Genomic DNA, 108535 nt, shown 5'->3' with positions numbered 1-108535 from the left:
TACGACGCCTACGGCAACCTGATCCGCGAGCGTCGCGGCCGCGGGCACAGCCTCGTCACCGAATACCGCTACGACTGCCAGCACCGGCTGACCGGCGTCACCCTGCCGGACGGCAGCCAGGCGTCCTACGCCTACGACGCCTTTGGCCGACGCACCCGCAAGACCGTGGCCGACAGCACCACGGAATTTTTCTGGCAGGGTGAACAACTCGTCGCCGAACACAGCCGCGAGCACCACCGCAGTTACGTCTACGAACCCGGCAGCTTCCGCCCCCTGGCCCTGCTCGACGGCCACGGCCCGCAACAGGCCTGCCCGTTCTACTACCAACTCGACCACCTCGGCACGCCGCAGGAACTCACCGACTACAGCGGCGAAATCGTCTGGGCCGCGCAATACACCGCCCACGGCAAACTCACCCGCCTGACCCGCGACACCCACCAGATCCTCGATCAACCGCTGCGCTTCCAGGGCCAATACTTCGACGGCGAAACCGGCCTGCACTACAACCGCCACCGCTACTACAGCCCGGATCTGGGGCGCTACCTGACACCCGACCCGATCAAATTGGCGGGCGGGGTTAACGCGTATCGGTACGTGCCGAATCCGACGGGGTGGGTGGATCCGTTGGGGTTGAATACGTGTCCCGGTGGGCCGGGGTGTGAGCCTGCGGATGGGGTTGACGATCCAAGCACAAACACTGAAGTGGAAACCGCAGAGCCCGCCACCCCTGCACCAAGGCAGAAAAATACATATTTATATCGTGGTGATTCCCGCGAGCCATGGGAGATCTTTGACGCAGGCTTTGAACCACTAGGGGAAAGCACAGACTTGTATCTACACGCAAACGACAATCGCAGCCCGCCTAGCTATTTCGTCAGCAGCTCAACATCGTTTCATGAAGCAATAAAATTCGGCACTGGATTTGGACTTGAAGACGGATTTGTTTATGTATTAAAAAACATAGAAGGCATTGATGTAAATAAAGAGCTCGGATTGCTCTCACCCCATAGACGCGAGGTAGAAATTGCGTTCCCGGGTGGCATAAATGCAGAAGATATTGTGGGTGTGACGCCAGTGAGAGAAGACGGAACGCTTAAAGGGTACTCAATTCCCAATCCGAACAGGAAAAAACCATGAAACCGCTTGAAATATCTATCGTAATCAACGGGTTGATAGAGAAAGCCACTATCAGCATTAGTACGAAAGAAAATATAATGACATTCGAGATGGCAGATGGAACTAGGAAGTCTTATTTCACTGATGACTTTTTCCAAGGCCTCGGTGAATTGCGTGCTGACTTCCCGCATATTAAGTTTTTATGCAAAGGCTCAAAGTTAAATGTATATCCGTCCAGCATGGCTTCGCAGATGTCAAAAGGGTTGGTTGCATACGAAGTACAAATGGGCACTCCTGCAGATTCCGACAGGATCGTTCATACTTTCGATTATGAAGAAAAGGATATATGCGCGACCATTCAGGAACAAGGGGAATTCCGCAAACGGTGGATGGCATCATTAAATAAGTAAATAACTGACACCCCAGGCCACTGAACTTATCACTGGTGTTTCCGACAACCAAGCAGGAGGAGTTATTTGAAAATCCGCCGCATTTCGTCCCGCTGGAGATATAAACCGAACGTACCGATAGAACATTTTTTTGATGAATAACTTAAAATCATCAGCAGCTTACATTGTTGTTATAAACAATGGGATAGCGCAATTTCATATATCAAGAAATGCAGACGGGTTTTCGGATAAAATCAACGATAACTCGCGGATAAATGGTGGGGCATGCTAATGAACAGTCATGCAGCTATGGTTGTAGAAATCGACGATATTGTCGAGGAGGCAGTGATGCTCGAGGTCGGCAGCGCGCGATTTCAGGCATTCGCAAGTTATTGCCCATACGAGATTGAAATTGGAAAACTCTATTTGGTGGAATTTGACTTGGTATTGCCAGACTGCATTAATATTGAGCTCGCGGAAGATACGGAGGACAAAATAGAAATGATCGGATCGGGATTCAATTGTTTGATTATCGGCAAGCTACAAGGTTCAACTATAAAATCGATTGTTGATTTTCAAGATTTAGATGTTCATTATGAACGCCCCGACTTGAACGATAAACGTATAAAGCTTATAGCTGAAAGAGTAGACGTATCTTTTGGCGATAAATTGAGTTGACATTCGAAAAACCCAAAGAATTTCGAGATTTTTCGAAAGCACTTCACAGGACTGTCCCCTGCATTAGCGTCCCGATCGAGATACTATTAAAAATTTGGTCCGGCGGGATTTCTACCACTGGCAGCGAAGATGCAGAAGAAAGTGACAGTAATGAATGACGACTTATCCATTCTGATAAACGACTTTCTTAGTGAAGTGGAGCGAGCGGCTGAAGCACTTGAAAAAAAATTCGGCTCGCGCTGTGTATTGGGGCTCTGGAGGGGAAACCAAATAGAGCGTTGCGGGATACTTGATGACACCACCACATATGAATTGCATGGGGTTGGTTGCCTTGTCAGCTTCTCAAATATCAGCATCGATTTCGACTACGGACCGGGAGGAAGAACTGACTGTTTCGATATTTGGAGACTCTATAACTTTGCAATGGACCAACCGGAAAGGTATCGAAAGTATACTAACAAGCGAAATCTGGAGGCGGATTTTGTGCAATATATAAGTTTGAATATCATCCAGAAAGTATCTGCAGATGCAACCTTGTATAGTCTAAAAAATACGTAATACCTTTATACAAAGCCCGACGTAAAGCCGGGCTCGCATGTAACCCGTTTGTTTCTTCCTTGTAAAAGCCGACGGCACTTCGTCGGTTATTCACACCGGCCCCGACATCCCTCTAGGGATGTCGCCAATTACGCAACAAGGTACTTAACTAGAACAGGATATATCTACGCCTTAGAAGGATGCCTGATATGAATCTTGAGAGAGAGCTCGGGAAAATGTACAAACTTTAAGAAAGAACATGAGATAGTTTTTCGGAGTCAAATCGACAAATCTAAAATTCTTGGTGCTACCTTGGTAAGCCACGATGGTACAGAGTTTTGCTTCTACTTAACTAGCCAAATAGGGGCCCAAAACAATGTCAAAAGAGAGCTCTATAATTATCGTAATCAATGGATTAAGGCAAGAAGCGCAGCTCATATGTCAGCATCGCAGCATCACATTATCGTTACGAACCCAGGACGGTAAAATTAAAAGCTATGCCGGGGCTAACTTTTTCAAATGTTTTGGAAACATGAGAAAAGACAACCCAGACATAATATTCATGTGTAAAGGTGCCAAAAAAAATGTGCACCCATCGAGTATGTCAGCCCAAATGAGCCTCGGTCTTAAAGCATATGAACTTACACTTGGAAAAGAACCGTTGACCAGCGATGTAGTTCATATATTCGACTTTGAAGATCATGATTTGACCAACGACCCACAGGTACAAATAAATTTTTATCACAAGTGGATTGAATTCAATGGATAGATGAACCAAAGACGAAGATCGTCAATAATGAAAAGCCTTGTCAGACAAGGCTTTTCAGTCCACATCACTTAGTAGAATCCTCTTCCCACGAACTCCACGTTCCGCTCGAGCTATTTACCGAACTCGATCCGGCGGAACTGCCACCGCTGGTAGAGGAACTGCCAGTACTTGGGCTAATAGTGCCGCTTTTCGAAGGGTGTACCGCATTGCCCCTCGGAATTCTGCCCATCGGCAAGGCGTTACCGTTGGCGGAATCGGCGTTCGGTTATGTGGAAGGAGAAGACCGACACGCTATGAAACCTATAGAAATAGCGATAACAAGTAAAAGATGTAGTTGATTCCTCAACTCCCGCACTCTTAGTCACGCCAGAGCCAATTCACAAACTCGATGATTATGAAGATGAAATAGCCATTCCAGAACGGATTGATAAGGAACACATCATTGGGGTAACACCTGTAAAAGCCGATGGCACCTGCGTCGGTTAGTCAATACCGAACCCTAATAGGGGAAACAACCAATGTTCGTGACCACTGTTCACATAATGATCGACAACAAACTGGAAGAGGCGGAATTTTTGGTCGAGCGATACCCTTCAAAAATCCATATGACGTTGCCTGATGGATGGAAAAAATCTTTTGAAGGGGCTGATCTTTACGACTGCCTCGGGCAGATCCTTCTAGCAAGACCAAATATAAATTTTTTGTGTAAAGGCGCGAGAAGAGACGTACGACCGTCTAGTATGTCGTCCCAAATGTCCTCAGGATTAGTTGCGTACCAGCATCGTCTGGGGGTGCGAGCGTCACGGAATGACATCGTGAGGATTTTCGACTACGACGACACTGATATCGTGAATGCCCCTAAAGTACAGGAAGATTTTTTTATCGCTGGCTGTCGTCGCTGAAGAGTACTTAATGCTGAAAAAGCCCGGCGCTAGCCGGGCTAATAAAACGTTACTTAGTAGAATCCTCTTCCCCCGCACTCCCTGTCCCGCTCGAACTACTTCCCGAACTCGAACCGGCGGAGCTACTTCCACTGGTTGAGGAACTGCCAGTGCCCGGGCTGGTAGTACCGCTTTTGGAAGCATCCGCTGCGTTACCCTTCGGAATGCTCCCCGGCGGCAAGGCGTTGCCATTGGCGGAGTCGGCGTTCATTTCAGTGGAAGGTGGCACGCCGCCCTTGTTGACCGGGGCGCCTTCGGATTGTGCATAGGTGGGCAGACTACCGAATGACAAGAAGCCGGCCACCGTCAGTGCGGTAAAAATTGACCTGTTCATGGTGCATCTCCTGTTAAGGGTGCTTACCTGACGTCTGGCAATAATCGCGCTGGCCGGTGCCCACAAATCGACGAGCGGTGCCGGTCAGGTAGTCTCGCCGGTGACGGCTCCGCCGACCGGATTTGCATCGTCATGCACACCTTCCACATCACCGCGCTCCGTATTATCGGAAGGCAATTGCTCGACGCCGACGTCGTCATCGTCCGGGGGACGCCGGTCGCGGCTCAGTGAATCAGTGGGCGACGGCAGCGGGTATTCGGGAGTGTCATCGGCGTCGATGGAGCCAGGCTGAGTGTTCATAAACACCTCAAGACCATTTACTGGTCGTCTTCGTATTCATCTTCTTCGTCGAACTCAATCATCCCAACGTCGCCGGCATCGTCGGAGTCGTTGAGCGGGACTGTTGCGTCATCCATCACTGAGCCTGGGTCTTCGTTGCCTGGATCATTGATGAACGGCAAGCCGCTTGGGCCTTTCTCTTCCTTGCCTTCGGTTTCCGGAGTCATGGCGTGCCTCGCTTATTGGGAATGTATAAATTGGAGGCGAGGGAAAACCAAACGTTCATAAACAAAGAAGCCCGGCACAGGACCGGGCTTCTTCAGTTGCGGCTAGATCAGTGACGTTTGTGCTTGGACTTCGACAGATTGTTGCCGACCGCACCGCCTGCCGCACCACCGAGGCCGGCACCGATGGTGGAACCGGTTTTGCCACCCAGGCTGTTACCGATCACCGAACCGCCCGCCGCGCCGACGCCACCACCGATGGCCGCTTTGGTGCGGCTGCCTTTACCAGCGGCCAATGCACCACCCGCTGCGCCAGCCAGGCCTGCGCCCACTGCTGCGCCGGTGCTGCCGCCCATCTGCTGGCCGACCACATTGCCCAGCGCGCCGCCCAAACCGCCACCCAGCGCGGCGGTGCCATCACCAGCCGAAGCACCTTGAGCGACCAAAAGGCCCAGAACGAGAGCAGGCAGAGTTAAACGCATGACAAAAACCTCAATGAGTGGGTGCCGTAAACCGCGGATTAGATGCTGAGCACCAGGAAATGTCCAGCCAGCCATCGGCGCAACCTCGCTGATGGCGACGGTTGGACAGTATTTGTGCGAAGAGTTTTATCACAGGCAAAAAAAAGCCCGCTGGGGAAACGGGCAGGGTGTTGCTTTCTAACGGATGAGCTGAGACTACGGGCCGGGGTGTGAAAACTTTGTGAAGAAAACCCAAACGAATTGTGTAATGCAGAAGTGGACGTTAAAAACCGAGCATTCAAATCCCGCCCAGAAAAAGGCCCCGTGAATTACGGGGCCTGATTTTGTGGGTTCGTTATTTACGCGACGGTGCCGGCACCCTGGGCAGGAACTTCGCCCTCTCCCCTCTCACCACCGTAGCGGCTCGAACCTTGCGAGGCTGGTTGTCGGTCTCACCGAAACCAGCGACATACTCGGTCTGGCCGCATTGCACGCAATTGTTGATCGGAAATTCTGCGCCATCATCCTCAATGTATGGATTTGCCATGTACTAGCCCCCCTGAGTTCCGGTCGACATCGGCAAGCACGGGCTTGTCTTGAAATATCGACCTCAAGCTTTCTAGACTAGCCAGTCATGCCTGGACTGCGCATTCAGGCGATCTACTCCCGACGAACGGAAGCGGTACCAATCCCCTATCCGAGCTTGACCGCCGTCCCGGTGACGAATACCACCACCATCCCGCCCTTGCCAGCAGGCATGCTGATTTCGAAATCCAGCCCGACCACCGCGTCGGCCTGCAACGCCGCTGCTCTTTCCTTGATTTCATCCGTCGCCTGAATGCGCGCTTCCTTCAATGCCCGCTCCAGTGTTTGCGAGCGCCCGCCGAAAAAGTCCCGCATACCGGCGAACATGTCACGGATGACATTAATCCCTTGCACGGATTCAGCGCTGACGATGTCGAGGTAAGCGATAATCTGCCGACCTTCAATCGTGGGCGTCGTGGAAATGATCATGGCGGCGTCCTTGTTAAAGAAAAGAATCGAAGTCTACTGCACCGCTGACCTCAAGCGTGTGTCCGGCAATCGTGGGTTGGCTGACCGCTGGCCCGGCAAAAAATGGGCGACCTACAGGACGCCCTTCCGGAAACTAAATGGGCTGGTGATCGGGCATCTCCCTTCAGAACGCACCGAATAACCAGCCGACGACGCAATACCGGTCAAGGCAGAAGCAGCTTCATCAACACCGCCGTCACGGTGGAAACCGTGCCAATGAACCCCAGCGCGATGCCGACCGGATACCAGAACGTTTCACGCGTCATCTTCCCCGTCTCGGCGTTCAGCTTGCGCTGCTCGGCGATCAACTTAGCGATTTCCACGTGAACCTTTTCCAATTCGGACTGCTGCATGCTGTGCTCCTGCATAACGATTCCTTTCAATTGCGGGTCGCGTCCATGTTTGACCCAGTGCCGCCATTCTCACTGCGAAAACCGCGCTTGAACAGCTCACTGCGAAAGTCTCGACAAACCATCCGGCAAGCTGGAAGCCCCATAAAGCGGGGCTCTCCGCCCTTTCCGATAACTGCCGGTCACGCGTCCTACAACCCTTTCAGAAGCACCTGAGGCTGAAACCTTCCGCAGCCTACGAAACAACTTTGACGTGAAACAAACACTGACAATTAGCCAATGACCGCTCGTCCGCTGCCCAGCACCTTCGTCTGCACCACTCTTCAAATGCAGTACATCCACTCGCAAGGAAGACTCAAATGAAGCACAACAAAATTGCTGCGCTCACACTCGCCGGCGTGTTGTCGACCTGTTCGGTTCTGGCAGTGGCGGCGGAAAAAACCACGGAAGGCTCCGCCCTTCCACCGGGCACCGCTCAACCCCAAAGCAATGAAGGCAATGGTGTAGGGACGGGCACTGACGGCGGCACATCGACCAAAGGTATTGATGGCACGACGGGCTCCGCCTCGAATGGCGCCGACGCTGGCACCACCGACAATGGCCCTGCCCCGGCTGGCGGCTCGAAAGGTGGTGGCGAAGGCAAGGGTGGTACCGGATCGGGCAGTTGAACCGCGATGTGACCAGCCCGATGCTATCGCCGGGCTTTTCATTTGCAGTGACAGGCTGGAGTGTTCAACAAGGATTTCTGAACGCCAGAAACCACAAAACCCCTGACTTCTTTCGAAATCAGGGGTTTTGTTTATATCGAATTTGGCGGTGAAGGAGAGATTCGAACTCTCGATACAATTTCTTGTATACACACTTTCCAGGCGTGCTCCTTAAGCCACTCGGACACTTCACCGTATCTCGTCAAATATGTTCCGTCTGTCGAGGCGCGCTAATGTAGTCGAAACCTTTTCCGATGGCAAAGCTTTTTTTCAGAATATTCATGCGTTTAGGACGGTTGGCAGCGTGTTGCTGGATGGACCATGGCAAACCGGCCAATCTCCGGCTTCGGGCTGGCTTCTATAAAGGTGTCGCGGACGCGTTGGCTAAGCTTGCCGGGCGGCGTGCGGCTGACTGGTGAGTCAGTCACGACGCTTTACCTGGCCGTCAGCGGTGGGTAACGTCTGCCCCACTTTCATACAAGGAATAGCGTCATGAGTGAGTTGATTGCCTACCACCTCGAAGACGGTATCGCGACCCTGACCCTGAGCAACGGCAAGGTCAACGCCATCTCGCCGGACGTGATCACGGCGTTTAACGCGGCGCTTGACCAGGCGGCAGCCGACCGGGCGATTGTGATCATTACCGGCACTCCGGGCATGCTCTCTGGGGGTTACGATCTGAAGGTCATGACCGCCGGCCCTAAGGAAGCGGTGAGTCTGGTAACTGCGGGTTCGACCCTGGCCCGTCGCCTGCTGTCGCATCCATTCCCGGTGATTGTTGCGTGCCCTGGGCACGCGGTGGCCAAAGGCGCGTTTATCCTGTTGTCGGCGGATTACCGCATTGGTGTCGATGGGCCGTTCAGCATTGGCCTGAACGAAGTGCAGATCGGCATGACCATGCACCACGCGGGCATCGAACTGGCCCGGGATCGCCTGCGTCGCTCGGCCTTTCACCGCTCGGTAATCAACGGCGAAATGTTTAATCCACAGACCGCAGTGGACGCTGGTTTCCTCGACAAAGTGGTTGCCGCCGAGGAGCTGCAAGGCGCGGCACTGGAAGCGGCACGCCAGTTGAAGAAGATCAACATGACTGCGCACAAAAACACCAAGCTAAAGGTGCGCAAAGCGCTGCTCGACGCCTTGGATAACGCAATCATCCTGGATCAGGAATATAAGGGCTGAGTTTTCCTACAGCCTTTACTGAAGAGCCCGACCCCGAGTCGGGCTTTTTCATGGGCGAAAAGTTTACCTGCCTGCGACCGCTCTAGCTCGCATCTGACGGATAAGCCGGAAACATGCGCTTAAACATCGGCCATCTCCGGTCATGGGTCGGGCAATTGCTGAAAACAGTGCACATCCGTACACTGCGCCACCTTTTGTCCCAGTGGGGCCTGCCGATGCTGTATGTGCTGCGTATGTTATTGATGGGCCTGCATTTTATGGTCGCGGGCATACTGGGCGTGTTGCTCGGTCTGTGCCGGCCGTTCAATCCCGACAACAGTCGCTTGTGCGCGCGCCTGTATGCGCTGCCGGCGATGTGCATTCTGCGCTTGCGAGTCAAGACTGATGTCGGCCCGTTGATAAACAAGCCGGCCAGTTGCGTGATCGTCGCCAACCATCAATCCAACTATGACCTGTTCGTGTTCGGCAACGTGGTGCCCCACCGCACCGTGTGCATCGGCAAGAAAAGCCTGAAATGGGTGCCGCTGTTTGGCCAATTGTTCTGGCTGGCCGGCAATGTGTTGATCGATCGCGGCAATGCGCACAAGGCGCGGCAGTCGATGCTGACCACCACCCACACGCTACAGAACGAGGACACCTCGATCTGGGTGTTCCCTGAAGGCACGCGCAATCTGGGCGAGGATCTACTGCCGTTCAAGAAAGGCGCGTTCCAGATGGCGATTGCCGCGGGCGTGCCGATCGTGCCGGTGTGTGTCAGCAGTTACGTAAAAACCATGCGATTGAACCGCTGGCGGAGTGGGAAAATTCTGATCCGTTCGTTGCCGGCCATCCCGACGGCGGGCATGAGCCTGGAGGACATGCCGATGCTGATCGCCCAGTGCCGTGAGCAGATGCGCGAATGCATCGAGTCAATGGACCGACAACTGCAAACCGCGTAAGAAAAAACCCGCCCCGCGCGGGTTTCTTTTTGCCGGCGAACTCCTGAGATTTCACTGACTCTCAAGCATTGGGCGAGCTAAGCTGCACGCTGCCTGCCACTGCCATCTGCTGATAAGAAGTGAACCACCATCATGGGTAGAGTCGTTGCTGCTGCGGTTTACAGCGCCGGTAAGAAAATCACCAACATCACCCTCGACGAAGGCGCTGACTGGGCGGCCAAGCCCGGACATTTTGTCTGGATCGGCCTCGAAGAGCCGAACGCCCAGGAACTGGCCAACTTGCAACGCCAATTCAACCTGCATGAACTGGCTATCGAAGATGCCTTGGAAAAACACAGCCGCCCGAAGCTGGAAACCTTTGGCGACGCTTTGTTTATCGTCACCTATTCCCCGGTGCGCGAGAACGGCCAACTGGAGTTCATCGAAACCCACATCTTTGCCGGCAACGGCTACATCATTACCGCCCGCAATGGCCACTCGGCGTCCTACGCCCACGTTCGCCAACGCTGTGAGGCGCGTCCGCTATTGCTGGAGCATGGGGAAGATTTCGTCCTTTATGCGCTGCTGGATTTCGTTATTGAAAACTATCAACCAGTCGGCGAAGCCATTCACGCAGAGATCGATGAGCTGGAGCGCAATGTGTTGTGCAGCGAACTCAGCGAGCGCGACATTCAGCGGTTGCACGGCTTGCGGCGTGACGTGCTGCGCCTGCGGCGATACGCGGCGCCGATGGTGGAAATCAGTGAGGAGCTGCAGAAACTGAGCTTTCCGTTTATCGACAAGAACATGCGCCCGTACTTTCGCGACGTGCAGATTCACGTTACACGGCAGATGGAAGACCTGTCGACGCTGCGCGATATCGCCAGCCAGACGATTAAGATCGGCGTTCTGCTGGAAGCCGCGCGGCAGAGTGTGGTGCAGCGCAAGTTCGCGGCATGGGCGGCGATCCTGGCGTTCCCTACGGCGGTGGCGGGGATTTACGGGATGAATTTCCAGAACATGCCCGAATTGACCTGGCATTACGGCTATTTTGCGGTGCTGGCATTTATCGGCGTGGGGTGTACGGCGTTGTGGGTGAGTTTCAAGCGGTCGGGGTGGTTGTGAGCCTGGTGATAATTCCTTAAGACCGAGCCAACAGCATTCGCCAGCAGGCTCGCTCCCACAGGGAAAAGTTTTCGAATGTGGGAGCAAGCCTGCTCGCGAAGCCTTTAGACAGCGTTAGCCTCAGGCTTATGCGCCACGAAGCGCATCATCCATTCGGCGACGGTGGTGCCGTGGTGATCGTGCTCGAGGCTGGCCACGCCTTGCTGGTAAATCTGCTCGCCGAGGAATTCATGACGAATGTCGAGCAGCGCCCGGGAGTAGTCGTGGATAAATTCAGGATGGCCCTGGAAGCACAGCACTTGGTCATTGATGTGGTAAGCGGCGAACGGGCAGAAATCACTGGAAGCGATCACCGTGGCGTTTTCCGGTAACGCCGTGACCTGATCCTGGTGGCTGATCAACAAGGTCAGTTCTTCACGCACCGGGCTCATCCATGGCGCCTTCGCGGCCATTTTGTAATTATGGATGCCGACGCCCCAGCCCTGGGTCGCGCGCTCGCTCTTGCCGCCTAGCAGCAGCGCCAGCAATTGATGGCCGAAGCACACGCCCAACAATTTGTCGCCACGTTCGTAACGGGTCAGCAGGTAGGCCCGGAGTGTTTCGATCCACGGGTCGGTGCCGAAAGAGTCGGCTTTGCTGCCGGTGATCAGGTACGCATCAAAGGCCAGGTCATCACTGGGGTATTCCCCCTGCACCACGTTGTAAACGGTGAACTCGGCCGCGATGGGTTGCTGCGAGAACAGGCGCTGGAACATCTTCCCGTAGCCCTGGTATTGATCTACCAGTTCCGGCCGCAGGTTGTCGGTTTCCAGAATGCAGATGCGTAACGACATAAAAAATACCTGACACGATGATGGGAATATTGCACACCCCAGAGCCTGCCTCGAAACACGGTGGCAAGGCAAGCCCCGGAATGCGCCCAGCATCGTTTAGAAGCGTTCACCTCGCGCTGCTTTTTCCAACAGCAAGGCCGGCGGTGCAAAGCGTTCGCCATATTGTTGCGCCAGGTACTGCGCGCGGGCCACGAAATCCTGCACACCGTACTGGTTGATAAACTGCAGCGCGCCGCCGCTCCAGGCCGCGAAGCCGATGCCGAAGATCGAACCGACGTTGGCATCCGCCCTAGACGTCAGCACACCCTCCTCCACGCAGCGCACGGTTTCGATGGCTTGCACGAACAACAGTCGATCACGCACATCCTGGGCGGAAATCTGCCCGTCCGCTTTCTCGAAGCGGTTTTTCAGCTCCGGCCACAGATGTTTCTGCCCACCGGCCGGATACTCGTAGAAACCGCCCCCCGCCGCCTTGCCTGGCCGCTTGTATTCGTTGAGCAACAAGTCAATCACGCTGAAGGCCGGGTGCTCAATCAGAGGTTTCCCTTCTGCTTGCAAGTCTTTCGCCGTTTGCTGACGGATATGGCTCATCAGGCTGAGGGAAACTTCGTCAGAGATCGCCAGCGGCCCGACCGGCATCCCGGCCTTGCGCGCTTCGGTCTCGATCATCGGCGCGCTCACTCCTTCGCCGAGCATGGCAATGCCTTCGTTGGTGAAGGTGCCGAACACCCGCGAAGTGAAGAAACCGCGACTGTCGTTGACCACGATCGGAGTTTTCTTGATTTGCAGCACGAAATCGAACCCTCGGGCGAGTGATTCGTCGCTGGTCTGCGCACCCTTTATGATTTCCACCAAGGGCATTTTTTCCACAGGACTGAAGAAATGCAGGCCGATGAACTTGCTCTGGTCCGGCACAGCCGTGGCCAGCCCGCTGATGGGCAGGGTCGAGGTGTTGGAGGCAATCAGCGTATCGTTCCCGACCACCGCTTGCGCTGCCGCCGAGACTTTGGCCTTGAGTTCACGGTCTTCGAATACCGCTTCGATGATCAGGTCGCAACCGGCCAGGTCGCGGTCGGATTCAGTGGTGACGATGCGCGCCAGGGTCGCCTCGCGCTGTTCTTCGGTCATTTGCCCACGGCTGACTTTTTTGTCCAGCAGCGCCGCGGAGTGCGCCTTGCCTTTCTCCGCTGCGGCAAGGTTGACGTCCTTGAGCACCACGTCGATCCCGGCCGAGGCACTGACGAAGGCAATGCCCGCGCCCATCATGCCGGCACCGAGCACCCCGACTTTTTTCGTCACATAGGGTGCAAACCCCGCAGGTCGTGAGCCGCCGGCGTTGATCTCGTTGAGCTGGAACCAGAAGGTGCCGATCATGTTCTTGGCCACTTGGCCGGTGGTCAGTTCGGTGAAATAACGGGTTTCGATCAGGTGGGCGGTGTCGAAATCCACCTGCGCGCCCTCCACCGCTGCGCAAAGGATTTTCTCCGGTGCAGGGAAGCAACCCTGGGTTTTGCTGCGCAGGATCGACGGGGCAATGGCGAGCATCTGTGCAACTTTCGGATTCGACGGAAGGCCGCCGGGAATCTGGTAACCCTTGACGTCCCAGCGCTGCACCGGCGCCGGATTGGCCAGAATCCAGGCGCGCGCCTTGGCCAGCAAGTCGTCGCGATCGGTCGCCAGTTCGTCAATCAGCCCGGCCTGCAAGGCCTGTTGTGGACGGACTTTTTTGCCTTCGAGCAGATACGGCAAGGCTTTTTCCAGGCCGAGCATGCGCACGGTACGCACCACCCCGCCGCCGCCCGGCAACAGGCCGAGGGTGACTTCCGGCAAGCCGATCTGTACGGCCGGGCTGTCCAGCGCCACGCGATGATGGCAGGCCAGGCAAATTTCCCAACCACCACCCAGGGCCGCGCCATTGATGGCGGCGACGACCGGTTTGCCAAGGGTTTCCAGGGCGCGCAGTTGGCTCTTGAGACTCAGCACCATGTCGTAGAAGGCTTTGGCTTCAGGCTTGCCAACCTTGATCAGTTCATTGAGGTCGCCGCCGGCGAAGAAGGTTTTCTTGCCCGAGGTGATGATCACGCCGGCGATCTCGTCTTTCTCGGCCACCAGGCGTGCGACGCAACCAGCCATGGCCTCGCGGTACACAGCGTTCATGGTGTTTGCACTCTGGCCCGGCATATCGATGGTCAAGACCACGATCCGGTCCAGGCCTTTTTCGTAACGAATGGCTTCGCTCATATCGGTAATCCTTAAGAAGACGGGCTCAGAGACGTTCGATGATGGTGGCAATGCCCATGCCGCCGCCGACGCACAGCGTGGCGAGGCCGTAGCGCAGGTGCCGCGCTTCGAGTTCATCGAGCAAGGTGCCGAGGATCGCGCAACCGGTCGCGCCCAATGGGTGCCCGAGGGCGATGGAGCCGCCGTTGACGTTGACCTTGGCTGGGTCGACCGCCATGTCTTTGATGAATTTGAGCACCACGGAAGCAAAGGCTTCGTTGACTTCGAACAGATCGATGTCTTCGACCCGCAGGCCAGCCTTGGCCAAGGCCTTGCGGGTGGCCGGTGCCGGGCCGGTGAGCATGATGGTCGGGTCGGTGCTGGTCACGGCGGTGGCGACGATCCTCGCCCGTGGCTGTAAACCCAGGGCGCGGCCCTTGGCTTCGGAGCCGATCAGCATCAGCGCCGCGCCATCGACGATGCCAGAGCTGTTGCCCGGCGTGTGCACATGGTTGATGCGCTCGACGTGGCTGTAAACCCGCAGCGCGGTGGCGTCGAAACCCATTTGCCCCATCATTTCGAAACTCGGCTTGAGTTTGCCCAAGCCCTCCAGCGTGGAGTCGGCGCGGATGAATTCGTCGTGGTCCAGCAGCACGATGCCGTTCTGGTCCTGCACTGGCACCAGGGATTTAGTGAACGAACCGTCAGCCCGAGCGCGGGCGGCTTTGTGTTGCGAATGCAGGGCGTAGGCATCGACGTCTGCACGGCTGAAGCCTTCGAGGGTGGCGATCAGGTCGGCGCCGACACCTTGCGGAGTGAAGTGGCTGTGCAGGTTGGTTTGCGGGTCCAGCGCCCAGGCGCCACCGTCGCTGCCCATGGGCACGCGGGACATGGACTCGACACCACCGACCACCACCAGGTCTTCGAAGCCCGAGCGGACCTTCATCGCGCCGAGGTTGACCGCCTCCAGGCCCGACGCGCAAAACCGGTTGATCTGCACTCCGGCGACGCTGACGTCCCAATCAGCGACTTGCGCGGCGGTCTTGGCGATGTCCGAGCCTTGATCGCCGATGGGCGTCACGCAGCCCAGCACGACGTCGTCAACCTGGCTGGTATCGAGGTCGTTGCGTTGCTGCAGCGCCCGCAGCAGCCCCGCCGCCAGGTTCACCGGCTTGACGCTGTGCAAGGCGCCGTCGGCCTTGCCTTTGCCACGGGGGGTACGTATCGCATCGAATATCAAAGCTTGGGTCATGACGTCCTCGAACCGCTGGGCAGATGAATAATTGCAGCCCCCACCATCTCGCCGTCGAGCGAAGGTTTCAATGACCGCAGTGCTCATGCGCGTTGACGCTCGCGCTCAGACGAACGGTAGCCGGCTAATCGATTCATCTATTTCCACAACGGAACTGTCTAGCCAAAGGGCGGGCAAGAAGCTGGCGATAGGCCTCATGCGTTTTTAATCACTTCCATAAAGCTTTCCATATGAAATGGATCTAAGCCATAAGTGACGCGGGCCCTAAGGTGAACTTGTACGAGATCGTTGTCGGGTTTTGCCGAGACGCTCGTCAGACAGGATGTTCAGCGTCTGCCGCCAGGGAGTTCCACCAGGCAGGCAATCAGCAAATAACAAAAAAGGCGGTCAAGCCATGTTCAAACATTCGAAAGTTCGTCAAGCAGGACTGATTCTCTTCGCTACTACACTGTTGTTGATCTTGCCCAATCTCACCAAGGTCATAGGCTGACGCGTGTCTTGATGGTCCATCGACCCACTGAAATGTGAACGGCTCGCTATCCCCGTCGTGCGCGGGTGTGCCAACCTTTACGGCACACCCACGACATGACGGTCATTACGTGAAAGCGCTTACCTTGCTCGGGGCTTTGCTGTTGAGCACGCCCTTGTTTGCCGCCCAACTCACTCTCGAGTTGGGCGCACAGAGTCACACCTGGCAAACCGAGGCGCTGCTCAAGCACTCAGAAGTCAAAACAATTACTGTCAGCAACGACGTTTCCTACAAGCGCACGATGACTTACCGCGCCGTGCCGGTGGCTGCCTTGTTGACTGGGATTAAGTCAGACGACCATCTGCAAGCGGTGGCACTCGACGGTTTCGCTGCAGAAATGCCCGCTGCGCCATTGCTCAACACCGAAGGCGCGCAAGCCTGGCTAGCGATCGAAGACCCGGCCAAGCCGTGGCCAAGACTGTCAGCAGACAAACCCAGCGCCGGGCCTTTTTACCTGGTATGGACGCACCCCGAGGCCGCCAATATCAGCCCGGAGCAGTGGCCGTTCCAAGTCTCCAGTATCAAGCGCCTGGCACCAGTGGCGGAGCGCTTCCCTGCCCTGCTGCCCGATCCGGCGTTGAAAGCGGATGATCCGGTCAGTCAGGGCTTTGCGCTGTTCCAGAAAAATTGCCTGGCCTGTCACCGTTTAAATGGCGCAGGTGATGCGCAGTTTGGCCCGGATTTGAACATTCCATTCAGCCCCACCGAATACTTCGGCGCCGACTTCCTCAAGCGCTACATCCGCGACCCGCAGAGCTTGCGGCATTGGCCACAAGCGAAAATGCCCGGGTTTAGCGAAGCAGTATTACCGGCCGGGGACCTGGATAAGCTAGTGGAATATTTGACGCACATGGCCGGGCGGAAGGTGCAGCGTTGAGCTCCGAGCCATAAGCTTCAAGCATTGGGCTGCATGGACGATCGCTATCGCGAGCAGGCTCGCTCCCACAGGGGAAACGCGTACCGCCCGAGACCAGGTCGGCTTTAAGGCCGCCTCGGGCGCTGTGCTTTTGATCTGGCTTTTGATCTGCCCTGCCCCGTTAACCAGAGGCTGAACGCAGGTCTTGCGCAGTGGACAACCCGGCAGGACGCCGGGTTAGCCGCCCCCGGCCAGGGATGGCCGATGGCGGCGGGCCCACGGAGCAAGGCCGGAGTGAAGGCATGCCGAGCCTGGGCGAGGCACCGAATGGAGGGGATCAAGCGCTTGGTTACTTGGCGCTTTTCCAAGTAACCCGCTGTAAGAGCGGAACCCATAGAGGCCATTACCCAAGGAATGGATATGTACACCTGCGAAATCTCTAGTGCCTGGTAAAAAGCCATCGCTGGCAAGCCAAGCTCCCACAGGGATCTACGGTGTTTTCGAGAAATTCGCCAGCAGGCTCGGCGCCTTCGTCGGGACGCCTTCGCGAGCAGGCTCGCTCCCACAGGGGGATCGTGCTCAGCCTGCTCGCAAGGTGCTGCGATTACTGCTCCTGCACCGAGATCATCGGCAGCGGCGTTGGCGAGACGAAGACCTTGGCGTGCATCTGCTCGCAGCCACCGCCACGGCGCATGCCGCGCACCGGGCAGGCGTCGAGATAATCGAGACCTACGGCAAGTTTTAAATGGCGCTCCGGGCGCGCCAGTTCGTTGGTCACATCGAAGCTGTACCAGGCGTCATCCAGCCAGGCCTCTGCCCAGGCGTGGCTCGCCAAGTGTTCGCTGTTCTCGCTGTACAGATAACCCGACACGTAACGCGCAGGGATGCCCAGGCTTCGGGCGCAGGCGATAAACGCGTGGGTGTGGTCCTGACACACGCCCGCGCGCCCGGCGAAGGCCTGCGCCGCGCTGGTGTCGACTTCGGTGGAACCCGGCGTGTAGGTGATGTGTTGGTTCAAGCTGTGCATCAAATCGATCAGCGCGGTACGGTCGCGGCGCTTCTTGCATTGCTTGTCGGCAAATCCGCGCAAGGCTTCGTCCGCTTCGGTCAGCCGGGTAAAGCGCAGGAACGGCAGCGCCGATTGGCTCTCATGCTCGGCTTCGCGCAGTTCATCGATATCGACCTGGCCACGGGCGCCAATCACGATCGCTTCATGAGGCTCGTCCATGGTCAGCACGTGAAGGATGTTGCCGAACGGATCAAGCTGCGCGCGCACGGGGCGTGGCAGGTCGAGTTGCCAGCTCAGGACATGCTGGCGCTCGCTATCGTGAGGGGTCAACCGCAGGTACTGGATGCTCGCCCGCACCTGATCCTCGTAGTGATAGGTGGTCTCGTGGCTTATGGAAAGTCTCATGCAGCCTCCAGGTAGGAACTGTGTATGGCGTTACCCAACTGGCGCACCAGCGGGATGAACTCGGTCAGCCAGGCGTGCAGGCCTTCGTCGAGAATTTCGTTGATGCCGGTGTAGCGCAGGCGCGCGTCCATTTCGGCGGCCAGGCGCTGTGCCGGTCGACCGTTAGCACCCGGCAAACTGGCGAGGATCTGGTCGATCTCCTCGGTACAGGCACGCAGGGAACGCGGCACATCGGCACGCAGCAGCAAGAGCTCGGCGACATGCCGGGCACCCGGCGCATCGCGGTAGATTTCGGTGTAGGCCTCGAACGACGACAAGGCCCGCAGCAAGGCACTCCACTGGTAATACGCGTGGGCGGTGCTGTCACTGACCGCTTCGGCCTGGTCACCGGCCATTTCGTAGCGGGCATCGAGCAGGCGCAGGGTGTTGTCGGCGCGCTCGATAAAAGTCCCTAAACGAATGAAGCGAAACGCATCGTTACGCATGATGGTGCCGTAGGACGCGCCACGGAACAGGTGCGAACGTTCCTTGATCCACTCGCAGAAACGGCTCATGCCGTAGCGGCTCAAACCCTGCTCGGCGATGCCGCGAATTTCCAGCCAGGTGGAGTTGATGTTTTCCCACATGTCCGCGGTAATTCGCCCACGCACCGCATGGGCGCTGGCCCGAGCGGCGCCGAGGCAGCTGTAGATGCTGGCCGGGTTGGCGGCGTCAAGGGCGAAGAAGTGCAGCAAGCGTTCGGCGTGCAACGCACCGTGGCGTTCGAGGTAGTCCTCAAGGGTGCCGGTGATCAACAACGGCATGGCCAACTCGTGCAAACCGTCGCCGCGACCGTCCTGCGGCATCAGCGACAGCGAATAACTGACGTCGAGCATCCGGGCGAGGTTTTCCGCCCGCTCCAGGTAACGCGACATCCAATACAGATCCGAGGCAGTTCTACTTAACATTGGCAGGCATCCTTCAATCCTCAACCACCCAGGTGTCCTTGGTTCCGCCGCCCTGGGAGGAGTTCACCACCAGGGAGCCTTCACGCAGGGCCACTCGGGTCAGGCCACCGGGTACGACCCGGGTTTCACGGCCAGACAGCACAAACGGGCGCAAGTCGATGTGGCGCGGCGCAATGCCGTTTTCGACAAAGGTCGGGCACGTCGACAGGGATAACGTCGGTTGCGCGATGTACGCGTGGGGCTTGGCCTTGATGCGCTCGCGAAACAGTTCGATTTCCGCTGCGGTGGCCGCCGGCCCCACCAGCATTCCGTAACCGCCGGAGCCTTGGGTTTCCTTGACTACCAAGTCTGGAAGATTCGCCAACACGTGGGAAAGTTCAGAGGGATTGCGACATTGCCAAGTCGGCACGTTCTTCAGGATCGGCTCTTCGTCGAGGTAGAAACGGATCATGTCGGTCACGAACGGATATACCGATTTGTCGTCCGCCACCCCGGTGCCGATGGCATTGGCCAGCACTACGTTGCCCGAGCGATAGGACGACAGCAGGCCCGGCACGCCGAGCATCGAGTCCGGATTGAACGCCAGCGGATCGAGGAAGGCGTCGTCAAGGCGACGGTAGATCACGTCGACCGCTTTCGGGCCATCGGTGGTGCGCATGAAGACTTTGTCGTCACGCACGAACAAATCCGCGCCTTCCACCAGTTCCACGCCCATTTCCCGTGCGAGAAAAGCGTGTTCGAAGAACGCACTGTTGAAACGCCCAGGCGTCAGCACCACGACGCTGGGGTTATCGATCGGGCTGGAGCTTTTCAGCGTGTCGAGCAGCAGGTTCGGGTAGTGATCGATGGGCGCAATGCGCTGCGCCGAAAACAGCTCGGGGAACAGGCGCATCATCATCTTGCGGTCTTCGAGCATGTAGCTCACGCCGCTCGGCGTGCGCAGGTTGTCTTCAAGTACGTAATACGAGCCATCGCCATCACGCACCAAATCGACGCCAGAGATGTGCGAGTAGATGTCGCGGTGCAGGTCGAGCCCTTGCATCGCCAACTGGTATTGTTCGTTGGCCAGCACTTGCTCGGCCGGAATGATGCCGGCCTTGATGATGCGCTGCTCGTGGTAGAGGTCGGCGAGAAACATGTTCAACGCCTTGACCCGCTGGATGCAGCCGCGTTCGACGATCCGCCATTCGCTGGCAGGGATGCTGCGCGGAATGGTGTCGAAGGGAATCAGGCGCTCAGTGCCCTGCTCGTCCCCGTAGAGCGTGAAGGTAATCCCGGCGCGATGGAATAACAGATCGGCCTCGCGTCGCCGTTGGGCCAGCAGCTCATCCGGCGTTTCGGCCAGCCATCGGGCGAATTCCCGATAATGCGGACGGACCTGGCCGCCAGCATCGTACATCTCATCAAAATAGGTGCGGATCATGCCGTACTCCTTGTCACCCGGACATCTAGGCTTCGCAAGGCCCGTGCCATCGGCAGAAACGCTTTGATTTCAATCGGTTGGATAAACGCGCCACAGGTGCCGCACCATTCCTGTGCGACAAATGCCCCCACCCGATCGCCCCCGCTTCATTGCGAAGCAATGCAGTGCTCTATCAGGAGCATAGTCACAGTTGATTTCACTGCGCGGGGATCGCTCCCCATAATCCGCGCATCCGCTGAAAAATCCTCGCCAGGCCAAGCGCCGCGAAGTCCTCAGCCCACATTCTTGAATGGCGCTTGCGCCCCTTTGTATCAAGCCTGATCGGTTCCTGCTCCTTTCCGATCTTCCCTTTTGGCCACCCGTTTGGGTGGCCTTTTTTTGCCCGGAGTTTGTTGTTTCGAGGTTTTGCGATGACGTTCCGGGCCGCTTTCGAGGAGCGAAAAAGCAAAACGGCCGACCCGAAGGTCAGCCGAGGCTGAGTGAATGACGCTGTTCATAATGTCAGGCGAGTCGCCCACGGACCTCCTGCTTGACGCCCCACCCTTCGACGACGCCGCCCAGAGGTTCGACGGCCGCTTCGAAGTCCTGCTCGAAATCACCAATGCCGCCGTAAGTGGCGTACATCACCTTGCTCAATTCCAGATACCACGCGCCATCATCGCGCGCGCTGACCTGCGCATTGAGTGATTCACCTTGAAATTGACCTGCCGCCCTGCGCGCCCGCTCCTCGTCCGGGAAAATGGCGTAGAACTCGATGGGATGGAAACGGGAAAAATCGAAACCGCCTTCTTTCATGCGGCGCAGCACACTGGTACTGATGTCTTCTTGATAGGCTGTTGTGCTCATGAAACGTCCTCCTCAATCCGATGGATAGACTTTCCGTACTCCCAACGCCCGACACCAAGGGGTGAAGGCGACACGGCCAGCAAAGGACCGTCGGGAAACAAGCATGTAGCTGACAAGACCAGACCTTAGCGATCCGTTCGCTGATCTCACTTGCAGAGTAGCCCTAAGGGAGAGCCGCTGCCAAGGTCTGTTATGGAATCGTTCAGGAGAGGTTCAGACCGGCGTGATGCTGAGGATTTCAATGCTGTTCTGAGTCTTCAGGCTTTTGACCGTGGGATCATCGGTGCGACCTTCCAGGTCATTGAGGTCCAGAGCCGCCACGACAGGAAGACGACGAGCACGAATGAGTTTGGCGGCCTGTTCGTTACTTGGACGCTCTTCGCTCTCGAACACCTCTTCCATTTGTTCTTCGTGATCATCTACGAAAGTGACTTTCCACTTTTGCATCGGTGCCTCCTCGATAAAACCCGTTGGTGGGCTTCTTACCTGTATCTCGACCTTGCGCAACGGTGCATTGTTCAACCGGATCTACCCATCGGCGCTGCAAAAAAAACCGCCACGAGGGCGGTTTCTTCGCAAACGTCCAAGTTACTTCTCGGCACGTTCCTTCAAGGCTTTGAGCGTGTTGAACGGCGCATCGACCACAAACTTGTTGGCGACCATGGCCGGCACGCTACCGCCCGGTTCGGTGTGCACCTGGTAAGTCACTTCGATCTGATCAGCACCTTTGGGCACGAACTTCCAGAAGCCTTTGACCTCTTTCACCCGAACGAAGCCTTTTTCTTCCGGAATGTAGGTCGGCACGCCTTCGAGGTTGCGTGTCAGGCTGCCATCAGCGCCTTCGACGGTGGTGACGTGCAGCACCGAATCGCGCGGAGTTACGGGCCAAGGCGTGTTGAACTGGGTGTAGGTCCAGCTTTGGTCGCCTTCGTGCTTGAGCAGTTTCTGCGCCTTGCATTCGTGAATCCAGGCACAGGCCGCGGCGACGTCTTCCTGCAAGGCGCGCAGTTTGGCCATGGTGGTTTTCATCACGGTCACACCGCGATACGCCTTGTAATCGGAGCCCGGAACTTCGCTCAACGAGACTTTGATGCCGTCCTGATTCTTGGCTTCCTTCCACTCCTCGGCCTGGGCTGCCGTGGTGGCGAGCACAGCCGTGAGGCCGACGAGGACAGCGATACGATGCAGCGAACCCATGGTTGTATTCCTTATTGTTGAAGTTCCGTTGATTGACACATCTACGCGGCCGTCGCGGCTTCCCACCAACCGATCAACCGGATGGCCTCTTCGCTGCTGGTGCCGCACACCTCAGGATCAGCTTCGAATGCGGAGCACACCGCTGGGCGTTCCGGCCTACCGAAGATGCCGCACAGGTTTTCGACCGAGAGTTGGATGCAACGTTCTCCCGCCGGTTTGCCATCGGGCATGCCGGGAATCGGAGAACTGATGGAAGGGGCAATGCAACAGGCGCCACAGCCTTCACGGCATTTCATGACGACACGCTCCTGACGGTGATGTGAACATAACGGGGCACAGAGTAACCGCTAAAACAGTTGTTTCAAATTATGATGACGGGGTTTTTATGCTGAGCGGAGCGTGACTGGGCAGTCTCCGACCAAACGTCATGACGGGCGCGACAAATCGGCGGGACGCTACTGCTTGAACTCGAAATCCAGCGCCGCGCCTTCGACGTCGCGACGCTCCTCGTTGCGCAGCTGCAACTGCATTTCGTTGCTCAGCAACCGACCATTGAGCTGGAAAGGACTGCTGCCGGCCTTGTCGCCGAACATCTGCGGCAACACCGCATCGTGTCGAGGCAGCGGCACGGTGCCGACCGGCTTCATTTCCTCGACCAGGTCCTGGGGCAGGCTCAAATCCAGCTTGGCGGGCGGCAGCGGGGTCTTCGCCACTTCGCGGGCCGATTTTGACTTCGAGGCGATGGGTGGGCGCTTTTTGACCTTGGCGGCTTTCTTCTGCTGCGGGGTTTTCTGCGGCGCTTTTTTCGCGACTGGCTGGGCAGCCGGAGCAGCCTTCGGCACGGGTTTAGTCGGGCTGGCGGGTGGTTTTTCCTGGGCATTGGCGGCCGACACGCCAGGCGCGGCGAGCGCGGGCATCAGAACGCAGATCAATAGCCAGGCAGCAGGAACAATCGATTTCATAGTGACAGCGGCGCTAACGGCAGAGGGCCACATGCTCGCTTGTTGGGAAGGTTTAAACAAGCGCGGACCGCATAAGTCAGCCCGCACTGTCAAAAACCGCTGGCGGTTTCCTGGCACAGTTGCGTCGCCAGCAGGCCCAATGTCATCAACGCGCGCTCGGCCTCGCGGTTCCACGCGGTCCCGCAATTAAGACGAATGCAGTGATTGAATTGCTCGGTGTTGCTGAAGATCAGCCCCGGCGCGATGCTGATGCCCTGCTGCAAGGCGCGCACGTGCAATTCCTGGGTATTGACCCGCCCCGGCAGGCTGACCCACAGAATGAATCCGCCAGTGGGCCGAGTCATCTGCGTGCCTTCAGGGAAATATTGCTGCACCGCCAACTGGAAAGCGCTGAGATTCTTGCGGTACTCCTGGCGGATATAGCGCAAGTGGCGATCGTAACCGCCGTTTTCCAGGTACGCCGCGATGCCCATTTGCGTGACGCTGCAGGCCGAGTGCGTACTGAAGGTTTGCAGGCGCTGAATCTCCTGCTGGTATTTGCCGGCGATCATCCAGCCGATACGCACGCCCGGCGACAAGGTCTTGGAAAAACTCGAGCAATAGATCACGCGATCCAGACGATCGTAGGCCTTGAGCGATTTTGTCTTGCCCTGTTCGAACATCAACTCGCCGTAGATATCGTCCTCGACGATCTGAATGTCGAAGTCCGACGCCAGGCGCAGCAGTTGTTTCTGCCGTTCCTCGGGCATGGTGCCACCGAGAGGATTGCTCAGGCGCGTGGTCAGCACCAAGGCCTTGATCGACCACTGGTTGGCCGCCAGTTGCAAGGCTTCGAGGCTCATGCCGGTGGCCGGATCGCTGGGAATCTCAATGACTTTCAGGCCGAGCAAGTCAGCCAGTTGCAACAAACCGTAGTAAGTCGGTGACTCGGCGGCTATCAGGTCGCCGGGGCGGGTCAGCACGCGCAATGACATCTGCAGCGCGTCGACGCAACCGTGGGTGATCACCACTTCCGAAGGGTCGACCACCACGCCGGCATCGCGCATGCGAATCGCCACTTGGCGGCGCAGCGGCTCGAAACCGGGGCTGAACATGTAGCTGAACGCCCGCGGGCTGTGGAAACGCGTGACCTTGGCCAATTGCTGGTGCAGTGCCCGCACCGGCAAATAATCGACGCTGGGCACCGCCGCGCCCAAGGGGAACACCCCTTCGCGACGGGACTCAACCAAGACTTGCTGGATGATGCTACTGCGGGTCACCAGGCCAGGGCGTTCAACCCGGGCGATGTCTGGCGTCGGCGCAGTGAGTGCCGGCGTCTGGTGCACGTAGTAGCCCGATTGCGGTCGCGCGCGGATCAGCCCCTGATCCTCGAGATTGGCATAGGCCTGCAACACCGTGGCGTGGCTGACGTTGAGCTGCGAGCTCATCTTGCGCACCGAAGGCACGCGCTCCCCCGGCTGGTAAACACCACGACGGATGTCCTCGGCCAGTTGCTGAGCAATACGTTGGTAAAGCAAGAGATTGGTCATGACGCGGCACTCGATATCATGGGCATATTATTCTTTTGCGGAACAGTACCGGCACAGTTTAGAAGTGTACTGGGACAGTTGCCACAATAGTCCAGACCACTCCGGAGTGACAGGAAAAACTGTACTGTTTGCGAGCTCATTCGCAGGGCAAAAAAAACCCGGTACCGCCAGGGCACCGGGTTTTCCAGTGACGCCAACCTTAGCGGGCGGCGCCGAGCTGGCCTTTTTCGTCGGAGAACACAATTTCCACTCGACGGTTCTGCGCACGACCCCGCTCCGTCGCGTTGACGTCCACGGGGAACTCGTCGCCATAGCCTTCGACCTGGATACGTTTGTCGTCGACGCCGAGGTCGATCAACAGGTCCGCCACCGATTGCGCACGGTCGCGCGACAGTTTCAGGTTTTCTTGCTTGCCGCCCGTGCTGTCGGTGTACCCCTCGATCCGCACCACGCGCTTGGGATTGAGCTGGAGGAACTGGACGATTTTCAGCACCACACGATTGGCCGAGTTTTTCAGCTCCGCTTCACCGGTGTCGAACAACATGTCACCCAGGGTCATGACCAGGCCGCGGTCGGTCTGCGCGGTGGCCAGGGCGACGATCTGCTCTTCGAGCCACTTGCCCTGCTGCTGCACGCTCAGCAACTTGGATTCGCGCAATGCCAGTTGCAGGCGTTGGCGCTCCAGATCGAGCTTGGCGGCCTTTTCCTCGTTGAGTACTTGCTGCGTGTGTTCGCGGGCGATCTCGCTGTAGCGCTGGCTGAGGTAGGCGTAATGCACCACATCCGAGCCACTGCCCCAGTAACTGGAGAGGCGATCAGCACGGGCCAGGGACTCACCGGCGCGAATCACGTCCTTGGGCGCGATGCGCAGCACGTTGGAATCTTCCTTGACGGTCTGGAAGTCGGCGCTGGCTTGCTGCAGCGCGGCTTCGCTGTGCTGGCCGGCGCAACCGTACAGGCTCGCGCAACCGATCAACAGTACAGCGCCCAAAGCACGAGAGATCAGGTTCATTGGGCATCCCCCAACTGCTTGCGCAGACGAGCGATGCGGGTATTGAGCAGGTTCAGCTGCTCCTCACTCTTGAGGGTCAGGACCTTGGCTTCCGCCAGGCGCGCGTCCAGCTCGGCTTGTTCGGCGCGCATGCGGGCATTCTTGTACGACTCGTCGGCCATGTTGCCCTGGGCGCGGTGGAATTTGTCTTCCGCCAGTTTCATTTCCGGCACGTCGTCGGCGCTGGCGCCCACGGCTTTGGCTTGTTTGAGTGCCTGTTCGGTCAGACGTATCTGTTCATTCGGCGCTGGATCGGCTGCACACCCGGCCAGCGTCAAAACGGCCAGGGCCGCGAAAAGAGGTCGAATACTCACTAATGTTCCCTACTGTTTTGAGGCGCTGACGGCTGGCGGTTGCGGTTGTGAGAGTTGCGCTTGCCAGCGCTCGAGATTGCGCTGCAACGCGGCTTGCGTCAGGCCGGACGCGGGCAATTCTGTCATCTTTTTGGCCAGCTGTCCGCGCAACCATGGATCGTTGCAGGCCGAGTTATGGGAAACCGCCAGGTACACGCCAGGCTGATCGGCAGGTTGCGGGCGGGCCAGCAAATCTTTGCCCATGCCCAATGTTTGCACCATGGCCATGCCCGAATAGCGCCCGGCGAGGACAAATTCCACTTCGCCCAAGAGCAATTTCTGATACGCCTGGGTCAGGTTGGCTGTACGGGTCAGGGACAATTGCTGCTCGGCAAAAGAGCCGAATCCTTGGGTCATCCGCGCCTTTTCCGACACGGCACCGGGGTGTCCGTGAAGGTCAGCCGCCTGGTTATAGACCAGCGTCGAGTCCTGCCGCGTCCAGACCAGGTAATCATTGGTCAGCAGCGGTGGGTGGATGTAATCCAAGGTGTCCAGGCCAAGGCTGGTCAGCGATGCATCGGCCAGCATGTCCATGCGTCCGCTGCGCACTTCCTCCAGGGCCTGGGCGCGTTTGCCGGTGTAGAGTATTTCGACTTTGATGCCCAACTCCCCCGCCACTTGCTGCAAAAGGTCAGCACTGGCGCCAATCAGGTGCTTGGGGTTCTGTGGATCCTGCCACAGATACGGCGGCGCGTCGGGGCTGCCGGTCACCACCAGCCGCTCACACTTGCCGGCGGCCAACGCCAGGGGCGAGAGCATCAGCCCGGACAATAGCAGGCAGCGGTTCCAGTGGCGCAGTGGCATGGCGAAACTCCTCACACTCAAATCGCGGACAATAAAAAACCCGGCCAAAAGGCCGGGCTCTTTATAAGTGAAGCAGCTGGATTAGACCAGCTTCTCCAGCTCAGGGATGGCTTCGAACAAGTCCGCCACCAAGCCGTAATCGGCCACCTGGAAGATCGGCGCTTCTTCGTCCTTGTTGATCGCAACGATCACTTTGGAGTCTTTCATGCCGGCCAGGTGCTGGATCGCGCCGGAGATACCGACCGCGATGTACAGTTGCGGCGCAACGATTTTACCGGTCTGGCCAACCTGCATGTCGTTCGGTACGAAACCGGCGTCGACTGCGGCGCGGGAAGCACCGACGGCAGCGCCCAGCTTGTCGGCCAGGGCGTACAGGTGTTTGAAGTTGTCGCCGTTCTGCATGCCGCGACCGCCGGAAACGACGATCTTGGCGGCGGTCAGTTCCGGACGATCGGACTTGGCCAGCTCTTCGCCGACGAAGCTGGAGATCGCCTTGTCGTGAGCCGCAGCCACTGCTTCAACGGCAGCGGACCCACCTTCAGCGGCAACCGGGTCGAAACCGGTGGCGCGCACGGTTATCACTTTGACCGAGGCGTTCGATTGCACCGTGGCGATGGCGTTACCGGCGTAGATCGGGCGCTTGAAAGTGTCAGCGCTTTCGACCGAGATGATCTCGGAGATTTGGTCCACGTCCAGTTGCGCAGCGACACGCGGCAGGATGTTTTTGCCGTTGGAGGTCGCGGCCGCCAGGATGTGGCTGTAGCCAGCGCCCAGCTCTGCCACCAGCGGAGCGACGTTTTCCGGCAACTGGTGAGCGTAGGCAGCGTTGTCGGCCGACAGGACTTTGCTCACGCCAGCGATTTTTGCCGCGGCTTCCGCCACGGCGCCAGCGCCTTGACCGGCGACCAGAACGTGGATATCGCCGCCGATTTTGGCAGCAGCAGCCACGGTGTTCAGCGTGGCCGGGGCCAGCACTTTGTTGTCGTGTTCAGCGATTACCAAGATAGTCATGGTCAGATTACCTTCGCTTCGTTTTTCAGTTTCTCGACCAGTTCAGCCACCGACTTGACCTTGATACCCGCGCTGCGTGCCGCAGGCGCTTCGACTTTCACAAGCTTGTTGGTGGAGGCGGTGGAAACGCCCAAAGCGTCCGGAGTCAGCACTTCGAGCGGCTTCTTCTTGGCTTTCATGATGTTTGGCAGCGACGCGTAGCGCGGCTCGTTCAAACGCAGGTCGGTGGTGACGATGGCCGGCAGTTTCAGCGAAACGGTTTGCGCACCGCCGTCGATTTCGCGGGTCACGGCAACGCTGTCGCCCGAGACGTCGACTTTCGAGGCGAAGGTGCCCTGACCGTAGCCGCTCAGTGCGGCGAGCATCTGGCCGGTCTGGTTGTTGTCGCTGTCGATGGCTTGTTTGCCGAGGATCACCAGTTGCGGCTGTTCCTTGTCGACAACGGCCTTGAGCAGCTTGGCCACGGCCAGGGATGTCAGATCTTCAGCGGACTCGACGAGGATGGCGCGGTCGGCACCCAGAGCCAGCGCGGTGCGCAGTTGCTCTTGAGCGGTGGACGGGCCGATGGAGACGACGACGATTTCAGTCGCAACACCTTTCTCTTTCAGGCGTACGGCTTCTTCCACTGCGATTTCGCAGAACGGGTTCATCGACATCTTGACGTTGGCGAGGTCAACGCCGGAATTGTCCGCCTTGACGCGAACCTTGACGTTGTAGTCCACAACGCGTTTGACAGCTACAAGAACCTTCATGGATTCCTCGTTACTCTCCGGTGAAAAGAAAGTCGCCTAGGCGAACCTGGCGGTTGATGCTCATCGGGCCAAGGGCACCTCTGAAAACGCTGGCATTTAATCAACAGGTAACCGCTGCTCACGGGGGTAATGACCGTTCATCAGTGGTGACTGACGAGTCATTCATTATCGTGGCGTGTAAACTGCGCGCCATAACCGCGCGACGCATTACCTTGTATGGCCTTCGCCCTGTCTTTAGAGGTGCTCTTGAAACCTGCAGTCAGCCTACGGCGAGCGCAAAACCGACCGTATCTTGACCGGAACGCCTATTCCGGTCAATACGGCAAAATGGCCAGTCATAAGCCGCGTAACTTTGATTTGTCTGGCTTGGAGCCGATTCAAACAAACGTTTGTATTGGACGCTGACAGTGGTGTAGATATAATGCGCCACCTAGAGAGAAAGGTGGGTCATCCATTGTCTCCTTTGCGTGTTTTCGAAGGAAATAACGGATGCAACGCCAAACCTCCAATTAGAAAAGAACTGTTGAGCCCTGAGTAGGAGATAGCCTGTGGAACGCGAATACATGGAATTCGACGTGGTCATCGTCGGTGCCGGCCCCGCTGGCCTGTCCGCCGCCTGCCGTTTGAAGCAGAAGGCCGCCGAAGCCGGTAAGGAAATCAGCGTCTGCGTGGTCGAAAAAGGCTCCGAAGTCGGTGCTCACATTCTTTCCGGCGCAATCTTCGAACCCCGCGCCCTGAACGAATTGTTCCCGGACTGGAAAGAACTCGGCGCGCCGCTGAACACGCCAGTGACCCGCGACGACATCTTCGTCCTGAAGAATGCCGACAGTGCCCAGAAAATCCCTGACTTCTTTGTGCCCAAGACCATGCACAACGAAGGCAACTACATTATCTCCCTCGGCAACCTGTGCCGCTGGCTCGCACAGCAGGCGGAAAACCTCGGCGTCGAAATCTACCCGGGCTTCGCCGCCCAGGAAGCGCTGTTCGACGAGAATGGCGTGGTCCGCGGGATCATCACCGGCGACCTCGGTGTCGACCGCGAAGGCCAGCCGAAAGACGGCCTGTACACCCCAGGCATGGAACTGCGCGGCAAATACACGCTGTTCGCCGAAGGCTGCCGTGGCCACATCGGCAAACAGTTGATCAAGCGCTTCAACCTCGACAGCGAGGCCGACGCCCAGCACTACGGCATCGGCCTGAAAGAAATCTGGGAAGTCGATCCGGCCAAGCATCAGCCAGGTCTGGTGGTACACACTGCCGGTTGGCCGATGGACATCATGGGCACCGAGAACACCGGCGGCTCCTTCCTCTATCACCTGGAAAACAACCAGGTTGTGGTCGGTCTGATTGTCGATCTTTCCTACAGCAACACCTTCCTGTCGCCGTTCGATGAATTCCAACGCCTCAAGCATCACCCGGTGCTCAAGCAATACCTCGAGGGTGGCAAGCGCATCAGCTACGGCGCGCGCGCGATCTGCAAGGGTGGCCTGAACTCCCTGCCGAAGATGGTCTTCAAGGGCGGCGCGTTGATCGGTTGCGACCTCGGCACCCTGAACTTCGCCAAGATCAAAGGCAGCCACACCGCGATGAAGTCCGGCATGCTCGCCGCCGACGCGGTGGCCGATGCCCTGTTCGCGGACAAGGACGGCACCGAGGAACTGACGACATACGTCGACGCGTTCAAGAAGAGCTGGCTGCACGACGAATTGTTCGCCAGCCGCAACTTCGGCCCGGCGATCCACAAGTTCGGCGCCATTGTCGGCGGCGGTTTCAACTGGCTCGACCAGAACATCTTCGGCGGCAAACTGCCGTTTACCCTGCACGACAACAAGCCGGATTACGCCTGCCTGAAGCTCGCCGCCGACTGCAAGAAGATCGACTACCCGAAACCCGACGGCAAAATCAGCTTCGACAAACTCAGCTCGGTATTCATCTCCGGTACCAACCACGAGGAAGAACAACCGTGCCACTTGAAGCTGACCGACCCGAGCATTCCGATTGGCAAGAACCTGCCGTTGTACGATGAACCGGCCCAGCGCTACTGCCCGGCTGGCGTGTACGAGGTGGTGACCAAGGAAGACGGCGAGAAGCGCTTCCAGATCAACGCCCAGAACTGCGTGCACTGCAAGACCTGTGACATCAAGGACCCTTCGCAGAACATCACATGGGTCGCACCCGAAGGTGCCGGTGGGCCGACTTACCCGAACATGTAAGACGTTTCGCTGAATGAAAAAAGGCTCCCGGTTGGGAGCCTTTTTTATTGCGCAATGTTCAGACCTTTAATCCCAACTCCGCCGACAACCGCTCCGTCACGCCTTTAATCAGCGGAATCAGCTCGGCCATTTTTTCCAGCGGCATATAGGGCACGGTGCTGGCGATGCTGATGCCGGCAACGATGCGTTTGCTTGCATCGCGAATCGGCGCCGCCACGCAGCGGATCGACGGTTCGTTGTCCTCCAGGTCAAAGGCATAACCGCCAGCCACGTACTCGACCATGCGCTCGCGAAACTGCTCCCAGGATTGCTCCGGGTGCAGCGGCCAGAACTGATTTTTCCCACCGGCAGGCAGGCTGATTTCATACAGCCGCTGCCAATCCTGCTGACTGTCATCGAGCATCAACGCCTTGCCGATCCCGGTGCGCGCCAGCGGCATGCGATGGCCGACCCGCGAACGCATCTCCGGACCGTTGCGCCCGGGGTTCTTGTGCAGGTACAGCACTTCGTCGCCTTCGCGGATCGCCAGGTGGATGGTGTCGCCAGTCAGTGCCGACAACTCGTCCAGGTACGGTCCGGCCAGGGTCACCAGCGGCAACTCTTCGCGGGCCTGGAAACCCAGCTCGATCAGCTTCGGCCCCAGCAGGTAGCCGACTTGCGGCACCACCCGCAGATAGCGCTCGTCCACCAGGCAACTGGCGAGCCGGTGCGTGGTGCTGCGCGTGGTGCCGATCAGCCGGGCGATTTCCTTGAGGTCGCGGGCGCCACTGGCCACCGCTTGCACCACACCCAGGCCGCGTAACAGCGTCTGAGTGCCAGTGGGTGCGGCGTCCTTTGCGGTTTTTGGGGCGTCTTCCTGCATATCCAGCCTTTACCGTTGAGCGAGTGAACGGGCGGCATTATGGTCGCCCGACGGCAGCGACTACAACTCGATGCGTTCCACCTTGCCGACCAGCAAGATGTAGGACAGCGCCCCTAGCAACGCCAGAACCGAGATGTAGGTAATCGCCGGCGCAAACGACTCACCGGTGGCGAGGAAGCCGATGACAATCGGCGTGGCAATCGCCGACAGGTTGCCGATGAAGTTAAACACCCCGCCGGTCAGCCCAAGCAAACGCGCCGGGGCCAGGGTCGACACCAGCGACCAGGTGATCGACGCCAGGCCATTGCCGAAGAACGCCAGGGCCAGGAAGGCAATCACCAGCGGCGTCGATTCGACGAAGTTGGCGCCAATGATCGAGGTGGAAATCAACAACCCGCCAATGATCGGCAGCTTGCGGGCGAAGCCCACGCTGTAGCCGCGACGAATCAGGAAGTCGGAAAAGAACCCCGAGCACAGCACGCCGATAAACGCGGCGAGGAACGGCAGCGACGCCAGCAAGCCGGACTTGATGAAGTCCATGCCGCGGTATTTCACCAGGTAGGTCGGGAACCACGTCAGAAAAAACCACAGGGTCGAGTTGAGGCAGAACTGGCCGAGGTAGATGCCCCACAGTTTGCGTTTGCTCAGCACGATACCGAGGTCGATCCAGCTGAATTTGGCTTTGACCTTGGCCTGCTCGGCCTGGATATCCACCAGCCCGCCGCCGTCGCGGATCAGTTCGATTTCCGCGTCGTTGGCACCTTTGAAATCCCGCGGCTCGCGGTACACCGCGTACCAGATCACCGCCCAAAGGATGCCCACCGCACCGGTGCTGACAAACACCATGTGCCACCCATATTGATGCTGCAGCCAGGCCAGCACCGGCGTCAAAAACGCCAGCCCGACAAATTGCCCGGAGGTGTAGAAACCGATCGCCGTGGCACGTTCGCGCTCGGGAAACCAAGTGGTCACCACACGGCTGTTGATCGGATAGGCCGGCGCTTCCAGTGCACCCACTGCCATGCGCAGGACGAACAGCGCGATGAAGCTGCCCGCGAAACCGAGCATCACCGTGGCCAGCGACCACAGCAGCAGTGCGACGCTGTAGAGAATCCGTGGCGGTACCCGATCCACCAGCCAGCCGCCGGGGATCTGCATGGCCGCGTAGGTCCAGCCGAAGGCGGAGAAAATCAGCCCGACGTGGATCGGATCGATCCCCAATTCGCTGGTCAGCGCCGGCGCTGCAATCGACAGGTTGCTACGGTCCAGGTAGTTGATCACCACGGTGATAAACAACAACACCATGATGAAAAATCGCTTGCGGCTGGGCGTCACCAATGACGCCTGCCCAGTGAGGGTTTGCGGTTGCATGGGAGGTGCCTCTATTTATAGTTATTGAGGTTGGCCTGTGGCCTTGCACTGAACCCAGTGGGAGTTGGCTTGCTAGCTCCCACAGGGTTCATGGGTGAATCAAACAGCACTCACCACTCAGCAAAACTGCCATCGGCATGCCGCCAGATCGGGTTGCGCCAGCGGTGGCCGACGGCCGCGCGCTCGATCACGTATTCCTCGTTGATCTCGATGCCCAGGCCCGGGCCGTTGGGAATCTTCACGAAGCCTTTTTCGTAGTCGAATACCCGTGGATCTTTGACGTAGTCGAGCAGGTCGTTGCTCTCGTTGTAGTGAATGCCCAGGCTCTGTTCCTGGATAAACGCGTTGTAGCAAACCGCATCCAGTTGCAGGCAAGCCGCCAGGGCAATCGGCCCCAGCGGGCAATGCAGCGCCAGCGCCACGTCGTAGGCCTCGGCCATGTTGGCGATCTTGCGGGTTTCGGTGATGCCGCCGGCGTGGGACGCATCCGGCTGGATGATGTCGACGTAGCCTTCGCTCAACACGCGTTTGAAGTCCCAACGCGAGAACAGGCGCTCGCCGAGGGCAATCGGGGTGCTGGTCAGCGGTGCCAGTTCCTTCAGTGCTTCGTAGTTTTCACTGAGCACTGGTTCTTCGATAAACATCAGTTTGTACGGGTCGAGTTCCTTCATCAGTACCTTGGCCATGGGCTTGTGCACCCGGCCATGGAAGTCGACGCCGATGCCGACATTCGGGCCAACCGCATCACGCACGGCGGCGACGTTGGCCAGGGCCAGGTCGACTTTCTCGAAGGAGTCGAGGAACTGCAGTTCTTCGGTGCCGTTCATTTTCACGGCAGTAAAGCCCCGCTCCACCGCTTCTTTCGCGGCACGCGCAGTGTCGGCCGGGCGATCACCACCAATCCACGAATACACGCGAATCTTGTCCCGCACCTGGCCGCCGAGCAAATCGCTGACCGACACGCCCAGGGCTTTGCCCTTGATGTCCCACAAGGCCTGGTCGATACCGGCCAGCGCGCTCATGTGGATGGCGCCGCCACGGTAGAAGCCGCCGCGGTAGAGCACGGTCCAGATGTCTTCGATGTTGCGTGGGTCTTTGCCGATCAGGTAGTCGGACAATTCTTCAACCGCCGCAGCCACTGTGTGGGCACGGCCCTCGACCACGGGCTCGCCCCATCCGGTCACGCCTTCATCGGTCTCGACTTTGAGGAAGCACCAGCGTGGCGGCACGATGAAGGTGGTGAGTTTAGTGATTTTCATCTCGTACTCTCTTTTTGTAGATGCAGTCTTGTTAGAGGCAGCGCCCGTGGCGCCAGACATTCTTAATGCAGGGCCTTCCAGGCCGCGACATAAGCCTTGGCATTGGCCGCCACGTCGTCCACGCTCATGCCCGGTTTAAACAACCCGGAGCCGAGGCCGAAGCCTTTTACGCCGGCGTCGATAAACACCTGCATGTTGTCGGGAGTGATACCGCCCACCGGCGCCAGAATGGTCCCGGCCGGCAGCACCGCGAGCCAGGCCTTCACCACCGCCGGGCCCATCGACTCGGCGGGAAACATCTTCAGCACGTCGGCGCCTTCGGCCAGGGCGGCGAAGGCTTCGGTCGGCGTCGCCACACCCGGTGACAGGTAAAGCCCGGCAGCCTTGGCGGCGCGCAATACCTTGGCGTCGCTGTGCGGCATCACGATCACCTGTCCGCCCGCCGCTTTGACCTGCTCGACCTGTTCCGGCGTCAGCACCGTACCGGCACCGATCAGGCAATCGGCGGGCAAGGTACTGCGCAAGATGCGGATACTTTCGTACGGCTCGGGGGAATTGAGCGGCACTTCAATGACGCGAAATCCGGCCGAATACAGGACTTCTCCGATGGCCGCCGCTTCCTGCGGACGTAGTCCACGCAGGATCGCGATCAAACCGTTTTGTGCCAGTGCTTGCTTGAGCATGTCAGCCCTCCAGTGAGGTGGAACGGAATTGGGTGGTGTCGAGCAGCCCGGCGGCCACCGCGAGTTGCCACAAGCCACGTTCGGTGGCTTGTTCGGCGAGGCTGATGCGGGCAAAACCGCAGGCCTTCAGCGCCCGGCTGTAGCGGGCGCAGAGTTGTGAATTGCCGATCAGAATGATGGAGGGCAGCACCGCGCCCGGGCGGCGCTGGCGCTGCACACCGGCCAGGGCGGACAGTTCGTGGCCGATCAACAGGCCCGACAGATAGTCAGGTTGCGCACTGCCGCTGAGTTCGCTGGTCAGCCCCAAGCTGCGGGCGCTGAACAGGGTCGACAGCGGGCCGATCTCGCCGTCCGCCGACAGCGCGACCTGCACGCCACGGTCAAACGCCACTTCTTCAAACGAAGCACTGCGCTGCTGGGTGCGGCCAAGAATGCTGTGGTCGCTGAGCACGGCGAAGATTTCACCGGTCATGAAGGTGTCGAAACGCTGGATCCGGCCCTCGGCGACTTGCACCCATTTCGAGTGACTACCCGGCAGGCCGATCAACAGGTCAGCGCCCGCCTCCCCTGCCAGGCTCTGCAGCACGCCAAGCACTTGGGTCTCTTCGCCACGCATGACATTGGGCAAACGTGAACGCTGAATCACCCCCGGCACGATGTGCACATCCACACCGCGCAGGCTGCGCATTACTTGTAGGGAGTTTCCGAGATGGGCGACATCCGCCGGCGTGTCGACGTAGGCCGCTTCGCGCCAACCTTGCGCGCTGCCGACCATGCCACAGGCAATCACCGGCAAACCGGGTTGGGCGTCGAGCCAGTCGCCGCAGGCCTCATCGAAAGCCAGTTCAAATCCGTCAGCGCAGAGCTGACCGGCAATCATCCGCGGAGTCTTGGGCAACTGCATGATGCCGGACGACAGCGCACGCTGTTCCAGCACCTGTCCCGCATCGCCGAGTTTGTAAGCACGTAATGAGGTTGTCCCCCAATCGAGCGCGATCAATTGCGCCAGCATCGCTTCACCTGTTCTGTTTATTGGCAGTGAGTGCGCTGGACTATAAACCCGCGAACGGGAAAATCTCAATATATAAATATCACTCCCACATTGTGGGATTAAGGCGACTCACAGAACCGTCAACATCCCTCGGCGAAATCCCTCAATACGGCGCCATCCATGCGATAGCGCACCCACTCTTCCTGAGGCTGTGCGCCGAGGGATTTGTAGAATTCAATGGCCGGTGTGTTCCATTCCAGCACGCTCCATTCAAAGCGACCGCAGTCATTGGCACAGGCGATTTTGGCGAGATGGCGAAGCAGGGTTTTGCCCGCGCCGCCGCCGCGTTGCGACGGGGTGATGTAGAGGTCTTCGAGGTACAGGCAATTGCTGCCGAGCCACGTCGAATAGCTGAAGAAAAACACCGCAAAGCCAATGGGCAAACCATCGCGCAGGCAGATCAAACCGTGCGCCGTCGCCCCTTCGTTAAACAGGCTGCGCTCGATGTCGGCAACGCTGGCAATCACTTCATGGCGAGCCTTTTCGAAATCGGCCAGTTCGGTGACGAACGCGAGGATTTGCGGCGCGTCACTGGGCGTGGCCGGGCGGATTTCGATGGTCATGGACGAGCCTTGTCGACAGAGGAAAACGCCATACTAAGGCGCCAATGAGCGCTCGTCACATTTGTCTCTCGGCACGACGGCGACACAAACGCTTACAGCCGCCCCGCTACCGTTCGTCGTCAATCAGGCACCAATCCAAAATTCGCGCGGACCAACATCAGGTAAGGACTCAAATAATCGGAGACGACACCATGATCAAATCCACATTGACTGCCCTCGCTCTCGCCACACTGATTTCCCCGCTCGCATTCGCCGCCACGGCCACTGGCACCGGCCCGACCAACCCGGTCGATAGCCCAAAGACTCCCGCACTGCAAGGCACTCCCGGCACAGGTAACGGCGCCGACATGAATAATTCGTTGCCTGCCACCGGCACTGACCCACGCACCCAGGGCAACGACGCCGGCCGCCAGGGCGGCTTGAATACCCCAGACGCCACCGCGCCCGACAACGCGGGCACTGGCATCGGCTCTAAAACCACTACCGGTGGTTCCGGCTCCGAAGGTGGTGGCGCCAGTCAGTAAAGGTTTCACCCGCAGCACCTATCCACAGCCATGAAGAGGTAACCATGAACGTTGATAAAAACCTTGAGAAAGAAGTCCTGACCCGTCTGTTGCACGCCCATCCGAGCGGCCTGGGCAAGGAGGTTCTGGACAATTACCGGGGTGAAAAGGTCGTGGCCCACGCCCTTGCCGACTTGCAGGACCGCGGGCTGATCCAGCACGGGCATGTCACCTGCAACGAGGCCGGCGAGCACTCGCTGAACTTACCGATCAAACTCAGCGCCTCGGGCGTTGAAGCGGCACGCAAGTTGGATTCGTAAGCCAGTGATCCCGCAGCCCTGCGGGGCTGCGGACTTTTCAGATACAGGGCCGGGCAGATTGGCTTTAGCCTCCTGCTGAATTTGAAGGCTTTCGCAAACAGGCTGGCTCCCACGGTGGTTCTCTGTGACGTATCCATTGTGGGAGCCTGCTCGCGAAGGCGTCCGCTCAGACGCCCATTAACTCAATCAACGCATCCACCTCAGCCGTTCCCGGCGAAGTCGCCGGCCCCCAGCGCGTTACTGCCAGCGCCGCTGCGGCATTCGCCCGGCGTGCAGCTTGCAGCGCAGGCAACCCTTGCGCCAAACCCGCGACGAACACTCCGGCATGCGCATCGCCGGCACCGTTGCTGTCGACCGCACGCACGTTGAAACCCGCTACCTGCTGCGTCACCGTGCCTTCGCCAATCCAGCAACCATTCGGGCCGTCGCGCACGACCAACAACGCGTCCGGCGACAACATGTCCCGCAAGCGTTGCAGCGCGTCAGCAATATTAGAGGTCCCGGTGAAACGCAGAGCCTCGACACTGTTGCTGGTCCACACGTCAATCCGTGGCAGGAGCGCTTGCATCAGCGGCGCATCCGGTGAATCCACCAGTGGTCCCGGATCGAACACCACACTGACTCCACTCCCCAGCGCCAACGTCCAGTCCACCAACGCCTGGGCCTTGCCACCGTGCAACAAACTGTAACCGCTGACGTAGGCAAAATCGCCCGCTTGCGTAGGCACACTGCCCAGGTCCGACGCACTCAGTTCGCCTTCGGCACCGATGTAGGAAATGAAGGTGCGCTCCGCCGTCGCTTCGGTGAGCGCCACGCACAAACCGGTGTCGCGTTCGCTGCTGTCGCCCAGGCCTATCTGGATGCCCTCGGCGCGCATCGCTTCGCGGGCCAGATCGCCGAAGCGTCCGGTGCCGTGGCGACCGAGATAGACCACGGGCAAACCGTTGCGTGCGGCAGCCGCCATCACGTTGAATCCGCCACCCGCTTCAAAGCTCGCGGACTGCGCCAGCACGTCGCCGCCGGAACTCGGCAATTTATCCACAGCCATGACCAGATCGATCATCACTTGGCCGGTGTGCAGCAATCTAGCCATGAGCGTTCTCGAGTTTGGCGGCGCGGCGATCACGGGCGCCGCCCAGCACCGCATATAAACCACCGGCTACCAGAAAGGTGACGATCCAGCCAAGGCCGTTGTGGCCCAACCAGGAGTCGGACAGAAACCCTTGGAACCAGACGTTCTCGGCAGTGGTGCCAATGGTGGTGAAGCTGAAGCCCAGGACAATCGCCACCGCCCACGCGCCGAACGCGCGCCACTCGACGCCGCCGTTGTACCAATAGGCACTGCTCGGGCTGACGTCCAGCAAGTCGGCGGGGCTGTAGTAATGACGATGGATCAGGTCGACCACGAAGATCCCGACCCACGCGGTGATCGGCACCGCCAGCAGGGAAATGAACGTGATGAACGGCCCGTAGAAGCTGTCGGCGATCAGCATGAAGTAAATCGAACCGGCGAAAATCGCCACGATGTCGACGACCACCGCGTACACGCGCTTGACCTTCAAACCCAGGGTCAGCGTGGTCAGGCCGGCGGAGTACACCGACAGATTGTTCGACAGCAGCAAGCCACCGAACGCGGTGATCAGGTACGGCACCGCCATCCACGTTGGCAGCATGTCGCGGATGGCGATGATCGGGTCAGTGGCTTGCGCCAAGTCGTCGTTGCCCACCGACAGCAAGCCGCCGAGGGTGATCAGCAACACCAGCGGAATCCCCGCGCCGAAAGCGGCCGAGGCTACCAGGCGCACGGCTTTGACGCTGCGGTGCTGGTAGCGCGACATGTCGGCACCAGCATTGGCCCAGCCGATACCAGTGCCGGCAGCCATGGTGCCAACGCCGATGATCATCGCGCTCAGCGGCGCCGGCGTAGCGTTGAACACCGCGCTCCAGTCAATGGTGGCACAGAGAAAGCCGCCCACCAGAATGTTCAGCGCGCCGAACACGTAGGTCGCCCACTTCTGGATCACCAGCAACGTCGCGTGGCCGAGGCCGGACACCGCCAAGGTCAGCAGGACGAAGATCGCGATAAAGATCAGGGTCAGCAGCGGCGCGCTCTTGGCTTCCACCGGCGAGCCAAACAGGATCGAACACAGCGACAGCAGCACAAACGCCGCCGTGGTGGTGTTGACGGTTTCCCAGCCCAGGCGTGACATCAACGAGACCAGCGTCGGGCCGATATTGCCGCGCACGCCGAAGATCGCCCGGGACAGGGTCAGGCTCGGCGCGCGACCGCGACGGCCGGCAATCGAGATGATCCCGACCACCGCGAACGACCCGGCGGCGCCGAGAATGGCGACGATGACCGCCTGCCAGATGGCCAGGCCGCGGAAAGCCACCAGCGTGGCGCCCAGCGGCAGGCCGAGGATGGAAATGTTGGCCGCGAACCAGACCCAGAACAGTTGCAGCGGATGGCCATTGCACTCCGCTTCCGGCACCGGCTCGATGCCGCGGGTTTCCAGTTGCCCGGCGCTCTGCCCGGCGTTTGATGAACTCATGAAAATGCTCCTGTTGCCATTTTTGTGGTTGTGGGCAATGACGGAAAACGACTCTATAGCCCGACCGTCCTGGCCAGGTGTGTGCGTTCCATTGCGGGTGAAAAATTCAAACGTATCGATGATCAATTGTGGCGAGTGAACTGGCTGCCGCTGGGCTGCGAAGCGGGCCAAAACATCTCACGGCTCACGAATTTTCAGGAGTGTTTCGCCCTCCAGCGGGAGCAAGCTCCCTCGCCACAAGCCGCCCGCTCGCCACAACGGCTGAGACTCGCGCTGTACCTGTGGGAGCGAGCCTGCTCGCGAAGGCTTCAGTGGCTTTAGCGAAGTGCCAACAGCCCCTGCACCAACGGCTCAAGCTCCAGTTTATTAACGGCTTTAACCTGCTCGATCATCACTGCCGGCCAGCACTCCAGCCCCAGGCAGGCCCCGAGCATGGCGCCGAGGATCGCGGCGATGGTGTCGGTGTCGCCGCCGAGGCTGGCGGCCATGCACAGCGCTTCGAAGGCGTTCAGTTCACCGATCGCCACTTGCTGCGCCAGGGCGAACGAAACCACTACTGATTCCTGCGACGCCACCGAAGTGCCGATCACGTCGTAGAGCAAATCCGCGAGCATGGCTTTGTCACTGTCGACGCTGATGGTCCGCGCCCAACTGATGCGCGAAGCGATGCGGCCACCGGCGATCCAGTGGCCATGGCGTTCGGCGTGTTGCGCAAACTGTTGGCCGAGGTTCAGGGCCTCGCCGAGGTCCATGCCGTTGATCCCGGCCGAGACCACCGCCGCCACCGCCGCCGCACTGGAGATGCCCAGCGTGGTGTTGTGGGTGACTTGGCAGGCTTGCACTACGGCATTAATGAAGGTGTCCGCTTGCGCCACGTCGGCGGCGATGCCTACTGGCGTGATGCGCATGGCCGCGCCATTCGTCGTGCCGTAGCGCCCCGCTTCTTCCGGCGAATGGCCGGCGAGAATCATCTCGATTGCCCGTTTGGTCGACGGCCCGAGCAGATCCTGCGAGCCCTTGGCCTGCATCTCGGCTTCCCAGGCGATCAAGGCCTGGGCCAGTACCGAAGGTTCGATCCGGCCGTTACCGTCCACCAGCAACTGGCCGACCAGGATCGCCTGCTCGGTATCGTCGGTGATCGAGCCTTTGGGCATGTTGGCGGCGATTGGCTGATCGGGGCCGGCGTCTTCCAGCGCAGTGATTTCACCAAAGCGCGCCTTGATTTGCTCACGGCTCAGGGATTGCGTCGGCATGCCCAGCGCATCGCCCAAGGCCAAACCATAAAACGCGCCCAGGGCGCGGTCGAGGGCGGTCATTTCGAAGCTCCAAACTGCAGGTGCAGGCGAAAGTGCACGGGGTCGAGCAGGCTTTCGACCTGTTCCATGAATCGATCATTACGGTCGTATGTGGTGCGCAGCGCCTTGAGGAACACCGTGCCTTCCGGTCGCCCGAGCAACTCGGCATCGACGGCATTCAAGGGCTCGGCGCCGATCCACTGATCGCCGCGCTCGCCGACGTAGCCATAGGCCGCAAGGGTGATGGTCAGCGAGTTATCGATCAGCCCGACCCGCGGCAGGCTCTCGAGACCGCCGGTGGCGGGCATCAACGAACGTTCGAGGGACACCAGCGTGCCGTCATTGGCGCGACGGCGGCGGTCAAGAGTGATGAACTGGTCGGTGCCGAAACGGGCGATCAGGTCCGGTCGAGTCACCGCCTCTAGGCGCAGAACCTCGGTATTGACCAGTGCCCCGCTGTCGGCCAGGGCTTGCGCCCAACCGCTGCGCTGGTCGAGGACCATACCGTCGAACGTGACGATCGAACCGACCCCGCTTTGCGTGGCGATGTAATTGCGCCGCTTCAGCTCGGCCAGGGCTTCACGCAGCGTGCCGCGGCTGACCTTGAATTCCTGCGCCAACTGATGCTCGCCCGGCAGCAGAAAGCCGTCCTCCATGAGACCGCTTTCAATGCGTCGGATCAGTTCGTCGACCACCCGTTGTTTCTTGTCAAATCGTACCTGTCTAATCATGTACAAAGAGATAACCGAAACAAGGTCGAGTGGGCAAGGTATTTTTCAGGGAGATGACAGGAGGACAACGAACTGTGGCGAGGGAGCTTGCTCCCGCTCGAGTGCGCAGCACTCGCAAAATCCTTGATCAGAGCAAAGATTTCGGGACTGCTGCGCAGCCCAGCGGGAGCAAGCTCCCTCGCCACAAAAGCGGGTGTGTCAGCGCTGTTTCAGGCGGTCAATCACCACGGCCAGCAACAGGATCGAACCGCGAATGACATACTGATAAAAGGTGTCGATGTTTTTCAGGTTCATCGCGTTTTCGATGATCGCCAGAATCAGTACCCCGGCGATGACATGCCGAATCATGCCGATGCCGCCGCTCAGCGACACACCGCCCAGCACGCAAGCCGAAATTACCGTCAGCTCGAAACCCTGACCGATCATCGGTTGGCCCGAAGTCATGCGCGACGCGAGGATAACCCCGGCCAGTGCCCCCACCACACCGTGCACGGCGAAGATCATGATCTTGGTACGGTCGACATTGACCCCCGCCAGCAGCGCCGCTTCCTGGTTGCCGCCGATGGCCATGGTGTTGCGGCCGTAGGTGGTGTAGTTCAGCAGCCAGCCAAAGAACAGGAAGCACACGATGGTGATGAGGATCGGCACCGGCACACCAAACAGCTGGCCGTTGCCGAACACAAAGAACGACTCCTGGGACACGCCAACCGCTTTGCCGTTGGCGAAAATATAGGCCAGGCCACGGACGATCTGCATGGTCGCCAGCGTGGTAATCAACGCATTGACCCGCAGCTTGGCGATCACAATGCCATTGATCAGGCCAACGATCAGACCCATCGCCAGCGCCGCGCTGACGCCCAGAAACACACTGTTGGTGTCGCGCATCACCACCGCCGCTACCACGCCGGCGCAGGCGATGACCGAACCCACCGACAAGTCGAAGTGCCCGGACGCCAGGCAGTAAAGCATGGTGCAGGCGGCGATGCCGGTGGTGGAAATCGCCAGGCCCAGGCCGCGCATGTTCAGCGGCGAGAGGAAGTTGTCGATCATCAAGGTGCACAGCACGAAGATGCCGATGGCGGCCAGCAGCATGACCCAATCGTCGAGGAACCGGCGCAGGTCCAGCGGTTTGCGCGGGGTCGGCAGGGCATTGTTTTGCGTTGTCATAGTCACCTCTTCAGTTCGCCGCGCCAGCGGCGCGTTGGCGCGGCAAAGCCAGTTGCAGCAGGTTGGATTCGTTCGCCTGTTCGCGGCTCAGCTCGCCGCGCATCGCCCCTTCACACAGCACCAGGATGCGGTCGGAAATGCCCATCACTTCCATCAGGTCGCTGGACACCACGATCACCGCGATGCCGCTGGCGGCCAGGTTGTGGATGATCTGGTAGATCTCGGCCTTGGCACCGATATCGATGCCTCGGGTCGGTTCGTCGAGCAACAGGACCTTCATCGGCATCGACAGCCAGCGCCCGAGAATCGCCTTCTGCTGGTTGCCGCCGGACAGGTACATGATTTTCTGCGCGGCGCTGGGGGTCTTCACTTTCAGCGCACTGATCTGCTTGTCGGCGTTGTTCTTTTCCCACAGGCCACGCAGCAGGCAACCGAAGGTGGAATGCGCGGGGCGCGCACTGATGTTGATGTTCTCGGCGACGCTGGAGAGCGGCATGATGCCCTCCTTCTTGCGGTCCTCGGGACACAGCAGAATGCCGGCAGCGATGGCATCGCGGGGCGAGCGCAGCTTCAGCTCATGGCCGCGCAATTCAAGGCGTCCGGCGGTGTTGCGTTCGAGGCCGCTGAGCAAGCGGAACAACTCGGTGCGACCGGCGCCCACCAGGCCGAACAGCCCGAGGATTTCACCCTTGTGCACCTCGAAACTCACCGGCTCGCGCAGGCCAGGGCCGAGCAAGCCGTCGACTTTCAACGCCACCGCGCCACGCTGGCGGCTGCGGTAATCGTAGATGTCCTGGATGTCGCGGCCGACCATGCAGGTGACCAACTGGTCGTGGGTCAGCTCGCTCATGTCTTCGAACGTGCGCACGTAGCGACCGTCCTTGAACACGGTCACGGCGTTGCAGATGCGGAACACTTCTTCCATGCGGTGCGAGACATACAGCACCACTTTGCCTTCGTCGCGCAGGCGGCCGATGATCGCCATCAAGCGATCGATCTCCCGCGCCGAGAGGCTGCTGGTCGGTTCGTCGAAAGCGATCACATGCGCACCACGGGACAGCGCCTTGGCGATTTCCACCAATTGCCGCTGGCCGAGGGACAGCCGCCCGACTTTTTCCTGCGGATCGATTTCATCCGCCAAACCTTTGAGGCAGTCCAGCGCTTGCTGGCGCAAGGCGCCGCGCTTGACCAAGCCGAAGGTGGCGGGCAAGTGGCCGAGGAACAGGTTCTCGGCCACGGTCATTTCCGGCACCAGGTGCAATTCCTGGTGAATCACCGCCACGCCGCTGGCAATGCTGTCGGCGGTGGACCTGAACGCCACGACGCGGTCGCCAATCTGCAATTCGCCGCTGCTGGGAATGTAAGCGCCGCCGAGGATTTTCAGCAGCGTGGATTTGCCGGCGCCGTTCTCACCCATCAAGGCGTGGACCTGCCCCGGATGGGCGACGAAGCTGATGTTGTCCAGTGCCTTGACGCCGGGAAAGGTTTTGCCTATCCCGTTGAAGCGCAGGCTGGCGCCGCCGGTGTTTGCTTGTGTTGATACTTGCGCGTGCATAACCCACCTCATCACACAGATCGGGCGACCCCGTTGCCGGGGTCGCCGCTGAAATCAATCGGCTCTCAGTTCCACAGGCCGATCTTTTCCAGTTCCTGCTTGAAGTTGTCACGGGTGATCAGGGTCACGTCGTCCATGGCGGTGTACTTGGCTGGCTCCTTACCCGTGGTGATCCAGTCGTACATCATTTCCGCGGTTTTATAGCCTTCGATGTGCGGGCTAGGCAGCATCGAGCCGAAGAAGCCGCTGTTGGGCTTTTTCAGTTCGCCAATGGCATCGGTGCCGTTGATGCCGATACCGATCACGTTAGTCGCGGCAAACCCGGCTGCTTCAGTGGCGCGAACGCCGCCCAGCACGGTGTTGTCGTTCATGCCGCCGATGATCAGGTTTTTCGCCGCGCCCGGCAGTCTCACCAGGGCCGAGTTGGTCGAGTCCATGCTGCCCGGTACGTCCAGGGTTTTCAGCGCCGCTTTGAGAATGTGATCGTCCGGCAGGCCGGCTTTTTTCAAGGCGTCGATGGAACCGTCGGTGCGTTTTTTGCCGGTGTCCAGTTCTTCAAAGGTGTTGACTACCGCGTAGGTATCTTTCCAGTCCCAGTTGCGCTTCTTCGCTTCGGCGACCATGGCATTGCCTTGTTTCTGGCCGACTTCAAACGCCGCCATGCCCAGATACGGCACGTCTTCCATGAACTTGCCGCTGGCGTCGACGAACCGGTCGTCCACGGCGATGACTTTCAGGTCGTTGAGTTTGGCTTTGGCCATGATCGCCGGGCCGAGGGACACGTCCGGCGGGCAGATCACAAAGCCCTTGGCGCCGTTAGCCGCCAGGCTGTCGATCGCCGAGAGGGTTTTCTCGCCGTCAGGCACGGCAATCTTGATCAGTTCGAAGCCTTTGTCTTTGGCGGCTTTTTCGGCGAAGGCCCATTCGGTCTGGAACCACGGCTCTTCCGCCTGTTTGACCAAAAAGCCGATTTTTACTTTGTCGGCTGCCAGCAGCGAAGCGCTGAGGCTGACCGCGGTAACCGCCAAAGCGGCACAAGCCAGGGAACGGATCCCACGACGACGATTCATAGCTCACTCCTTGTTCTTATTGAGAGTTGTGAAAGCCTGGTACAGCTGGATCAAACGGTTGAAACGGCAACTGCAATCAAATAGTCATATCGTATGATGATTGGATTTCAGACGGAGTTCCGCGCCTGAAACCTTGTTAATTCAGTCGTGGTACATCACCGAGCGGCCGCCATCGATCATGATGCAGGACGCGTTGATAAAGGGCGCTTCGTCACTGGCGAGGAACACCGCGGTCATCGCCACTTCCATTGGCTGGCCGATGCGGCGCGGCGGGTGCAGATCCAGCGCGCGCTGCCGCTCGGCGTGCGGGTCGGCAAACCCGTTCCAGTAGTCGACGTTGAGTTGAGTCTCGATGTAACCCGGCGCAATGGCGTTGACCCGCACGCCCTTGGCGGCGTACTCAATGCCCAAGGCACGGGTCAGGCCCAGCAAACCGTGTTTGGCCACGGGATACGGAAAACAGCCGGGAATGATGTGTGACGAATGGGTCGAGGCGATGTTGATGATGCTGCCAACGCCTTGCTCGATCATCTGTGGCAACACCGCTTTGCAGCCGAACCAGGCGCCGTCGAGGTCGATGGCGAAGCAACGGCGCCAGTCTTCCTCAGTCATTTGCAACGGATCGCGGAACACATTGACCCCGGCGCAATTGACCAGCACATCGATCCGCCCATGCCGCTCAACCGCGCGTTTGGCCAGCGCGTTCAGGTCGGCCTGGCAGGACACGTCAACCGGCAACGCCTGGACGTCCGCACCCTGCTCTCGCCATTTGGCGGCTACGCGTTCGACTTTGTCAGCTTGAATATCGCTGATCAGCAGCTTGGCTTGCTGGCTGGCGAATGCGGCGACGATCGCCTCGCCGATGCCTTGAGCGGCGCCGGTCAGCAGCACCACTTTGTTCTTTAGTCGCTCGCCGCGAATCGGCTCAGGCACCGGCGGCAACGAAAGCGCTTCAGCCATGAATCAAGCCTCTGTCCGCAGGCACGACGAAAACCGGGCATTACGGGAATGGCCGGTCGACCTACTGAATACAGGGGCGGAACAGGACAGGCGCAGAGAACCCTGGGCGCAAAAGCGACCCGGAGTCTGGCTGGCACACGGCAGTGCACGGGAATAACGTTGCATCACTTCACCTGTTTGTTTTTTTTAGTGTGAGTGCGTGTAACTGATGGGACCGACTATAAACCCGGCGCCCGATAAATCTCAATATATAATTTTACATCCCATATTTTGGGATTTAACCGGCAAATCTCGTACAGGGCTTTCCGACAACGTCCAGTTCGATTGCCAACACTGCGCCATCCAGCAGGTGTTTCTTCGGGCTGGCCGCACTGGTGATGTACAAGGTCTTCAGGTCCGGCCCGCCGAATACGCAACTGGTGGGGCGGCTGACCGGTAACTCGATCACTCGATCGACCTTACCCTCCGGGCTCAGGCGCAACAGGCAACTGCCGTCCCAGCGCGCGTTCCAGATAAAGCCTTCGGCGTCCATGGCCGAGCCGTCCGGGCCACCGCGCTGATCCGGCCCATACCAGACATACGCGGTGTCGAGGCTGCCGTCGGTGTTGATGAAATGCTGGTACAGCGTGCCGTCCAGGCTGTCGCCGAAGAACACTCGCGTGCCGTCGTCGCTCCACAGTAAGGTGTTGGGAATGCCAAGGTTGCGCAGCAGCGGCGTGACGCGCTTATCGGGGTCGATGCGGAACAGGCCACCGCTACGCCGCTCCGCGGGCAAGTCCTCGCCCTGCTCGCCGATGTTGTTCTGCATGGTCCCAAGCCACAGTCGTCCCTGCGCGTCGCAGCGGGCTTCATTGGCGCGGTTGCCCGGGTTCGGATCAGCGACGCAGAACAGCGTCAGGCGCGGCTCCAGGCCGGGCGAATCCAGATCCAGCCGATACACGCCACTGCTCAGGGTCACCAGCGCATCGCCACTGTCACAGGGGATGAACGCCGAGACGTGCTCCGGCATCTGCCAGATCTGCACGTTGGCGCCCTGCAGCCGCAGCGCCTGCTGGCCAATGATATCGACCCAGAACAGCGCTTGCGTCGCTTGATCCCAGAACGGGCCTTCGCCCAGTCCGGCCCGGTGTTCAGTGACTGCGGTCCACGTCATGCAACCTCCTGCGTGTTCTTATTGTTGAGTATCAGCCGGCTTTCTTGCTGGCCATGACTTGCGGATAGAACCGCTTGATGGCCAGGTCGGCATTATCAATCAGGGTCATGCAGGCCCACACCCCGCGCGCGGCGTCGCGGGCAGCGATAGCGTCAGCCATGTCTTTATGAATGGGTAAGGTGCGGCGCAGTTCATCCGGATCGGCCGCCGAGACTTCGAACGACACCGCCAGCAAGGCGCCGAGGGCCGGGACCATTTGTTCGATGAATTGATTGTGGCTGGCGGCCAGGATGCACTCGTGAAACGCCTGGTCGGCGCGGTTGTAATCAGCATCGCTGTCGACCGCGCGCTCCAACGCGTTGTACGCACGCTGCACGGCTTGCACCTGCTCGACCGTCGCCCGCTCGCAAGCCCAGCGTACGGCCATGGGTTCGATGGTGCGGCGCAGATCGAGCAAGTCGTCGACGAAATTTTCCGGCAACCCGCTGCGCGACAGCCAGCCCACCACTTGCGGGTCGAACAGGTTCCAGCGGCGCACCGGCAATACCCGCGTACCGACTTTCGGCCCAACTTCGAGCAGGCCTTTGGCGACCAGGGTTTTAATGGCTTCGCGGATGACGGTGCGGCTGACACCCAGTTGCTCACCGAGGTCGGCCTCGACCTTGATGGTTTCCCCCGGCCGCACGTGGCCGGCGGCGATCCAGCAGCCGAGCCAATCGACGGTAGACGCATGGAAACTGCTGGACATGAGCACCTCAAGGCGCGCGACGGTGGCCCACGCTAATCATCATACGATTGGGTGTCAATTTGATTTTCAGGAGTTGCAAAAACAAATGTGGGTTTTGCGGACTAAGGCTCAAGACCGATGCGGAAAAACTCGCCACTACTCCACACCCCCAGCCAACGCTGCCCATCGATCTCATGGCTGACCGCCAGTTCGACCAGCTGATAGAACACGTTGCGATGAATCAGCGCTTCGAGGTTGGTCCGTACATGCACGTAAGGCGCGGGCTCCTGGGTGACCGGGTCGATCACCACGCGGATCGGGTGCTCGGCGCCGGCCTCGGCGGTTTCTTCGACGTTAGTTGTAAAGCGCAACAGTTGCGCCTCGCCCTCGCCTTCCACCTCAACCGTCACCGCAACGAAGGGCGCGTCGTCGACCTTGATGCCGACTTTCTCCACCGGGGTGATCAGGAAGTAATCATCGCCGTCGCGGCGGATGATGGTGGAGAACAACTTGACCATCGGCTTGCGCCCGATCGGCGTGCCCAGGTAATACCAGGTGCCGTCGCGGGCGATGCGCATGTCGATGTCGCCGCAGAAATCCGGGTTCCACAAGTGCACCGGCGGCAGGCCTTTGGTCTTGGGGATTTGCCCCAGCAGGTCATTGGCTTTGTGCGCATCACTCATGGCGGACTTCCTCGATTACTGGTCGCTGATGCCCAACAGCGTACGCGCATATTGCTCCAGCGGCGGGCCCAGCAGGTCTTCTGGCTTGTTGTCGTGGAACGTCAGTAAACCGCCACGACTCTTGATGCGCGCAGTATCAATCAAATACTGGGTGCTGGTCTCGATCAACATCAATTGAATCACACCACTGTCGATGCCGAGGCGGTCAACGTGTTCCTGATCGAGCCATTCATCCGAGTTGCCGATGCGGTCATCGGCTTTGGCGAAACGGGTGTACAGCAAGTAATGCGCGCCGACCGCACGGGCTTCGCCCATGGCCTGATCGAGGCCTTCGGGGCCACGGGCGCGGCGGACCATCGGGAAATATTCGATAAAACCGTTGAACGCCTCTTCGGCCACCACGTTCGGTCGCGGATAGGCACTGCCCGGCGGGGCAAAAGCGCCTTGGGCTATGTAGATAAACGAGTCTGGCTGAATGCGCAGGTTATTCACCCGACGGCTGTCACTATGATCCAGCAACCCCGCGTCGCTCATGTGGTAGCGAACGCCCTCTCCCATGTCGCTGACATTCATGCAGCCACCAAGCGCCATCACGGCCAGCAGCAAAACCAGGCTACGCATCCTACCCTCCAGAAGCCGGTGACGGAAAACCGGCGAATGGGCGTTGGATGCAGCTTCCGCGCCAGACCCGTGATTCAGTCCTCAACTGTAGCAAGGGAATGCATGGAGCTTTAGCCGCCGATGATCTTCATAACCGTCGCGCCCCCGGAGAACGCCACCTCCTGCTTGTCGCCCAAGGCTTTGACCAGCAGCCTTTGCAGCGCCGGTAGCGCCTGGTGACGCGGCTTGTCCAGCAGATCGCCGACATAGTGACGATTGCTCGACGACAGGCAACCATGCAGCCAACCGGTGGACGATAAACGCAACCGCGAGCACGTCCGGCAAAATGGCACGCTTTCGTTGGCGATTACCCCGAAGTGGCCGTGGCCGGGAATTTCGTAGCGGACCGCCGTGGCGTCAACCGGCGCGTTGGCTTGCAGGTATTCGTAGCGCTCGCCAATCAGGCTGAGCAATTGTTGAAGACTGACAAACTGCTGCAGGAAGGCATTCGAATCGCTGGCCAGATGGCCCATGCGCATCAGCTCGATGAAGCGCAACTCGTAGCCGCGTTCCAGGCAGTAGTCGAGCAGCGGCATCACCTGGTCGAGGTTCTGCCCGCGCAACGGGACCATGTTGACCTTGATCTTCAGGCCGGCCGCGTGGGCCTGGTCCATGCCGTCGAGCACTGTCGCCAGGTCGCCACCACGGGCAATGCTGCGAAAGGCGCCAGGCTCGAGGGTATCGAGGGAGACGTTGATGCGGCGGATGCCGGCGTCCACCAGCAGCGGGAGTTTTTTCGCCAGCAGTTGGCCGTTGGTGGTCAGGCTGATGTCCGCCAGCCCCATCTGCCCGACCGCGCCCATGAAGGCTTCAAGCTTGGGGCTGACCAGCGGCTCACCGCCGGTAATGCGCAAGCGCTCGATCCCGGCCGCCTCGATCAGGTAGGCCACGCCACGCGCCATGGCGTCGGCCGACAACTCGTCCTGCGCCGCCACCAACCGCTTGCCGTTGGGCACGCAGTAGGTACAGGCATAGTTGCAGGCGGAAGTCAGGCTAATGCGCAGATTACGAAAACGCCTGCCTTGACGGTCAACGATCATGGAATGCTCCGGCGGAAGAGGTTCGAACCCGCAAAACTTGACTGAGAAATCAAGTTTTAGCAAGTCCTAAGCCTGAGTATATTCCTGGGTCACTGCGCCATGTTGTGAATTCACGTGGTGAATCCACGGCGCAGTCGAACACGCATGACTCAGCTGGTGGGCGTGTCGGTGTCGCGCTTGCGCTTGTTGCCCATGCGCACGCCGATGTCCATCAGGAACTGGAAGAAGCCTTCCTGATCTTCCAGCACGTTGCTCCAGAATGGCGAGTGATACAGCGCCACCGCGCCGTGCACCAGCGCCCAGGACGCGCAGTAGTGAAAGTATGGCGGCACGTCTTCCAGCTTGCCTTCGCTGATGCGACCCTTGATCAGCAGGGTCAGCCGTTCGAAGTTAGAAGCACGGATCTTGTGCAACTCCTCGACCATTTCCGGCACCTGGTTGCCCTTGACTACCTTCTCTTCGAGGCGGTCGAACAAGCGGTAGCGCTGCGGGTCACGCATGCGGAACTCAAAGTAAGCGCGGGAAAGCGCCTCCTTGTCCTTGTCGACGTCCGCCGAATGCAGCAACTCGTTCAAATCACGCTCGTAATCGAGCATCAGGCGCAGATAGATTTCTGCCTTGGATTTGAAGTGCTTGTAGATCGTGCCTTTGCCGATACCCACGGCATCCGCAATCATCTCGACGGTGACACTGTCTTCACCCAGGTCGAGGAACAGCTTGAGCGCGGTGTCGAGAATTTCTTGCTCGCGGCGACGAAACTCACGGACCTTACGAGGTTCTTTGTGCATAAGAAAAGGTCTGTAGGGGTCAAAATTCGAAGCCGCGTATTATGCCTAACTTGCGGCAAAATGCACGGATCATCCGCGCATTCCTGTGTTTCTTCACTCATTCGCCCGTGAAGTGCCTGGGCTGGATTTGCTGTTCAAAGCACCGCGAGAGCGCTGCAGGCCCCGCACAGCGGCAATGAGAACTCAACCGAAGCGCGCGTATTCCAAAATTGTTTAAAAACCGACCCGGCTAAACTGGACTCATTCCGATCCTGATCAATACTTGAACTGTCGGTGTGACATCTCCCCCAAGTGTCTAGCCGATAAAGGTACCAACGGACCGCGTGCCTTTGTTTTACTCCTAATGGTCTTAACCCGGATTCACCCCCCAGAACCCGGGTTTTTTTTGCCTGCGATTCAGCCTTTTACATGGGCCAGCGGAAACAATCGACAAAAGTTTTCTGTGGTCTGCTCGGCAAAGCGCTCGTAGGGCTCACCGCGCAACATTGCCAGAAATTCCGCTACTTCGCGGACGTACTGCGGCAGGTTGGGTTTGCCGCGATACGGGATCGGCGCCAGGTACGGTGAGTCGGTTTCCACCAATAAACGGTCGGCCGGCACTTTGCTCGCCACATCACGCAGCGCATCGGCGTTGCGGAAGGTGACGATGCCCGACAGAGAAATGTAATAACCCATGTCCAAGGCAGCCTTGGCCATGTCCCAGTCTTCGGTGAAGCAGTGCAGTACGCCGGCCTGGGGCAACGCCGCTTCCCGCAGCAATTGCAAGGTATCGGCCCGTGCGCCGCGGGTATGGATGATCACCGGTTTACCGGTCTGCTGCGCCGCTTGCAGGTGCAGGCGGAACGATTGCTGCTGCAACTCGGCGGCTTCTGGCTCGTAGTGATAGTCGAGGCCGGTTTCACCGATCGCCACCACCCGTGGATGGTCGAGTTCGCGCAGCAGCCAGTCCAATGCAGGGGCTCCGCCGGGCTGGACGTCCAGCGGATGCACGCCGACAGAGCAGTCGACGTCGTCGTAGCGCTCGGCCAGCGCCTTCACATCCGCGGCGTTGTCGGCGCTGACGCCGATGCATAGAAAATGGCCGACGCCGCGCTCGCGGGCCGCCTGCAGCGCGGCGTCCAGGGAGCCGTCGTGGGCGGCGAGGTCGAGTCGATCAAGGTGGCAATGCGAATCTACAAGCATAAGGGGCAGCAACTACATCGTATGGGTAGGACGGTCGGACTTAAGCGCTCCGGCCAAGTGGGTTTCGATTCGGCTGCGTGCGGTGTTGTCGCCATCGTTGAACTGTACGCCGACGCCGGCGGCGCGGTTACCTTGCGCGCCTTTGGGGGTGATCCAGGCGACTTTGCCGGCGACCGGGACTTTCTCCGCGTCGTCCATCAGGTTCAGCAGCATGAACACCTCATCGCCCAATTTGTAGCTCTTGTTGGTCGGGATGAACAGGCCGCCGTTCTTGATGAAGGGCATGTAGGCCGCGTACAGCACCGACTTGTCCTTGATGGTCAGGGACAGGATGCCGTTGCGCGGCCCCGAGTTGAGGGGTTCATTCATGCTGACCTCCGCTGTAATACGCCAAGTCCAGACGCCGCCGATTATCGCTGGGCCGGCAAACCGGCCCACTGCACCAGCAGCGCTTCGAGCAACAGCACGCGATTGAGGTTGGCCTTGCTCAGCACCTTCTGGCGCTGGGCGAGAATCCAGTCCTGAATCTCCAACACTTTAGCCTGTGTGGTTTTCTGCGCCAGGTATTGCACCACCTTACGCATGTCCGTCAGGCCCAGGCCATTTTCGTCCTGGGTCAATTGATAGCGCAGGATCAGGCTCGACCAGTCGCAGAACCAGTCGAACAACAACAATAACGGGATCGCGTTCCAGCCTTCGGCCAATTGGGTCGGCGACATTTGTTGCTTGAGCAACTTTTTCACGCCTTCGACCACCAGCACGCGCTGCTCAGTGACCCCTTGCGTATGCAGTTTCAGCGCCGCCAGGGGCGAGCCGGCCGCCAAGGTCAGCAACTCGACGCGCTCGTCTTCGCTGCTGTCTGGCAATGCCGTGGCCAGCCATTGCAGGCTCATGGCTTCACTTGGCAGCGGACAGGCCTGCTGCACGCAACGGCTCTTGATGGTCGGCAGCAAGCGGCTGGTCTGGTGGCTGACCAGCAACAGCACGGTATCGCCAGACGGCTCTTCAAGGCTTTTGAGCAAGGCGTTGGCGGCATTGATGTTCATCGACTCGACCGGCTCGATCAGCACCACTTTGCGCCCACCCAACTGCGCGGTCTGCACCACGAAGCTGACCAGTTCGCGCACTTGGTCAACCTTGATCGCCTTGTCCGCTTCTTCCGGTTCGAGAATGTAGTTGTCCGGGTGGCTGCCGGCCTTGAGCAGATGACAGGATTTGCACTCGCCGCAGGCATCCAGGCCCACCGGACGCTGGCACAGCAGCCGCGCCATCAGCCGTTCGGCCAACGCACGCTTGCCGATGCCCATCGGCCCGTGGAGCAAATAGGCATGGGCATGCTGCGTGCGACCCGCGAGGGTCTGCCACAGGCTGTCTTGCCACGGATAGGCCTCAGCCACGGGCACGCTCCAACAGGCGCGGCAGCAAGGCGTCCAGCGCCTGTTGCACTTGCACCAACGGCTGGGCGGCATCCACCAGCAGGTAACGCTGCGGATCAGCAGCGGCGCGGGCGAGGAATGCCGCGCGCACCGCTTCGAAGAATGCCCGGCCTTCCAGTTCGAAGCGATCCAGCCGACCTCGCGCCGTGGCGCGGGCCAGGCCAACGTCCACCGGCAAATCGAAAATCAGCGTCAGGTCCGGGCGCAAGTCGCCCTGGACAAAGGTTTCCAGGGTCGCGATACGCTCCAGCGACAGGCCGCGGCCGCCGCCCTGGTAGGCGTAAGTGGAATCGGTGAAACGGTCACACAGCACCACCGCGCCCCGGGCCAGCGCCGGGCGGATCACCTCGGCCAGGTGTTGCGCGCGCGCGGCGAACACCAGCAGCAACTCGGCGTCGGGGTTCATGACTTCGTCCACCGGGGCCAGCAACACGTCGCGGATGCGCTCGGCCAGCGGTGTACCGCCCGGTTCGCGGGTCAGCAGCACCTCGATACCGGCGGCGCGCAGGCGCTCGGCCAGGTACTCGCGATTGGTGCTCTTGCCCGCGCCTTCCGGGCCTTCCAGGGTAATAAACAAGCCAGTCACAGGCAGTCCTTAGTCAGAAATCATTGCGGGCTTTGCGGAGCATCGGCCGGCGGCTCGGCATCCGGCGCTGCAGGTTCTGGGGCGGGCTCTTGCGGCGCCGGTTGCGGCAGCGCTTCTGGCGCTGGGTCGGGCGATGCCGCCGGAATCACTGCCGGCGCGACACTCGGTGCCGGGCTGGAGCGGTAATCGGCACGCCGCTTGAGCTGGTATTCGCGCACGGCCGCGTTATGCGCATCGAGATCGTCGGAGAACACATGACTGCCGTCGCCACGGGCCACGAAATACAGACTGTTGCCGGAAACCGGGTTAAGCGCCGCATGGATCGCTTCACGGCCGACCATTGCAATCGGTGTCGGTGGCAGGCCGGCGATCACGTAAGTGTTGTAAGGCGTCGGTTCCTTAAGGTGCGCGCGGGTCAGTTTGCCGCTGTAGCGGTCACCGAGGCCGTAGATCACCGTCGGGTCGGTTTGAAGCAGCATGCCCAGAGCCAGACGCCGCACGAACACCCCGGCTATCTCCCCACGTTCCTGCGGCACGCCGGTTTCTTTCTCGACCAGCGACGCCATGATCAAGGCCTGGTACGGATCGGTATAGGGCGCATCGGCGGCGCGTTTTTCCCATTCCTTGGCCAGCACGTCGTCGAGGCGATCGTAGGCTTTCTTCAGCAGTTCGACATCGGACATGCCGCGCACGAAGCGATAGGTGTCAGGGAAAAACCGCCCCTCCGGGAACACGCCGTCGTGTCCGAGCTTACTCATCACCTCGGCATCACTGGCGCCATTGAGGGTCTGTTCAAGCTTTTCGGCCTTGGCCAGCGCGGCGCGGACTTGATGGAAGTTCCAGCCTTCGACCAGGGTCACGCTGTATTGCACCACTTCGCCACGCTTCCACACATCGATCAAGCCGTCGACCGTCATGCCGGGCAGCAGGCGGTATTCACCACTGTGCAAGGGTTGGCCGGCAAGATTGAAGCGCCAGTAAACACGCAACCAGAAGGCGTCCTTGATCACACCTCTCGTCTGCATGCGGTTGAACGTCCCGGTCGGCGTCGAGCCTTCGGGCACATCGAGCAAGGCTTGCTCGGCGATGTTCAGCGGCTGATGCAGCGCCGAATCGATCTTCCAGGCGGAAAAGGCCCCCAGCAGCCCTGCCAGAACCAATCCGGTTTCCAGCAGCACCAACAATTTACGTCTCACGAATCAAACATCCAGTAGCGCGCGGGCAAGGGTTTGGAGTTTACGGGTGACTGGCCCAACCGGCCAGCCCAGCGCCGCGTAAGCACGCACCGGCCAGACGCCGTACACGCTGTTGCAGACAAAAACTTCATCGGCCCATTGCAGTTGCTCAAGGCTGATGTCGGTGATGTGGGGGTTGATTCCAAGCGCCGGAGCCTGGTCCAGCAGCTCGGCACGCATTACACCGGCGACGCCGCAACGCTTTAGATCGGCGGTGATCAGCACGCCATCGCGTACCAGGAACAGATTGCTGAACACGCCTTCAATGACACGTCCGGTCTGATCCAGCATCAAGCCTTCGGCGTGCTCACTGTCGCGCCACTCGGCACGGGCGAGCACTTGCTCAAGTCGGTTGAGGTGCTTGATGCCTGCCAGCAGCGGTTGTGTGGACAGGCGCGTGGTGCAGGGAAACAGGCGAACACCCTGCTCGGCATGCGCAACAGGATAAGCGGCGGGCGGATTGCCTTGCAGAATGCGACGAGGCGCCGCCGAGGGATCGCTGGCGTAACCGCGGAGGCTGTCGCCGCGCGTCAGGATCAGCTTGAGCACGCCGTCGCCCAGGGCATCGGCGTAGGCCAGCAATTCGGCACGGATCACCCCGTGATCGGCCGCAATCGCCAAGCGCCGACAGCCTTCGGCCAGACGCGATAAGTGGCGGTCCAGCAACAACGGCTGGCCGCCGCGCACGGCGATGGTCTCGAACAGACCATCGCCGTAAGCCAGGCCGCGGTCTTTCAGCGACAGAACGTCAGCCGGTTGACCGTCGACCCAGCTGTCCATCAACCGGCGAACCGACGGAAGACCAGCGAGCCGTTGGTCCCGCCGAACCCGAAGGAGTTCGACAGCACCACGTCGATGTCCATTTCCCGCGCGGTGTGCGGCACGAAGTCGAGATCGCAGCCTTCGTCCGGCTCGTCGAGGTTGATGGTCGGCGGAGCAACTTGGCTGTTGATTGCCAGCACGCTGAAGATCGCCTCGACCGCGCCCGCCGCACCCAACAGGTGGCCGGTCATGGATTTGGTCGAACTGACGGCAAGCTTGTAGGCTTGTTCGCCGAATACTGACTTGATGGCGCTGGCTTCGGCGAGATCACCCGCCGAAGTCGACGTACCGTGGGCATTGACGTATTGCACCTGGTCGACGTTGAGCTTGGCGTCACGCAGGGCATTGGTGATGCAGCGCGCCGCACCAGCGCCGTCGGCGGGTGGCGAGGTCATGTGGAACGCATCGCCACTGGTACCGAAGCCAATCAGTTCGGCGTAGATGGTCGCCCCGCGCGCCTTGGCGTGCTCCAGCTCTTCGAGTACCAGCGCACCGGCACCGTCGGACAGCACGAAGCCGTCACGGCCCTTGTCCCAAGGACGGCTGGCGCGGGTCGGTTCATCGTTGCGGGTGGACAGCGCGCGGGAGGCACCGAAGCCGCCCATGCCGAGGCCACAGGCGGCCATTTCTGCGCCGCCGGCAATCATCACGTCGGCTTCGTCGTACATGATGTTGCGCGCCGCCATGCCGATGCAGTGCGTACCGGTGGTGCAAGCGGTGGAGATGGCGTAGTTGGGGCCCTGCGCACCGAGGTGAATGGACAGGAAGCCGGAAATCATATTGATGATCGAGCCCGGCACGAAGAACGGAGAAATCCGTCGTGGGCCCGAGTCGTGCAACGTGCGGCTGGTTTCTTCGATGTTGGTCAGACCGCCAATCCCAGAACCCATGGCCACGCCGATGCGCTCTCGGTTGGCGTCGGTGACTTCCAGGCCGGCATTACGCACCGCCTGAAACCCGGCCGCCAGGCCGTATTGAATGAACAGGTCGAGCTTGCGCGCTTCCTTGACCGACAGGTATTCCTCGACATTGAAGCCCTTTACCGAGCCGCCAAAACGGGTGGAATAGGCAGAAAGGTCGGTGTGTTCGATCAGACCAATGCCACTGCGGCCAGCCAGAATGCCCTGCCAGCTGCTCGGCACATCCGTACCCAGTGGCGACAACATACCCATACCGGTGACTACGACGCGTCTACGCGACACAGCACTCTCCTTTTTTCAAATGACGACTTTGCATCAGGCCTAAAGAAAAAACCGCACGCCATGATGGCAGTGCGGTTTTTCCATGACAGCTAACAACGATTACAAACTATTACGCCTGGTGGGCAGTAACGTAATCGATAGCAGCTTGTACAGTAGTGATCTTCTCAGCTTCTTCGTCAGGGATTTCGGTCTCGAATTCCTCTTCCAGAGCCATCACCAGCTCAACGGTGTCAAGGGAGTCGGCACCCAGGTCTTCAACGAAGGAAGCGCTGTTGATCACTTCTTCTTCTTTAACGCCCAGTTGCTCGGCAACGATTTTCTTGACGCGCTCTTCGATGGTGCTCATACCTTGTTTTCACTCCTAATGGACAAATTCAGGCAGCTGGCCAGTGGGTAAGTGTATAGAAAGACTTTTCAGCTTTTCAACTGAAAGCTTCACTCCTCAGACCCTGCGACCCTCTGCCTACAAATAGATTGCAGCTTTATAACGGATTTTAGACAGCTCGTATGACATTTTTTTGAAGCAATCCGTCACATTGAATTACATGTACATCCCGCCGTTCACGGGGATTGTAGCCCCAGTCACGTAAGCCGCACCGTCCGATGCAAGAAAAGCGACCACTGAAGCGATCTCTTGCGCTTGTCCCAGACGACCCAGCGGAATTTGTGTCTGCATTGCTTGACGCTGTGCCTCGGGCAACTCGCGGGTCATGTCGGTATCGATGAACCCTGGGGTCACCGAGTTTACCGTAATCGACCGCGAGCCAACTTCACGCGCCAGTGCACGGCTGAAACCCTCCAGACCGGCCTTGGCGGCGGCGTAGTTTACTTGGCCTGCGTTGCCCATGGCACCCACTACGGAGCCAATACTGATAATTCGCCCCCAACGCGCCTTGGTCATGCCGCGCAGAACGCCCTTGGACAGGCGGAACAGACTGTTCAGGTTGGTATCAACGACATCATGCCATTCGTCATCTTTCATGCGCATCATCAGATTATCGCGAGTGATGCCGGCGTTATTCACCAGGATCGCCGGCGCACCGAACTGTTCCTGGATGCTCGCCAGTACCGCGGCAACCGATTCGTCGCTGGTGACGTTGAGCTCCAGGCCAGTGCCTTGAATGCCGTTTTCCTTCAGGGTCGCGGCAATCGCCTCAGCGCCCTTGGGGGAGGTGGCAGTACCCACGACGATCGCACCCTGACGACCCAGCTCCAGGGCGATGGCCTGGCCAATGCCGCGGCTCGCACCAGTGACCAGTGCAACTTTACCTTGCAGACTCATGCAAGCTTCTCCTGATTCAGGCCAGCGCCGCACGCGCAGCGGCGAAGGCGTCTGGGGTGTTGAGGTTGGAAGTCGACACGCCTTCGGCGCAGCGCTTGTTCAGACCGGCCAGGACTTTGCCTGGACCGCATTCGACCAACTGGGTCGCGCCTTGGGCGGCCAGGGTCTGCACCGATTCGACCCAGCGAACCGGCTTGTAGAGTTGTTCCAGCAAGTCACGCTTGAGGGTTTCCAGATCCGCCGGCACCGCAGCGCTGACGTTCTGCACCACTGGAATCTGCGGCGCCTGCCAGTTGATCGCGGCAATCGACTCGGCAAAGCGTTCGGCGGCCGGACGCATCAGTTCGCAGTGCGACGGCACCGACACCGGCAACGGCATCGCGCGCTTGGCGCCACGGGCCTTACAGCCTTCGATGGCGCGTTCCACGGCAGCCTTGGCTCCGGCAATCACTACTTGGCCAGGGGAATTGAAATTGACCGCACTGACCACTTCGCCCTGCGCGGCTTCGGCGCAGGCGGCGAGCACGTCGGCGTCTTCCAGACCAAGGATCGCGGCCATGCCGCCCTGCCCGGCCGGAACGGCTTCCTGCATCAACTGGCCACGACGCTCGACCAATTGCACCGCATCGCCCAGGCTCAGGCTGCCGGCGGCGACCAGCGCGCTGTACTCACCCAGGCTGTGTCCCGCAACGTAGGCCGGACGCGCACCGCCTTCAGCCAGCCACAAGCGCCACAGAGCGATGGAGGCGGTCAGAATGGCCGGTTGGGTTTTATCGGTTTGATTGAGTTGCTCTTCCGGCCCTTGCTGGGTCAGTGCCCACAGGTCGTAACCCAGTGCATCGGAAGCTTCTTTGAATGTTTCGAGGATCAACGGATGTTGCGCGCCCAACTCGGCCAGCATGCCGAGGGACTGCGAACCCTGTCCTGGAAAGACGAATGCGAGGGAAGCAGACATGTAACAAGCCCCTAATGATCTTGTCGTCGGAGAATTAACGTCCGGGGGGACGCAAGAAACTGACAGTTGGATGGCCAATTGAACTGAGCGGTCACATTTAAGCATTGTCCGACGAAAACGCCTAAAGCAACAATTCCTCCAGCCGACCGTGAAGCCGCTGCGGGAGGTTTTCCTGAATCTCGATCACCGCGCGCTGGATCGCACTCTGAAAGCCTTGAGCGCCCGCCGAACCGTGGCTCTTGATCACAATGCCCTGCAAGCCGAGGAAGCTGGCCCCGTTGTGTCGCGCCGGAGCGAGGTCGGCCTGCAAGCGCCGCATCAGGGGCAAGGCCAGGGCGCCGACCGCGCGCGAAGCGAAATTCCGCTTGAACAGCGCCTCGATCCGCGCTGCGATCATGGTCGCCAGGCCTTCGCTGGATTTCAGCAGGATATTGCCGACAAATCCGTCACACACCACCACATCCGCTTCGCCCCGGTAGAGCCCGTCTCCCTCGACAAAACCGATGTAGTTGATGCCGCGCGCGCTCTGCAACAAGGTCGCCGCCAACTTGACCTGCTGGTTGCCCTTGATGTCTTCGGTGCCGATGTTCAGCAGCGCCACCCGTGGGCGGGCGATGCCCAGCGTCTGCGCCGCCACCGAGCCCATGACCGCGAACTGCAACAAATGCTCAGCCGTGCAATCAACGTTGGCGCCGAGGTCGAGCAACTGGCAATAGCCCTTTTGCGTCGGGATGGCCGCGACCATCGCCGGCCGGTCGATGCCCGGCAGGGTCTTGAGCACGAAGCGTGACAGCGCCATCAACGCGCCGGTGTTGCCGGCACTGACGCAGGCCTGGACCTTGCCGTCGCGCAACAGCTCCAGCGCCACGCGCATCGACGAATCCGGCTTGCCACGCAACGCCTGGGACGGTTTTTCATCCATGGCGATGGCTTCAGTCGCCGGAGTAATCGTCAGGCGCGCGCGTTCGGCAGCCGATTGGCCGGAGAGCAATTCTTCCAGGAGGGAGGGTTGACCGACAAGGGTCAGGTGCAGCGAGGGCGTAGCAGACAGGCAAGCAAGGCTGGCCTGAACAATGCTGCGGGGACCGAAGTCCCCGCCCATTGCGTCAATCGCGATGACTTGAGCGGACAAGTGATTACTCGTCAGCGCCCTTGTCGATCACTTTACGGCCACGGTATACGCCTTCTGGCGATACGTGGTGACGCAGGTGAACTTCACCGGTGGTTTTTTCTACAGACAGGGTGCTTGCCTCGAGAGCATCGTGCGAACGACGCATGTCACGGGCGGAGCGGGATTTTTTGTTCTGCTGAACAGCCATAATTGATTAACTCCTAAACGTTTGGGTCACGCTTTAACTGCGCCAATACACTGAACGGGTTGGACCGCGTTACCTCGTCCTCGCTCGGTTCGGGCTCATCTGCTCCCGCCGGCTGCTGGCATTCTTCCGGATGATGAGCAGGCACAATGGGCAAGGCGAGCAGAAGCTCTTCCTCGATCAGTGACTGCAGATCCAATGGATCTTCGCCCAGTTCCAGCACGTCATAACCTTTCGGCAACGACTGGGTATTCGCACCCTCCTTCACCACAGCATAACTGCATTCGCTGTGGATCGGCAGGGTGACCAGCTCAAGACAACGCTGGCAAACCATTTTGACTTCGGTGTCGATAAAGCTGTGGATAACCACAGACTTACGTTCATCTCGTTCAAAAACGAATTTGGCCTGCACCGTACCGACATCGTCGGAAAGCGGGTCGCAGAGTCTCTTCAAATCGGCCAGCAGCAGTTCACCTTGAAGGGTGGTGCCACGGTCAGCCAATTTGCGCGGGTCAACGTGAGGTGGAATCGGGTCATTCAACATAGGCGCAGCATTATAGGGATGCACCCGCCCATGTCAAAGGAAATTCAGCCCTGTCCGTCACTTGCAAGGCTGGCTAGAATTCGCGCTTGTCTCCGGGAGAGCCCCATGCTGCCTTTATTACTCGCCTCAAGCTCTGTTTATCGCCGCGAATTACTGGCGCGCCTGCGATTGCCGTTCATCTGCGCCTCTCCGGATATCGACGAAAGCCACCACCAGGGCGAGTCCGCCGTCGAGCTGGTGAAACGCCTGGCCGAGCAGAAAGCCCGCGCCCTCGCCGAGCGCCATCCTGACCATCTGATCATCGGCTCCGACCAGGTCGCGGTGCTCGGCGAGCGCATCATTGGCAAACCGCACACCTTCGAGAAGGCCCGCGAGCAGCTGCTGGCCGCCAGCGGCGCCAGCGTGACCTTCCTCACCGGTCTGGCATTGCTCAACAGCCAGACGGACACCTGCCAGGTCGATTGTGTGCCGTTCACCGTACACATGCGACCGCTGGACGCTGCGACCATCGAACGCTACCTGCGCGCCGAACAGCCCTACGATTGCGCCGGCAGTTTCAAGGCCGAAGGCCTCGGTGTGACTCTGTTCCAGCGCACCGAAGGCCCGGACGCCACCAGCCTGGTCGGCCTGCCACTGATCCGCCTGGTCGACATGCTGCTGATCGAAGGCATCCAGGCACCCTGAATCGCAGTCGTTAAAAAGCCGGCCACTCGGGCCGGCTTGTGTCCAACCCTGGCACTTAACGCAGGGACGGCCCATGGAAGCCCATCCACATGGCCAATTGCTCGGCCACGCTGGCACCGAGCTTCTTCGAGAAACGATCAAAAGTGGATTCCTGCACGGTGAAGTCCACCAGCTCTTTCTCGCCAATCACGTTCCGCGCCACCGAACTGGCATTGCCCAAGCCATCGATCAAACCCAACGGCAACGCTTGCTCACCCGACCAGACGAGACCGGAGAACAGCTCCGGATGCTCCTTGTCCTTCAGGCGATCGCCACGACCGGTCTTCACGCTCTTGATGAATTGCTGGTGCGTGGTATCGAGCACGCCCTGCCAGAACTGGGTTTCGTCAGCCTTTTGCGGCTGGAACGGATCGAGGAAGGCCTTGTGCTCGCCGGAGGTGTAAGTCCGACGCTCAACGCCGAGCTTCTCCATGGTACCGACGAAGCCGTAACCCGCCGCTGTCACGCCGATGGAACCCACCAGGCTGGCCTTGTCGGCGTAGATCTGGTCCGCCGCACTGGCGATGTAATACGCACCCGAGGCGCCTAGATCGGAAATCACCGCGTACAGCTTAGTGTCCGGGTGCAGACCGCGCAGGCGGCGGATCTCGTCGTACACATAACCCGACTGCACCGGACTGCCGCCCGGACTGTTGATCCGCAGGATCACACCTTTGACCTTAGTGTCATCGAAGGCTGCGCGCAGGCTGCCGACAATGTTGTCAGCGCTGGCCGACTCCTTGTCAGCAATCACGCCGTTGACGTCGATCAGCGCCGTGTAGTTGCCGCTGCGGGTCGCGCTTTTCTCCATGTCCAACAACGGCGTGAACAGCAACAGCGCGCCGAACAAGTACACAAAGGTCAGCAACTTGAAGAAAATCCCCCAGCGCCGCGAACGACGCTGCTCTTGTACGCCGGCCAGCAGGGTTTTCTCCAGCAACTTCCAGCTTTTATCGTCGCCCGGCTCGGCATTGGCCTTGGCAGGCGCTTTCCATTCGTCGGTCATGCCATCCACCCCAGCAAAAATTGATCAGGCGCGCTGGACCAGCCAGTCGCGCAACTCGGAAAAACGATCGATGGCCAGCTTCGGCTCGTAGGCCTTGAGCGACTCGATGGACTGGGCGCCGTAGCTCACGGCGACTGAATCCATCCCGGCATTGCGGGCCATCAACAAATCGAACGACGAATCTCCCACCATCAACGCCTGCTGCGGCTTAACTCCGCAATGCGCGACGATCTGCTCCAGCATCAGAGGATGTGGTTTGCTGGCGGTTTCATCAGCCGCGCGGGTGATATCGAAATAATCATCCCAACCATGGGCCTTGAGCACTCGATCCAGCCCTCGGCGCGCTTTGCCGGTCGCCACGGCCAAGTGATAACCCTCGGCACGAAAGGCGTCCATCGATTCGATCACACCTTCGAACAACGGCGAAGGCACCGCTTCGGCGGCGATGTAGTGATCGGCGTAATGCTCGCGATAGGTGATCAACTCGTGATCGGCAATCTCGGGATACAACGTCCGGATCGCTTCCGGCAGCCCCAGACCAATAATGCCCTTGACCGCCAGATCGTCGCGCAACGGGAAACCCGAACGCGTCGACGCCGCGTGCATTGCCTCGACAATCCGGCTAACGGAATCCGCCAGAGTGCCGTCCCAATCGAAAATCAGCAGTTTGTAATCAGAGGGGTGCACTCAAGCGCTCCACGGTCTTGACCCACATTTCATCGACGGGCGCCTGCAACTTCAGCTCGCCGCCATCCGGCAGCGGCACGGTCAGCATGTAGGCGTGCAGAAACAGGCGCTTGCCGCCCAGATCGCGGATTTCCTTGCTGAAATCGTCGTCGCCGTACTTGCTATCCCCGGCGATACAATGTCCGGCATGCAGGGTGTGCACGCGAATCTGGTGAGTACGACCGGTGATCGGCTTGGCCTCGACCAGGGTGGCAAAGTCGCCGAAACGACGCAGCACCTTGAACACCGTGACCGATTCCTTGCCCTCTTCCTCGTCGACCTCGACCATGCGCTCGCCCGAGCGCAGATTGCTCTTGCCCAGGGACGCACGGACTTGCTTGATCGAAGCTGCCCAGTTGCCGCGCACCAGCGCCATGTAACGCTTGTCGACGCCATCGCCGCGCAACGCGGTGTGCAAGTGGCGCAACATGCTGCGCTTCTTGGCGATCATCAACAGGCCGGAGGTGTCACGGTCAAGGCGATGAACCAGTTCCAATTCCTTGCAGTCGGGGCGTAACTGACGAAAGGCTTCGATCACGCCATAGGTCAGGCCGCTCCCGCCGTGGACCGCAATGCCGCACGGCTTGTTGATCACAATCAGGGCTTTGTCTTCGTAGACAATCGAAGCTTCCAGGCGCTGCAACAAACCCTGAGCCAACGGCACAGGTTCGTCCCGCTCAGGCACGCGCACCGGCGGCACGCGTACGATATCGCCTGCCTGCAGCTTATATTCGGGCTTGATCCGGCCTTTGTTCACACGCACTTCGCCTTTACGCAAAATGCGGTAAATCAAGGTCTTGGGCACGCCTTTGAGCCGAGCGAGAAGAAAGTTATCAATACGTTGGCCGGCATATTCCGGCGAGACCTCAAGCAGTTGGACGCCTGGGGTCGAAGGGGCAGTAGTCGTCATGGCGCGGATGATAACAATTTTTTATGGAATTGAAGCACTTAATCATTGCTGCTATAGTCGCGAACGCCGCCAAAAGCGGCTGGACAGCGGACCAACGGTCAAAAACCGGCCCTGACCAACGCAATTCACGAGGACGTGAGGCCGTCCTACGGGGCTTTCGCTACGTAACGGTAGAGTTTTCGGTTGTAACGAGCGCAGGTGACATGAGGCCTGAAGCACGCCAGAAAGCAGAGTGTTCACTCGCTTTCTGCGCAAATATTCAAGGCCAGTTCACAAAGTGCAGTCAGCCGCAAATGAACCCGAGCGAAGGTTTCGGAAACATTGCCTAAATTAGCCATGATGCGTGACCTCCCCTTTCGGAGCTCACGGTAAATGCCAACCCGCTGCGGATTCTGCGCGCGGCAGCACCCGAATTATCAGGGATACGTGTAGGGTGGAGATGCACAACCGTCGGACTGTGTAGCACTAGGCTTATATTTAGACGCTTCATCTCGTCCACAGTCGCCGGTTGATTCCTCCTCCTGACTGAGTGCTTAAGTAGCCACAGCAAGCAGGACGCGTACGTCGCGACGCCGGCCCAATTGGCCGGACTCGCTGGACACTGGAACGGCCAACCGTTCCTGACGCACCTGACACCGACCGTGAGAAGTCGTGTGTGCCGAACGCCGTTTCCGGCAGCCCGGAAACCGACGGTACTACATGAAAAGAATGCTGATTAACGCAACTCAACCCGAAGAGTTGCGTGTTGCACTGGTAGATGGCCAGCGCCTCTACGACCTGGACATCGAATCTGGTGCACGCGAGCAGAAGAAGGCCAACATCTATAAAGGCCGGATTACTCGCATCGAACCAAGCCTTGAGGCTGCCTTTGTCGATTTCGGCTCCGAGCGCCACGGCTTCCTGCCCCTCAAGGAAATCTCCCGCGAGTACTTCAAGAAGTCGCCTGAAGGCCGCGTCAACATCAAGGACGTCCTGAGCGAAGGCCAGGAAGTCATCGTTCAGGTGGAGAAAGAAGAACGTGGCAACAAGGGTGCAGCCCTGACCACCTTCATCAGCCTGGCCGGTCGTTACCTGGTGCTGATGCCGAACAACCCGCGTGCCGGCGGCATTTCCCGTCGCATCGAAGGTGAAGAGCGCAACGAACTGCGTGAAGCCCTGAACGGCCTGGTTGCCCCGGCTGACATGGGCCTGATCGTGCGCACTGCCGGCCTGGGTCGCAGCAGCGAAGAAATGCAGTGGGACCTCGACTACCTGCTGCAACTCTGGACCGCCATCAAAGAAGCTTCGCTGGATCGCTCCGCGCCGTTCCTGATCTATCAGGAAAGCAACGTGATCATCCGCGCTATCCGTGATTACCTGCGCCAGGACATCGGCGAAGTGCTGATCGACAGCGTTGAAGCCCAGGACGAAGCCCTGACCTTCATCCGCCAGGTGATGCCGCAGTACGCCAGCAAGATCAAGTTGTACGAAGACAGCGTCCCGCTGTTCAACCGTTTCCAGATCGAAAGCCAGATCGAGACCGCTTTCCAGCGCGTCGTCGAACTGCCGTCCGGCGGCTCCATCGTCATCGATCCAACCGAAGCCCTGGTGTCCATCGACATCAACTCGGCGCGCGCCACCAAAGGCAGCGACATCGAAGAAACCGCCCTGCAGACCAACCTTGAAGCCGCCGAAGAAATCGCCCGTCAGTTGCGCTTGCGCGACATCGGCGGCCTGATCGTCATCGACTTCATTGACATGACCCCGGCCAAGAACCAGCGCGCCGTGGAAGAAAAAGTCCGCGAATGCCTCGAAGCCGACCGTGCCCGCGTACAAGTCGGTCGCATCTCGCGCTTCGGCCTGCTGGAAATGTCCCGTCAGCGCCTGCGTCCATCCCTGGGCGAAAGCAGCGGCATCGTCTGCCCGCGTTGCAACGGCACCGGCATTATCCGTGACGTTGAATCGCTGTCCCTGGCGATCCTGCGCCTGATCGAAGAAGAAGCCCTGAAGGACCGTACTGCCGAAGTCCGCGCCCAGGTGCCGATCCCGGTCGCCGCGTTCCTGCTCAACGAAAAACGCAACTCGATCACCAAGATCGAACTGCGCACCCGTGCACGCATCGTCATCCTGCCGAACGATCACCTCGAAACCCCGCATTTCGAAGTTCAGCGCCTGCGTGACGACAGCCCGGAAGCCCACATCAATCAGTCCAGCTACGAAATCGCTGCGGCCGCTGCCGAAGTGGAAGAAGTTCAGCCAGCCGCCGCGACCCGCACCCTGGTTCGTCAGGAAGCCGCGGTCAAGACTGCACCGGCCCGCGCCAACGCTCCCGTGCCGACCGAAGTGATTGCCGCACCGGTCGCCGCCCCGGCCGTCGCGCCAGAGCCGAGCCTGTTCAAGGGTCTGGTGAAATCCCTGGTCAGCTTGTTCGCTACCAAGGAAGAGCCCGTCGCGCCGGTCGTGGTGCAAAAACCAGCCGCCGAGCGCCCTGCACGCAACGAAGAGCGTCGCAACGGTCGCCAGCAGAGCCGCAACCGTAACGGTCGCCGTGATGAAGAGCGCAAGCCTCGCGAAGAACGTGCACCACGTGAAGAACGCGCACCACGTGAACCGCGTGAAGAGCGTCAACCTCGCGAAGCCCGTGAAGAAACGCCGACCGTAGCCCGCGAAGAACGCGCACCGCGCGCTCCGCGTGAAGAACGTGCACCGCGTGCCCCGCGTGAAGATCGCAAGCCTCGTGGCGACCGTGAAGAACGTCCGGTGCGTGAACTGCGTGAACCATTGGATGCCGCCCCGGCCGCTGCTGCTACCGCTGAAGAACGTCCGGCCCGCGCGCCACGTGAAGAGCGCGCACCGCGTGCCCCGCGTGAAGAGCGTCAACCGCGTGCCGAGCAAGCTCCAGCGCCGGCTGCTGAAGAAGAATTGCTGACCGGCGAAGAGCAACTGCAGGAAGAGGGTCAGGACAACGCCGAAGGCGATCGTCCACGCCGCCGCTCCCGTGGCCAGCGTCGCCGCAGCAACCGTCGTGAGCGTCAACGTGATGCCAACGGCAATGTGATCGAGGGTTCGGAAGAATCCGAGAACGCCGAAGGCAACGAAGGCGCTGAAGGTGTTGAACGCACTGAAGCACCAAGTGCCGCCGACCTGGCTGCAGGCCTCGCCGTCACCGCAGCTGTCGCCAGCAGCGTGATCAGCGCACCGGCTGAAGCCCAGGCGCACGAGCAGGCCGAACTGGCCACTGCTGCCGTCCAGGACACCACGTCTGTGGAAGCACCGGTCGTTGAAGCCACGACTCCGATTGAAGCGCCAGCCGCGCCGGCAGTGGAACTCGCGCCTGTGGTTGAAGCCCAGCCGGAACCGGAAGTGGTTGCGCAAGAGCCAGTGGTTGCCGAGCCAGCGTTCGAAACCGTGACTGAAACCGTGCGTGAAGTTCGTGAAGAACAGACCGCCTTCAACTGGGTTGCCGAGCCAGCAGCGGCCGAGCCTGTGGTCGAAGCGCCAGCACCGGTGTTTGAAGCCCCGGCGGTGGAAGCTCCGGTCGAACCGCCAGTGGTTGCCGCAGAGCCAGCAGCAGCCCCAGTGGTTGAAGCGCCAGTCGTTGAAGCCCCAGTGGTTGCCGAAGTGGCAGCGCCGGAGCCGATCGTTGCAGCGCCAGCCCCCGTGGTTGAAGCCGCACCGGTCAGCGCCCTGACTGAAAACGGCCGCGCGCCGAACGACCCGCGTGAAGTGCGTCGCCGCAAGCGTGAAGCCGAGCGCCTGCAGAAGGAAGCCGAACTGGCCGCCGCTGCCGCGCCCGCGCCTGCAGTCGAAGAAGTGGTCGCGGCAGCCCCTGCCCCGGTCGCTGATGTCGTTGCCGAATCGGTCGACTCAGTGATCGAAGAAGCGCCACGCTCGGTTCAGGACGCGGTCCAGCAACACGAGCAAGCCGAGGAAAAAGAACACGAGACTAAACCTCTCGCCTGATTCCAACGCCCATTGAAAAGCCCCGCTTGGTGAAAACCAGGCGGGGCTTTTTAATGCCTTGGATTTGGTATCAAACCGATGTGCTGTTCGCAAACCCTCCGGTCGATATGAAACCTGTGAGCGTGGCTTGCCCGCGATGACGGACGATCAGGCGAAGACCAGCCGCTCAGGCGTATCCACATCCCACAACACCCCCGGATCATCCACCGCCACCTCAACCACAGTGCCCGTGGCAAACAGGCCCTTGGCCCCGCGATCACCGGACAAGGCCATCAACGCCGGTCCAAACGCACGACCGAAGCCGACGGGGTGCCCATATTCGCCACCCTGTACCGGCACACTGATCACTTCATCAGCCATGCCGGTCACCACCTGCTCGATGGTCGACGGCAAGATAAACGGCATGTCGCCCAAGACTATCAACCAGCCACTGAGCTGTGCACCGGCTGCCACCCCGGCGGCGATGCTGTCACCCATGCCGGTGGACTCAATCAACACAATGTCGCAGCCATAGGCCTGGGCCATACGCGCCACTTGCGGGCGATCGTCGGTAGTCACCAGCACCCGACTCGACAGCGACGCCGGCAGATTCACCAGCACCTGCTCGATCACCGAATGCACCGCGCCGTCACGCCCAGTGCAGTCCGCCAGCAACTTGTCCTTGTCGACACCGGCAACCTGACGGTAACGACTGCCCTGCCCCGCCGCCAGCACGATCACGCCAATGGCCTCGCTCATACGCCCTCCAGCACCGGTTTCTTCTGCTTCAGTTCGACGCCGTTCTTGATCGCGACGATCTCCGCCATCAACGACAAGGCGATTTCCGCCGGGGTGTGGCTGCCGATATGCAGGCCGATCGGGCCGTGCAAACGCTCGATGGCTTCGGCGGACAAGCCCAGCTCAGCGAGGTTTTCCCGGCGTTTCTGGCTGTTGACCCGAGAACCCAGCGCGCCGACGTAGAACGCCTTGGAATCCAGCGCTGTGAGCAATGCCATGTCGTCCAGGCGCGGATCGTGAGTCAGGGCAACGATGGCGGTGCGCTCGTCAGTCTGGATAGCCAGCACCGCATCGTCCGGCATACCGGAGACAAACCGCCCGTGCTGTTCTTCCCAACCGTAGACGAACTCGCTGCGCGGATCGCAAATCAGCACTTCGAAATCCAGCAGCCGCGCCATCTCCGCGACATACCGCGACAACTGCCCGGCACCGATCAGCAATAATCGCCAGCGCGGACCATAGATCGCCCGCAGGGTCTGGCCAGCGAAACTAAGCGCATCGGTTTTGTTCGCCGGTTCCAGGGCCACGGCGCCGGTCGCGATGTCCAGGGTGCGAGCGACGATTTCATGGGCTTCGCAACGGTCGAGCAATTGCGCGACCCAGGTCGGGTCGCCGATCCGTTCTTCAGTCAGGCGCAAGGTGCCGCCGCAAGGCAGGCCGAAGCGCGCCGCCTCTTCGCGGGTTACGCCGTAGGTGATCAGCTGCACCGGCGGGCCGTCCGGTGGAATCCGCCCGTCGTGCAGACGGGCGATCAGGTCGTCCTCGACGCAACCGCCCGACACCGAGCCGATCACCACGCCATCATCGCGCAAGGCCAGCATCGCGCCAGGCGCCCGGGGCGCGGTGCCCCAGGTCTGGACCACGCTGAACAACACCACACTGCGTCCGGCGCGGCGCCACTCCAGCACGCTGCGTAAGACGTTCAGGTCGACGCTATCCATCAGGCTTGCGCCTTTTGCCAGCCTTGCAGCTGGAACCGCACCGGCAGACTGCGGATGCGTTGCCCTGTAGCGGCGAAAATTGCATTGCACAGCGCCGGCGCAATCGGCGGCACGCCCGGTTCACCAACGCCACCCAGTGGCACTTCACCCGGTGGCGTCACCAGGTGCACCGATACTTCCTTCGGCGCCAACGACATGCGCGCCACTTCGTACATGTGGAAGTTGTCCTGCTGGACCTTGCCGTCCTTGAAGCTGATTTCACCCAGCACGGCGTTGCCCAGACCCATCACGCAAGCGCCTTCGAATTGCGAGCGAATACGCTCCGGGTTGATTTGCGGGCCACAGTCCACGGCGATGTCAGCCTTGTGCACGATCAGCGTGCCGTCGTCCTTGACCTCGACTTCGATCACCGCCGCCACATAGGTCACGAAGCTGTAATGCACCGCCAGCCCCAGACCCCGCCCTTTCGGCAGCTTGCGGCCCCAGCCGGCCGCCTTGGCCGCGGTTTCCAGCACGGTGCGCATGCGCCCGGTATCGATCGGGTAACGCTCAGGGGATTCGCCGTAGTTCCACTCTTCACTCAGGGTCCGCGGATCGATCTTACGGTCGGGCCCAAGCAATTTGATCTGGTACTGCAGGGGATCCTGCTTGGCCTTGTAGGCCAATTCGTCAACAAAGGTCTGAATCGCGAAGCCGTGGGGAATGTTCGACACCGAGCGATACCAACCGACCCGGGTGTGCACCGTAGCTTCCGGGTTTTCCAGGCGGACGTTGGGGATCGCGTAGGCCATGTTAGTGAAGCCCATGCCCAGTTCGAACGCGGCTTCGTGGTTCATGCCCGGCGCGAACAACGCGGTGATGCTCGGCGCCACCGTGCGGTGCAGCCACGCGGATGGCAAGCCATCCTTATTCAGGCTGGCCTTGAGGTATTCGGCCGACACCGTGTGGAAGTACGAACAATGGATATCGTCTTCGCGGGTCCACTGCACGCGCACGGCTTTGCCAGGGAATTCCTTGGCAAGAATGGCAGCTTCGATGACGAAGTCCGGCTTGGACTTTCGGCCGAAACCACCGCCGAGCAGGGTTACGTTGAAGGTCACGTTGTCGAACGGCACCCCCAGGCGCTCACCGATACGGGTGCGGGTGACTTGCGGTGCCTGGCTCGGCGCCCAGGCTTCGCATCGGCCGTTCTCGAAACGCGCCACGGCGACCATCGGTTCCATCGGCGACTGCGACAGGTGAGGCAGGTAATACGAGCCTTCCACGATGTTGTCCGCGCCGCTCATGGCTTTGTCGACATCACCGGTGTTGCGCACCACTTTGCCTGGCTTCAGCGATGCGGCTTCCAGCTCCTTGCGGTAGGCGATCGAATCGTAACTGGCGTTCGGGCCGTCATCCCATTCGATTTTCAGCGCCTCGCGGCCCTTGATCGCCGCCCAGGTGTTGCTGGCCACCACCGCCACGCCCCCCAATGGCTGGAACTCGGACGGCAACGCATGGCCTTCGATTTCGAGGACTTTGATCACGCCCGGGACTTTCAGCGCAGCGCTGGAATCCACCGACTTGACCTTGCCGCCATACACCGCCGGCCTGGCAATGGTGGCGTACAGCATGCCGTCGAAATGCACATCGGCGCCGTAGATCGCCCGGCCATTGACGATATCGGCACCGTCAATGGCCTTGGTGCCTTCCTTGCCGATGTAGCGCCACTCCGACGGCTGCTTGAGCTTGACGCTGTCCCGCGCCGGCACGGCCAGAGCGCTGGCCGCGGTGGCCAGGGCGCCGTAGCCCAGTTCACGGCCGGACGGTGTGTGGATGACTTTGTGCAGCTTGGCCTGACATTCAGCCAGCGGCACTTTCCACTGATCAGCAGCGGCTTGTTCGAGCATGGTCCGCGCGGCCGCGCCACAGCGACGCATTGGCTCGAACCAGTGACGCATACTGCGCGAACCGTCGGTGTCCTGGTTGCCGAAACGCACTTCGTCGCCCGGCGCCTGCTGCACTTTGACCTGCGCCCAATCGGCGTCCAGCTCATCGGCCACCACCATGGTCAGGCTGGTGCGCACGCCTTGGCCCATTTCCGAGCGGTTGCAGATCACAGTCACCGTGCCATCGGCGGCGATGCTGACATAGACCTTCGGATCGTCGATCCAGCCATGGGGCATGCCATCGGCGCCGAACTTCTTGGCGTCCTCCGCGAACGCATCCTGCCAACCCCACGTAGCCGCCAGCACCAGCGCACTGGTGGCGCCGACGCCCTTGAGAAAACCGCGGCGGCTGAGACGGCTCAGGTTGCTCAGGGCAAAATCATTCGGTAACTGGCTCATGCCTTGGCCTCCTTCAAATGCGTGGACGCCTGGCGGATCGCGGTCTTGATGCGGTTGTAGGTGCCGCATCGGCAAATGTTGCCGACCATTGCCTCTTCGATCTGTTCGTCGCTGGGGTTGGGGTTGGCCTTGAGCAAAGCCGTGGCAGACATGATTTGCCCGCCCTGGCAGTAACCGCACTGGGCGACGGCGATGTCGAGCCAGGCTTTCTGCACCACTTCGCCCACCGGGTCGGCGTGCAGGTTATCGATGGTGGTGACGTCCTGGCCGACCACGGAGCCGATCGGGGTGATGCAACTGCGCGCCGGAGCGCCTGCGATGTGGATCGTGCACGCGCCGCACAGGCCCATGCCGCAACCGAATTTGGTGCCGTTGTAACCGGCGACGTCGCGAATAGCCCAGAGCAGCGGCATATCCTCAGGCACGTCGAGCTGATGGTCTTGGCCATTGAGTTTCAGGGTAATCATGGGCACGCCCGCATAGTTATTGGTGTATGGGGTCGAGCAATCTGCCGCAGGGACAGCGGTTGGGACACGCAGATCGACTCAGGCTAATAGGCTCTCTTATACCGACGCAGGCGTCTGTATCGGGCCTTTGGTGGAGCAAAACGTTTGCATCGTTAGGTGGCTAAGTTAACCCAGCATTAACAAAAAAGCCCTGAACAATTGACGCTGTTCAGGGCTTTGCAGACTAAGTGAAAGTCTAGCCTCAATATCGGTTGGGCTCCATTTCCAACTCGACATGAAAGCGTTCAGCGATGTCTCTCTGAATCCGTTGCGCCAGATCCAGCAATTCGCCGCCAGTCGCCCCGCCATAGTTGACCAGGACCAATGCCTGGAGCTTGTGCACTCCAGCGTCGCCCTCGCGGAAGCCTTTCCAGCCCGCCCGCTCGATCAACCAGCCGGCGGCCAGTTTCATCTGCCCGTCGGCCTGTGGATAAGCCACCACGTCCGGGTATTGCCGCTTGAGTTGCGCCACCTGCGCGGCGGGCACCAGCGGGTTCTTGAAGAAACTGCCGGCATTGCCGAGCACCGCCGGATCGGGGAGCTTTTCGCTGCGGATGCTGCAGATCGCCTGGCTGACATCGCTTGCGGTCGGTTGCTCGATGCCTTGCTCGCTCAGGCGCTGGCGCACCGGGCCGTATTCCAGGTGCAATCGCTCGACACGGCTCAGGGCAAACCGCACCCGCAGGATCAGCCAACGCCCCGGCTGTTGCTTGAACAGGCTGTCGCGGTAACCAAAGCTGCACTCGGCGAGGTTGAAATCGCGCAGCTCGCCGCTGTGGCGATCGAGCGCGGTCAGGCCGGCAAACACATCCTTGATCTCGACCCCGTAGGCGCCAATATTTTGCATCGGCGCGGCACCGACGGTGCCGGGGATCAGACTGAGGTTTTCCAGGCCAGACAGGCCCTGAGCCAAGGTTTGCAGCACGAACGGATGCCAAGGCTCCCCGGCTTGCGCCTCGATCACCACCCGCTCGCCGTCATCGGTCACGATCTGGATACCGCGAGTGGCCATGCGCAATACCAGCGCATCGATGTCGGCGGTCAGCAGCAGGTTACTGCCGCCACCGATCACCAGCAGTGGCAGCGCATGACTGCCGGCATAGGCCAGGGCCTCGCGCACATCCTGATCGCTATGGGCCTCGGCGAACAGGCGCGCCTTGACGTCCACGCCAAAGCTGTTGAACGGCTTGAGCGACACCAGGGGTTGGAACTGCAAGCTCATAGCCGTCCTTTCAATTCAATCACTAGCAAATCACTGGCGCGCTCGATCAGGTCCAGCACGTGCTCGAAGCCATGCTCACCGTCGTAGTACGGGTCCGGCACTTCATCGACTTCACCGGCGTAGCGGCGCAGGAACAGATCCAGCTCGGCCTTGCCCGTGGCCGGTTGCAAGGCCTTGAGATTGCGCAGGTTGCTGTTGTCCATCGCGAGGATCAGGTCATAAGCGGCGAAATCCGCTCGGCTGACTTGTTGCGCCCGTTGCGCCGACAGGTCATAGCCACGCCGTTTAGCGGCAGACTGGCTGCGCTTGTCCGGCGGATTGCCGACGTGCCAGTCACCGGTGCCCGCTGACGCGACTTCAACCTGCTCGCTCAACCCGGCTTCGCGTAATTTGTGCCGCAGCACACCTTCGGCCGTGGGCGACCGGCAGATGTTGCCCAGGCAGACAAACAAAACCCGCATCAGGCCTCCAGCAGGCGACGAACGCGCTCAAGGTCTTCAACGGTGTCGACGCCGGTCGGCGGGGCGATCAGCGCGTCGGCCACGTGAATCCGCACGCCGTGCCACAGCGCCCGCAGTTGTTCGAGAGATTCGGTGTTCTCCAGCCAGCACGGGCCCCAATTGACGAAATCCTGAAGGAACCCGGCACGGTAGGCATAGATGCCGATGTGGCGGCGATACGGCACGCCATCGGGCAATTGCGTCTGGCTCTTGGCGAAGGCATCGCGCGCCCAGGGCAGCGTCGCGCGGCTGAAGGTCAGCGCCAGGCCATTCATGTCGCTGACCACCTTGACCACGTTCGGATTGAACAGGGTGGCCGTGTCCTCGATCGGCTCGGCCAGGGTGGCCATGCCGGCTTCGGTGTGCTTGGCCAGGTTGGCAGCCACCTGATCGATCACGCTTGGCGGGATCAACGGCTCGTCGCCCTGCACGTTGACCACGATGGCGTCCGGCGCCAGGCCCAGTTTCATGGCCACTTCGGCCAGGCGATCGGTGCCGGAGTTGTGGTCTTCGCGGGTCAACACCACCTCGGCGCCAAAGCCCTTGCAGGCCTCGACGATGCGCGGATCGTCAGTCGCCACCACCACCCGTTCGGCGCTGCTTTTGCGCGCCTGTTCCCACACGTGCTGGATCATTGGCTTGCCAGCAATCAACAACAACGGTTTGCCGGGCAAACGGGTGGAAGCGAAACGTGACGGGATGACGACGGTAAAGGCTGTGGTCATTTATCCAGACGCTCATCAGTGGTCAGGGTGCGGGCTTCGCTTTCGAGCATCACCGGAATGCCATCGCGGATCGGATACGCCAGGCCGGCGCCTTTGCTGATCAGCTCGGTCTTGTCGGCACTGAGCTTGAGCGGCCCTTTGCAGATCGGGCAAGCGAGGATATCGAGCAGTTTGGTGTCCATGAGCATTCCCTGAAAAAACGGATTAAGGCAAAAGCCGAGCGGGCAACAGGCGCATCAGCTGTGTGTCGAACCAGGCGACGAAGGCCGCCGACGGCACGGCGTCGACCGCCAGGTACCACCAGTCGTCGGCGGCGAAGGCGCGGCACTTCACCGCGTCCTTTTCAGTCATCACCACCGGCAATGACGGGCTGAAACTCAACGCCTCGAGGCTGTACTCGGCATGGTCCGCAAAGGCATGCGGGACCGGCCGCCAGTGTAGCGTCTCGAGGGTAGTGAAGAAACGTTGCGGATTGCCGATCCCGGCCACCGCGTGCAGCGCCTGCCCCGGCGGAAAATGATCGACCGGCCGCCGTTCGCCGCTGCACAGGTTGACCAGTTCGAGCGGTTGCAACTGAAAGGCGAAGCCGTCTTCGCGATCCGCCGTGGCGCCGTTGTACAGCAGCGCATCGACGCTTTGCAGGCGCTCGACCGGTTCGCGCAAGGGCCCGGCGGGCAGGCAGCGTTTATTGCCCAGACCGCGCGCAGCGTCGATCAAGACCAGCTCCAGGTCGCGAGCCATACGGTAATGCTGCAGGCCGTCATCGGAGAGAATCAGGTCCAGCGGTTCGGCGGCGAGCAAGGCTTTAATCGCACGACTGCGGTCGGGATCGATCATCAGCGGCACGCCCGTGCGCTGGACGATCAGCAACGGCTCGTCACCGGCGACGTCCGCGCTGTGCTCGGCCTCTACTTGCCAGGGCAACTGCGGCGGCTTGGCACCGTAACCACGGCTGACCACGCCGACCCGCAGGCCGCAACGCTGACAATGCTGGATCATCCACAGGATCAGCGGGGTCTTGCCGGTGCCCCCGACCGTAATGTTGCCAACCACGATCAACGGCACCGGCGGCTGGAAGATCTCGCCCTCACCCGCCAGAAAGCGCTGGCGTTTGCCGGTCACTACCCGTCGATACAGCCATTCCAGCGGCTGCAACAGCTTCAGCGCCGGATGACCGGCGTACCACGCGGCGAGCAAACGATCGGACATGGCCATCAGGAGGCTGGCGCCGCCTCGACGGTGGTCATGCGCAAGTGGCTGAAACCGAGTTTGCCGGCCGCATCCATCGCGGTGATCACCGATTGATGCTGGGTCTTGCCATCGGCACTGATGGACAGCGGCAGACTGGTGTCACCGTTGGACTCTTTGCGCAGGGCTTCCATCAGGGTGGCGAGGTCGTTCTTCGGCAGCAATTGGTTATTCACCGAGAACACGCCGTCGGCGCTAATGGTGATGTCCAATTGCTTGGCCTGCTGGTCATCGGCCGAAGCGCCGGTGACCGATTGCGGCAGGTCGACGCGTAACTGGGTTTCACGGGTGAAGGTCGTGGTCACGACAAAAAACAGCAGCAGGATAAACACCACGTCGATCAGCGACGCGAGGTTGATGTCCACATTCTCCCGTTGCTTGCGGCGGAATTTCACGCTTTGCCCTCGGCCAGGTCCACATCGCGGTCGCCCTGCACCACCTCGACCAGTTTGATTGCCTCCTGCTCCATGCCAACCACCAGTTCATCAACGCGCCGTTGCAGGAAGCGGTGGAAGAACACCGACGGAATCCCGACCATCAGGCCCGCGGCCGTGGTGATCAGGGCCTTGGAGATACCACCCGCCAGCACCGCGGCGTTGGTGGTCATGCCTGACCCCATGAAGGAGCTGAAAATATCAATCATCCCCAACACCGTACCGAGCAAACCGAGCAGCGGCGCCATGGCAGCGATGGTGCCCAAGGCATTGATGTAGCGCTCGAGTTCATGAATCACCCGCGCGGCGGCCTCTTCGATGCACTCCTTCATGATCTCGCGACCGTGCTTGGAGTTGGCCAGGCCGGCGGCGAGGATCTCACCCAGAGGCGAATCGGCGCGCAGTTCCTTGAGCTTTTCTTTATTAAGCTGTTTGTCCTTGATCCACACCCAGACCTGCCCGAGCAAATGCTCCGGGGTCACTCGGCTGGCCCGAAGGGTCCAGAGGCGTTCGGCAACGATACCCAGTGCCGCGATGGAACTCAGAATGATCGGCAACATCATCCAGCCGCCGGATTTGACCAATTCCCACACAGTGACAGCCCCCTCGAAAAAGTGCGCCACTTTAACATAGAGACTCCGCGCAGGGTCCCGGCTTGGCCGACCCGGTGTTGCCACATGTCGCGTGTATGCGCACCGTCACGTTATTCGCCGACCGACGGCGGGTCGCGCCAGAAACGCCGGACCTGAGACTCGCTGTGCGACGCCCGATAAGCGCCTAATTGCAAACGAATCGCGCCGCGTTCGGCACTGTCGAGCACCTTCAGGCCCAAACGTCGGTAGCGGGCCAGCACCCGTGGATGCGGATGACCGAAGGAATTACCGCGGCCGCGGGAAATCAGCACCGAATGCGGCGCGAGCGCTGTCAACAGCGCCATCGAAGACGACGTGCGGCTGCCATGGTGCGGTGATTGCAGCCATTGGGTCGGCACCGCGAGAGGGCCGGCAAGCAAGGCGCGCTCGGCCGCAACATCAATGTCGCCAGTCAGCAGTATGCGCTCGCCATTGGCCTCGATCTGCAGCACGCAGGACTTTTGATTGCTGTCGACCGCGGACGTCCATTGCCACACTTCAAAGCGCACGCCGTCCCAAGTCCATTGCCGGCCGCTTTCGCAGGGTTCGGCGTGCAATTCGGCGGGCAAGGCCTCGGCATCGCCGCTCAGCACCTGCCCGACTGCCACGCCCGCAGCCACAGCCCGAGCGCCACCGGCATGGTCGGCGTCGGCGTGGCTGAGCAGCATCAAGTCCAGCGAGTCCACGCCCAGTTTGCGCAATACCGGCAACACCACCCTTTCCCCCAGGTCGAGGTCGCCGAAGCGTGGCCCGGCGTCATACAACAAGCGGTGATGACGGGTGCGTACCAGAATCGCCAGGCCCTGGCCGACGTCCAACTGCAGCACCTCGGCCTCGCCCTCGGGGATACCTGCCTGTGGCGGCAACACCAGCAAACCGAGCATCGGCCAACCCAGCAACCGCAACGGCACACCTTTGGGCATCAGCAGCAATAACGCCCCGATCGCACTGATCGCCCAGGCCCACCATGGAACCGCCGGCGCCACCCAGGCCGGCAGGTGACCGGCCGCCAATGCCAAGCCCTCGAACAACAGCGCCATCCACCCGCCCGCCCACCACAGCAGTCCTTCGCCAACATAGGGAACCGGCAATAGCAGCGTGCCGAGCAGGGCCGGCGACAACACCAGCAGACTGACCCACGGCACCGCGAGCAGATTGACCAGCGGCCCGCTCAGGCTGACTGGCAAACCCAGCGCCAGCAACAGTGGGCACAGACCCACGGCGATCAGCCATTGTGCGCGGGTCCAGGTCTGCCACCAGCGCCACGGCCCAAGGCGCCCGCCGAAGGTAAAAATCAGCACTGCCACCGCGGCGAACGACAGCCATAACCCCGGTTTGAGACTGGCCAGCGGTTCGGCCATCAGCACCAGATTGAGCGCCGCCAGCCACGGCCACCAGGCGCCGAGATGACGGAAACGCAGGCGCCACAGCAACACCAGGCCAATCATCACGCAGGCGCGCCGCACCGGCACGTCGAATCCGGCCATCAAGCCGTAACCCAGGGCCGCCGCAAAACCCAGACCACAGGCCCAGGGCAACCATGGCCAGCGTGGCGGCCAAACGCCAAAACGCGCAAGCCCGGCCACCAGGCCATAAACCAGCGCCGCCAGCAGACCGATGTGCTGGCCGGAAATCACCAGCAAATGCACGGTGCCGGTGTCTTGCAGCACTTGCCAATCGTCACGGCTCAAGCCGGCGCCGTCCCCCAGCACCAACGCCACCAAGGCACCAGCGCGTCCGTTGGCGTCCACCGCGAGCAAACGCTGGCGCACGCCTTCACGCCAGGCACCGCTGGCGGCACTGAGACGTTCGCCGTCCTTGACTGTGCCGGTGGCGCCGATGTGCTGCGCCAGCAGCCAGGCGTCATAGTCGAAGACATGCGGGTTGAGCAGGCCAACCGGACGTTTCAACTTGATCGCCAGTCGCCAGCGTTCACCACTCTGCACGGGCGGCCCGTGGTACCAGGCCACGCGGATCAGCTTCGGCATCCGTGTCCGCCGCGCCTGGGCATCGGCCAGTTCGAACCGCACCACGTCCCCGGCGTTTTGTGGCAGCCCCACCACCCGGCCTTCGACCCATCGGGTTTCGCCGTCCAGCACCGGCGGCAGCCGGTCATCCAGCGCCCACTGACCGTTCAGGCACGCCCAACTCAGCCCGAGCAGGAACAATCCCAGCGGGTAGCTGCGAAACGGCAACATCATCAACGCCACAATTGGCATCACCAGCAACAACCAGACCGGCGGTAGTGCCGGTAAAAAACGCAGGGCCAAGAGCCCTAGCGCCAGCGCCATCATCCCTGTGCGCATACGCCCTTCCTTGAGAGTCCCTCCTTAGGCATAGACGGTCAGACGCACGACGCTGGTTATCAATTGTCACAAAGTCTGAATAGGCGGTTCATGGAATCCAGACATACTTGCCGCCTTAATCGACCGAGAAGCCCTATGCCCCGGCGCTTATTCAAACGTTACATGCCAGACCCGACCAGCATCAGGGAACATAAATCCTTACGCTTTCTCGGTACCCTGCTGCATGACCCGAACCTCTGGCACCTCAACCGGCATTCCGTAGCGCGGGCGATGGCGGTGGGCCTGTTTGCGGCGTTCTTGCCGATTCCGCTGCAAATGCTAGTCGCAGCGGTGCTAGCGATCATGGTGCGCGGCAATATGCCGATTGCGGTCAGCCTGGTCTGGTTGACCAACCCAATTACCATGCCAGCGGTGTTCTTCTGCACTTACCAGACCGGTGCATGGCTGATGGACGTCCCGCCACGCCACCTGCCGGACGACTTGACCTGGCAGTGGATCAGCGGCGAACTTTCGACCATGTGGCAACCCTTCCTGTTGGGTTCGGTGGTCGTCGGGCTGGTACTCGGCGCCCTCGCTTATTGCGTGGTAATGATGTATTGGCGCTGGTGGGTGGCGCGGCAATGGGCACGGCGCAGGCAGCGTCGGTCGCAGAAATGAAAACGGCCTCCATATGGGAGGCCGTTTTTTTGCATCGTTTTTTGTATCGGTGCGGTTAGATCAGGTACGCATGCCCCGCCCACTCACCAGCAATCGCGCGCAACCGAGGTACAACACCACGGTGGCCACCAGCATGAAAGTAATCGCGATACTGATCCTGATGTCCGAGACGCCAAGGATGCCGTAGCGGAAGGCGTTGACCATGTGCAGCACAGGGTTGGCCAGCGACACCGTCTGCCAGAACGGCGGCAGCAAGTTGATCGAGTAGAACACCCCGCCGAGGTAGGTCAATGGCGTCAGCACAAAGGTCGGGATAATCGAAATATCGTCGAAGTTGCGCGCAAACACCGCGTTGATGAAGCCCAGGAGCGAGAAGATCGTCGCTGTCAATACCACCACCAGGATGGTCACCCCAAGGTGATGCACCTGCAGGTGCGTAAAGAACAGCGAGAGCAAGGTCACAATCACGCCAACCATCAAGCCGCGTAGCACGCCGCCCAAGGTGTAGCCGATCAGAATGGTGTGCGGCGACACTGGCGACACCATCAGTTCTTCGATCGAGCGCTGGAACTTGCTGCCGAAGAAGCTCGAGACCACGTTGCCGTAGGAGTTGGTGATCACCGACATCATGATCAGCCCCGGCACGATGTACTCCATGTAGGTGAAGCCACCCATGTCGCCAATCTGCCGGCCGATCAGGTTACCGAAGATCACGAAGTACAGGACCATGGTGATCGCCGGCGGCAGCAGGGTCTGGGGCCAGATGCGGGTGAACCGTTTGACCTCGCGGTAAACGATGGTGTTGAGGGCGACCAGGTTGGGTTGCAGTTCGGAACTCATAACGCCACCTTCGCCAGGTTTTTCTCCACCAGGGACACGAACAGCTCCTCAAGGCGATTGGTTTTGTTGCGCAGGCTCAGCACGTCGATGTTCTGCAGCGCCAACTGGCTGAACAGCGCGGTCATGCCGGCGGACTTGTCGACCTGCACTTCCAGCGTGCGGCTGTCCAGCAAACGGTTGGGATAGCCGAGCAATTGCGGCGCGACACTCATGTCGTTCTTCAGGTCCAGCAGGAACGTCTCGACGTGCAACTGGCCGAGCAATTGTTTCATGCTGGTGTTCTCGACAATCACACCGTGGTCGATGATCCCGATGTTGCGGCACAGCTGCTCAGCCTCCTCCAGGTAATGAGTGGTGAGGATGATGGTGATGCCTTTCTGGTTCAGCTCGGTAAGGAAGCTCCACATCGAGCGCCGCAGTTCGATATCGACCCCGGCGGTCGGTTCGTCGAGGATTAGCAGGCGCGGTTCGTGAACCAGCGCACGGGCGATCATCAGTCGCCGTTTCATGCCGCCAGACAACGAGCGGGACGGCACATCGCGCTTGTCCCACAGGCCCAGTTGGGTCAGGTACTGCTCGGCGCGTTCCTTGGCGACTTTCGCCGGAATGCCGTAGTAACCGGCCTGGGTCACGACAATGTCGAAGGTTTTTTCGAACTGGTTGAAATTGAATTCCTGGGGTACCACACCGATGCTGCGCTTGAGTTGCGCCGGGTTGCGGTCCAGGTCATGGCCAAAGATATTCACCGTGCCGCTGGATTTGTTCACCAGGGTCGAGAGAATGCCAATGGTCGTGGATTTGCCGGCGCCGTTAGGGCCGAGCAAGGCAAAAAAGTCACCTTCGGCGACATCCAGATCGATACCACTCAGGGCCTGGAAACCGTTGCCGTAGGTTTTGGTTAGCTGCCGGATGGACAGAGCGGAACTCATATCGGATTTACACACCAAGACGGGGGAATAGAAGAGTTGGGGGCGGGCGGCGAGCAATGCAACCGCGGCGCATGGGCGCAATGGTGCTTGTCACCGCCACACATGTACAGTCAAGTGTGTTGATAGTCGCTATTAAGTTAAAGCAGTCATAACGGCTTTTTGATAGGCCGGACGCTGCCGTAAACGTGCATACCAGGCTTCGATATGGGGCTGCGGCGCGCGTTCGATCGGCATCTCGAACCAAGCGTAAATAAAGCTGCCGAGGGGGATGTCGCCCATGCCGATTTCATCGCCGGACAGGTACGGCTGCTCGGCCAGTGCCGCGTTGACAGTCGACAGCAAATCGTCGCAGGTCTTGATCCCGGCTTTGATCGCAGTCCAGTTCTGCTGCTCGGCAGGCGTGCGCAATACACCCCAGAACACCACGCGGAACGGGTCGGTGAAACTGGAAGTGGTCCAGTCCATCCATTTGTCGGCGGTCGCGCGACGCTGCAGATCGCTGCGGTACCAGTTCGAATCACTGGCGTGGCTGGCCATCAGGTAACGCACGATGCTGTTGGATTCCCACAGCACGAAATCACCGTCCTCAATCATGGGCACCCGACCGTTCGGGTTCTTGGCCCGGTACTCCGGCGAGTCGACCACGCCAAACGCACCGCCCGCGTCGATCGTTTCGTATTCCAGGCCCAGCTCTTCGGCCGCCCAGAGTGCCTTGCGCACATTCGATGAATTTTTCCGACCCCAAATCTTCAGCATGACCGCTCCTCATTGGATGAATGCGCGAGCAGCATACGCCGGATCAGGCGCGGCTCAAATCGCTCTGCAGGTCCCCCAGCAGCAACGGCAGGTCGTCGCCGAATAAATGTGGGTAACAGCTTTCCAGGTGCTGGAAGAAAAATGCTTCGGGCACATCGCTGAACTGACCGTGGTCCACCAGATACTCCATCAACAGTTCGCCCTGGCGATTGAACGGGTGAAACACGCTGTCATGAATGCCATCGAATTCCAGCGGCGCGACGTTGAACAGTTCACACAAGCCCTGGTTGAACGCCGGCGTGGCCTTGACCCAGCAATCGTTCAGGTAGATCTCGGTATAACCATGCATGGCAAACACGTCACTCTTGAGCAACGCCAGCAGACGCGGGGTCGACAAATGATTACGTACATCCGCCAGACCGATGCGCGCCGGGATCCCGCAATGCCGCGCGCAACCGGCCAGCAGCGTCGCCTTGGGCACGCAGTAACTTTCGCCGCTGGCCAATGCGTAACTGCCGCGCAAGGTGTCTGGGTCGCGGCTGAAGGTGTAAGGGTTGTAGCGCACGGCCTCGCGCACGGCGTAATAAAGGCTGACTGCCTGGTCACGGGAGTCGCGGGAAATGCCGCGATGGTTTTCGGCGAACTCCACCACCGAGGGATGGTCACTATCGATGAAGCGGCCGGGACTCAGGTATTCGTGCATGCGCTGGATCTCCTGGAAAGCCCCGAGTGGGGAAGCCCCGAGTCTAGCGACACCTTCAGCACACAGAAAACGGCGTTTCGGCCAAACATGGGCGCTTTACCGCGCCATCCACGAACGATTTCCACGCCCTGTTGCCCACAGGTCTGACGAAATCCATCGAAGGTTTCCCACGAACTCAATCGCCTTGTGCTGACACGCCTGATTAACGGATGCCGTCTAAGCTCTGAAGGTCGGATTTGCCCTGATTCACGGAGGATTACATATGCTGTTGTTGTGGATACTGGTTCTGGTCGTCGGGATTGCCTACCTCGCCCACCGCCGCATCGCCCCGCTGCCTGCCCTGGGCATCGTCGCCGTTTACTTGGTGGCCATGGGCATCTTCAGTCACGCGCCGGGCTGGTTACTGCTGATCTTCTGGGTGCTGTTGGCCGCGGTTGCCGCGCCTTTGCTGCTGCCCGACCTGCGCCGCCGGTACTTCACCGCGCCGCTGTTCAACTGGTTCCAGAAAACCCTGCCGCCGATGTCACAGACCGAGCGTGACGCGATCGATGCGGGCACGGTGTGGTGGGATGGCGAGCTGTTCAGCGGCCGCCCGGACTGGGACAAACTGCTGGCCTATCCAAAAGTGCAACTGACCGAGGAAGAACAGGCGTTCATCGACGGCCCGACCGAGGAATTGTGCGCGATGGTCAGCGACTGGCAAATCGGCCAGGACATGGACCTGCCACCAGAAGCCTGGACCCATATCAAGCAAAACGGCTTCTTCGCCCTGATCATCCCCAAAGAGTTCGGCGGCAAGGGCTTCTCAGCCTATGCGCACTCTCAAGTGGCAATGAAACTGGCGACCCGCAGCGGCGACCTCGCCTCGACCGTGATGGTGCCTAACTCCCTCGGCCCCGCCGAACTGTTGCTGCATTACGGCACTGATGAACAACGCAATCATTACCTGCCGCGGCTGGCCCGTGGCGACGATATCCCCTGCTTCGCCCTCACCGGTCCCTTGGCTGGCTCCGACGCTGGCGCCATGCCCGACACCGGGATCATTTGCCGGGGTCAATGGGAAGGTCAGGAAACACTTGGCTTGCGCCTGAACTGGGAAAAACGCTACATCACCCTGGGTCCGGTCGCCACCCTGCTCGGCCTGGCCTTCAAGGCCTACGACCCCGATCACTTGCTGGGCGACGAGGAAGACCTGGGCATCAGCCTGGCGCTGATTCCGACCGACACCCCGGGCGTCGAGATCGGCCGTCGGCACCTGCCGCTGGGCGCGGCGTTCATGAACGGTCCGAATTCGGGCAAGGATGTATTCATTCCGCTGGAATTCCTGATCGGCGGCCAGGAAATGCTCGGCAAAGGCTGGATGATGCTGATGAACTGCCTGTCGGTCGGGCGTTCGATCTCCTTGCCGGCGGTGGGCACTGGCGCGGCTAAGTTCACCAGCCTGGTGACCGGCCAATACGCCAATGTGCGCGAGCAGTTCAACGTTCCCTTGGCCGCCTTCGAAGGCATTCAGGAAGCCATGGCCCGCATCGGCGGCAACGCCTGGATGATGGACGCGGCGCGCATGCTCACCGCCAACGCGGTTGACCTCGGCGAAAAACCGTCGGTGCTGTCGGCGATCCTCAAGTACCACCTCACCGAGCGTGGCCGCGAGTGCATCAGCCACGCCATGGACGTGCACGGTGGCAAGGCCATCATCATGGGCCCGAACAACTACCTCGGCCGCAGCTGGCAAGGTGCGCCGATCTTCATCACTGTGGAAGGCGCGAACATTCTGTCGCGCAACTTGATGATTTTCGGCCAGGGCGCGATTCGCTGCCATCCGTTCGTACTCAAGGAAATGGCCCTCGCCGCCCGCGAAGATAAGGACGAGGCGCTTAAGGAATTCGACGGCCTGCTGCTCAAGCACATCGGATTTGCCGTCAGCAACGCGGCGAGCACGCTGGTGCTCAACCTGGGCTTAGGGCATTTCGAACACGCGCCAGGCAACAAGCTCAGCCAGGGCTACTTCCGTGCACTCAATCGTCAGGCGGCGGCATTCGCCATGCTGGCCGACTTGAGCATGATGTTGCTGGGCGGCGAACTGAAACGCCGTGAACGATTGTCTGCGCGCCTTGGCGACGTGTTGAGCAACCTGTATCTGTCGTCCGCGGCGCTCAAGCGTTATCACGACCTGGATTCGCCGGAGCACATGGCGCCGCTGTTCAACTGGGCCATGGAGGAAAGCCTCGGCCAATCGGAACGGGCGCTGGATGAATTGCTGACAAACTTCCCGAGCAAGGCGCTGGGTTGTCTGCTGCGAGTGGTGGTGTTCCCGTTCGGCCGCCGTCACAAAGGTCCGTCGGACCGACTCGATGCCGAAGTGGCAGGGGTGATAGGCCGCGCCAAGGGCGATCCGACGTTGGAAGAACTGCTCGCCGGATGCTACCGCCCGCAGTCGGCGCAAGATCCGGTCGGCGCGCTGCAACATGCCAGCGACCTGCTGGGTGCCGCGCAACCATTACAGAAGAAACTGCATCTCGCCCTTAAGGGCGGCCAGGTCACACCGGCAGCCGGCGAACATGCCATCGACGCCGCGCTGGAGGCCGGAGTGCTGCAACCACTGGAAGCCCAGTCGCTGCGGGACGCCGAAGTGGCGCGACGCAAGGTGATCGACGTGGATGCCTTCGACAAAGAAGCATTGAAACTGGGCGAAGGGCGGGTCCGCTGATCTTTCAGCAGCAGCTTTGATATGAAAAACGGGCGCCGGGGCTTTATACTCCTGCGCCCGTTTTGCTCTTGAGGACTTATCTCGTGTCCAACGTCGTTGCCGACCATCTCGTTTTACTCGACCACCTGCGCAGCATCCTGGTCGCCGTGGGTGAGGCCGAGCAGGTTCCTGAAGAAAGCCACGCTCTGTTTCTGGAGCGCTTTGACGAGCTGCGTGCGTTGCTGCCCGTCGACCCGATTGAAAGCCAGTACCTCGGCCAGGACATCCTGTGCCAGGTGATCACCCGCTATCCGCAAATTGCCCACCTGGTCCCGCGCGACCTGCTGTGGTACTTCGCCGGTGACTGCCTGCACTACATGCCGGATGACGAAATCGATCTGTATCAGGCGCTGGAAGAACGTCGTTTCGAAGCCGAACAGAACGACGAACCGTTCGACTGGAATCAGGAAAAACAGCTGTTGTCGATGTCGAATCAGGACAGCAAGCACTGATCTGCGATCAGTGATTATCAAGGCCCGCGGTGCTGAACCGACGGGCCTTTTTTATCGGGACAAACCGTCACTCTCCGGCATTTCGTATTGCGCCGCAATCTTCGCTGACGGCTTGCCCAAGGTTGGCTCTTTCTCCAGGCATTCCACCAGATAGTCGATCAACACCCGCAACTTCGGCGGCAAATAACGCGTTGGGGAATGCAGCAGCCACAAACCGCCGTGGTAGGACGCCAGGAAGGTCCACTCCGGCAGTACCTGCACCAGCAAGCCCTGCTCCAGCGCATGGCGAGCGGTGAAATACGGCAGGCTGCCGATGCCAATATGTTCAAGCACCGCACCCAGGCGCACGCCGGTGTGGTTGGCCGCGTATCGACCGCGCACGCCGACCGTGACCGATTTGCTGCCCTGTTTGAATTTCCAGCGCGCATCGTGCGGAGTTTCCCCCAGATAGATGCAGCTGTGATTGAGCAGATCATGGGGATGGCTCGGCGTGCCGTGCTCGGCCAGGTAGCGCGGCGTGGCGCAGAGCATATGATCAATAGTCAGCAGTTGTCGTCCGACCAACCCCACGGGTGGCCGATCAGTGATGCGGATCGCCAGGTCGACGTGGTCGTCGATCAGGTCCACCTGCCGATCTTCAAGCATCAGCTCTATGTCGACCTTGGGGAAACGCCGAAGGAATTCCGGCATGTGCGGATGAATCACGAAACGTCCGACCGCTTTCGGCACACTGATCCGTACCCGACCCTCGGCTTCATGGGTGAACTGGCCACTGATTTCCATCACTGACTTGGCCGCGCTGACCATCTCCTGACAGCGCTTGAACACCTCTTCCCCGCCATCGCTAAGGCGTAACTTGCGTGTGGTGCGCTGCAGCAACCGGGTAGCCAGGGCTTTTTCCAGACGCGAGATGCTGCGGCGGATCGCCGATGGTGACGAACCCAGATGCCGCGCGGCCTCGGAGAAGCTGCCGGTCTCAACGACCTTGACGAAAATCGCCATCTCACCCAGCAGCGGCAGCGGTAAATTGATGCTCACGGCGCACAAGTCCTTTGAGGTTTGAACGGATTATCACGCATCAGGGCCGTCCCTATAATAAAAATAATGAACCAGTGATACAGGGTGCACCATGACGCTTCGCCTCTTTTTCCACAGTGATGACCTCAAGGCCAACGTCGAAGTCCTCGAATGCACAGCACATGAGCAGGAGTTCGCAGTGATCCTGCGTGCGACCCTGTTTCATCCCCAGGGTGGCGGCCAACCTTGTGACACCGGATGGATCGGCGACAGCCGAGTGCTGCGAGTGGTGCAGGAGCCGGAGCGCATCGTTCACTTCGTCGACGCACCGGTAAAAATTGGCATGGTTGCGATCCGGGTCGACGAACAGCGCCGCCGCTTCAATACGCGCATGCACTCTGCCGGGCATCTGATCGGGCATTTCGTCCAGGCGCTGGGCTGGATGCCGATCAAGGCGCATCACTGGCCGGATGAAGGCAAGGTGCAGTTCAAGCCTGGCGACGGCGCCGAGGAGATTGACGCCATCACCCTGCAAACCGGTGTCGAACAGTGGATCGCCCATGATTTGCCGCGCCTGACGTCGTTGCGCGAAGGTGTCCGGGAAATAGGATTTGGTGAATTACCCGCCTATGGTTGCGGCGGCACTCACGTGAAGAGCCTCAAGGATTTGGGCTCGATCACCATTGCTTCACTCTCACAGAAAAAGAGCACGCTGTCCGTCCACTATCACGTGGACTGAGCACCCGAGGCGACGCCATGGCGGCATCGCTTGATACTCAGGCCCGGCATTCGTCGGCCCGCTGACTCACCCTTAGATGGATCTAAAGCATGATGCTGGATGTCGAGCGTCTCGATGAGACGTGCATAAAAAAACTGGCGAACCAGGAGGTGCTCGCCGTTCGCCTGCAAGGCTTTTTACCGCCGCCGTTGGCGCTGCAGATTGGCGACAAAATTCTCGCTCCCGGATTTGAAGGCTATATCAACGCACCGAGCATCGGCCGCATCGGCATGGCGTTCTACGAGGCGGAAAACCAGCCGATGCTGATCGAAGATTACTTCGATCGAGCCGCCCGCAATATTGCTGAACTGCGCAACCGATGTGCACCGTACGCGTCCCCCGTCGATACCTTGCGCTGCCTGCTTGATGAGTCGTGGCCGGCCGGCGCGCACCTGGAAAGTCTTTACGGCCGCAAAATGTACGTGGGCCTGTCCAGGGTAGTGAAACCCGGTGTGTGCTTTCTCGCCCACCACGACGTTTTCGCCAAGGACGCGCCGGACAGTTTCCAGGCCCGAAGCCTGGAGGCGCAGTTCGCCTGCAACCTGTACTTGAACATGCCCGCCGTCGGCGGTGCGTTGCAGATGTGGGATCAGGCCATTTCACCGGAGCAATTTGACGAGATGCGCGGCGATAGCTATGGCATCGATCCGGCCCTGCTCGGCCCTCCCGCCCTGGAAATTCGTCCTGCGCCGGGGGATTTCATCATGTTCAATTCGCGCTGCATGCACGCGGTAACGCCGGGCATTCAAGACCCGCGTCTGAGCCTGTCTTTTTTTGTCGGCTACCGCGGCAGTGCGTCGCCCCTGACCTTCTGGAGCTGACATGCTTTCCAATTACCTGGGGGAATTCCTCGCACTGGCCACCATTCACTTCCTCGCAGTGGTGGCCCCCGGGCCGGACTTCGCCGTCACCATCCGCCAGAGCGTGCGCTTCGGCCGACCTGTGGGCATTTGCACAGCGCTGGGAATTGGTGCCGGAATTTCCGTGCACGTGCTGTATACCGTACTGGGCGTTGGCGCACTGATGCACACCCTGCCGTGGATGCTGACCGCCGCCAAGGTGCTCGGCGGCGCTTATCTGGTTTACCTCGGCGTGAACCTGCTGCGCAGCCAACCTAAATCAGCGATAGAGGGTGAGTCCTCTGAAGAGCCGCCAACGCAGCAGCAAACCTTGCTCAAAGCTTTCAGCACCGGTTTTTTGACCAACGCCACCAACCCCAAGGCGACGCTGTTTTTCCTGGCGATTTTCACCAGCCTGATCAGCGAGAACACGCCTTTGCAGGTTCAAGCGCTGTACGGCGCATGGATGTGCTTCGTCAATGCGCTGTGGTTCGTGATCGTCGCGCTGTTTTTCTCCAACCCCGGCGTGCGCCTGCTGTTCCTGCGCATGGGGCATTGGTTCGAACGCGGCATGGGGGTGATCCTGATTCTGTTCGCCGGGCGACTGGTGTTGTCCATGTGAGTAAACAGGTCCGTCATTCGTCGGTTTTCAAGCAAACCTGTCAACTCTGACAGTAGGCAGCGGGCGGCCGAACGCGTTAAGTGTGATGAGCGACATCCCGCTGACACTCGAAGGCTTCTCCATGCCTGCGGCCCATCCCTTCTCCAGCGCTGAGTTACCAGATTTCGTGGAGTCACGAATCACCGGGCACGCTGTCGGCTGCATCCAGCAGCGATGGGCGGGCGAACATTTGCTGCGCGGCGCCCTGCCGGACTCCACGGCGTTACACCTGTCGAGTAACGATTATCTATGCCTGGCTAACGAGCGCCAACTGATTGAGGCACACGCTGGCGCCGTAATGGCAACGCAACATCAGTTGCTCATGTCCGCCACCTTTCTTCACGGCGATACGCCAACCGCGCGACTGGAACAACGCCTCGCGCAATTTATGCGCGCACCCGACAGCATCCTTTGCCAATCAGGCTGGGCCGCCAATGTCGGGCTGTTGCAAGCCATCGCGGATCAGCACACGCCGGTTTATCTGGATATCCACGCACATATGTCGCTCTGGCAAGGCGCTCATGCCGCGCACGCCCGCGCGATCGCCTTTGCCCACAACGACGCCACCCATGCGGAGCGCCAGATCAAGAAGCATGGCCGAGGCGTGATTGCAGTGGATGCGGTCTACAGCACGAACGGAAGTCGCTGTCCCCTGGCGGATTTCGCCGATGTTGCGCAGCGTAACGACTGTGTTCTGGTGGTCGACGAATCCCATTCGCTCGGGACCCACGGCCCCCATGGTGCCGGACTGGTGGCCGAGCAGGACCTGATGCGCAACGTGCATTTCCAGACGGCCAGCCTGGCCAAAGCGTTCGCCGGGCGCGCCGGACTGATCACTTGCGCGAGCCATTTCAAGGATTACTTCGCAATGGAGTCCTATCCGGCAATCTTCAGCTCCTGCCTGCTGGATCACGAGCTGACCTGGTTCGAACAGGTGGCGGACTTCATCACACTCGCTGACGATCGTCGCCTCAAGCTGCATGCAGTCACCCGGCAGGTGCGAACAGCGCTCACGCAATTGGGCTACGACACCAGCGCGGGCACCGAGCAAATAATCGCGCTGCAATCAGGGCGCGAACTGCTGACCCTTGGCCTGCGGGATGCATTGCAAGCACGGGGCATATTTGGCTCGGTATTTTGCGCGCCGGCCACCGGGCTTCACCGCTCCCTGATACGGCTGTCCATGAACTCGGGACTCAGTGAAATGGACGTCGAGCGCCTGATAGATGTGTGTGCGCAGATTCGGGATGAGGTGAGGCTGGACCAGTGGAAACGGCCGAGATCGGCGGACCCATAGGATTTTGATCGCGAGTACGCGACAAATCACGCACACACAAAAACGCCGATCAATTGAGCGGCGTTTCTGAGAAATTGGAGCGGGAAACGAGACTCGAACTCGCGACCCCGACCTTGGCAAGGTCGTGCTCTACCAACTGAGCTATTCCCGCAAATGGCGTCCCCTAGGGGACTCGAACCCCTGTTACCGCCGTGAAAGGGCGGTGTCCTAGGCCACTAGACGAAGGGGACACGCTACCCGGAACACATGGTGTGTGTTTCGGTGCCCAGATCCGCATCCGAAGACTTGGTTCTGGTTTCACTCGTTCTTGCCCGAAAGCAAGAGCGTTTAAAATTGGAGCGGGAAACGAGACTCGAACTCGCGACCCCGACCTTGGCAAGGTCGTGCTCTACCAACTGAGCTATTCCCGCATTGGCGTCCCCTAGGGGACTCGAACCCCTGTTACCGCCGTGAAAGGGCGGTGTCCTAGGCCACTAGACGAAGGGGACACACGTACAACATTCACTCCCTACTGCGCTTCGCTGTGTGCTTTACGCTGTAAGTGGCGCGCATTCTATGGATGGATTGAAGGGTCGTCAACCCCCAGATATAAATTTATTTAAATCAATGACTTCGAGGTGCTTTCAGGACGATTTCCGGCATTTCCGTCGCCCGGCCATTGACGCCTATATTCTGGCACCCGCCAAGCGGTTATAGTCCACCCTGATGAATGATGGCATTGTGCATGCACCTGATTACAGCTGACTTATCGATAACCGAAGACAGCCGATACAGGTCTGGACGCCACCGAACCAACTCGTCGTGCGGCGCTATGCGCCCCTATGCCAAGCCACTACACTCGCACGCGAACCCTATCAAGAGGTCTTACCGGTGACACCACTCATGATCACCCTGCTAGTCGTAGCCGGGATCGCACTATTGATCGCCATTGGCTACATGAACCATGTGGTGGAAAACAACAAACTGGAAAAGGCCCGCGCCAAGGTCGAACTCAATGACCGCTTGCGTCGTTGCGGCGAAATCACCGAGACCTTCCCTGGTCAGCTGATGACACCGGCGTTGAAGCTGTTACTGACCCGACTGGAACTCAACGTCTGCCAGCGACTGCTCAACCTGGAAAAATCCAGCGCCAACCTCAAGGCACGGATCACCGAGTTGTCAGCTCTGACCGCCCAAGGCGAATCGCTGCCGGTAAATAACCCGCCCTCGCCCATCCAGACCGAAGCCAAGGCCAAGGACGTGCGTTTCCTGCTCGAAGCCTTGCACGGTCAGATCACCCGCGCGGCGCAAGACGGCTTCTTGCAACCCACCGAAGCCAAGCGCTGGATTCGCGAAGTCCGGCATATTCTGGTGTTGCTGCACATCGAGTTCTTCAACAACCTCGGCCAGCAATGCCTGCAGCAGAATCAGCCTGGCCAGGCGCGGCTGGCGTTCGAGCGCGGCGTGCAATACCTGCGCAAACAGCAGGAACCGCAGATCTACGCCGAACAATTGGAGTACCTGGAAAAACTCCTGGCCCGGGCCAACGCCCAAGTCATGGACAAGACCGCCCCGGCTGAAGATGAAGTTAACCAATTGACCACCGGGCTCAAGGAAGTGGAAGCCGACGCTGACTGGAAGAAGAAAGTGGTGTACGACTGATCAGCGCACATGCAAAAAGCCACCGATCAAGGTGGCTTTTTTTTGCCCGAACATTACAACCTGAAATGCCCGACCATCCCCTTCAGTTCCACGCCCAACTGCGCCAGCTCGATGCTTGACGCCGCATTGCCCTGCATCGCCAGCGATGACTGATCGGCACTCGCGCGGATACTGGTGACACTGCGGTTGATTTCCTCAGCCACTGAACTCTGCTCTTCCGCCGCCGCCGCGATCTGCTGGTTCATCTGCTGAATCAACGACACCGCCGCTGCAATGCTGCCCAATGCGCTTTCGGTTTGCAGGGCGTCGGACACCGCCAGTTTCACCAGCTCGCCACTGTTCTGAATCTGCTGCACCGACGACTGCGCGGCGGATCGCAGGGCGCTGACCAGCCGCTCGATTTCTTCGGTCGATTGCTGTGTGCGCTTGGCCAATGCCCGGACTTCGTCGGCGACCACGGCAAAGCCCCTGCCCTGCTCGCCAGCCCGGGCGGCCTCGATGGCGGCGTTGAGCGCCAGCAGATTGGTTTGTTCTGCCACGCTCTTGATCACCCCGAGCACGGTGCCGATGTTCTGGATTTCCGCGCTGAGGCTTTCGATGCTGGAACTGGCGGACGTCGCCGAGTCGGCCAGTTGCTCAATCCGCGCCATGCTCTGGCGCACCACTTGCTGGCCGTCTTCGACCTTGCCGTCCGCGGTCTGTGCCGCCACGGCCGCTTCTTCGGCATTGCGCGCGACGTCATGCACCGTGGCTGTCATCTGGTTCATGGCGGTGGCGACTTGTTCGGTCTCTTCTTTCTGGCTGCTGACTTCGAGGTTGGTCTGCTCGGTGACCGCCGACAGCGATTGCGCAGAATTCGCCAACTGCTCGATGCCGGCTTGCAGGCCGCTGACAATCTGGCTCAACCCGGCGCCCATCTGCTGCATCGCCTGCATCAACTGGCCGATTTCATCGCGCCGCGTCACTTCGATTTTGGCGCTGAGGTCACCGGCAGCAATTTGCTGCGCCACGGCGATCACTCGACGCAACGGCGTGACGATCAGCCGGGTGATAAACCATGAGGCGATCAGCCCGACTAGCAAGGCCAGCGCCGAGGAACCGAGGATTAGCAGTGAATTCTTGTTCAGCTCGGCCTGCATCGACAGGTCTTCAGCGTCATAGGCTCGATCCACCCGCTCCACCACTTGCGCGGCGCGTTCGTGCAGTTGCTGGTAGACCTGTTTTTCCTGGGCCAGCAGGCCGGTGTACTCGGTGAGTTTTTCGCTGAAACTGGCGATATGGCCCGCCACTTCATTGAGCACGGTCTGGTAACCGGCATCCTTGATTGAGGTTTTCAACGCTTCGGCCTGAGCGAGCGCCTGCTCGGCCTGCTCGATCTTGCCCTGTGCCGCGTCCTCGTCAACGCCCTTGCGACTTTGATCCAGACGTACCCGGGCTTCGTTCAGGGCTTGCAGCATCAGGCGCGACACTTGGCTGACCTGGTTGGCCTGCTCGATGAATTCCGCCCCCTCCTTGCCTTCCGAGGTTTTCAGCGTATAACCGCCGTCGTCCGCCAGGCCCGCCTGCAAAACATCCAGATTGTTGGCCACACTGGACACCGACCAACTGGCCATTTCCAGCGCAAGGTCCTTACTTTGGGTCAGTTCGACAAACTCGTCGAACGCCTTGCGATACGCCGCCAGGGACTGCTCAACATCATTCATCACCGGCACATTGGCCGCTGATTGCGCTTTCAACTGCGTTGCCAGGGCCACCAGCGAATCGACGCCGGCGTGCAAGGCGTCGACGGTTTTCGGGTCGCCGCGCAAGGCATATTCCTGCTCCAGCAGCCGCACCTTGAGCAACTCGCTGTTCAGCGAGGACATCTGCTTGAGGCCGCCGAAGCGCTGGCTGATGGTCTGCAAGGACCAAACGCCAATGGCCGCCACCAATGCAGTCAACAACAGGACGAGGACAAACCCGATCCCCAGTTTCTTCGCCATACCGAGGTTGGCAAAACGTCCTTGCACGGCCGAAATCATTGCGCGTAATCCCCTTCAGATGCCCAATGGCAGCAAGACCATTCTGTAAGTTTGCAGAGTCGCAACGGCGTGCCCGTCAGCACAAGTCTCTGGCGTCGGAATAATGGCAATTAGCTACGCCTGCGTCGCTTTCAGAACATTCGAGGTCGATCCCGAGTCGCTGCCTTGAAGAACGTCATCGCTCGTGGGTCACTGCCAAATGCCACGTTGATCCGCAGCCAGTTACCCGCCTCCCCCGTCGGGCTGAACGCGCCTGGAGAAGACAGCTGCACGCCGCAGTCACTGGCCAATTCACGCAACTGCTCGTGATTCAGCCATTTGGCGCGCGCCCAGACGAACAAACCGCCGCTCGGTTTTCCAAAGACCTCCCACTCTGCATCGTCCAATGCCTGTAAAACCTGAGCCCGATGGCAACTTAAACGTTGTCGTTGCCGCTGCACCAATTTGCGATAAGCGCCGTTGGCCAGCAGATTGGCCAGCACCGCCTCACAGAACCTGGACGCGCCCATGCTGCTGACCATCTTCACTTCCGCCAGGCGCGCGACCATTTCCGACGGTGCCACGACGAAGCCGACGCGCAGCGAACTGCTGAGGGTTTTGGAAAAACTGCCGACGTAAATCACCGAGGTGTCGCCCGCCCGCGAGGCAAGCCGAGCACCGCACGGGCTGTTCAGGTCGGCATACACATCGTCTTCGATCACCAGCACCCCGTAGTGCTTGGCCAAGGCCAGCACACGGTTGGCCACCGCCGGCGCCAGGTTACTGCCGGTGGGGTTGTGGAAGAAGCTGTTGATGAACAAGGCCTGTGGCCGGTTTGAGGCGAGAACGGCCTCCAGAATGTCAATGTCCGGCCCACGGGGCGTGCGCGGCACCTCGACCATGCGCACGCCGTGCAGCCGCAGCAGGTCGAACAGCGGTGCATAACCGGGGTTCTCCACCACCACGCAGTCGCCGGGTTTGAGCAGAGTGCGCACTACCAGGTCGAGGGCCTGGCTGGCGCCGGCGGTACTGAGGAGGGAGTCTTCACTTGCCGGGATGTCCAGCAGCTTCAAGCGCTTGAGGATTTGCTGGCGCAAGGCCGGCAAGCCGAGGGGTGTGCTGTAACTGAACAGTCCGGCCATGTCAGTGCGGGTGACCTGGCGGATCGCATAACTGAGGTCGTCGGTTTCCCGCCAGCTCTCAGGCAAACTGCCGCAACACAACTTCAGCGCGGCGGGGCCAGCGTCGACACGGTCGATACGCTGCGGCTCGCTGCCCTCGAACCACGCAACGTCGCAGGCGCAAGCGCTGACCGGCAGCGGCGCCGCCACCACGAAACCCGAACCATGCCTCGACGCCAAGACCCCTTGGGTGATCAGCCGCTCATACGCCTCGATGACGCTGGACTGGCTGACCAGATTGTCCCTCGCCAGCGCACGGGTTGACGGCAGACGAGTGCCTGGGCTCACCTCTTCGCGTCGGATCCAGCCAGCCACCGCGTCGACGATTTGCTGTACGACAGGCACCAGGGCCTGTCGGTCAATTCTCAATTCCATGAGCACGCAAACTCCTGACTGTTTTTGCGGGAAGGAGTTAAGCACAGGCGCGCCGAAAACGATGTGCGACAACGCCGTCAAAAAGCACCGTTCTAACCATTTGAAACACAATGGCCAGCGCTGAAAAACGGCTAAAAACTGCGACCGAAAAAAAACCCGCTTGAACGCGGGTTTTTTCTTACAAGACTCGACGACTCTTCTGTCAGAACGCCGTGACGCCGCCGTCCACTGCCAGGGAATGACCGGTGGTGAACGCCGCGCCATCGCTGCACAGGTACAACACGGCGCTGGCGATCTCCTCGACCTTGCCGATACGCCCCACCGGGTGCATGGCGTTGGCGAATTCACCTTTCTTCGGATCAGCTTCATAAGCGCGGCGGAACATATCGGTGTCGATCACCGCCGGGCAGACCGCGTTGACCCGAATTTTCTTCTTGGCGTACTCGATCGCCGCGGATTTGGTCAGGCCGATCACCGCATGCTTGGACGCCGCATAGATGCTCATCTTCGGCGCAGCACCCAGGCCCGCCACCGACGCAGTGTTGACGATCGCCCCGCCGCCCTGGGCCAGCATTAACGGCAGCTGGTATTTCATGCACAACCAGACGCCTTTGACGTTGACGCCCATGATCGCGTCAAACTCGTCCAGGGTGCCTTCGGGCAACTTGCCCTTTTCGATTTCAATGCCGGCATTGTTGAAGGCGTAATCGAGACGGCCGTAAGTGCCGATGACTTCCTCCATCAAATGTCGCACTTCGCTTTCCTGAGTGACGTTGCAGCGCACGAAAGTCGCTTCGCCGCCCGCAACACGGATCAGCGCCACGGTGCCTTCGCCACCGGCGGCGTCGAGGTCCGACACCACCACTTTCAAGCCTTCGGCGGCGAATGCCTGAGCGGTCGCGCGGCCAATGCCGGCGGCGCCACCGGTGACCACTACTACCTGGCCGGAAAACGTCATGCTCATTGTTATGTCCTCGAGAAATACGCGGGATCGTGTCGCAGCAGTCTAGCCATCGCCGCCGTGCCGGGGCAGCACTATCCAAACGCGGGTTATGGCCTTATGGATGACGGTGATAGAACACCCCGACGGACCATCACTGCACTGGATCGACCTGCATTCGCCGCATCAGCCAACCTTGCGCCGGAGCCCTTGAGCAGCTATCAACAAGGCTTCACTCATCTTGAGCACCTGCCATGACTGCCCAGACCAACCGCCAGTTCCTGCTCGCCAAACGCCCGGTGGGCCCGGCGACCCGCGAGACCTTCACCTATCAGGAAGTCCCGGTCGGCGAACCGGCGACAGGACAGATTCTGGTCAAGAATGAATACCTGTCCCTCGACCCGGCCATGCGTGGCTGGATGAATGAAGGCAAGTCCTACATTCCGCCGGTTGGCCTGGGCGAGGTGATGCGGGCGCTGGGTGTTGGCCAAGTCATCGCGTCGAATAACCCGGGGTTCACGGTCGGTGACTACGTCAACGGCGCCTTGGGCGTGCAGGATTATTTCCTCGGCGAGCCGCGAGGTTTCTACAAGGTCGATCCGAAACTGGCGCCGCTGCCGCGTTACTTGTCCGCACTGGGCATGACCGGCATGACCGCCTACTTCGCCCTGCTCGACGTCGGCGCACCAAAGGCCGGCGACACCGTGGTCCTGTCCGGCGCTGCAGGCGCGGTGGGCAGCATCGCCGGGCAAATCGCCAAGCTCAAGGGCTGCCGGGTCATCGGCATCGCCGGCGGCGCCGACAAGTGCAAATTCCTGATCGACGAACTGGGTTTCGACGGTGTCATCGATTACAAAAACGAAGACGTCCACGCGGGCCTGAAACGCGAGTGCCCGAAAGGCGTCGACGTTTATTTCGATAACGTCGGCGGCGATATTCTTGATGCAGTGTTGAGCCGCCTGGCGATGAAAGCGCGGGTGGTGATCTGCGGCGCGATCAGCCAGTACAACAATAAGGACGCGGTCAAAGGTCCGGCCAACTACCTGTCGCTACTGGTCAACCGGGCGCGAATGGAAGGTTTCGTGGTGATGGACTATGCCGCGCAATTCGCTGCCGCCGGGCAGGAAATGGCCGGTTGGATGGCCGCGGGGCAGCTTAAGAGCAAGGAAGACATCGTCGAGGGCTTGGAGACCTTCCCCGAAACACTGACCAAGTTGTTCAGCGGTGAAAACTTTGGGAAGTTGGTGTTGAAGGTCTGAAGCCAGACTCAGTCAGTGTGGGAGTGAGCTTGCTCCCACAGTTTTTTGCGGTGGTCAGGCGATCTCGGCCACCACATCCGCCAGCGCCTTCGCCGGATCCGACGCTTGGCTGATCGGCCGGCCAATCACCAGATAATCAGAACCGGCATCCAGCGCCTGGCGCGGGGTGAGAATCCGCCGTTGATCATCCTGCGCACTGCCCGCCGGACGAATCCCTGGGGTGACCAGTTGCAGCGACGGGTGAGCGGCCTTCAATGCCTGGGCTTCCAGCGCCGAGCACACCAGGCCGTCCATCCCGGCTTTCTGCGCCAGCGCGGCGAGACGCAGTACTTGCTCCTGCGGCTCGATGTCGAGGCCGATGGCCGCCAGGTCTTCGCGCTCCATACTGGTCAGCACGGTCACGCCGATCAGCAACGGCTGCGGACCGGTGCGCTGGTCGAGCACTTCACGGCACGCCGCCATCATGCGAAGGCCGCCGGAACAGTGTACGTTGACCATCCACACGCCCATTTCCGCCGCTGCCTTGACGGCCATGGCGGTGGTGTTGGGGATGTCGTGGAATTTGAGGTCGAGGAATACTTCAAAACCCTTGTCACGCAAGGTGCCGACGATACCCGAGGCGCTGCTGGTGAACAGCTCTTTGCCGACTTTGACCCGGCACAGTTTCGGGTCCAACTGATCGGCCAGCTTCAGTGCGGCGTCACGGGTGGGGTAATCCAGGGCGACGATGATAGGAGTCTGGCAAGCGGACATGAGTGGGCTCTCAGGCAAGTCGAAATCGGCGCGCATTGTAGCGGAACCAGCGGCGCTGCGGGACCCGGTGATCGGTAAATCGTCCTCAGCGATCAGTTCATTCAAAGCCGCTCAACCCGCGCATGGCTCTTACTCCAATCCGTCAACAAGCTGTACGCCACCGCCAACAACGTCGGGCCGATAAACAACCCGATAAACCCAAACGCAATCAACCCGCCAAACACCCCCAGCAACACAATCACCAACGGCAAATTGCCGCCGCGGCTGATCAGGTACGGCTTCAGCACGTTATCCACACCACTGATGATGAACATCCCCCAAATCCCGAGGAACACCGCATACCCGTACTCGCCCTTCCACGCCAGCCAGGCCGTGGCGGGAATCCACACCAGGGGCGGGCCCATGGGAATCAGGCTCAACAGGAAGGTGACAATCCCCAGCACCAATGCCCCCGGCACGCCGGCGATCAGGAAACCGATCAACGCCAGCACTGCTTGCGCTGCCGCGGTCCCGATGACGCCGTTGACCACCCGCTGCACCGTGCCCGCCACCAGTTCGATGTAATACCCGGCGCGATCGCCGATCAGACGTTCCAGCAAACCGTGTACGAAATGTGCCAGGCGCGGCCCATCGCGGTAGAAGAAAAACACGAAGACGATGCTCAGAGTCAGCTCAAGGATGCCACCGCCAATCTGTGCGCTGCGCGCCAGAAGCCAGTTGCCGACCTGCCCCAGATAGGGTTTGACCGCGACCATCATCGCCGCGCCCTGTTGATCGATGCTGTTCCAGATGCCCACCAGGCGTTCACCCACCAGAGGCAAACTGCCGAGCCAGACCGGTGCTTCCGGCAGGCCGTCCATTTGCACATCCTTGATGAAGGCCGTGGCATCGCGCACGTGGTCCGCCAGGTTGAAGCCCAGCCAAACCAGCGGCGCCGCAACCAACACCATCCAGCCGACGGTCAATATAGCGGCGGCCAGCGACTCACGGCCGTTGAGCCAGCGGGTCAGCAGGCGCATCAGCGGCCAACTGGCGAAGGCCAGCACAGCGCCCCAGAACAGCGCCGACCAGAACGGCGCCATGACCCATAAGCTCGCGCCAAACAGCACCAGGAGCAGGATCTGCACCAACAGTCGATCGTTATTGAGCATGGAATCTCTCGAGCAAGTTCAACCAACAAAGAGTAGGCGGACGGTGCCAAGCCGTTCGCCCGATGCAGCTTAGCGCAAGAGTTCGATGCGCAGGCCTGCGTCTTCGACCTTGCCGGTCTCCATGCGCGCGGCTCGCACGCCTTGATTGATCAGGGCCTGGCGCCAGGCTTCGGCCTGCTGGCCAGAAACACTGATGCGCAAGGTGGTGTCGAGATTGAGGCCGCGGGAGATCAGGCGCAGCCAGGTGGCGTCGGGTTCTGCGACGAGTTTTGGCAGGTCCAGTTCGCCGGTGCTTTTGAGCTGACGCAGCAGCGTGGCCGAGGTCGGCAGCAAGTCGCCCAGCGGCGTGCTCGCCTCGAACTGTTCGACATGCAGGTAGGCTTTGCGATTGCCGCGGGTGATGCTGTAGAGCGCCACCAGGGTGCTGTCCTGTGGCGCGGCCAGGCGCAAAAGCAAATAGGCTTGTTGCTCGTCGGAGCCGTAGAGCTTGGCGTTGCCGAACACTTCGTTGGCCCACAGGCTGCTTTCACCGCAATCCCGCGCCTGGCACCAGAACAGCAGTTCGGCGCCCTTTTCCTGCAAGGCTTCGCGGGCGGCGGTGAAGGCTTCGGTGGAGGCATGCTCCGGAGGCAATTCATAGGTGATCGAAGTGGTTTGCCCACGGGCACTGACCTGACCGTCGAAGCGCAACTGACCGCTGATCTTGCGGATCGAGCCCATTGGGTAGATGCGCTCGACCTCGGTCGCCGTGCGATAGTCGACGATTTGCGCGTCGGCCAGCCGTGGAACCAAGGGTAAGTCCTGGCTACCGGGCACATCGGCGGCGAATAACCAGGGGCTGAAACAACAGAACGCCAGCAGGCTGATGGAGCGCATAAGGCGACTCATCGGATGGAAATGGCCGGAACGCTTACGCCAGGACGGGCGTCATCGCGGTACTGCGGCACATGAACGTCACCCCGGATGACGGCCGGAACTCGGCCATCGGATGTCGCAGCAGTGTAGAGATCGATCATGGTTGTCTCCCTTTTCAACCCGACCAGCCTCGACAGTTGCCGGGCGCAAGTCAAGGAACGGCGAAGAACCGATTGAAACAGTCTGCGACAAGCTCGGCGCCGGCCTCGTCGTTGAGGTGCAAATGATGGCCACCGGGCAGTTGCTCACAGGCAAAGGGTAGACGCTCCAGCAACTCGTGGTGTTTGGCGAGCATGCCGTCAGCCGCGACGACTAATTGCGTAGGACAGGCGATACGCTGTACGAAGGACAACGCCTGTTCATCCGACAGCCGCAGCGGCGAAGCCAGGGTCAGGCGACTGTCGGTGCGCCAGGTGTAACCGCCGGCGACCGGCATCAAGCCGCGCTGGCCGAGCAGTTCGGCTGCTTCGCGACTGACCGCCACCAAGCCGCGCATCCGCGCTTCGATGGCACGTTCAAGGTTGCTGTAGACCGGTTTGCGTTTGGCCTGCAAATCCAGTTGCGCTTGCAGGGCCATGCCCATGCGTTCGGCGGCATTGTCGTGAGAGGCTGTAGGAGGAATCACCCCGTCGATCAGCGCCAGATGAGTGATCCGCTCCGGCAGCGCCCCTGCCAGCACTACGGAAACGATCGCGCCCATGGAGTGCCCGAGCAAACCGAACCGCTTGAAGCCTAGTTGTTCTGCGACCTGCAACACGTCATAGGCATAATCCCACAAGGCATAACCCGCGCCCAAAGGCCGATGCCCGGAATGGCCGTGTCCGGCCATGTCGAGGGCGACGATGCGCAAACCGTGAAGCTTGGGCGCCAGCCGCGCGAAGCTGTTGGCGTTGTCCAGCCAGCCATGCAAGGCAATCACGGGCAAGCCGTCCTCGGGGCCGAACATATGCGCGGCCAGTTCGATGTGCGGCAGGCTCAGGCGTACTTCCTCAACGGCGCTGTTCATGGGGTGTCCTTTTGGCGCCGGCCTTCCCAGCGGTTAAACAGATTTTTCAACAGCGTGGCGGTGTCTTGCGGGCGTTCGAGGGGAAACATGTGGCCGCCGGGCATGGTCAGGGTTTCCCCGTGGGGCATGCGACCGACTCCGACCGCGTGGTGGCGCATCACCACTCGACTCTGGCGCCCGCGCACCACGGCCAGCGGCACCTTCAACTCCCGCGCGCGCCCGGGACTGGTGTGCGGCACGCCGCGGAAGATACTGATTTCGGTAGCGGGATCGAAGCTCAGGCGCAGGCAATCACCGACCTGGTGCAAACCGTGCTGCAAGTAAGCGTCGAGGCATTCTGGGTCGAACGCGCGAAACAGCGTCTTGCCGGCGAAATACGCCCGGGCACTGTCGAGGTCGGCGAACTCTTCGCGGCGACCGAGTGTGCGCCCGGCCGGAGTCAGGCGATCGATGAAACCGAAACGCTTTGCCGCGCGAATCACCCACTGATCGGCGCGGGTCAGCACTGGCGAATCGAGCATCACCACGCCGCGATACAGTTCAGGGCAACGCAGCGCGGCGTGCAAATGCAGCACACCGCCAAACGAATGCCCCACACCCCACACCGGCTGGGCTTGTTGCTGCAGGTGATGGATCAATTCATCCACCAGATTGAGCCAGTTATCGTCCGCCGGAAAACGCGGGTCGTGCGCATGCTGTTGCAGGTGCGCAACCTGATACTCAGGCGCCAGCGCGGCGAACAACTTGCCATAAGTCCCCGACGGAAACCCGTTGGCGTGGGCGAAAAAAATCTGCTGCGACATACCGGCCAATCCACCTCAAAACAAGCGTCGATTGTCCGTAAGTCACGGCCCCACAGCAATGACCGTAACTGCCAGGAATGATGACAGTCCGGCCGTGCTGATGACCGATTCAGCGTGCCGGCGGCTTTTCACCCAGCGGTACCACCGCCATGGTCAGGCGCGACACACAACTGGCCTTGCCTTCGTCGCTGGTTAACCGGATGTCCCAGACGTGGGTGGTGCGGCCGATGTGGATCGGCTTGGCCACAGCTGTCACCCGACCGCTGCGCAGACCGCGCAGGTGGTTGGCGTTGATTTCCAGGCCCACGCAGTAGAACTTGCTGGCATCGATGCACAGGTAGCTGGCCATGGAACCGACGGACTCGGCCAGCACCACCGAGGCGCCGCCATGCAGCAAGCCGTAAGGCTGGTGGGTGCGGTGATCGATGACCATGCTCGCGGTCAGCGACTCATCGTCAAAGCTCTCGAAACGGATGTCCAGCAGCTCGCCGATGGTGTTTTTCTGGATCGCGTTCAACTGCTCGATGCTGGGAGTGGTACGCCACAAACTCATCGTTGCCTTCCTTTATTGGTTTTGTTCGATGCTCAATCCTGCCACAGCACCGCTTCATTGCGCTCGCTCCATTCTTCGAAGCGCGCGCCATAAGCAGCCTCGATCATGTTGCGCTTGATCTTCAAGGTTGGCGTGAGGAAGCCGTTTTCCACCGCCCAGTTGTCCTTGACCACCACCAACCGCCGCAACCGTTCGTGCTTATCGAGGCTGCCGTTGACCTCCTCCAGCAGTTCTTCCAGACTCGAGTGCAGCCCGTTGCGCGCACTGCCCACGGCGTCTTGCAAGCCCACCGCCGAGAGCACGCACAGGCCCAGCGGTGCGCTCAAGCCATCGCCGACCACACAGACCTGCTCAATGCGCGAATGCACCGCCAAGCGATTCTCGATCGGCGCCGGGGCGACGTATTTTCCCTTGCTGGTCTTGAAAATTTCCTTCAATCGTCCCGTCAAGCGCAGCCGCCCTTCGGCATCCTGCTCGCCCTTGTCGCCGGTGCGCAGGAAACCGTCGGCGGTGATGGTCTCCGCAGTTTTCTGCGGCTCCTTGAAATACCCGAGCATGGTCGCCTGGCTGCGGACCTGGACTTCGCCCGCCTCATCGATGCGCACCTCGACTTCCGGGCATGGCCGGCCGATCCAGCCAGGGGTGTCATCACCGGGGGTGCCGATGTGTGAGTAGCCGCAGCTTTCGGTCATACCGTAGACCTCCAGCACATCGAGGCCAAGCTTGCGGTACCAAAGCAGCAGCGTCTGCGGCACCGGCGCGGCACCAGACAGCGCTACGCGCAAGGCATCCAGGCCCAGGCCTGCCAGCACTTTGTGCCCGACGCGCTTGCCGATGAAGGGCAGGCCGAGCAGGAAATCCAGGCGTTTGGCGGGCATTTTGCTGTACACGCCCATCTGGAATTTGGTCCAGATTCGCGGCACGCCAAACAGCGCCGTCGGTCGTGCGCGGCGCAGATCGGTGAGGAAGGTGTCGAGGCTTTCGGCGAAAAATACCGTTTGCCCGGTGTAGATCGCGGCCATTTCAACAAACATGCGTTCGGCGACATGGCACAACGGCAAGTACGACAGCAGCCGGTCGGACTCGTTAAGACCGAACAACTGAGTGCCGCGGGTGGCAGCGAAACCGAGGTTGCCGAAACTGTGCATCACGCCTTTCGGCAGTCCTGTGGTGCCGGAGGTGTAAATGATCGTCGCCAGCGCCTCGGCCGGCGGCTGCGGGTTGTCCTGAATCGGCGAACTACGCTGCAAATCGGTCCAGGTAAAGCTGAACGAACCTTCGGGACAGAGCGGCAGGCTGATGGTTGGCAGATCGGCGGGCACGCCTTGGGACATGCTCGGCCAATCGTCAAGCTTGCCGATAAACGCCAGCGCTGCTTCGGAGTGTTGCAGCACTTGGGCCACGGAGTCGGCGGTGAGATTGGGATACAGCGGCACCGAAACGTGACCGGCCATCCAGATCGCCAGGTCGGCGATGATCCAGTGGGCGCAATTCTTCGAAATAAGCGCGATATGACTGCCCTGCGGCAACTCCCGTGCCCGTAGCCAGTGCGCCGCGCAACGCGCCTGATGGCCGACATCGGCCCAACTCAACGTCTCCACCTGCCCGCCACCACTGGGCTGAACCATAAACCGCTGACGCGGATGGCGAGCCTCACGCTCGTAAAACACCTCCAGCGGCAAACGAATGACAGCAGACATGTGATGCGCTCCTGTTATTTTTGTGTTGAGCAAGCGTAGTCAACCAAGCAAGTGCTTGGTTGACTAATTTCACACAAAAAATAACAACGCCTTAGTCGGAACGCCGCCCGGAGCCGGCTCGCTCCCACAGAATCACGCATACAACCCGAGACCAGGTCGGCTACTAGGCCGTCTCGACTGCTGTTGCTTTTGATCCGGCTTTTGATCTGCTCTGCCCCGTTAACCAGAGGCTGAACGCAGGTCTTGCGCAGTGGGCAACCCGGCAGGACGCCGGGTTGGCCGCCCCCGGCCAGGGATGGCCGATGGCGGCGGGCCCACGGAGCAAGGCCGGAGTGAAGGTATGCCGAGCCTTAGCGAGGCACCGAATGGAGGGGATGAAAGCGCTTGGTTACTTGGCGCTTTTCCAAGTAACCCGCTGTAAGAGCGGAACCCATAGAGGCCACCACCTAAGGAATGGATATGTACACCTGTCAAGTCTCTAGTGCCTGAACAGAAGTCATCGCTGGCAAGCCAAGCTCCCACAGGGTTTGGGGAAATCCGCAATTTACTCATCAGCAGGGAGATAGCCTTCGCGAGCAGGCTCGCTCCCACAGAATTACGCGTACAACCCGAAGCCAGGTCGGCTACTAGGCCGCCTCGGCTGCTCTTGATCTGGCTTTTGCTTTTGATCTGCTCTGCCCCGTTAACCAGAGGCTGAACGCAGGTCTTGCGCAGTGGACAACCCGGCAGGACGCCGGGTTAGCCGCCCCCGGCCATGGATGGCCGATGGCGGCGGGCCCACGGAGCAAGGCCGGAGTGAAGGCATGCCGAGCCTTAGCGAGGCACCGAATGGAGGGGATTAAAGCGCT

The 108535-nt window shown here is 60.2% G+C and carries 111 protein-coding genes, 5 tRNA genes and 1 pseudogene; 25 read left to right on the top strand and 92 right to left on the bottom strand.

What is annotated here, in order from left to right; all coding sequences use genetic code 11:
• The 5 genes from RG836_RS03620 to RG836_RS03600 form a co-directional block, all read left to right on the top strand.
• On the top strand, positions 1-1137 hold a 1137-nt coding region (locus RG836_RS03620), incomplete at its 5' end, for an RHS repeat-associated core domain-containing protein (protein WP_310843273.1).
• A complete protein-coding gene (locus tag RG836_RS03615) occupies positions 1134-1526 on the top strand; it encodes a hypothetical protein (RefSeq protein ID WP_310843272.1) in 393 nt (130 codons plus the stop codon). The genes RG836_RS03620 and RG836_RS03615, both read left to right, overlap by 4 nt.
• 270 nt (positions 1527-1796) lie before the next feature.
• Complete coding sequence (locus RG836_RS03610) at positions 1797-2183, top strand: hypothetical protein (RefSeq protein WP_310843271.1); 387 nt, start codon at positions 1797-1799, stop codon at positions 2181-2183.
• A 150-nt stretch (positions 2184-2333) separates the two neighbouring features.
• Positions 2334-2741, top strand: coding sequence for a DUF6896 domain-containing protein (locus RG836_RS03605; RefSeq protein WP_310843270.1), 408 nt, complete (start codon positions 2334-2336; stop codon positions 2739-2741).
• A 1266-nt stretch (positions 2742-4007) separates the two neighbouring features.
• Positions 4008-4391, top strand: a complete 384-nt coding sequence (locus tag RG836_RS03600) for a hypothetical protein (protein WP_310843268.1) — start codon at positions 4008-4010, stop codon at positions 4389-4391.
• Positions 4392-4848: 457 nt separating this feature from the next.
• Here the strand turns inward: RG836_RS03600 and RG836_RS03595 are convergent, their stop codons facing one another.
• From RG836_RS03595 to RG836_RS03575, 5 genes are all read right to left on the bottom strand, one after another.
• The gene (locus RG836_RS03595) at positions 4849-5064 is read right to left on the bottom strand and encodes a hypothetical protein (RefSeq protein ID WP_310843265.1); all 216 of its coding nucleotides are present in this window, start codon (positions 5062-5064) and stop codon (positions 4849-4851) included.
• 17 nt (positions 5065-5081) lie between these two features.
• Positions 5082-5270, bottom strand: coding sequence for a hypothetical protein (locus tag RG836_RS03590; RefSeq protein ID WP_310843264.1), 189 nt, complete (start codon positions 5268-5270; stop codon positions 5082-5084).
• A gap of 107 nt (positions 5271-5377) precedes the next feature.
• Positions 5378-5749: a glycine zipper domain-containing protein gene (locus RG836_RS03585; RefSeq protein WP_310843263.1), complete on the bottom strand. Its 372-nt coding sequence runs from the start codon at positions 5747-5749 to the stop codon at positions 5378-5380.
• A gap of 334 nt (positions 5750-6083) precedes the next feature.
• Complete coding sequence (locus RG836_RS03580; protein WP_310843260.1) at positions 6084-6275, bottom strand: hypothetical protein; 192 nt, start codon at positions 6273-6275, stop codon at positions 6084-6086.
• A 146-nt stretch (positions 6276-6421) separates the two neighbouring features.
• Positions 6422-6742, bottom strand: a complete 321-nt coding sequence (locus tag RG836_RS03575) for a YbjQ family protein (protein WP_310843259.1) — start codon at positions 6740-6742, stop codon at positions 6422-6424.
• On the opposite strand from RG836_RS03575, the gene RG836_RS03570 reads away from it, so the two are divergent.
• Complete coding sequence (locus RG836_RS03570) at positions 6741-6923, top strand: hypothetical protein (protein WP_310843257.1); 183 nt, start codon at positions 6741-6743, stop codon at positions 6921-6923. The genes RG836_RS03575 and RG836_RS03570 overlap by 2 nt on opposite strands.
• A gap of 22 nt (positions 6924-6945) precedes the next feature.
• On the opposite strand, the gene RG836_RS03565 is transcribed toward RG836_RS03570, so the two are convergent.
• Entirely contained in the window at positions 6946-7134 is a 189-nt protein-coding gene (locus tag RG836_RS03565; protein ID WP_310843256.1) for a hypothetical protein, read from the bottom strand.
• Positions 7135-7490: 356 nt separating this feature from the next.
• Here RG836_RS03565 and RG836_RS03560 point away from each other — a divergent pair, with 356 nt between their 5' ends.
• Positions 7491-7799, top strand: a complete 309-nt coding sequence (locus RG836_RS03560; protein WP_310843255.1) for a hypothetical protein — start codon at positions 7491-7493, stop codon at positions 7797-7799.
• A 143-nt stretch (positions 7800-7942) separates the two neighbouring features.
• Here RG836_RS03560 and RG836_RS03555 read toward each other — a convergent pair.
• Positions 7943-8032, bottom strand: a tRNA-Ser gene (locus RG836_RS03555).
• Positions 8033-8330: 298 nt separating this feature from the next.
• Between RG836_RS03555 and RG836_RS03550 the strand changes: the two genes are divergently transcribed.
• The 3 genes from RG836_RS03550 to RG836_RS03540 all read left to right on the top strand — a co-directional run bounded on the left by RG836_RS03550 (position 8331) and on the right by RG836_RS03540 (position 11062).
• Positions 8331-9020 (top strand): crotonase/enoyl-CoA hydratase family protein, encoded by a 690-nt coding sequence (locus RG836_RS03550; protein ID WP_310843254.1) that lies wholly within the window; start codon positions 8331-8333, stop codon positions 9018-9020.
• Between the two features lie 215 nt (positions 9021-9235).
• Positions 9236-9958: a lysophospholipid acyltransferase family protein gene (locus tag RG836_RS03545; RefSeq protein WP_310843275.1), complete on the top strand. Its 723-nt coding sequence runs from the start codon at positions 9236-9238 to the stop codon at positions 9956-9958.
• A 132-nt stretch (positions 9959-10090) separates the two neighbouring features.
• On the top strand, positions 10091-11062 hold the full coding sequence (locus RG836_RS03540; protein WP_310843252.1) for a magnesium and cobalt transport protein CorA: 972 nt from the start codon (positions 10091-10093) through the stop codon (positions 11060-11062).
• A gap of 104 nt (positions 11063-11166) precedes the next feature.
• Here RG836_RS03540 and RG836_RS03535 read toward each other — a convergent pair whose 3' ends face one another.
• The 3 genes from RG836_RS03535 to RG836_RS03525 all read right to left on the bottom strand — a co-directional run bounded on the left by RG836_RS03535 (position 11167) and on the right by RG836_RS03525 (position 15367).
• Positions 11167-11895: an amidotransferase gene (locus RG836_RS03535; RefSeq protein WP_310843251.1), complete on the bottom strand. Its 729-nt coding sequence runs from the start codon at positions 11893-11895 to the stop codon at positions 11167-11169.
• 96 nt (positions 11896-11991) lie between these two features.
• A complete protein-coding gene (locus RG836_RS03530) occupies positions 11992-14136 on the bottom strand; it encodes a 3-hydroxyacyl-CoA dehydrogenase NAD-binding domain-containing protein (RefSeq protein ID WP_310843250.1) in 2145 nt (714 codons plus the stop codon).
• 25 nt (positions 14137-14161) lie between these two features.
• Positions 14162-15367: an acetyl-CoA C-acetyltransferase gene (locus RG836_RS03525; RefSeq protein ID WP_310843248.1), complete on the bottom strand. Its 1206-nt coding sequence runs from the start codon at positions 15365-15367 to the stop codon at positions 14162-14164.
• Between the two features lie 599 nt (positions 15368-15966).
• Between RG836_RS03525 and RG836_RS03520 the strand changes: the two genes are divergently transcribed.
• Entirely contained in the window at positions 15967-16773 is an 807-nt protein-coding gene (locus tag RG836_RS03520; RefSeq protein WP_310843246.1) for a c-type cytochrome, read from the top strand.
• A 583-nt stretch (positions 16774-17356) separates the two neighbouring features.
• Here the strand turns inward: RG836_RS03520 and RG836_RS03515 are convergent.
• The 14 genes from RG836_RS03515 to RG836_RS03450 all read right to left on the bottom strand — a co-directional run bounded on the left by RG836_RS03515 (position 17357) and on the right by RG836_RS03450 (position 29041).
• Positions 17357-18166 (bottom strand): transglutaminase family protein, encoded by an 810-nt coding sequence (locus tag RG836_RS03515; RefSeq protein ID WP_310843243.1) that lies wholly within the window; start codon positions 18164-18166, stop codon positions 17357-17359.
• Positions 18163-19113, bottom strand: a complete 951-nt coding sequence (locus RG836_RS03510) for an alpha-E domain-containing protein (protein ID WP_310843242.1) — start codon at positions 19111-19113, stop codon at positions 18163-18165. The genes RG836_RS03515 and RG836_RS03510 overlap by 4 nt, the downstream gene beginning before the upstream one ends.
• A 13-nt stretch (positions 19114-19126) precedes the next feature.
• On the bottom strand, positions 19127-20536 hold the full coding sequence (locus RG836_RS03505) for a circularly permuted type 2 ATP-grasp protein (protein WP_310843240.1): 1410 nt from the start codon (positions 20534-20536) through the stop codon (positions 19127-19129).
• Between the two features lie 501 nt (positions 20537-21037).
• Positions 21038-21382 (bottom strand): ribonuclease E inhibitor RraB, encoded by a 345-nt coding sequence (locus RG836_RS03500; RefSeq protein WP_310843239.1) that lies wholly within the window; start codon positions 21380-21382, stop codon positions 21038-21040.
• Between the two features lie 213 nt (positions 21383-21595).
• Positions 21596-21829 (bottom strand): hypothetical protein, encoded by a 234-nt coding sequence (locus RG836_RS03495; protein WP_310843238.1) that lies wholly within the window; start codon positions 21827-21829, stop codon positions 21596-21598.
• 141 nt (positions 21830-21970) lie between these two features.
• Entirely contained in the window at positions 21971-22579 is a 609-nt protein-coding gene (locus RG836_RS03490; RefSeq protein WP_310843236.1) for an START domain-containing protein, read from the bottom strand.
• Positions 22580-22620: 41 nt separating this feature from the next.
• Complete coding sequence (locus RG836_RS03485; RefSeq protein WP_310843235.1) at positions 22621-22875, bottom strand: YkgJ family cysteine cluster protein; 255 nt, start codon at positions 22873-22875, stop codon at positions 22621-22623.
• Between the two features lie 159 nt (positions 22876-23034).
• Entirely contained in the window at positions 23035-23541 is a 507-nt protein-coding gene (locus RG836_RS03480; RefSeq protein ID WP_310843234.1) for a translation initiation factor 2, read from the bottom strand.
• An 89-nt stretch (positions 23542-23630) separates the two neighbouring features.
• Positions 23631-25070: an aminotransferase-like domain-containing protein gene (locus RG836_RS03475; RefSeq protein WP_310843232.1), complete on the bottom strand. Its 1440-nt coding sequence runs from the start codon at positions 25068-25070 to the stop codon at positions 23631-23633.
• Positions 25071-25269: 199 nt separating this feature from the next.
• A complete protein-coding gene (locus RG836_RS03470) occupies positions 25270-26082 on the bottom strand; it encodes an OmpA family protein (RefSeq protein ID WP_310843231.1) in 813 nt (270 codons plus the stop codon).
• Positions 26079-26435 (bottom strand): DUF4398 domain-containing protein, encoded by a 357-nt coding sequence (locus tag RG836_RS03465; protein WP_310843230.1) that lies wholly within the window; start codon positions 26433-26435, stop codon positions 26079-26081. The genes RG836_RS03470 and RG836_RS03465 overlap by 4 nt, the downstream gene beginning before the upstream one ends.
• A gap of 9 nt (positions 26436-26444) precedes the next feature.
• A complete protein-coding gene (locus RG836_RS03460; RefSeq protein ID WP_310843228.1) occupies positions 26445-27278 on the bottom strand; it encodes a substrate-binding periplasmic protein in 834 nt (277 codons plus the stop codon).
• Positions 27279-27359: 81 nt separating this feature from the next.
• Positions 27360-28289, bottom strand: coding sequence for an electron transfer flavoprotein subunit alpha/FixB family protein (locus RG836_RS03455; RefSeq protein ID WP_310843227.1), 930 nt, complete (start codon positions 28287-28289; stop codon positions 27360-27362).
• A 2-nt stretch (positions 28290-28291) separates the two neighbouring features.
• Entirely contained in the window at positions 28292-29041 is a 750-nt protein-coding gene (locus RG836_RS03450; RefSeq protein WP_310843225.1) for an electron transfer flavoprotein subunit beta/FixA family protein, read from the bottom strand.
• Positions 29042-29589: 548 nt separating this feature from the next.
• On the opposite strand from RG836_RS03450, the gene RG836_RS03445 reads away from it, so the two are divergent.
• Complete coding sequence (locus RG836_RS03445; protein WP_310843224.1) at positions 29590-31254, top strand: electron transfer flavoprotein-ubiquinone oxidoreductase; 1665 nt, start codon at positions 29590-29592, stop codon at positions 31252-31254.
• Between the two features lie 58 nt (positions 31255-31312).
• Here RG836_RS03445 and RG836_RS03440 read toward each other — a convergent pair whose 3' ends face one another.
• From RG836_RS03440 to RG836_RS03415, 6 genes are all read right to left on the bottom strand, one after another.
• Positions 31313-32116, bottom strand: a complete 804-nt coding sequence (locus tag RG836_RS03440) for an IclR family transcriptional regulator (protein WP_310843222.1) — start codon at positions 32114-32116, stop codon at positions 31313-31315.
• 60 nt (positions 32117-32176) lie between these two features.
• Positions 32177-33487 carry an MFS transporter gene (locus tag RG836_RS03435; RefSeq protein ID WP_310843220.1) on the bottom strand — a complete coding sequence of 437 codons (1311 nt, stop codon included), beginning with the start codon at positions 33485-33487 and terminating at the stop codon, positions 32177-32179.
• Positions 33488-33597: 110 nt separating this feature from the next.
• Positions 33598-34746, bottom strand: coding sequence for a galactonate dehydratase (gene dgoD, locus RG836_RS03430; protein ID WP_310843218.1), 1149 nt, complete (start codon positions 34744-34746; stop codon positions 33598-33600).
• Positions 34747-34808: 62 nt separating this feature from the next.
• Entirely contained in the window at positions 34809-35429 is a 621-nt protein-coding gene (locus RG836_RS03425; protein ID WP_310843216.1) for a 2-dehydro-3-deoxy-6-phosphogalactonate aldolase, read from the bottom strand.
• A 1-nt stretch (position 35430) separates the two neighbouring features.
• Positions 35431-36441: a 2-dehydro-3-deoxygalactonokinase gene (locus tag RG836_RS03420; protein WP_310843213.1), complete on the bottom strand. Its 1011-nt coding sequence runs from the start codon at positions 36439-36441 to the stop codon at positions 35431-35433.
• Between the two features lie 119 nt (positions 36442-36560).
• The gene (locus RG836_RS03415) at positions 36561-37043 is read right to left on the bottom strand and encodes a GNAT family N-acetyltransferase (RefSeq protein ID WP_310843212.1); all 483 of its coding nucleotides are present in this window, start codon (positions 37041-37043) and stop codon (positions 36561-36563) included.
• A 191-nt stretch (positions 37044-37234) separates the two neighbouring features.
• On the opposite strand from RG836_RS03415, the gene RG836_RS03410 reads away from it, so the two are divergent.
• Together RG836_RS03410 and RG836_RS03405 are read left to right on the top strand one after the other, a co-directional pair.
• Entirely contained in the window at positions 37235-37567 is a 333-nt protein-coding gene (locus RG836_RS03410) for a hypothetical protein (RefSeq protein WP_310843211.1), read from the top strand.
• A gap of 44 nt (positions 37568-37611) precedes the next feature.
• The gene (locus tag RG836_RS03405; protein ID WP_310843210.1) at positions 37612-37866 is read left to right on the top strand and encodes a hypothetical protein; all 255 of its coding nucleotides are present in this window, start codon (positions 37612-37614) and stop codon (positions 37864-37866) included.
• 166 nt (positions 37867-38032) lie between these two features.
• On the opposite strand, the gene RG836_RS03400 is transcribed toward RG836_RS03405, so the two are convergent.
• The 27 genes from RG836_RS03400 to RG836_RS03270 all read right to left on the bottom strand — a co-directional run bounded on the left by RG836_RS03400 (position 38033) and on the right by RG836_RS03270 (position 62807).
• Entirely contained in the window at positions 38033-38959 is a 927-nt protein-coding gene (locus RG836_RS03400; protein WP_310843208.1) for a PfkB family carbohydrate kinase, read from the bottom strand.
• Positions 38952-40418, bottom strand: coding sequence for a purine-cytosine permease family protein (locus RG836_RS03395; RefSeq protein WP_310843207.1), 1467 nt, complete (start codon positions 40416-40418; stop codon positions 38952-38954). The genes RG836_RS03400 and RG836_RS03395 overlap by 8 nt, the downstream gene beginning before the upstream one ends.
• Before the next feature lie 317 nt (positions 40419-40735).
• Entirely contained in the window at positions 40736-41734 is a 999-nt protein-coding gene (locus RG836_RS03390; protein WP_310843205.1) for an ADP-ribosylglycohydrolase family protein, read from the bottom strand.
• Positions 41731-42444, bottom strand: a complete 714-nt coding sequence (locus RG836_RS03385; RefSeq protein WP_310843203.1) for a GntR family transcriptional regulator — start codon at positions 42442-42444, stop codon at positions 41731-41733. The genes RG836_RS03390 and RG836_RS03385 overlap by 4 nt, the downstream gene beginning before the upstream one ends.
• Positions 42445-42642: 198 nt before the next feature.
• Positions 42643-43611: an L-arabinose ABC transporter permease AraH gene (araH, locus tag RG836_RS03380; RefSeq protein ID WP_310843201.1), complete on the bottom strand. Its 969-nt coding sequence runs from the start codon at positions 43609-43611 to the stop codon at positions 42643-42645.
• Between the two features lie 10 nt (positions 43612-43621).
• A complete protein-coding gene (araG, locus tag RG836_RS03375) occupies positions 43622-45166 on the bottom strand; it encodes an L-arabinose ABC transporter ATP-binding protein AraG (RefSeq protein WP_310843200.1) in 1545 nt (514 codons plus the stop codon).
• A gap of 65 nt (positions 45167-45231) precedes the next feature.
• Entirely contained in the window at positions 45232-46236 is a 1005-nt protein-coding gene (locus RG836_RS03370; protein ID WP_310843199.1) for a substrate-binding domain-containing protein, read from the bottom strand.
• 141 nt (positions 46237-46377) lie between these two features.
• On the bottom strand, positions 46378-47196 hold the full coding sequence (locus RG836_RS03365; RefSeq protein WP_310843198.1) for an SDR family oxidoreductase: 819 nt from the start codon (positions 47194-47196) through the stop codon (positions 46378-46380).
• A gap of 277 nt (positions 47197-47473) precedes the next feature.
• Complete coding sequence (locus RG836_RS03360) at positions 47474-48349, bottom strand: SMP-30/gluconolactonase/LRE family protein (RefSeq protein WP_310843197.1); 876 nt, start codon at positions 48347-48349, stop codon at positions 47474-47476.
• A gap of 31 nt (positions 48350-48380) precedes the next feature.
• Positions 48381-49097: a FadR/GntR family transcriptional regulator gene (locus RG836_RS03355; protein ID WP_310843196.1), complete on the bottom strand. Its 717-nt coding sequence runs from the start codon at positions 49095-49097 to the stop codon at positions 48381-48383.
• Between the two features lie 101 nt (positions 49098-49198).
• Positions 49199-49759, bottom strand: coding sequence for a DUF1285 domain-containing protein (locus tag RG836_RS03350; RefSeq protein WP_310843194.1), 561 nt, complete (start codon positions 49757-49759; stop codon positions 49199-49201).
• A gap of 15 nt (positions 49760-49774) precedes the next feature.
• Positions 49775-50380, bottom strand: coding sequence for a DUF4823 domain-containing protein (locus RG836_RS03345; protein ID WP_310843192.1), 606 nt, complete (start codon positions 50378-50380; stop codon positions 49775-49777).
• A gap of 110 nt (positions 50381-50490) precedes the next feature.
• On the bottom strand, positions 50491-51459 hold the full coding sequence (locus tag RG836_RS03340) for a GTP 3',8-cyclase MoaA (protein ID WP_310843190.1): 969 nt from the start codon (positions 51457-51459) through the stop codon (positions 50491-50493).
• A gap of 149 nt (positions 51460-51608) precedes the next feature.
• Positions 51609-52247 carry a TetR/AcrR family transcriptional regulator gene (locus tag RG836_RS03335; protein WP_310843188.1) on the bottom strand — a complete coding sequence of 213 codons (639 nt, stop codon included), beginning with the start codon at positions 52245-52247 and terminating at the stop codon, positions 51609-51611.
• A 396-nt stretch (positions 52248-52643) separates the two neighbouring features.
• A complete protein-coding gene (locus RG836_RS03330; protein ID WP_310843187.1) occupies positions 52644-53429 on the bottom strand; it encodes a TatD family hydrolase in 786 nt (261 codons plus the stop codon).
• Positions 53430-53441: 12 nt separating this feature from the next.
• On the bottom strand, positions 53442-53798 hold the full coding sequence (locus tag RG836_RS03325; protein ID WP_310843186.1) for a PilZ domain-containing protein: 357 nt from the start codon (positions 53796-53798) through the stop codon (positions 53442-53444).
• Between the two features lie 41 nt (positions 53799-53839).
• On the bottom strand, positions 53840-54826 hold the full coding sequence (locus RG836_RS03320; RefSeq protein ID WP_310843184.1) for a DNA polymerase III subunit delta': 987 nt from the start codon (positions 54824-54826) through the stop codon (positions 53840-53842).
• Positions 54819-55451, bottom strand: coding sequence for a dTMP kinase (gene tmk / locus RG836_RS03315; protein ID WP_310843182.1), 633 nt, complete (start codon positions 55449-55451; stop codon positions 54819-54821). Before tmk ends, RG836_RS03320 begins: the two co-directional genes overlap by 8 nt.
• A gap of 20 nt (positions 55452-55471) precedes the next feature.
• On the bottom strand, positions 55472-56647 hold the full coding sequence (mltG, locus tag RG836_RS03310; RefSeq protein ID WP_310843181.1) for an endolytic transglycosylase MltG: 1176 nt from the start codon (positions 56645-56647) through the stop codon (positions 55472-55474).
• A gap of 3 nt (positions 56648-56650) precedes the next feature.
• On the bottom strand, positions 56651-57466 hold the full coding sequence (gene pabC / locus RG836_RS03305) for an aminodeoxychorismate lyase (protein ID WP_310843180.1): 816 nt from the start codon (positions 57464-57466) through the stop codon (positions 56651-56653).
• Entirely contained in the window at positions 57466-58710 is a 1245-nt protein-coding gene (fabF, locus tag RG836_RS03300) for a beta-ketoacyl-ACP synthase II (protein WP_310843179.1), read from the bottom strand. Before fabF ends, pabC begins: the two co-directional genes overlap by 1 nt.
• 109 nt (positions 58711-58819) lie before the next feature.
• Positions 58820-59056, bottom strand: a complete 237-nt coding sequence (gene acpP, locus RG836_RS03295; RefSeq protein ID WP_138814235.1) for an acyl carrier protein — start codon at positions 59054-59056, stop codon at positions 58820-58822.
• Positions 59057-59251: 195 nt separating this feature from the next.
• Entirely contained in the window at positions 59252-59992 is a 741-nt protein-coding gene (gene fabG, locus RG836_RS03290; protein WP_310843177.1) for a 3-oxoacyl-ACP reductase FabG, read from the bottom strand.
• 16 nt (positions 59993-60008) lie between these two features.
• Positions 60009-60947, bottom strand: a complete 939-nt coding sequence (fabD, locus tag RG836_RS03285) for an ACP S-malonyltransferase (protein WP_310843175.1) — start codon at positions 60945-60947, stop codon at positions 60009-60011.
• Positions 60948-61068: 121 nt separating this feature from the next.
• Positions 61069-62079: a phosphate acyltransferase PlsX gene (plsX, locus tag RG836_RS03280; RefSeq protein ID WP_310843174.1), complete on the bottom strand. Its 1011-nt coding sequence runs from the start codon at positions 62077-62079 to the stop codon at positions 61069-61071.
• Positions 62080-62083: 4 nt separating this feature from the next.
• Positions 62084-62266 (bottom strand): 50S ribosomal protein L32, encoded by a 183-nt coding sequence (gene rpmF / locus RG836_RS03275; RefSeq protein WP_003179396.1) that lies wholly within the window; start codon positions 62264-62266, stop codon positions 62084-62086.
• A 13-nt stretch (positions 62267-62279) separates the two neighbouring features.
• Complete coding sequence (locus tag RG836_RS03270) at positions 62280-62807, bottom strand: YceD family protein (protein WP_003204262.1); 528 nt, start codon at positions 62805-62807, stop codon at positions 62280-62282.
• A gap of 105 nt (positions 62808-62912) precedes the next feature.
• Here RG836_RS03270 and RG836_RS03265 point away from each other — a divergent pair, with 105 nt between their 5' ends.
• Complete coding sequence (locus RG836_RS03265) at positions 62913-63491, top strand: Maf family protein (RefSeq protein ID WP_310843170.1); 579 nt, start codon at positions 62913-62915, stop codon at positions 63489-63491.
• 55 nt (positions 63492-63546) lie between these two features.
• Here RG836_RS03265 and RG836_RS03260 read toward each other — a convergent pair whose 3' ends face one another.
• From RG836_RS03260 to rluC, 3 genes are read right to left on the bottom strand one after another with little or no spacing between them, the layout of a single operon-like run.
• Positions 63547-64536: a S49 family peptidase gene (locus tag RG836_RS03260; protein WP_310843169.1), complete on the bottom strand. Its 990-nt coding sequence runs from the start codon at positions 64534-64536 to the stop codon at positions 63547-63549.
• Between the two features lie 24 nt (positions 64537-64560).
• Positions 64561-65223, bottom strand: coding sequence for an HAD-IA family hydrolase (locus RG836_RS03255; RefSeq protein ID WP_310843168.1), 663 nt, complete (start codon positions 65221-65223; stop codon positions 64561-64563).
• A complete protein-coding gene (gene rluC / locus RG836_RS03250; protein WP_310843167.1) occupies positions 65210-66172 on the bottom strand; it encodes a 23S rRNA pseudouridine(955/2504/2580) synthase RluC in 963 nt (320 codons plus the stop codon). The genes RG836_RS03255 and rluC overlap by 14 nt, the downstream gene beginning before the upstream one ends.
• A gap of 699 nt (positions 66173-66871) precedes the next feature.
• Between rluC and rne the strand changes: the two genes are divergently transcribed.
• Positions 66872-70114: a ribonuclease E gene (rne, locus tag RG836_RS03245; RefSeq protein WP_310843166.1), complete on the top strand. Its 3243-nt coding sequence runs from the start codon at positions 66872-66874 to the stop codon at positions 70112-70114.
• Positions 70115-70261: 147 nt separating this feature from the next.
• Here rne and RG836_RS03240 read toward each other — a convergent pair whose 3' ends face one another.
• From RG836_RS03240 to RG836_RS03185, 12 genes are all read right to left on the bottom strand, one after another.
• Positions 70262-70852, bottom strand: coding sequence for a nucleotidyltransferase family protein (locus tag RG836_RS03240; RefSeq protein ID WP_310843164.1), 591 nt, complete (start codon positions 70850-70852; stop codon positions 70262-70264).
• Positions 70849-71832, bottom strand: a complete 984-nt coding sequence (locus RG836_RS03235; protein WP_310843161.1) for an XdhC family protein — start codon at positions 71830-71832, stop codon at positions 70849-70851. The genes RG836_RS03240 and RG836_RS03235 overlap by 4 nt, the downstream gene beginning before the upstream one ends.
• Positions 71832-74159: a xanthine dehydrogenase family protein molybdopterin-binding subunit gene (locus tag RG836_RS03230; RefSeq protein ID WP_310843160.1), complete on the bottom strand. Its 2328-nt coding sequence runs from the start codon at positions 74157-74159 to the stop codon at positions 71832-71834. Before RG836_RS03230 ends, RG836_RS03235 begins: the two co-directional genes overlap by 1 nt.
• Positions 74156-74626 carry a (2Fe-2S)-binding protein gene (locus RG836_RS03225; RefSeq protein ID WP_310843158.1) on the bottom strand — a complete coding sequence of 157 codons (471 nt, stop codon included), beginning with the start codon at positions 74624-74626 and terminating at the stop codon, positions 74156-74158. Before RG836_RS03225 ends, RG836_RS03230 begins: the two co-directional genes overlap by 4 nt.
• Before the next feature lie 241 nt (positions 74627-74867).
• On the bottom strand, positions 74868-75887 hold the full coding sequence (gene murB, locus RG836_RS03220; protein ID WP_310843157.1) for a UDP-N-acetylmuramate dehydrogenase: 1020 nt from the start codon (positions 75885-75887) through the stop codon (positions 74868-74870).
• Positions 75884-76348 (bottom strand): low molecular weight protein-tyrosine-phosphatase, encoded by a 465-nt coding sequence (locus tag RG836_RS03215; protein ID WP_310843155.1) that lies wholly within the window; start codon positions 76346-76348, stop codon positions 75884-75886. Before RG836_RS03215 ends, murB begins: the two co-directional genes overlap by 4 nt.
• Entirely contained in the window at positions 76348-77112 is a 765-nt protein-coding gene (kdsB, locus tag RG836_RS03210) for a 3-deoxy-manno-octulosonate cytidylyltransferase (RefSeq protein WP_310843153.1), read from the bottom strand. The genes RG836_RS03215 and kdsB overlap by 1 nt, the downstream gene beginning before the upstream one ends.
• Entirely contained in the window at positions 77109-77294 is a 186-nt protein-coding gene (locus tag RG836_RS03205) for a Trm112 family protein (protein ID WP_003174668.1), read from the bottom strand. Before RG836_RS03205 ends, kdsB begins: the two co-directional genes overlap by 4 nt.
• Positions 77295-77316: 22 nt before the next feature.
• Positions 77317-78327: a tetraacyldisaccharide 4'-kinase gene (gene lpxK / locus RG836_RS03200; protein WP_310843139.1), complete on the bottom strand. Its 1011-nt coding sequence runs from the start codon at positions 78325-78327 to the stop codon at positions 77317-77319.
• Positions 78327-78755, bottom strand: coding sequence for an ExbD/TolR family protein (locus RG836_RS03195; protein ID WP_310843138.1), 429 nt, complete (start codon positions 78753-78755; stop codon positions 78327-78329). Before RG836_RS03195 ends, lpxK begins: the two co-directional genes overlap by 1 nt.
• Positions 78752-79387: a MotA/TolQ/ExbB proton channel family protein gene (locus RG836_RS03190; protein WP_310843137.1), complete on the bottom strand. Its 636-nt coding sequence runs from the start codon at positions 79385-79387 to the stop codon at positions 78752-78754. The genes RG836_RS03195 and RG836_RS03190 overlap by 4 nt, the downstream gene beginning before the upstream one ends.
• Positions 79388-79497: 110 nt before the next feature.
• Positions 79498-81732 carry a DNA internalization-related competence protein ComEC/Rec2 gene (locus RG836_RS03185; RefSeq protein WP_310843136.1) on the bottom strand — a complete coding sequence of 745 codons (2235 nt, stop codon included), beginning with the start codon at positions 81730-81732 and terminating at the stop codon, positions 79498-79500.
• 135 nt (positions 81733-81867) lie between these two features.
• Between RG836_RS03185 and RG836_RS03180 the strand changes: the two genes are divergently transcribed.
• Positions 81868-82389 (top strand): DUF2062 domain-containing protein, encoded by a 522-nt coding sequence (locus RG836_RS03180; protein ID WP_310843134.1) that lies wholly within the window; start codon positions 81868-81870, stop codon positions 82387-82389.
• 60 nt (positions 82390-82449) lie between these two features.
• Here the strand turns inward: RG836_RS03180 and RG836_RS03175 are convergent, their stop codons facing one another.
• The 4 genes from RG836_RS03175 to RG836_RS03160 form a co-directional block, all read right to left on the bottom strand.
• Positions 82450-83229, bottom strand: coding sequence for an ABC transporter permease (locus RG836_RS03175; protein WP_310843133.1), 780 nt, complete (start codon positions 83227-83229; stop codon positions 82450-82452).
• Positions 83226-84158 carry an ABC transporter ATP-binding protein gene (locus RG836_RS03170; protein WP_310843132.1) on the bottom strand — a complete coding sequence of 311 codons (933 nt, stop codon included), beginning with the start codon at positions 84156-84158 and terminating at the stop codon, positions 83226-83228. The genes RG836_RS03175 and RG836_RS03170 overlap by 4 nt, the downstream gene beginning before the upstream one ends.
• A 132-nt stretch (positions 84159-84290) precedes the next feature.
• On the bottom strand, positions 84291-84914 hold the full coding sequence (locus RG836_RS03165; protein WP_310843131.1) for a glutathione S-transferase family protein: 624 nt from the start codon (positions 84912-84914) through the stop codon (positions 84291-84293).
• A gap of 43 nt (positions 84915-84957) precedes the next feature.
• Complete coding sequence (locus tag RG836_RS03160; protein ID WP_310843129.1) at positions 84958-85617, bottom strand: transglutaminase-like domain-containing protein; 660 nt, start codon at positions 85615-85617, stop codon at positions 84958-84960.
• Positions 85618-85879: 262 nt separating this feature from the next.
• Here RG836_RS03160 and RG836_RS03155 point away from each other — a divergent pair, with 262 nt between their 5' ends.
• Positions 85880-88327 (top strand): acyl-CoA dehydrogenase, encoded by a 2448-nt coding sequence (locus RG836_RS03155; protein WP_310843128.1) that lies wholly within the window; start codon positions 85880-85882, stop codon positions 88325-88327.
• An 83-nt stretch (positions 88328-88410) separates the two neighbouring features.
• The gene (locus RG836_RS03150) at positions 88411-88818 is read left to right on the top strand and encodes a PA2817 family protein (protein WP_310843126.1); all 408 of its coding nucleotides are present in this window, start codon (positions 88411-88413) and stop codon (positions 88816-88818) included.
• Between the two features lie 51 nt (positions 88819-88869).
• Here the strand turns inward: RG836_RS03150 and RG836_RS03145 are convergent, their stop codons facing one another.
• Positions 88870-89856: a LysR family transcriptional regulator gene (locus tag RG836_RS03145; protein ID WP_310843125.1), complete on the bottom strand. Its 987-nt coding sequence runs from the start codon at positions 89854-89856 to the stop codon at positions 88870-88872.
• Between the two features lie 91 nt (positions 89857-89947).
• Between RG836_RS03145 and RG836_RS03140 the strand changes: the two genes are divergently transcribed.
• The 4 genes from RG836_RS03140 to cqsA all read left to right on the top strand — a co-directional run bounded on the left by RG836_RS03140 (position 89948) and on the right by cqsA (position 93410).
• Positions 89948-90574 carry an alanyl-tRNA editing protein gene (locus RG836_RS03140; RefSeq protein ID WP_310843122.1) on the top strand — a complete coding sequence of 209 codons (627 nt, stop codon included), beginning with the start codon at positions 89948-89950 and terminating at the stop codon, positions 90572-90574.
• An 89-nt stretch (positions 90575-90663) separates the two neighbouring features.
• Positions 90664-91434 carry a 2OG-Fe(II) oxygenase gene (locus RG836_RS03135; protein WP_310843120.1) on the top strand — a complete coding sequence of 257 codons (771 nt, stop codon included), beginning with the start codon at positions 90664-90666 and terminating at the stop codon, positions 91432-91434.
• Between the two features lies 1 nt (position 91435).
• Positions 91436-92074, top strand: coding sequence for a LysE family translocator (locus RG836_RS03130; protein WP_310843118.1), 639 nt, complete (start codon positions 91436-91438; stop codon positions 92072-92074).
• 85 nt (positions 92075-92159) lie between these two features.
• Positions 92160-93410, top strand: coding sequence for an alpha-hydroxyketone-type quorum-sensing autoinducer synthase (gene cqsA / locus RG836_RS03125; RefSeq protein WP_310843117.1), 1251 nt, complete (start codon positions 92160-92162; stop codon positions 93408-93410).
• 75 nt (positions 93411-93485) lie between these two features.
• Here cqsA and RG836_RS03120 read toward each other — a convergent pair.
• From RG836_RS03120 to RG836_RS03105, 4 genes are all read right to left on the bottom strand, one after another.
• Positions 93486-93561, bottom strand: a tRNA-Gly gene (locus RG836_RS03120).
• Positions 93562-93564: 3 nt separating this feature from the next.
• Positions 93565-93640, bottom strand: a tRNA-Glu gene (locus RG836_RS03115).
• Positions 93641-93744: 104 nt separating this feature from the next.
• A tRNA-Gly gene (locus RG836_RS03110) sits at positions 93745-93820 on the bottom strand.
• Positions 93821-93822: 2 nt separating this feature from the next.
• A tRNA-Glu gene (locus RG836_RS03105) sits at positions 93823-93898 on the bottom strand.
• Positions 93899-94292: 394 nt separating this feature from the next.
• Here RG836_RS03105 and RG836_RS03100 point away from each other — a divergent pair.
• A complete protein-coding gene (locus RG836_RS03100) occupies positions 94293-95051 on the top strand; it encodes a hypothetical protein (RefSeq protein WP_310843116.1) in 759 nt (252 codons plus the stop codon).
• A gap of 53 nt (positions 95052-95104) precedes the next feature.
• Here the strand turns inward: RG836_RS03100 and RG836_RS27265 are convergent, their stop codons facing one another.
• From RG836_RS27265 to RG836_RS03085, 4 genes and pseudogenes are all read right to left on the bottom strand, one after another.
• Positions 95105-95968, bottom strand: coding sequence for a methyl-accepting chemotaxis protein (locus tag RG836_RS27265; RefSeq protein ID WP_409078051.1), 864 nt, complete (start codon positions 95966-95968; stop codon positions 95105-95107).
• Positions 95963-97033: pseudogene (locus RG836_RS27260) on the bottom strand (HAMP domain-containing protein); the annotation flags it as partial. The pseudogene RG836_RS27260 and the gene RG836_RS27265, both read right to left, overlap by 6 nt.
• Positions 97034-97203: 170 nt before the next feature.
• Positions 97204-98607 carry an aminotransferase-like domain-containing protein gene (locus tag RG836_RS03090; RefSeq protein ID WP_310843114.1) on the bottom strand — a complete coding sequence of 468 codons (1404 nt, stop codon included), beginning with the start codon at positions 98605-98607 and terminating at the stop codon, positions 97204-97206.
• Positions 98608-98809: 202 nt separating this feature from the next.
• Entirely contained in the window at positions 98810-99571 is a 762-nt protein-coding gene (locus RG836_RS03085; protein ID WP_310843113.1) for an SDR family oxidoreductase, read from the bottom strand.
• Positions 99572-99801: 230 nt separating this feature from the next.
• Between RG836_RS03085 and RG836_RS03080 the strand changes: the two genes are divergently transcribed.
• A complete protein-coding gene (locus RG836_RS03080; protein ID WP_310843112.1) occupies positions 99802-100806 on the top strand; it encodes an NADP-dependent oxidoreductase in 1005 nt (334 codons plus the stop codon).
• 54 nt (positions 100807-100860) lie between these two features.
• On the opposite strand, the gene pyrF is transcribed toward RG836_RS03080, so the two are convergent.
• The 7 genes from pyrF to RG836_RS03045 all read right to left on the bottom strand — a co-directional run bounded on the left by pyrF (position 100861) and on the right by RG836_RS03045 (position 107687).
• Positions 100861-101559 (bottom strand): orotidine-5'-phosphate decarboxylase, encoded by a 699-nt coding sequence (pyrF, locus tag RG836_RS03075; protein ID WP_310843111.1) that lies wholly within the window; start codon positions 101557-101559, stop codon positions 100861-100863.
• Between the two features lie 101 nt (positions 101560-101660).
• Positions 101661-102710 carry an AI-2E family transporter gene (locus RG836_RS03070; protein WP_310843109.1) on the bottom strand — a complete coding sequence of 350 codons (1050 nt, stop codon included), beginning with the start codon at positions 102708-102710 and terminating at the stop codon, positions 101661-101663.
• A 69-nt stretch (positions 102711-102779) separates the two neighbouring features.
• The gene (locus RG836_RS03065) at positions 102780-103586 is read right to left on the bottom strand and encodes a DUF4892 domain-containing protein (protein ID WP_310843108.1); all 807 of its coding nucleotides are present in this window, start codon (positions 103584-103586) and stop codon (positions 102780-102782) included.
• A 190-nt stretch (positions 103587-103776) separates the two neighbouring features.
• Positions 103777-104631 (bottom strand): alpha/beta hydrolase, encoded by an 855-nt coding sequence (locus RG836_RS03060; protein WP_310843107.1) that lies wholly within the window; start codon positions 104629-104631, stop codon positions 103777-103779.
• Complete coding sequence (locus RG836_RS03055; protein WP_310843106.1) at positions 104628-105434, bottom strand: alpha/beta fold hydrolase; 807 nt, start codon at positions 105432-105434, stop codon at positions 104628-104630. Before RG836_RS03055 ends, RG836_RS03060 begins: the two co-directional genes overlap by 4 nt.
• A gap of 109 nt (positions 105435-105543) precedes the next feature.
• Complete coding sequence (locus RG836_RS03050; protein WP_310843105.1) at positions 105544-105987, bottom strand: hotdog fold thioesterase; 444 nt, start codon at positions 105985-105987, stop codon at positions 105544-105546.
• A gap of 32 nt (positions 105988-106019) precedes the next feature.
• Entirely contained in the window at positions 106020-107687 is a 1668-nt protein-coding gene (locus RG836_RS03045; protein ID WP_310843102.1) for an AMP-binding protein, read from the bottom strand.
• Positions 107688-108535 lie beyond the last annotated feature (848 nt).

Origin of the sequence: Pseudomonas rhizozeae, assembly GCF_031583775.1 — a bacterium.
In the GTDB taxonomy this organism is placed as follows: Bacteria; Pseudomonadota; Gammaproteobacteria; order Pseudomonadales; family Pseudomonadaceae; genus Aquipseudomonas.
The sequence above is the reverse complement of the archived record's forward strand: the minus strand, read 5'-3'. Positions and strand labels throughout refer to the sequence as shown.

Bases quoted from the DNA above. Each gene is read 5' to 3' on its own strand.
- RG836_RS03225 (WP_310843158.1), bottom strand. From the start codon at position 74,626: ATGATTACCCTGAAACTCAATGGCCAAGACCATCAGCTCGACGTGCCT.
- RG836_RS03575 (WP_310843259.1), bottom strand. From the start codon at position 6,742: ATGATCATTTCCACGACGCCCACGATTGAAGGTCGGCAGATTATCGCT.
- RG836_RS03425 (WP_310843216.1), bottom strand. From the start codon at position 35,429: ATGCTCAAGCAAGCACTGGCACAAAACGGTTTGATCGCGATCCTGCGT.
- RG836_RS03085 (WP_310843113.1), bottom strand. From the start codon at position 99,571: ATGAGCATGACGTTTTCCGGCCAGGTAGTAGTGGTCACCGGTGGCGCC.
- RG836_RS03600 (WP_310843268.1), top strand. From the start codon at position 4,008: ATGTTCGTGACCACTGTTCACATAATGATCGACAACAAACTGGAAGAG.
- RG836_RS03045 (WP_310843102.1), bottom strand. From the start codon at position 107,687: ATGTCTGCTGTCATTCGTTTGCCGCTGGAGGTGTTTTACGAGCGTGAG.
- RG836_RS03070 (WP_310843109.1), bottom strand. From the start codon at position 102,710: ATGCTCAATAACGATCGACTGTTGGTGCAGATCCTGCTCCTGGTGCTG.
- RG836_RS03340 (WP_310843190.1), bottom strand. From the start codon at position 51,459: ATGATCGTTGACCGTCAAGGCAGGCGTTTTCGTAATCTGCGCATTAGC.
- RG836_RS03240 (WP_310843164.1), bottom strand. From the start codon at position 70,852: ATGAGCGAGGCCATTGGCGTGATCGTGCTGGCGGCGGGGCAGGGCAGT.
- RG836_RS03140 (WP_310843122.1), top strand. From the start codon at position 89,948: ATGACGCTTCGCCTCTTTTTCCACAGTGATGACCTCAAGGCCAACGTC.
- RG836_RS03605 (WP_310843270.1), top strand. From the start codon at position 2,334: ATGAATGACGACTTATCCATTCTGATAAACGACTTTCTTAGTGAAGTG.
- RG836_RS03590 (WP_310843264.1), bottom strand. From the start codon at position 5,270: ATGACTCCGGAAACCGAAGGCAAGGAAGAGAAAGGCCCAAGCGGCTTG.
- murB (WP_310843157.1), bottom strand. From the start codon at position 75,887: ATGAGCTTGCAGTTCCAACCCCTGGTGTCGCTCAAGCCGTTCAACAGC.
- RG836_RS03325 (WP_310843186.1), bottom strand. From the start codon at position 53,798: ATGAATGAACCCCTCAACTCGGGGCCGCGCAACGGCATCCTGTCCCTG.
- RG836_RS03330 (WP_310843187.1), bottom strand. From the start codon at position 53,429: ATGCTTGTAGATTCGCATTGCCACCTTGATCGACTCGACCTCGCCGCC.
- RG836_RS03165 (WP_310843131.1), bottom strand. From the start codon at position 84,914: ATGCTGAAGATTTGGGGTCGGAAAAATTCATCGAATGTGCGCAAGGCA.
- RG836_RS03390 (WP_310843205.1), bottom strand. From the start codon at position 41,734: ATGACCGCCCTCGACCGCGCCCTGGGCGCGTTTTATGGTTTGGCCTTG.
- RG836_RS03175 (WP_310843133.1), bottom strand. From the start codon at position 83,229: ATGAGTTCCGAACTGCAACCCAACCTGGTCGCCCTCAACACCATCGTT.
- RG836_RS03260 (WP_310843169.1), bottom strand. From the start codon at position 64,536: ATGACCGACGAATGGAAAGCGCCTGCCAAGGCCAATGCCGAGCCGGGC.
- RG836_RS03485 (WP_310843235.1), bottom strand. From the start codon at position 22,875: ATGAAATGCCGTGAAGGCTGTGGCGCCTGTTGCATTGCCCCTTCCATC.
- RG836_RS03495 (WP_310843238.1), bottom strand. From the start codon at position 21,829: ATGCAAAAGTGGAAAGTCACTTTCGTAGATGATCACGAAGAACAAATG.
- RG836_RS03560 (WP_310843255.1), top strand. From the start codon at position 7,491: ATGAAGCACAACAAAATTGCTGCGCTCACACTCGCCGGCGTGTTGTCG.
- RG836_RS03205 (WP_003174668.1), bottom strand. From the start codon at position 77,294: ATGGACACCAAACTGCTCGATATCCTCGCTTGCCCGATCTGCAAAGGG.
- RG836_RS03400 (WP_310843208.1), bottom strand. From the start codon at position 38,959: ATGGCTAGATTGCTGCACACCGGCCAAGTGATGATCGATCTGGTCATG.
- RG836_RS03135 (WP_310843120.1), top strand. From the start codon at position 90,664: ATGATGCTGGATGTCGAGCGTCTCGATGAGACGTGCATAAAAAAACTG.
- RG836_RS03060 (WP_310843107.1), bottom strand. From the start codon at position 104,631: ATGAACAGCGCCGTTGAGGAAGTACGCCTGAGCCTGCCGCACATCGAA.
- RG836_RS03455 (WP_310843227.1), bottom strand. From the start codon at position 28,289: ATGACTATCTTGGTAATCGCTGAACACGACAACAAAGTGCTGGCCCCG.
- RG836_RS03185 (WP_310843136.1), bottom strand. From the start codon at position 81,732: ATGCGCACAGGGATGATGGCGCTGGCGCTAGGGCTCTTGGCCCTGCGT.
- RG836_RS03230 (WP_310843160.1), bottom strand. From the start codon at position 74,159: ATGAGCCAGTTACCGAATGATTTTGCCCTGAGCAACCTGAGCCGTCTC.
- RG836_RS03490 (WP_310843236.1), bottom strand. From the start codon at position 22,579: ATGGGTTCGCTGCATCGTATCGCTGTCCTCGTCGGCCTCACGGCTGTG.
- RG836_RS03065 (WP_310843108.1), bottom strand. From the start codon at position 103,586: ATGCGCTCCATCAGCCTGCTGGCGTTCTGTTGTTTCAGCCCCTGGTTA.
- RG836_RS03435 (WP_310843220.1), bottom strand. From the start codon at position 33,487: ATGCAACCGCAAACCCTCACTGGGCAGGCGTCATTGGTGACGCCCAGC.
- RG836_RS03395 (WP_310843207.1), bottom strand. From the start codon at position 40,418: ATGAGTTCATCAAACGCCGGGCAGAGCGCCGGGCAACTGGAAACCCGC.
- RG836_RS03335 (WP_310843188.1), bottom strand. From the start codon at position 52,247: ATGCACAAAGAACCTCGTAAGGTCCGTGAGTTTCGTCGCCGCGAGCAA.
- RG836_RS03100 (WP_310843116.1), top strand. From the start codon at position 94,293: ATGATCACCCTGCTAGTCGTAGCCGGGATCGCACTATTGATCGCCATT.
- RG836_RS27265 (WP_409078051.1), bottom strand. From the start codon at position 95,968: ATGGGCGCCGGGTTGAGCCAGATTGTCAGCGGCCTGCAAGCCGGCATC.
- cqsA (WP_310843117.1), top strand. From the start codon at position 92,160: ATGAGCGACATCCCGCTGACACTCGAAGGCTTCTCCATGCCTGCGGCC.
- RG836_RS03350 (WP_310843194.1), bottom strand. From the start codon at position 49,759: ATGAGTGATGCGCACAAAGCCAATGACCTGCTGGGGCAAATCCCCAAG.
- kdsB (WP_310843153.1), bottom strand. From the start codon at position 77,112: ATGACCACAGCCTTTACCGTCGTCATCCCGTCACGTTTCGCTTCCACC.
- RG836_RS03565 (WP_310843256.1), bottom strand. From the start codon at position 7,134: ATGCAGCAGTCCGAATTGGAAAAGGTTCACGTGGAAATCGCTAAGTTG.
- RG836_RS03415 (WP_310843212.1), bottom strand. From the start codon at position 37,043: ATGACCATCGAAATCCGCCCGGCCACGCCCAGTGACGCGCCGCAAATC.
- RG836_RS03535 (WP_310843251.1), bottom strand. From the start codon at position 11,895: ATGTCGTTACGCATCTGCATTCTGGAAACCGACAACCTGCGGCCGGAA.
- RG836_RS03080 (WP_310843112.1), top strand. From the start codon at position 99,802: ATGACTGCCCAGACCAACCGCCAGTTCCTGCTCGCCAAACGCCCGGTG.
- RG836_RS03355 (WP_310843196.1), bottom strand. From the start codon at position 49,097: ATGTCCAGCAGTTTCCATGCGTCTACCGTCGATTGGCTCGGCTGCTGG.
- rne (WP_310843166.1), top strand. From the start codon at position 66,872: ATGAAAAGAATGCTGATTAACGCAACTCAACCCGAAGAGTTGCGTGTT.
- RG836_RS03505 (WP_310843240.1), bottom strand. From the start codon at position 20,536: ATGATCCGCACCTATTTTGATGAGATGTACGATGCTGGCGGCCAGGTC.
- rluC (WP_310843167.1), bottom strand. From the start codon at position 66,172: ATGACGACTACTGCCCCTTCGACCCCAGGCGTCCAACTGCTTGAGGTC.
- RG836_RS03550 (WP_310843254.1), top strand. From the start codon at position 8,331: ATGAGTGAGTTGATTGCCTACCACCTCGAAGACGGTATCGCGACCCTG.
- RG836_RS03440 (WP_310843222.1), bottom strand. From the start codon at position 32,116: ATGCAGGAAGACGCCCCAAAAACCGCAAAGGACGCCGCACCCACTGGC.
- dgoD (WP_310843218.1), bottom strand. From the start codon at position 34,746: ATGAAAATCACTAAACTCACCACCTTCATCGTGCCGCCACGCTGGTGC.
- RG836_RS03050 (WP_310843105.1), bottom strand. From the start codon at position 105,987: ATGAGTTTGTGGCGTACCACTCCCAGCATCGAGCAGTTGAACGCGATC.
- RG836_RS03270 (WP_003204262.1), bottom strand. From the start codon at position 62,807: ATGTTGAATGACCCGATTCCACCTCACGTTGACCCGCGCAAATTGGCT.
- pyrF (WP_310843111.1), bottom strand. From the start codon at position 101,559: ATGTCCGCTTGCCAGACTCCTATCATCGTCGCCCTGGATTACCCCACC.
- RG836_RS03170 (WP_310843132.1), bottom strand. From the start codon at position 84,158: ATGAGTTCCGCTCTGTCCATCCGGCAGCTAACCAAAACCTACGGCAAC.
- RG836_RS03500 (WP_310843239.1), bottom strand. From the start codon at position 21,382: ATGAGCACAACAGCCTATCAAGAAGACATCAGTACCAGTGTGCTGCGC.
- RG836_RS03385 (WP_310843203.1), bottom strand. From the start codon at position 42,444: ATGATTAGACAGGTACGATTTGACAAGAAACAACGGGTGGTCGACGAA.
- acpP (WP_138814235.1), bottom strand. From the start codon at position 59,056: ATGAGCACCATCGAAGAGCGCGTCAAGAAAATCGTTGCCGAGCAACTG.
- RG836_RS03480 (WP_310843234.1), bottom strand. From the start codon at position 23,541: ATGAAATCGATTGTTCCTGCTGCCTGGCTATTGATCTGCGTTCTGATG.
- RG836_RS03540 (WP_310843252.1), top strand. From the start codon at position 10,091: ATGGGTAGAGTCGTTGCTGCTGCGGTTTACAGCGCCGGTAAGAAAATC.
- RG836_RS03360 (WP_310843197.1), bottom strand. From the start codon at position 48,349: ATGACGTGGACCGCAGTCACTGAACACCGGGCCGGACTGGGCGAAGGC.
- RG836_RS03160 (WP_310843129.1), bottom strand. From the start codon at position 85,617: ATGCACGAATACCTGAGTCCCGGCCGCTTCATCGATAGTGACCATCCC.
- RG836_RS03460 (WP_310843228.1), bottom strand. From the start codon at position 27,278: ATGCCACTGCGCCACTGGAACCGCTGCCTGCTATTGTCCGGGCTGATG.
- RG836_RS03410 (WP_310843211.1), top strand. From the start codon at position 37,235: ATGATCAAATCCACATTGACTGCCCTCGCTCTCGCCACACTGATTTCC.
- RG836_RS03090 (WP_310843114.1), bottom strand. From the start codon at position 98,607: ATGGAATTGAGAATTGACCGACAGGCCCTGGTGCCTGTCGTACAGCAA.
- RG836_RS03595 (WP_310843265.1), bottom strand. From the start codon at position 5,064: ATGAACACTCAGCCTGGCTCCATCGACGCCGATGACACTCCCGAATAC.
- RG836_RS03510 (WP_310843242.1), bottom strand. From the start codon at position 19,113: ATGTTAAGTAGAACTGCCTCGGATCTGTATTGGATGTCGCGTTACCTG.
- araH (WP_310843201.1), bottom strand. From the start codon at position 43,611: ATGACAACGCAAAACAATGCCCTGCCGACCCCGCGCAAACCGCTGGAC.
- RG836_RS03235 (WP_310843161.1), bottom strand. From the start codon at position 71,832: ATGGATAGCGTCGACCTGAACGTCTTACGCAGCGTGCTGGAGTGGCGC.
- RG836_RS03615 (WP_310843272.1), top strand. From the start codon at position 1,134: ATGAAACCGCTTGAAATATCTATCGTAATCAACGGGTTGATAGAGAAA.
- RG836_RS03420 (WP_310843213.1), bottom strand. From the start codon at position 36,441: ATGCTGGCGCAATTGATCGCGCTCGATTGGGGGACAACCTCATTACGT.
- RG836_RS03345 (WP_310843192.1), bottom strand. From the start codon at position 50,380: ATGCGTAGCCTGGTTTTGCTGCTGGCCGTGATGGCGCTTGGTGGCTGC.
- RG836_RS03180 (WP_310843134.1), top strand. From the start codon at position 81,868: ATGCCCCGGCGCTTATTCAAACGTTACATGCCAGACCCGACCAGCATC.
- RG836_RS03530 (WP_310843250.1), bottom strand. From the start codon at position 14,136: ATGAGCGAAGCCATTCGTTACGAAAAAGGCCTGGACCGGATCGTGGTC.
- RG836_RS03610 (WP_310843271.1), top strand. From the start codon at position 1,797: ATGAACAGTCATGCAGCTATGGTTGTAGAAATCGACGATATTGTCGAG.
- RG836_RS03365 (WP_310843198.1), bottom strand. From the start codon at position 47,196: ATGGCTGAAGCGCTTTCGTTGCCGCCGGTGCCTGAGCCGATTCGCGGC.
- rpmF (WP_003179396.1), bottom strand. From the start codon at position 62,266: ATGGCTGTTCAGCAGAACAAAAAATCCCGCTCCGCCCGTGACATGCGT.
- RG836_RS03055 (WP_310843106.1), bottom strand. From the start codon at position 105,434: ATGTCGCAGCAGATTTTTTTCGCCCACGCCAACGGGTTTCCGTCGGGG.
- RG836_RS03215 (WP_310843155.1), bottom strand. From the start codon at position 76,348: ATGCGGGTTTTGTTTGTCTGCCTGGGCAACATCTGCCGGTCGCCCACG.
- RG836_RS03585 (WP_310843263.1), bottom strand. From the start codon at position 5,749: ATGCGTTTAACTCTGCCTGCTCTCGTTCTGGGCCTTTTGGTCGCTCAA.
- RG836_RS03545 (WP_310843275.1), top strand. From the start codon at position 9,236: ATGCTGTATGTGCTGCGTATGTTATTGATGGGCCTGCATTTTATGGTC.
- fabG (WP_310843177.1), bottom strand. From the start codon at position 59,992: ATGAGTCTGCAAGGTAAAGTTGCACTGGTCACTGGTGCGAGCCGCGGC.
- RG836_RS03370 (WP_310843199.1), bottom strand. From the start codon at position 46,236: ATGAATCGTCGTCGTGGGATCCGTTCCCTGGCTTGTGCCGCTTTGGCG.
- araG (WP_310843200.1), bottom strand. From the start codon at position 45,166: ATGCACGCGCAAGTATCAACACAAGCAAACACCGGCGGCGCCAGCCTG.
- RG836_RS03525 (WP_310843248.1), bottom strand. From the start codon at position 15,367: ATGACCCAAGCTTTGATATTCGATGCGATACGTACCCCCCGTGGCAAA.
- RG836_RS03265 (WP_310843170.1), top strand. From the start codon at position 62,913: ATGCTGCCTTTATTACTCGCCTCAAGCTCTGTTTATCGCCGCGAATTA.
- RG836_RS03470 (WP_310843231.1), bottom strand. From the start codon at position 26,082: ATGAACCTGATCTCTCGTGCTTTGGGCGCTGTACTGTTGATCGGTTGC.
- lpxK (WP_310843139.1), bottom strand. From the start codon at position 78,327: ATGGCCATGTCCGATCGTTTGCTCGCCGCGTGGTACGCCGGTCATCCG.
- RG836_RS03570 (WP_310843257.1), top strand. From the start codon at position 6,741: ATGGCGGCGTCCTTGTTAAAGAAAAGAATCGAAGTCTACTGCACCGCT.
- RG836_RS03580 (WP_310843260.1), bottom strand. From the start codon at position 6,275: ATGGCAAATCCATACATTGAGGATGATGGCGCAGAATTTCCGATCAAC.
- RG836_RS03130 (WP_310843118.1), top strand. From the start codon at position 91,436: ATGCTTTCCAATTACCTGGGGGAATTCCTCGCACTGGCCACCATTCAC.
- RG836_RS03450 (WP_310843225.1), bottom strand. From the start codon at position 29,041: ATGAAGGTTCTTGTAGCTGTCAAACGCGTTGTGGACTACAACGTCAAG.
- RG836_RS03155 (WP_310843128.1), top strand. From the start codon at position 85,880: ATGCTGTTGTTGTGGATACTGGTTCTGGTCGTCGGGATTGCCTACCTC.
- fabD (WP_310843175.1), bottom strand. From the start codon at position 60,947: ATGTCTGCTTCCCTCGCATTCGTCTTTCCAGGACAGGGTTCGCAGTCC.
- RG836_RS03515 (WP_310843243.1), bottom strand. From the start codon at position 18,166: ATGAGACTTTCCATAAGCCACGAGACCACCTATCACTACGAGGATCAG.
- pabC (WP_310843180.1), bottom strand. From the start codon at position 57,466: ATGGACAGCTGGGTCGACGGTCAACCGGCTGACGTTCTGTCGCTGAAA.
- RG836_RS03405 (WP_310843210.1), top strand. From the start codon at position 37,612: ATGAACGTTGATAAAAACCTTGAGAAAGAAGTCCTGACCCGTCTGTTG.
- RG836_RS03475 (WP_310843232.1), bottom strand. From the start codon at position 25,070: ATGACCAATCTCTTGCTTTACCAACGTATTGCTCAGCAACTGGCCGAG.